Origin of the sequence: Enterococcus sp. C74 (genome assembly GCF_040887125.1) — a bacterium.
GTDB lineage: Bacteria > Bacillota > Bacilli > Lactobacillales > Enterococcaceae > Enterococcus_B > Enterococcus_B hirae.
Genome location: NZ_JBFOFA010000003.1, coordinates 230,686 through 346,028 on the forward strand (window position 1 = coordinate 230,686; position 115,343 = coordinate 346,028).

At 35.8% G+C, this 115,343-nt stretch carries 128 protein-coding genes, 1 other RNA gene and 2 pseudogenes (2 of these 131 only partly in view); 107 read left to right on the top strand and 24 right to left on the bottom strand.

Going from position 1 to position 115,343, the window contains the following annotated elements:
• Positions 1–2,188, top strand: the 3' portion of a protein-coding gene (locus AB3H93_RS05575; RefSeq protein ID WP_368020265.1) for a cation-translocating P-type ATPase. 278 nt of this gene lie to the left of the window's left edge; only the last 2,188 of its 2,466 coding nucleotides appear in the window; its start codon lies off the left edge, out of view; its stop codon occupies positions 2,186–2,188.
• Between the two features lie 99 nt (positions 2,189–2,287).
• On the opposite strand, the gene AB3H93_RS05580 is transcribed toward AB3H93_RS05575, so the two are convergent.
• Entirely contained in the window at positions 2,288–4,021 is a 1,734-nt protein-coding gene (locus tag AB3H93_RS05580) for an ATP-binding protein (protein ID WP_063627360.1), read from the bottom strand.
• Entirely contained in the window at positions 4,018–4,722 is a 705-nt protein-coding gene (locus AB3H93_RS05585) for a response regulator transcription factor (RefSeq protein ID WP_010718479.1), read from the bottom strand. The genes AB3H93_RS05580 and AB3H93_RS05585 overlap by 4 nt, the downstream gene beginning before the upstream one ends.
• A 195-nt stretch (positions 4,723–4,917) precedes the next feature.
• Here AB3H93_RS05585 and AB3H93_RS05590 point away from each other — a divergent pair, with 195 nt between their 5' ends.
• The 5 genes from AB3H93_RS05590 to AB3H93_RS05610 all read left to right on the top strand — a co-directional run bounded on the left by AB3H93_RS05590 (position 4,918) and on the right by AB3H93_RS05610 (position 8,486).
• A complete protein-coding gene (locus tag AB3H93_RS05590) occupies positions 4,918–5,421 on the top strand; it encodes a DUF523 domain-containing protein (RefSeq protein ID WP_010718478.1) in 504 nt (167 codons plus the stop codon).
• On the top strand, positions 5,381–5,719 hold the full coding sequence (locus tag AB3H93_RS05595; RefSeq protein WP_010718477.1) for a putative DNA-binding protein: 339 nt from the start codon (positions 5,381–5,383) through the stop codon (positions 5,717–5,719). The genes AB3H93_RS05590 and AB3H93_RS05595 overlap by 41 nt, the downstream gene beginning before the upstream one ends.
• Before the next feature lie 15 nt (positions 5,720–5,734).
• A complete protein-coding gene (gene ffh, locus AB3H93_RS05600; protein ID WP_010718476.1) occupies positions 5,735–7,153 on the top strand; it encodes a signal recognition particle protein in 1,419 nt (472 codons plus the stop codon).
• Between the two features lie 215 nt (positions 7,154–7,368).
• Positions 7,369–7,950, top strand: coding sequence for a DNA-3-methyladenine glycosylase I (locus AB3H93_RS05605; protein WP_368020266.1), 582 nt, complete (start codon positions 7,369–7,371; stop codon positions 7,948–7,950).
• Between the two features lie 5 nt (positions 7,951–7,955).
• On the top strand, positions 7,956–8,486 hold the full coding sequence (locus tag AB3H93_RS05610; protein WP_368020321.1) for a dihydrofolate reductase family protein: 531 nt from the start codon (positions 7,956–7,958) through the stop codon (positions 8,484–8,486).
• Between the two features lie 117 nt (positions 8,487–8,603).
• Here AB3H93_RS05610 and AB3H93_RS05615 read toward each other — a convergent pair whose 3' ends face one another.
• A complete protein-coding gene (locus AB3H93_RS05615) occupies positions 8,604–8,825 on the bottom strand; it encodes a helix-turn-helix domain-containing protein (protein ID WP_228196763.1) in 222 nt (73 codons plus the stop codon).
• 173 nt (positions 8,826–8,998) lie between these two features.
• Between AB3H93_RS05615 and AB3H93_RS05620 the strand changes: the two genes are divergently transcribed.
• From AB3H93_RS05620 to AB3H93_RS05640, 5 genes are all read left to right on the top strand, one after another.
• Positions 8,999–9,898, top strand: coding sequence for a hypothetical protein (locus AB3H93_RS05620; protein WP_368020267.1), 900 nt, complete (start codon positions 8,999–9,001; stop codon positions 9,896–9,898).
• Positions 9,899–9,940: 42 nt separating this feature from the next.
• Positions 9,941–10,153: a hypothetical protein gene (locus AB3H93_RS05625; protein WP_010718472.1), complete on the top strand. Its 213-nt coding sequence runs from the start codon at positions 9,941–9,943 to the stop codon at positions 10,151–10,153.
• Between the two features lie 141 nt (positions 10,154–10,294).
• Positions 10,295–11,068, top strand: coding sequence for an ABC transporter ATP-binding protein (locus tag AB3H93_RS05630; protein WP_010718471.1), 774 nt, complete (start codon positions 10,295–10,297; stop codon positions 11,066–11,068).
• A complete protein-coding gene (locus AB3H93_RS05635) occupies positions 11,007–12,482 on the top strand; it encodes a hypothetical protein (protein ID WP_368020268.1) in 1,476 nt (491 codons plus the stop codon). Before AB3H93_RS05630 ends, AB3H93_RS05635 begins: the two co-directional genes overlap by 62 nt.
• The gene (locus tag AB3H93_RS05640; protein ID WP_053766610.1) at positions 12,479–13,198 is read left to right on the top strand and encodes a thioredoxin family protein; all 720 of its coding nucleotides are present in this window, start codon (positions 12,479–12,481) and stop codon (positions 13,196–13,198) included. Before AB3H93_RS05635 ends, AB3H93_RS05640 begins: the two co-directional genes overlap by 4 nt.
• Positions 13,199–13,414: 216 nt before the next feature.
• On the opposite strand, the gene AB3H93_RS05645 is transcribed toward AB3H93_RS05640, so the two are convergent.
• On the bottom strand, positions 13,415–13,969 hold the full coding sequence (locus tag AB3H93_RS05645) for an NADPH-dependent FMN reductase (protein ID WP_010718468.1): 555 nt from the start codon (positions 13,967–13,969) through the stop codon (positions 13,415–13,417).
• Between the two features lie 338 nt (positions 13,970–14,307).
• Between AB3H93_RS05645 and AB3H93_RS05650 the strand changes: the two genes are divergently transcribed.
• The 9 genes from AB3H93_RS05650 (at position 14,308) to rplS (ending at position 19,661) form a co-directional block, all read left to right on the top strand.
• On the top strand, positions 14,308–14,508 hold the full coding sequence (locus AB3H93_RS05650) for a PLDc N-terminal domain-containing protein (RefSeq protein ID WP_010737914.1): 201 nt from the start codon (positions 14,308–14,310) through the stop codon (positions 14,506–14,508).
• Positions 14,508–15,407, top strand: a complete 900-nt coding sequence (locus AB3H93_RS05655; protein ID WP_368020269.1) for an ATP-binding cassette domain-containing protein — start codon at positions 14,508–14,510, stop codon at positions 15,405–15,407. The genes AB3H93_RS05650 and AB3H93_RS05655 overlap by 1 nt, the downstream gene beginning before the upstream one ends.
• A complete protein-coding gene (locus AB3H93_RS05660) occupies positions 15,404–16,174 on the top strand; it encodes an ABC transporter permease subunit (protein WP_178285871.1) in 771 nt (256 codons plus the stop codon). The genes AB3H93_RS05655 and AB3H93_RS05660 overlap by 4 nt, the downstream gene beginning before the upstream one ends.
• A 100-nt stretch (positions 16,175–16,274) precedes the next feature.
• On the top strand, positions 16,275–16,550 hold the full coding sequence (gene rpsP, locus AB3H93_RS05665) for a 30S ribosomal protein S16 (protein WP_010718464.1): 276 nt from the start codon (positions 16,275–16,277) through the stop codon (positions 16,548–16,550).
• Between the two features lie 11 nt (positions 16,551–16,561).
• Positions 16,562–16,810 carry a KH domain-containing protein gene (locus AB3H93_RS05670; protein WP_010718463.1) on the top strand — a complete coding sequence of 83 codons (249 nt, stop codon included), beginning with the start codon at positions 16,562–16,564 and terminating at the stop codon, positions 16,808–16,810.
• Positions 16,811–16,919: 109 nt separating this feature from the next.
• A complete protein-coding gene (locus AB3H93_RS05675; RefSeq protein ID WP_010718462.1) occupies positions 16,920–17,762 on the top strand; it encodes a hypothetical protein in 843 nt (280 codons plus the stop codon).
• Positions 17,763–17,912: 150 nt separating this feature from the next.
• Positions 17,913–18,437 (top strand): ribosome maturation factor RimM, encoded by a 525-nt coding sequence (rimM, locus tag AB3H93_RS05680; protein WP_010718461.1) that lies wholly within the window; start codon positions 17,913–17,915, stop codon positions 18,435–18,437.
• Positions 18,427–19,176: a tRNA (guanosine(37)-N1)-methyltransferase TrmD gene (trmD, locus tag AB3H93_RS05685; RefSeq protein ID WP_094940995.1), complete on the top strand. Its 750-nt coding sequence runs from the start codon at positions 18,427–18,429 to the stop codon at positions 19,174–19,176. The genes rimM and trmD overlap by 11 nt, the downstream gene beginning before the upstream one ends.
• Before the next feature lie 137 nt (positions 19,177–19,313).
• A complete protein-coding gene (gene rplS / locus AB3H93_RS05690) occupies positions 19,314–19,661 on the top strand; it encodes a 50S ribosomal protein L19 (protein ID WP_002286913.1) in 348 nt (115 codons plus the stop codon).
• A gap of 562 nt (positions 19,662–20,223) precedes the next feature.
• Here the strand turns inward: rplS and AB3H93_RS05695 are convergent.
• Together AB3H93_RS05695 and AB3H93_RS05700 are read right to left on the bottom strand one after the other, a co-directional pair.
• Positions 20,224–21,570 carry a PTS sugar transporter subunit IIC gene (locus tag AB3H93_RS05695; RefSeq protein WP_010737911.1) on the bottom strand — a complete coding sequence of 449 codons (1,347 nt, stop codon included), beginning with the start codon at positions 21,568–21,570 and terminating at the stop codon, positions 20,224–20,226.
• A 146-nt stretch (positions 21,571–21,716) separates the two neighbouring features.
• Positions 21,717–22,430 (bottom strand): GntR family transcriptional regulator, encoded by a 714-nt coding sequence (locus AB3H93_RS05700; protein WP_034700829.1) that lies wholly within the window; start codon positions 22,428–22,430, stop codon positions 21,717–21,719.
• Positions 22,431–22,624: 194 nt separating this feature from the next.
• On the opposite strand from AB3H93_RS05700, the gene AB3H93_RS05705 reads away from it, so the two are divergent.
• The 3 genes from AB3H93_RS05705 to AB3H93_RS05715 all read left to right on the top strand — a co-directional run bounded on the left by AB3H93_RS05705 (position 22,625) and on the right by AB3H93_RS05715 (position 27,313).
• Complete coding sequence (locus AB3H93_RS05705; RefSeq protein ID WP_034700827.1) at positions 22,625–24,043, top strand: glycoside hydrolase family 1 protein; 1,419 nt, start codon at positions 22,625–22,627, stop codon at positions 24,041–24,043.
• Between the two features lie 1,452 nt (positions 24,044–25,495).
• Complete coding sequence (locus tag AB3H93_RS05710; RefSeq protein ID WP_368020270.1) at positions 25,496–26,353, top strand: transketolase; 858 nt, start codon at positions 25,496–25,498, stop codon at positions 26,351–26,353.
• On the top strand, positions 26,354–27,313 hold the full coding sequence (locus tag AB3H93_RS05715) for a transketolase family protein (protein WP_368020271.1): 960 nt from the start codon (positions 26,354–26,356) through the stop codon (positions 27,311–27,313).
• Positions 27,314–27,540: 227 nt separating this feature from the next.
• On the opposite strand, the gene AB3H93_RS05720 is transcribed toward AB3H93_RS05715, so the two are convergent.
• Positions 27,541–28,299: a DeoR/GlpR family DNA-binding transcription regulator gene (locus AB3H93_RS05720; protein ID WP_034700821.1), complete on the bottom strand. Its 759-nt coding sequence runs from the start codon at positions 28,297–28,299 to the stop codon at positions 27,541–27,543.
• Between the two features lie 219 nt (positions 28,300–28,518).
• On the opposite strand from AB3H93_RS05720, the gene AB3H93_RS05725 reads away from it, so the two are divergent.
• The 11 genes from AB3H93_RS05725 to AB3H93_RS05775 all read left to right on the top strand — a co-directional run bounded on the left by AB3H93_RS05725 (position 28,519) and on the right by AB3H93_RS05775 (position 41,868).
• Positions 28,519–28,830 carry a PTS lactose/cellobiose transporter subunit IIA gene (locus tag AB3H93_RS05725; protein ID WP_034700819.1) on the top strand — a complete coding sequence of 104 codons (312 nt, stop codon included), beginning with the start codon at positions 28,519–28,521 and terminating at the stop codon, positions 28,828–28,830.
• Between the two features lie 12 nt (positions 28,831–28,842).
• Positions 28,843–30,510, top strand: coding sequence for a PTS transporter subunit EIIC (locus AB3H93_RS05730; RefSeq protein WP_368020272.1), 1,668 nt, complete (start codon positions 28,843–28,845; stop codon positions 30,508–30,510).
• A 13-nt stretch (positions 30,511–30,523) separates the two neighbouring features.
• Positions 30,524–31,957 carry a 6-phospho-beta-galactosidase gene (gene lacG, locus AB3H93_RS05735; RefSeq protein WP_063627353.1) on the top strand — a complete coding sequence of 478 codons (1,434 nt, stop codon included), beginning with the start codon at positions 30,524–30,526 and terminating at the stop codon, positions 31,955–31,957.
• Positions 31,958–31,984: 27 nt separating this feature from the next.
• Positions 31,985–32,413, top strand: a complete 429-nt coding sequence (gene lacA / locus AB3H93_RS05740; protein WP_010718450.1) for a galactose-6-phosphate isomerase subunit LacA — start codon at positions 31,985–31,987, stop codon at positions 32,411–32,413.
• Positions 32,414–32,427: 14 nt separating this feature from the next.
• The gene (gene lacB / locus AB3H93_RS05745) at positions 32,428–32,943 is read left to right on the top strand and encodes a galactose-6-phosphate isomerase subunit LacB (RefSeq protein WP_063627351.1); all 516 of its coding nucleotides are present in this window, start codon (positions 32,428–32,430) and stop codon (positions 32,941–32,943) included.
• Positions 32,944–32,976: 33 nt separating this feature from the next.
• Complete coding sequence (lacD, locus tag AB3H93_RS05750; RefSeq protein WP_232088589.1) at positions 32,977–33,930, top strand: tagatose-bisphosphate aldolase; 954 nt, start codon at positions 32,977–32,979, stop codon at positions 33,928–33,930.
• 310 nt (positions 33,931–34,240) lie between these two features.
• Positions 34,241–35,917, top strand: coding sequence for a potassium-transporting ATPase subunit KdpA (kdpA, locus tag AB3H93_RS05755; protein WP_368020273.1), 1,677 nt, complete (start codon positions 34,241–34,243; stop codon positions 35,915–35,917).
• 9 nt (positions 35,918–35,926) lie between these two features.
• Positions 35,927–37,957 carry a potassium-transporting ATPase subunit KdpB gene (gene kdpB / locus AB3H93_RS05760; protein ID WP_368020274.1) on the top strand — a complete coding sequence of 677 codons (2,031 nt, stop codon included), beginning with the start codon at positions 35,927–35,929 and terminating at the stop codon, positions 37,955–37,957.
• A gap of 12 nt (positions 37,958–37,969) precedes the next feature.
• Positions 37,970–38,503 (top strand): potassium-transporting ATPase subunit C, encoded by a 534-nt coding sequence (locus AB3H93_RS05765; RefSeq protein ID WP_034700806.1) that lies wholly within the window; start codon positions 37,970–37,972, stop codon positions 38,501–38,503.
• 85 nt (positions 38,504–38,588) lie between these two features.
• On the top strand, positions 38,589–41,171 hold the full coding sequence (locus AB3H93_RS05770; protein ID WP_368020275.1) for a DUF4118 domain-containing protein: 2,583 nt from the start codon (positions 38,589–38,591) through the stop codon (positions 41,169–41,171).
• Positions 41,172–41,181: 10 nt separating this feature from the next.
• Complete coding sequence (locus AB3H93_RS05775; RefSeq protein WP_010718443.1) at positions 41,182–41,868, top strand: response regulator transcription factor; 687 nt, start codon at positions 41,182–41,184, stop codon at positions 41,866–41,868.
• A gap of 176 nt (positions 41,869–42,044) precedes the next feature.
• Here the strand turns inward: AB3H93_RS05775 and AB3H93_RS05780 are convergent, their stop codons facing one another.
• Positions 42,045–42,602 carry a pentapeptide repeat-containing protein gene (locus AB3H93_RS05780; protein ID WP_368020276.1) on the bottom strand — a complete coding sequence of 186 codons (558 nt, stop codon included), beginning with the start codon at positions 42,600–42,602 and terminating at the stop codon, positions 42,045–42,047.
• Between the two features lie 260 nt (positions 42,603–42,862).
• Between AB3H93_RS05780 and AB3H93_RS05785 the strand changes: the two genes are divergently transcribed.
• From AB3H93_RS05785 to AB3H93_RS05795, 3 genes are all read left to right on the top strand, one after another.
• Positions 42,863–43,624, top strand: a complete 762-nt coding sequence (locus AB3H93_RS05785; RefSeq protein WP_368020277.1) for a DeoR/GlpR family DNA-binding transcription regulator — start codon at positions 42,863–42,865, stop codon at positions 43,622–43,624.
• Between the two features lie 10 nt (positions 43,625–43,634).
• Positions 43,635–45,041 (top strand): M24 family metallopeptidase, encoded by a 1,407-nt coding sequence (locus AB3H93_RS05790; RefSeq protein ID WP_368020278.1) that lies wholly within the window; start codon positions 43,635–43,637, stop codon positions 45,039–45,041.
• A gap of 266 nt (positions 45,042–45,307) precedes the next feature.
• Complete coding sequence (locus tag AB3H93_RS05795; RefSeq protein ID WP_010737903.1) at positions 45,308–45,667, top strand: MerR family transcriptional regulator; 360 nt, start codon at positions 45,308–45,310, stop codon at positions 45,665–45,667.
• 236 nt (positions 45,668–45,903) lie between these two features.
• Here the strand turns inward: AB3H93_RS05795 and AB3H93_RS05800 are convergent, their stop codons facing one another.
• Positions 45,904–47,043 (bottom strand): PLP-dependent aspartate aminotransferase family protein, encoded by a 1,140-nt coding sequence (locus tag AB3H93_RS05800; protein WP_034700797.1) that lies wholly within the window; start codon positions 47,041–47,043, stop codon positions 45,904–45,906.
• 266 nt (positions 47,044–47,309) lie between these two features.
• Between AB3H93_RS05800 and AB3H93_RS05805 the strand changes: the two genes are divergently transcribed.
• Genes AB3H93_RS05805 through AB3H93_RS05815 form a run of 3 tightly spaced genes read left to right on the top strand, consistent with a single transcriptional unit; the run spans position 47,310 to position 50,484 of the window.
• Entirely contained in the window at positions 47,310–47,663 is a 354-nt protein-coding gene (locus tag AB3H93_RS05805; protein ID WP_010718437.1) for a Rid family detoxifying hydrolase, read from the top strand.
• A 17-nt stretch (positions 47,664–47,680) separates the two neighbouring features.
• Complete coding sequence (locus AB3H93_RS05810) at positions 47,681–49,009, top strand: CoA-disulfide reductase (RefSeq protein ID WP_368020279.1); 1,329 nt, start codon at positions 47,681–47,683, stop codon at positions 49,007–49,009.
• A gap of 14 nt (positions 49,010–49,023) precedes the next feature.
• Positions 49,024–50,484 (top strand): cation:dicarboxylase symporter family transporter, encoded by a 1,461-nt coding sequence (locus tag AB3H93_RS05815; protein ID WP_368020280.1) that lies wholly within the window; start codon positions 49,024–49,026, stop codon positions 50,482–50,484.
• Positions 50,485–50,696: 212 nt separating this feature from the next.
• On the opposite strand, the gene AB3H93_RS05820 is transcribed toward AB3H93_RS05815, so the two are convergent.
• Positions 50,697–51,362, bottom strand: a complete 666-nt coding sequence (locus AB3H93_RS05820; RefSeq protein WP_010737898.1) for a transcriptional regulator — start codon at positions 51,360–51,362, stop codon at positions 50,697–50,699.
• 203 nt (positions 51,363–51,565) lie between these two features.
• Here AB3H93_RS05820 and AB3H93_RS05825 point away from each other — a divergent pair, with 203 nt between their 5' ends.
• From AB3H93_RS05825 to AB3H93_RS05870, 10 genes are all read left to right on the top strand, one after another.
• Positions 51,566–51,679 (top strand): putative metal homeostasis protein, encoded by a 114-nt coding sequence (locus tag AB3H93_RS05825; RefSeq protein WP_010718433.1) that lies wholly within the window; start codon positions 51,566–51,568, stop codon positions 51,677–51,679.
• A gap of 116 nt (positions 51,680–51,795) precedes the next feature.
• The gene (locus tag AB3H93_RS05830) at positions 51,796–52,290 is read left to right on the top strand and encodes a GNAT family N-acetyltransferase (RefSeq protein WP_096708916.1); all 495 of its coding nucleotides are present in this window, start codon (positions 51,796–51,798) and stop codon (positions 52,288–52,290) included.
• A gap of 171 nt (positions 52,291–52,461) precedes the next feature.
• Positions 52,462–54,126, top strand: a complete 1,665-nt coding sequence (gene alsS / locus AB3H93_RS05835; protein WP_368020281.1) for an acetolactate synthase AlsS — start codon at positions 52,462–52,464, stop codon at positions 54,124–54,126.
• Between the two features lie 12 nt (positions 54,127–54,138).
• The gene (gene budA / locus AB3H93_RS05840) at positions 54,139–54,849 is read left to right on the top strand and encodes an acetolactate decarboxylase (protein WP_178305827.1); all 711 of its coding nucleotides are present in this window, start codon (positions 54,139–54,141) and stop codon (positions 54,847–54,849) included.
• Positions 54,850–55,011: 162 nt separating this feature from the next.
• The gene (locus tag AB3H93_RS05845) at positions 55,012–55,497 is read left to right on the top strand and encodes a GAF domain-containing protein (protein WP_025480112.1); all 486 of its coding nucleotides are present in this window, start codon (positions 55,012–55,014) and stop codon (positions 55,495–55,497) included.
• 158 nt (positions 55,498–55,655) lie between these two features.
• Entirely contained in the window at positions 55,656–55,919 is a 264-nt protein-coding gene (locus tag AB3H93_RS05850) for a hypothetical protein (protein WP_010737894.1), read from the top strand.
• Positions 55,920–56,059: 140 nt separating this feature from the next.
• Positions 56,060–56,464, top strand: coding sequence for a MarR family winged helix-turn-helix transcriptional regulator (locus AB3H93_RS05855; protein ID WP_096708919.1), 405 nt, complete (start codon positions 56,060–56,062; stop codon positions 56,462–56,464).
• A 27-nt stretch (positions 56,465–56,491) separates the two neighbouring features.
• A complete protein-coding gene (locus tag AB3H93_RS05860; protein ID WP_010718426.1) occupies positions 56,492–57,130 on the top strand; it encodes a nitroreductase family protein in 639 nt (212 codons plus the stop codon).
• 15 nt (positions 57,131–57,145) lie between these two features.
• On the top strand, positions 57,146–57,433 hold the full coding sequence (locus AB3H93_RS05865; RefSeq protein WP_010718425.1) for a putative quinol monooxygenase: 288 nt from the start codon (positions 57,146–57,148) through the stop codon (positions 57,431–57,433).
• Positions 57,434–57,888: 455 nt separating this feature from the next.
• The gene (locus AB3H93_RS05870; protein WP_368020282.1) at positions 57,889–59,805 is read left to right on the top strand and encodes a MucBP domain-containing protein; all 1,917 of its coding nucleotides are present in this window, start codon (positions 57,889–57,891) and stop codon (positions 59,803–59,805) included.
• 357 nt (positions 59,806–60,162) lie between these two features.
• On the opposite strand, the gene AB3H93_RS05875 is transcribed toward AB3H93_RS05870, so the two are convergent.
• A complete protein-coding gene (locus tag AB3H93_RS05875; RefSeq protein ID WP_010718422.1) occupies positions 60,163–60,642 on the bottom strand; it encodes a hypothetical protein in 480 nt (159 codons plus the stop codon).
• 615 nt (positions 60,643–61,257) lie between these two features.
• Between AB3H93_RS05875 and AB3H93_RS05880 the strand changes: the two genes are divergently transcribed.
• Together AB3H93_RS05880 and AB3H93_RS05885 are read left to right on the top strand one after the other, a co-directional pair.
• A complete protein-coding gene (locus tag AB3H93_RS05880; protein ID WP_053766632.1) occupies positions 61,258–61,479 on the top strand; it encodes a hypothetical protein in 222 nt (73 codons plus the stop codon).
• Positions 61,480–62,326: 847 nt separating this feature from the next.
• Positions 62,327–63,676 (top strand): DUF6056 family protein, encoded by a 1,350-nt coding sequence (locus AB3H93_RS05885; protein ID WP_368020322.1) that lies wholly within the window; start codon positions 62,327–62,329, stop codon positions 63,674–63,676.
• Positions 63,677–64,025: 349 nt separating this feature from the next.
• Here AB3H93_RS05885 and AB3H93_RS05890 read toward each other — a convergent pair whose 3' ends face one another.
• The 5 genes from AB3H93_RS05890 to AB3H93_RS05910 form a co-directional block, all read right to left on the bottom strand.
• On the bottom strand, positions 64,026–65,156 hold the full coding sequence (locus AB3H93_RS05890; protein ID WP_368020283.1) for a tyrosine-type recombinase/integrase: 1,131 nt from the start codon (positions 65,154–65,156) through the stop codon (positions 64,026–64,028).
• A 108-nt stretch (positions 65,157–65,264) separates the two neighbouring features.
• Entirely contained in the window at positions 65,265–66,221 is a 957-nt protein-coding gene (locus AB3H93_RS05895) for an Abi family protein (RefSeq protein WP_317742724.1), read from the bottom strand.
• A 187-nt stretch (positions 66,222–66,408) separates the two neighbouring features.
• Positions 66,409–66,864 carry a TM2 domain-containing protein gene (locus tag AB3H93_RS05900; protein WP_010737886.1) on the bottom strand — a complete coding sequence of 152 codons (456 nt, stop codon included), beginning with the start codon at positions 66,862–66,864 and terminating at the stop codon, positions 66,409–66,411.
• 238 nt (positions 66,865–67,102) lie between these two features.
• Positions 67,103–67,525, bottom strand: coding sequence for an ImmA/IrrE family metallo-endopeptidase (locus AB3H93_RS05905; RefSeq protein ID WP_002329428.1), 423 nt, complete (start codon positions 67,523–67,525; stop codon positions 67,103–67,105).
• A 17-nt stretch (positions 67,526–67,542) separates the two neighbouring features.
• A complete protein-coding gene (locus tag AB3H93_RS05910; protein WP_016631438.1) occupies positions 67,543–67,863 on the bottom strand; it encodes a helix-turn-helix domain-containing protein in 321 nt (106 codons plus the stop codon).
• Positions 67,864–68,161: 298 nt separating this feature from the next.
• Here AB3H93_RS05910 and AB3H93_RS05915 point away from each other — a divergent pair, with 298 nt between their 5' ends.
• Both AB3H93_RS05915 and AB3H93_RS05920 read left to right on the top strand, forming a co-directional pair.
• Entirely contained in the window at positions 68,162–68,365 is a 204-nt protein-coding gene (locus AB3H93_RS05915; protein WP_010718780.1) for a transcriptional regulator, read from the top strand.
• A gap of 19 nt (positions 68,366–68,384) precedes the next feature.
• Positions 68,385–68,657 (top strand): hypothetical protein, encoded by a 273-nt coding sequence (locus AB3H93_RS05920; RefSeq protein ID WP_010718781.1) that lies wholly within the window; start codon positions 68,385–68,387, stop codon positions 68,655–68,657.
• Here the strand turns inward: AB3H93_RS05920 and AB3H93_RS05925 are convergent.
• Positions 68,646–68,777 carry a hypothetical protein gene (locus AB3H93_RS05925; RefSeq protein ID WP_010718782.1) on the bottom strand — a complete coding sequence of 44 codons (132 nt, stop codon included), beginning with the start codon at positions 68,775–68,777 and terminating at the stop codon, positions 68,646–68,648. The genes AB3H93_RS05920 and AB3H93_RS05925 overlap by 12 nt on opposite strands.
• Positions 68,778–68,838: 61 nt before the next feature.
• Between AB3H93_RS05925 and AB3H93_RS05930 the strand changes: the two genes are divergently transcribed.
• The 15 genes from AB3H93_RS05930 to AB3H93_RS06000 all read left to right on the top strand — a co-directional run bounded on the left by AB3H93_RS05930 (position 68,839) and on the right by AB3H93_RS06000 (position 76,114).
• The gene (locus tag AB3H93_RS05930) at positions 68,839–69,588 is read left to right on the top strand and encodes an antA/AntB antirepressor family protein (RefSeq protein WP_368020284.1); all 750 of its coding nucleotides are present in this window, start codon (positions 68,839–68,841) and stop codon (positions 69,586–69,588) included.
• 22 nt (positions 69,589–69,610) lie between these two features.
• Entirely contained in the window at positions 69,611–69,937 is a 327-nt protein-coding gene (locus AB3H93_RS05935) for a DUF771 domain-containing protein (RefSeq protein WP_368020285.1), read from the top strand.
• Between the two features lie 12 nt (positions 69,938–69,949).
• Positions 69,950–70,126: a hypothetical protein gene (locus tag AB3H93_RS05940; protein WP_178309268.1), complete on the top strand. Its 177-nt coding sequence runs from the start codon at positions 69,950–69,952 to the stop codon at positions 70,124–70,126.
• A 51-nt stretch (positions 70,127–70,177) separates the two neighbouring features.
• Entirely contained in the window at positions 70,178–70,402 is a 225-nt protein-coding gene (locus tag AB3H93_RS05945) for a hypothetical protein (protein WP_081204301.1), read from the top strand.
• 9 nt (positions 70,403–70,411) lie between these two features.
• A complete protein-coding gene (locus AB3H93_RS05950; protein ID WP_053766685.1) occupies positions 70,412–70,606 on the top strand; it encodes a hypothetical protein in 195 nt (64 codons plus the stop codon).
• Between the two features lies 1 nt (position 70,607).
• The gene (locus tag AB3H93_RS05955) at positions 70,608–71,639 is read left to right on the top strand and encodes a RecT family recombinase (RefSeq protein ID WP_053766686.1); all 1,032 of its coding nucleotides are present in this window, start codon (positions 70,608–70,610) and stop codon (positions 71,637–71,639) included.
• The gene (locus tag AB3H93_RS05960; RefSeq protein ID WP_368020286.1) at positions 71,602–72,417 is read left to right on the top strand and encodes a PD-(D/E)XK nuclease-like domain-containing protein; all 816 of its coding nucleotides are present in this window, start codon (positions 71,602–71,604) and stop codon (positions 72,415–72,417) included. The genes AB3H93_RS05955 and AB3H93_RS05960 overlap by 38 nt, the downstream gene beginning before the upstream one ends.
• Positions 72,418–72,434: 17 nt before the next feature.
• Entirely contained in the window at positions 72,435–73,217 is a 783-nt protein-coding gene (locus AB3H93_RS05965; protein ID WP_368020287.1) for a hypothetical protein, read from the top strand.
• Positions 73,217–74,065 carry an ATP-binding protein gene (locus AB3H93_RS05970; protein WP_226062942.1) on the top strand — a complete coding sequence of 283 codons (849 nt, stop codon included), beginning with the start codon at positions 73,217–73,219 and terminating at the stop codon, positions 74,063–74,065. The genes AB3H93_RS05965 and AB3H93_RS05970 overlap by 1 nt, the downstream gene beginning before the upstream one ends.
• Positions 74,062–74,304, top strand: a complete 243-nt coding sequence (locus AB3H93_RS05975) for a hypothetical protein (protein WP_223603513.1) — start codon at positions 74,062–74,064, stop codon at positions 74,302–74,304. The genes AB3H93_RS05970 and AB3H93_RS05975 overlap by 4 nt, the downstream gene beginning before the upstream one ends.
• 141 nt (positions 74,305–74,445) lie before the next feature.
• Positions 74,446–74,901, top strand: coding sequence for a DUF1064 domain-containing protein (locus tag AB3H93_RS05980; protein WP_248255214.1), 456 nt, complete (start codon positions 74,446–74,448; stop codon positions 74,899–74,901).
• A gap of 129 nt (positions 74,902–75,030) precedes the next feature.
• Complete coding sequence (locus AB3H93_RS05985) at positions 75,031–75,606, top strand: hypothetical protein (RefSeq protein WP_368020288.1); 576 nt, start codon at positions 75,031–75,033, stop codon at positions 75,604–75,606.
• A complete protein-coding gene (locus AB3H93_RS05990; protein ID WP_368020289.1) occupies positions 75,603–75,791 on the top strand; it encodes a hypothetical protein in 189 nt (62 codons plus the stop codon). The genes AB3H93_RS05985 and AB3H93_RS05990 overlap by 4 nt, the downstream gene beginning before the upstream one ends.
• Before the next feature lie 7 nt (positions 75,792–75,798).
• Complete coding sequence (locus tag AB3H93_RS05995; protein WP_368020290.1) at positions 75,799–75,999, top strand: hypothetical protein; 201 nt, start codon at positions 75,799–75,801, stop codon at positions 75,997–75,999.
• On the top strand, positions 75,992–76,114 hold the full coding sequence (locus tag AB3H93_RS06000; protein ID WP_368020291.1) for a hypothetical protein: 123 nt from the start codon (positions 75,992–75,994) through the stop codon (positions 76,112–76,114). The genes AB3H93_RS05995 and AB3H93_RS06000 overlap by 8 nt, the downstream gene beginning before the upstream one ends.
• A 2-nt stretch (positions 76,115–76,116) precedes the next feature.
• On the opposite strand, the gene AB3H93_RS06005 is transcribed toward AB3H93_RS06000, so the two are convergent.
• Complete coding sequence (locus AB3H93_RS06005; protein WP_368020292.1) at positions 76,117–76,815, bottom strand: DUF4145 domain-containing protein; 699 nt, start codon at positions 76,813–76,815, stop codon at positions 76,117–76,119.
• A gap of 108 nt (positions 76,816–76,923) precedes the next feature.
• On the opposite strand from AB3H93_RS06005, the gene AB3H93_RS06010 reads away from it, so the two are divergent.
• From AB3H93_RS06010 to AB3H93_RS06155, 30 genes and pseudogenes are all read left to right on the top strand, one after another.
• Positions 76,924–77,400, top strand: a complete 477-nt coding sequence (locus tag AB3H93_RS06010) for a hypothetical protein (RefSeq protein ID WP_368020293.1) — start codon at positions 76,924–76,926, stop codon at positions 77,398–77,400.
• A gap of 272 nt (positions 77,401–77,672) precedes the next feature.
• Entirely contained in the window at positions 77,673–77,972 is a 300-nt protein-coding gene (locus tag AB3H93_RS06015) for a hypothetical protein (protein ID WP_368020294.1), read from the top strand.
• A complete protein-coding gene (locus AB3H93_RS06020; protein ID WP_368020295.1) occupies positions 77,953–78,354 on the top strand; it encodes a Rho termination factor N-terminal domain-containing protein in 402 nt (133 codons plus the stop codon). Before AB3H93_RS06015 ends, AB3H93_RS06020 begins: the two co-directional genes overlap by 20 nt.
• Positions 78,351–78,731 carry an HNH endonuclease gene (locus tag AB3H93_RS06025; RefSeq protein ID WP_368020296.1) on the top strand — a complete coding sequence of 127 codons (381 nt, stop codon included), beginning with the start codon at positions 78,351–78,353 and terminating at the stop codon, positions 78,729–78,731. The genes AB3H93_RS06020 and AB3H93_RS06025 overlap by 4 nt, the downstream gene beginning before the upstream one ends.
• Before the next feature lie 110 nt (positions 78,732–78,841).
• Positions 78,842–79,294, top strand: a complete 453-nt coding sequence (locus AB3H93_RS06030; protein WP_010718806.1) for a P27 family phage terminase small subunit — start codon at positions 78,842–78,844, stop codon at positions 79,292–79,294.
• Positions 79,291–81,018, top strand: coding sequence for a terminase large subunit (locus AB3H93_RS06035; protein ID WP_010718807.1), 1,728 nt, complete (start codon positions 79,291–79,293; stop codon positions 81,016–81,018). Before AB3H93_RS06030 ends, AB3H93_RS06035 begins: the two co-directional genes overlap by 4 nt.
• 21 nt (positions 81,019–81,039) lie before the next feature.
• Complete coding sequence (locus AB3H93_RS06040; RefSeq protein WP_034867614.1) at positions 81,040–82,269, top strand: phage portal protein; 1,230 nt, start codon at positions 81,040–81,042, stop codon at positions 82,267–82,269.
• Entirely contained in the window at positions 82,241–82,810 is a 570-nt protein-coding gene (locus AB3H93_RS06045; RefSeq protein WP_010752177.1) for an HK97 family phage prohead protease, read from the top strand. Before AB3H93_RS06040 ends, AB3H93_RS06045 begins: the two co-directional genes overlap by 29 nt.
• 12 nt (positions 82,811–82,822) lie before the next feature.
• Positions 82,823–84,199, top strand: a complete 1,377-nt coding sequence (locus AB3H93_RS06050) for a phage major capsid protein (protein ID WP_181933756.1) — start codon at positions 82,823–82,825, stop codon at positions 84,197–84,199.
• Position 84,200: 1 nt separating this feature from the next.
• Positions 84,201–84,479: a head-tail connector protein gene (locus AB3H93_RS06055; RefSeq protein WP_010718811.1), complete on the top strand. Its 279-nt coding sequence runs from the start codon at positions 84,201–84,203 to the stop codon at positions 84,477–84,479.
• Positions 84,460–84,786: a phage head closure protein gene (locus AB3H93_RS06060; RefSeq protein WP_368020297.1), complete on the top strand. Its 327-nt coding sequence runs from the start codon at positions 84,460–84,462 to the stop codon at positions 84,784–84,786. The genes AB3H93_RS06055 and AB3H93_RS06060 overlap by 20 nt, the downstream gene beginning before the upstream one ends.
• Positions 84,776–85,114, top strand: coding sequence for a hypothetical protein (locus AB3H93_RS06065; RefSeq protein ID WP_010718813.1), 339 nt, complete (start codon positions 84,776–84,778; stop codon positions 85,112–85,114). Before AB3H93_RS06060 ends, AB3H93_RS06065 begins: the two co-directional genes overlap by 11 nt.
• Positions 85,104–85,469, top strand: a complete 366-nt coding sequence (locus AB3H93_RS06070) for an HK97-gp10 family putative phage morphogenesis protein (RefSeq protein WP_010718814.1) — start codon at positions 85,104–85,106, stop codon at positions 85,467–85,469. Before AB3H93_RS06065 ends, AB3H93_RS06070 begins: the two co-directional genes overlap by 11 nt.
• Positions 85,470–85,474: 5 nt before the next feature.
• Entirely contained in the window at positions 85,475–86,101 is a 627-nt protein-coding gene (locus AB3H93_RS06075; RefSeq protein ID WP_181918577.1) for a major tail protein, read from the top strand.
• The gene (locus AB3H93_RS06080) at positions 86,101–86,565 is read left to right on the top strand and encodes a hypothetical protein (protein WP_010718816.1); all 465 of its coding nucleotides are present in this window, start codon (positions 86,101–86,103) and stop codon (positions 86,563–86,565) included. Before AB3H93_RS06075 ends, AB3H93_RS06080 begins: the two co-directional genes overlap by 1 nt.
• 191 nt (positions 86,566–86,756) lie before the next feature.
• A complete protein-coding gene (locus AB3H93_RS06085; RefSeq protein ID WP_368020298.1) occupies positions 86,757–89,060 on the top strand; it encodes a phage tail tape measure protein in 2,304 nt (767 codons plus the stop codon).
• Positions 89,057–89,776: a phage tail protein gene (locus tag AB3H93_RS06090; RefSeq protein WP_181918575.1), complete on the top strand. Its 720-nt coding sequence runs from the start codon at positions 89,057–89,059 to the stop codon at positions 89,774–89,776. Before AB3H93_RS06085 ends, AB3H93_RS06090 begins: the two co-directional genes overlap by 4 nt.
• The gene (locus AB3H93_RS06095; RefSeq protein WP_368020299.1) at positions 89,773–92,532 is read left to right on the top strand and encodes a phage tail tip lysozyme; all 2,760 of its coding nucleotides are present in this window, start codon (positions 89,773–89,775) and stop codon (positions 92,530–92,532) included. Before AB3H93_RS06090 ends, AB3H93_RS06095 begins: the two co-directional genes overlap by 4 nt.
• 12 nt (positions 92,533–92,544) lie before the next feature.
• Complete coding sequence (locus AB3H93_RS06100) at positions 92,545–94,239, top strand: BppU family phage baseplate upper protein (RefSeq protein ID WP_368020300.1); 1,695 nt, start codon at positions 92,545–92,547, stop codon at positions 94,237–94,239.
• A 14-nt stretch (positions 94,240–94,253) separates the two neighbouring features.
• A complete protein-coding gene (locus tag AB3H93_RS06105; RefSeq protein WP_368020301.1) occupies positions 94,254–95,027 on the top strand; it encodes a hypothetical protein in 774 nt (257 codons plus the stop codon).
• Between the two features lie 41 nt (positions 95,028–95,068).
• A complete protein-coding gene (locus tag AB3H93_RS06110) occupies positions 95,069–96,496 on the top strand; it encodes a BppU family phage baseplate upper protein (protein ID WP_368020302.1) in 1,428 nt (475 codons plus the stop codon).
• 4 nt (positions 96,497–96,500) lie between these two features.
• Positions 96,501–96,860 carry a hypothetical protein gene (locus tag AB3H93_RS06115; RefSeq protein WP_010720100.1) on the top strand — a complete coding sequence of 120 codons (360 nt, stop codon included), beginning with the start codon at positions 96,501–96,503 and terminating at the stop codon, positions 96,858–96,860.
• Complete coding sequence (locus tag AB3H93_RS06120; RefSeq protein WP_368020303.1) at positions 96,860–97,384, top strand: hypothetical protein; 525 nt, start codon at positions 96,860–96,862, stop codon at positions 97,382–97,384. The genes AB3H93_RS06115 and AB3H93_RS06120 overlap by 1 nt, the downstream gene beginning before the upstream one ends.
• 15 nt (positions 97,385–97,399) lie before the next feature.
• Positions 97,400–97,789: a hypothetical protein gene (locus AB3H93_RS06125; protein WP_088762467.1), complete on the top strand. Its 390-nt coding sequence runs from the start codon at positions 97,400–97,402 to the stop codon at positions 97,787–97,789.
• Between the two features lies 1 nt (position 97,790).
• Complete coding sequence (locus tag AB3H93_RS06130; RefSeq protein ID WP_010718826.1) at positions 97,791–97,919, top strand: XkdX family protein; 129 nt, start codon at positions 97,791–97,793, stop codon at positions 97,917–97,919.
• A gap of 47 nt (positions 97,920–97,966) precedes the next feature.
• Positions 97,967–98,188 carry a hypothetical protein gene (locus tag AB3H93_RS06135; RefSeq protein ID WP_010718827.1) on the top strand — a complete coding sequence of 74 codons (222 nt, stop codon included), beginning with the start codon at positions 97,967–97,969 and terminating at the stop codon, positions 98,186–98,188.
• A complete protein-coding gene (locus AB3H93_RS06140; RefSeq protein WP_223603567.1) occupies positions 98,188–98,391 on the top strand; it encodes a phage holin in 204 nt (67 codons plus the stop codon). Before AB3H93_RS06135 ends, AB3H93_RS06140 begins: the two co-directional genes overlap by 1 nt.
• 4 nt (positions 98,392–98,395) lie before the next feature.
• The gene (locus AB3H93_RS06145) at positions 98,396–99,661 is read left to right on the top strand and encodes a LysM peptidoglycan-binding domain-containing protein (RefSeq protein ID WP_368020304.1); all 1,266 of its coding nucleotides are present in this window, start codon (positions 98,396–98,398) and stop codon (positions 99,659–99,661) included.
• A gap of 123 nt (positions 99,662–99,784) precedes the next feature.
• Positions 99,785–100,264 (top strand): GNAT family N-acetyltransferase, encoded by a 480-nt coding sequence (locus AB3H93_RS06150; RefSeq protein WP_181933784.1) that lies wholly within the window; start codon positions 99,785–99,787, stop codon positions 100,262–100,264.
• Positions 100,265–100,515: 251 nt separating this feature from the next.
• Positions 100,516–100,803, top strand: a pseudogene (locus tag AB3H93_RS06155) (hypothetical protein); the annotation flags it as partial.
• Between the two features lie 121 nt (positions 100,804–100,924).
• On the opposite strand, the gene ssrA reads toward AB3H93_RS06155, so the two are convergent.
• Positions 100,925–101,292: a transfer-messenger RNA gene (gene ssrA, locus AB3H93_RS06160) on the bottom strand.
• A 281-nt stretch (positions 101,293–101,573) separates the two neighbouring features.
• Positions 101,574–102,347, bottom strand: a complete 774-nt coding sequence (locus tag AB3H93_RS06165; RefSeq protein WP_010737850.1) for a Cof-type HAD-IIB family hydrolase — start codon at positions 102,345–102,347, stop codon at positions 101,574–101,576.
• 142 nt (positions 102,348–102,489) lie between these two features.
• Between AB3H93_RS06165 and AB3H93_RS06170 the strand changes: the two are divergent.
• The 3 genes and pseudogenes from AB3H93_RS06170 to AB3H93_RS06180 all read left to right on the top strand — a co-directional run bounded on the left by AB3H93_RS06170 (position 102,490) and on the right by AB3H93_RS06180 (position 104,980).
• Positions 102,490–102,847, top strand: a pseudogene (locus tag AB3H93_RS06170) (SdpI family protein).
• On the top strand, positions 102,822–103,538 hold the full coding sequence (locus tag AB3H93_RS06175) for a response regulator transcription factor (RefSeq protein WP_010718417.1): 717 nt from the start codon (positions 102,822–102,824) through the stop codon (positions 103,536–103,538). Before AB3H93_RS06170 ends, AB3H93_RS06175 begins: the two are co-directional and overlap by 26 nt.
• On the top strand, positions 103,538–104,980 hold the full coding sequence (locus AB3H93_RS06180) for an ATP-binding protein (RefSeq protein ID WP_368020305.1): 1,443 nt from the start codon (positions 103,538–103,540) through the stop codon (positions 104,978–104,980). The genes AB3H93_RS06175 and AB3H93_RS06180 overlap by 1 nt, the downstream gene beginning before the upstream one ends.
• A gap of 216 nt (positions 104,981–105,196) precedes the next feature.
• Here AB3H93_RS06180 and AB3H93_RS06185 read toward each other — a convergent pair whose 3' ends face one another.
• From AB3H93_RS06185 to AB3H93_RS06195, 3 genes are all read right to left on the bottom strand, one after another.
• Entirely contained in the window at positions 105,197–105,703 is a 507-nt protein-coding gene (locus AB3H93_RS06185; RefSeq protein WP_010718415.1) for a hypothetical protein, read from the bottom strand.
• Positions 105,690–106,418, bottom strand: coding sequence for a hypothetical protein (locus AB3H93_RS06190; RefSeq protein ID WP_010737848.1), 729 nt, complete (start codon positions 106,416–106,418; stop codon positions 105,690–105,692). Before AB3H93_RS06190 ends, AB3H93_RS06185 begins: the two co-directional genes overlap by 14 nt.
• A gap of 328 nt (positions 106,419–106,746) precedes the next feature.
• Positions 106,747–108,888 (bottom strand): LTA synthase family protein, encoded by a 2,142-nt coding sequence (locus AB3H93_RS06195; protein ID WP_010718413.1) that lies wholly within the window; start codon positions 108,886–108,888, stop codon positions 106,747–106,749.
• 229 nt (positions 108,889–109,117) lie between these two features.
• On the opposite strand from AB3H93_RS06195, the gene AB3H93_RS06200 reads away from it, so the two are divergent.
• From AB3H93_RS06200 to ybaK, 3 genes are read left to right on the top strand one after another with little or no spacing between them, the layout of a single operon-like run.
• The gene (locus AB3H93_RS06200; protein ID WP_368020306.1) at positions 109,118–110,290 is read left to right on the top strand and encodes a class I SAM-dependent rRNA methyltransferase; all 1,173 of its coding nucleotides are present in this window, start codon (positions 109,118–109,120) and stop codon (positions 110,288–110,290) included.
• 13 nt (positions 110,291–110,303) lie between these two features.
• Positions 110,304–111,053, top strand: a complete 750-nt coding sequence (gene aroD / locus AB3H93_RS06205) for a type I 3-dehydroquinate dehydratase (RefSeq protein ID WP_096708923.1) — start codon at positions 110,304–110,306, stop codon at positions 111,051–111,053.
• A gap of 26 nt (positions 111,054–111,079) precedes the next feature.
• Positions 111,080–111,565, top strand: coding sequence for a Cys-tRNA(Pro) deacylase (gene ybaK, locus AB3H93_RS06210; RefSeq protein ID WP_025480513.1), 486 nt, complete (start codon positions 111,080–111,082; stop codon positions 111,563–111,565).
• 98 nt (positions 111,566–111,663) lie between these two features.
• Here the strand turns inward: ybaK and AB3H93_RS06215 are convergent, their stop codons facing one another.
• Positions 111,664–112,917: an NAD(P)/FAD-dependent oxidoreductase gene (locus AB3H93_RS06215; protein ID WP_010737843.1), complete on the bottom strand. Its 1,254-nt coding sequence runs from the start codon at positions 112,915–112,917 to the stop codon at positions 111,664–111,666.
• A gap of 113 nt (positions 112,918–113,030) precedes the next feature.
• Here AB3H93_RS06215 and gdhA point away from each other — a divergent pair, with 113 nt between their 5' ends.
• Both gdhA and AB3H93_RS06225 read left to right on the top strand, forming a co-directional pair.
• The gene (gene gdhA, locus AB3H93_RS06220; RefSeq protein ID WP_010718408.1) at positions 113,031–114,380 is read left to right on the top strand and encodes an NADP-specific glutamate dehydrogenase; all 1,350 of its coding nucleotides are present in this window, start codon (positions 113,031–113,033) and stop codon (positions 114,378–114,380) included.
• A gap of 113 nt (positions 114,381–114,493) precedes the next feature.
• A protein-coding gene (locus AB3H93_RS06225) for a glucose-6-phosphate isomerase (protein ID WP_010718407.1) crosses the window boundary here: on the top strand, positions 114,494–115,343 show its 5' portion. Its footprint extends 497 nt past the window's final position; only the first 850 of its 1,347 coding nucleotides appear in the window; it begins with the start codon at positions 114,494–114,496; its stop codon lies beyond the right edge, outside the window.

A 115,343-nucleotide genomic window follows, 5' to 3' on the forward strand; every position in this document is an offset into this window, starting at 1 on the left:
GATTCTTGCAAACACGGGAATTGCTATCTATCAAGAGATTCGCTCAAAAAAGATATTAGATAATTTGAGTGTACTGAATGCAGCAAAAGTCACAGTCGTAAGAAACGGCGTAGCCAATAAGATCGATATGGAGGAATTAGTTTTAGATGATGTCATCTTGCTCGAAACGGGTCAACAGATTCCTGCAGACGGTTATGTCTTAGACGGTAAATTACAAGTCAATGAAGCACTTTTGACAGGTGAAGCAGATGAGATCGTGAAAGAAGTAGATGATTATTTGATGTCAGGGAGCTTTGTCGTTTCTGGTAAGGCTTATGCACGATTAGACAAGGTTGGCTATGACTCTTACATCTCCCAATTAACAGCAAAAGCAAAAAAAATGGGAGGAGGCGAACAATCAGAAATGATTGCTTCGCTGAATAAATTAATCAAATGGATCGGGATCATTATTATTCCCATCGGTATCACCTTGTTTTCACAAAGTTACTTTTTTAATGGCAACACGATCAAAGAAAGTGTGGTAGCCATGGAAGCAGCTTTAATCGGGATGATACCAGAAGGCTTGTATCTATTGACAACGATCGCTCTAGCAATGAGTGCCGCTCGTTTAGCTAAGCAACGAGTATTATTACATGATATGAAAAGCATAGAGACTTTAGCAAGGGTTAATGTACTATGTGTAGATAAAACGGGAACTATTACTGAAAATCAGATGTCTGTACAAAAACTAGTGATTGCTAAAAATGAGCAAGCGGAGCAACAGGCAACTAGGATTCAAGAACTCATTTCAGATTATGCTAAAGCTATGGCAAATGACAATGCGACGATGCAAGCAATCAAAACGTACTTTAATAACCCTACAGATCAAGAACCTTTATCTATCTTGCCTTTTTCGTCGGTACAAAAATTCAGTAGCGTAACATTTGCGGATGGGGTCTATGTATTAGGAGCGCCAGAAATGGTTTTACGTGAACGTTTCGAAACAGTTAAAAATGAATTTAGTCAATATGCTGATCAAGGCTACCGTGTGTTGGTTTTCGGTAGTTACCAAGGAATATTGAGCGAAGCACTTTTAGAAGCAGAAGTGATTCCGCTTGCTTATCTTTTGATTGCCAACCCAATTCGTAAAGAAGCCCCTGACACATTTGCTTATTTTAAGGAACAAGGGGTAGCAATCAAAGTGATTTCAGGGGATAATCCGCAGACCGTTTCAACTGTCGCATTACAGGCTGGCATTGCTAATGCAGACCAATATATTGATGTTTCTCAACTTGCTGAGGAAGATTATCTCTCAGCAGTGGAAAAATACACCGTATTTGGACGGGTTAAGCCTGAACAAAAAATGCAGTTCGTTCAGCTTCTTAAACAAAAAAATACAGTTGCGATGACTGGTGATGGTGTCAATGACATTTTAGCAATGAAAGAAGCTGATTGTAGTATCGCTATGGCTTCTGGCAACGAAGCAACGATCCAAGCTGCGCAAGTTGCTTTATTAGATTCTGATTTTTCTAGAATGCCTGAGATCGTAGCAGAAGGTCGGCGAGTTGTTAATAATATTGAACGATCTGCTAGTTTGTTTTTAGTAAAAAATATTTTTTCTTTCTTACTTTCCGTCTTTTCTGTCTTGTTCGCACTGACTTATCCGTTGGAGCCTTCTCAAATTACATTGATTAGTCTGTTTACGATTGGTTTGCCATCGTTTTTACTTGCTCTTGAAGAAAACAAAAATCGAATTGAAGGAAAGTTTATTGTGAATGTCTTAGAAAAAGCCATTCCTGGTGGGCTAACAGATATGACTGTCGTGGGGACTTTAGTGGTAGGCGGTGTCATCTTGCATTTGAATAAGACAGATGTTTCCACGGCTTCAACGATGCTACTGACAGCGGTTGGTTTTCTCGTACTCTATAAAATTTGTCACCCATTGAACCAATTCAGAGGGCGGATCATTTTATTTTGTGCAGCAGGTATCTTATTTTCAGTCGTCTTTCTGCATAAATTATTTTCTATCTCCGCTATTTCACCCGTTTCGATTCTGTTGCTTTTGATTCTATTTTTTGCGGCGGACTCGATTTTCCGGCAATATTCGCGAATGATTGAAAATTACAGCCAGTTGAAGGATGGAAAGAAAAAACGGTCTATTTGGTTCTGGCTCAAAGTGCTGTTTTCAGTAGACAATAAACACGATTAACAGATAGACAAAACAAAAATAGGCGGTTATGCCAACCGCCTATTTTTTTCTGTTCCGCTATTTCACTTGTTCATTCATTTTTTGAAGATTTAAAGGTGATCATGCTGGAGGGATGGTGACGGTAAAAGTCGACCCCATTCCTGGATGACTTTCCACTTTGATCGTACCACCCAAGAGATTGACGTAATCTTTCACAATAGCCAGACCTAGACCAGTACCACCTGAGTGTCGACTACGTGCTTTATCCACTCGATAGAAGCGCTCAAAGATCCTTTCTTGATCTTCACGATCAATCCCAATACCAAAGTCTTGGACAGAGAATGTCAATTGGTTGTCAACCTCGTAACGGATGATTATTTTCTCTGATTCTTTAGAATATTGGATTGCATTTTCGATCAGATTTTTGATGATCGGGTATAAGAGTTCAGTTTGAGTTGTAAATGATTTTTCTTTCTGTTGCATTTCCAGGGTTAAGTGTTTCTTTTCGATCATTGGTTGGTAACTTTGAATGATTTGTTCAAAGTAAGTTGCTAAATGGATGGTTTGCGTTTCGTGTGCCGTTTCTTCATCTTTTGATAACTGAATGATTTCTCGGATCAGCTTATCTAAACGAATCGCATCTTTTTGCATGATCAATAGGAACTCATTCAATATTTTTGGGTCATCTTTGGCTCCATCCAGCAGTGTTTCAGTAAATCCGATCAATGAAGTAACCGGTGTTTTAAGTTCATGAGAAACATTTCCTACGAAGTCTTTTTGCAGTTTTTCTAATCGTCTTACTTTTGTGAGATCATAAGCCACGCCTAGAATCTGCCCAGTCTCTTCAGAACTATTGAAGTAACGTAAGCTGATGTCTAATGTTTGTTGTCCCTCTGAAATAGTAATTTCTTGATGGATCAATGGTTCATTTGGCGTAACTTGGTGAATCAATTGGATTAATTTTGGCTCTTGAATGATCTCAGTATACCGTTGATTAGGCTGATAATCATGTACCCCTAAATGTGCCTGCATTTTTGGATTCAATAGCCGCAGATGTGACTCTGAATCGATCAAAAAGACACCAATCATTAATTCATTCAATAGAGTATACAATTGTTCTTCAGTGGTCGTATAGGCACGATAGACTTTACTCATTTGTTCACTCAAAGCATTGATCGTTTGGTAAAGTTCTTCCCATTGATCAGAAGTTTGCATGATGGTCTCGGTTTTATCAGGGTTTTTGACCATTTTCTTTAAGACGGGCAGCACGGTTTTCAAGGGACGGTTACGTTGATAAACCAAATAATAGCTCATACTGGACAAAACAACGAAGAAAACCAAAAAGAAGAAAAAGACCCAACGACGAAAATTTTCTGTTCTTGGCAAAAAGCCATTTGTTGGTTCTGCGATTCGAATAATGGCTTCCAACTGCCCATTCTTCTTGATCGGTAGTGCTACATATAATAGTTCTTCCTTTAACGTACTGCTCATTCTTAAAGAAGTACCTAGTGAGCCGCCATCAAGGACTGCTTTGATTTCTGGACGAGTATTTCGCTGCCCTCGTAGTGAGTGATCGGTCGTATCGAATAGGATTGTACCATTTGGAGCTAATAAGGTTAGTCGTTCATTTGATTGATGAACAAAGTCTGTTAAAACTGATTGATTATGCTTCGAAGATAAATCATCAATAGTCAATTGCTGGATCAGCAATTGCCCTTTTTTTGAAAGATAGCTTTCTTGTTGCTCGATGATTTGTTGTTTGAAATATTGAGAAATCATTTGCCAGCCACCGAAAAAGAGTCCCACTAAGAGAATGAAAAAGAAGACACGCTCAGAAATTTTTTTCCAATTCATCGTTTTGGTTCCTGAAATTTATAGCCAAAACCGCGAACTGTCACTAAATATTTTGGATGTTTAGGGTCTCTTTCGATTTTTTCTCTTAAGTGACTGACATGGACATCAACGATTCGACTTTGACCTGCAAAATCAAAATTCCAGATGCGATTTAGCAGCGTATCACGATCAATTACACGATCTTTTCGTTTCATAAAATAAACGAGCAGTTCAAATTCTTTTGGCGTTAATTCGATTGGTCGTTCCTCTACGGTTACTTGGAAATTCGTTAAATCTGCTTTGATCTGTCCAATCGTTAGGTAAGCAGGTTCTGCTTCTTCTTGTTGGACATGGCGTGGTTCGATGCGGCGAAAAATAGCTTTCATTCTAGCAAGTACTTCTCTAGGGCTGAAAGGCTTTGTTAAATAATCATCAGCACCAATTTCCAAACCGATGATCCGATCGACCTGGTCATCTTTGGCTGTTAGCATTAAAATTGGAGTATCAATTTTTTCTTGTCTTAACTTTTGGGTGATTGCCATACCATCTATAGAAGGCAGCATCACATCTAAAATCATAAAATCAAAAGGTTCTTCCAGTGCTAATTCCAGTCCTTTTTGTCCGTCTAAAGCACTTGTTACTTGATACCCTTCTTTTTCCAGATTGAATGTCAACAATGTGACGATTGAAGGTTCATCATCTACCACTAATACTTTTTTCATAACTTCTCCCTTTTCTTGCGTTCATTCTTTTTGTTTATTTAAAAACAGCTATCAACTAATGCCTGGTTTTTTTAATTAAGTGTCATGAATAGACATTTCTTATTTTAGCATAGAATCCAGTAGAAGGACTATTTTACCAACTAAATAAATGGTATAATAGGAAGGCACTTTGTTGGATAAAGGAGTGAGTGGCAATTGATCGGAATTAGCGCTTGTTTAGGCGGTGTCTTATGTCGGTATGATGGACAAGAAAAAGCTGTGCCGGAATTAAAGAAACTGGTCGCTGAAGGTAAAGCGATCATGGTTTGTCCTGAAGTAATGGGCGGTCTTTCAACTCCTAGAGCCCCAGCAGAAATCGTTGGTGGCGATGGATTTGACGTTTGGAATGGTCAGGCAAAAGTGATCACTACAAATGGTGAAGACGTCACAAAAGCCTACCAAGAAGGGGCAATCCATGCTTATCAAAAATTAAAAGAGCAAGAAATAGATTTAGTGATATTAAAAGCGAAAAGTCCTTCTTGTGGTTCCTCTCTTATTTATGATGGGAGTTTTTCAGGAACCTTGAAGTCTGGAACTGGTGTAGCAACTGCTTATTTTATCCAACAAAAGATGACCGTACTCTCTGATGAAGAATGGTTGAAATTGCGAGGTGAACAGAATGGAAATCGAGAAAACGAACCGAATGAACGCACTTTTTGAATTTTATTCTACGCTTTTAACCGAAAAACAGATGAATTATATGGAGTTGTATTATGCAGACGATTTTTCATTAGGAGAAATAGCAGAAGAGTATGAAGTAAGTCGCCAAGCAGTATACGATAATATCAAACGAACCAGTAAGATTTTAGAAGATTATGAAAAGAAACTCCATCTTTTCTCTAATTATATTGTTCGGGAACAGTTATTAGAAAAAATGAAAACTTATGTAAAGGAAACTTATCCTAAAGATGAAGTTCTCCTTGATTATGTGAAACAGATCCAAGAAATTGAAGAATAAAGGAATGAAGAAATCATGGCATTTGAAAATTTAACTGAGCGCCTTCAACAGGCAATGAGCAAGTTAAGAAAAAAAGGGAAAGTTTCAGAAGCTGACGTCAAAGAAATGATGCGGGAGATCCGCCTTGCATTACTAGAAGCCGATGTAAACTTACAAGTAGTAAAAGACTTTACGAAGCGTGTTCGAGAACGGGCGATTGGTGTAGAAGTATTAGAAAGTTTAACACCTGCACAACAAATCGTTAAGATCGTTGATGAAGAATTGACGATCACTTTAGGGGCAGAAACTGTTGAATTGAATAAATCACCAAAAATTCCAACAGTCATCATGATGGCAGGTTTGCAAGGGGCAGGTAAAACGACGTTTACTGGTAAACTAGCCAACTATTTAAAGAAAAATGAAAATGCACGTCCTTTACTAATCGCAGGTGACGTGTATCGTCCAGCTGCGATCGATCAATTGAAAGTTCTAGGGCAACAATTAGATGTACCTGTTTTTGATATGGGAACAGATGTTAGTCCAGTTGAGATCGTTCGTCAAGGGATGGAATTAGCAAAAGAAAAGAAAAATGATTATGTTCTGATCGATACGGCGGGGCGTCTGCATATCGATGAAACCCTGATGGATGAATTGAAACAAATCAAAGAATTAACACAACCAAATGAAATCTTGTTGGTTGTCGATGCGATGACCGGTCAAGATGCTGTCAATGTGGCAGATAGTTTTAACCAACAACTAGGGATCACTGGGGTAGTTATTACTAAATTAGATGGTGATACACGTGGTGGTGCAGCACTTTCGATCCGTTCTGTGACTGGCGCACCAATCAAATTCATCGGGTCAGGGGAAAAATTAACAGATCTTGAAGTTTTCCATCCAGACCGTATGGCAAGCCGTATTCTTGGTATGGGCGATATGTTGACGTTGATCGAAAAAGCGCAACAAGACTATGACGAGAAAAAAGCAGAAGAATTAGCGAAAAAAATGCGGGAAAATTCATTTGATTTCAATGATTTCATTGAACAGTTGGATCAAGTGATGGGGATGGGACCGTTAGAGGATCTGATCAAAATGATTCCTGGGATGAACCAAGTACCAGGGATTGAAAATGTCAAAGTAGATCCTAAAGATGTCGAACGTAAAAAAGCAATGGTTTACTCAATGACACCTGCAGAAAGAGAAAACCCTGATTTATTGAATCCAAGTCGTCGCAGAAGGATTGCCGCTGGTTCTGGTAACAGTGTGGTTGAAGTTAACCGCATGATTAAGCAATTTAAAGAATCACGCAAAATGATGCAACAAATGTCTAAGGGAGATATGAATATTCCTGGAATGGACCAAATGTTTGGCACAGGTGTCAAAGGAAAACTTGGAAAAATGGCGATGAATCGCATGATCAAGAAAAACAAAAAGAAAAAGAAAAAACGGAAATAAAGCTTCTATCGTACGTCTATCGTACTTCTATTATAATAGTAGAATTTTGTTTACCGTTTCATCCGTCGAAAGAATCGTTGAGTTAGCTTCTGCTGGCTTTGCGATTCTTTTTTTGCATAATAGATAAACCCAATTCAAAAACTACCTGCCATAGCGTTCCTCTTTTTAGATAGAGAAACAAAGGAATGGTACAATAAAGCTAAGAGGTGAAGAGAATGAAACGAAGATGTCCTTGGGGTGAGCAAACAGCAAGTATGAAACATTATCATGACACAGTTTGGGGTGTTCCAGAATATGATGATCAATTACTTTTTCGTAAATTGATGTTAGATATCAATCAAGCGGGATTAAGCTGGCAAACGATTTTGAATAAAAGTGCCTCTTTTGATGAAGCTTATGACTTTTTTTCGATCGCTAAAGTAGCCGAATATACAGAAGCAAAAATCAATGAGTTGATGGAAAATAAAGGGATCATTCGTAACCGTCGTAAAATTGAAGCAGCGGTAGCCAATGCTCAGGGTGTCCAAAAAATCCAACATGAATTTGGTAGTTTTGCGGATTATTTGTGGTCATTTTCGGATCATCAAGTGATCAATCACTCGTATAAAGAACAAAATGAGGTACCGACAACGAGCCCGTTATCTGATCAAATCGCCAAAGATCTAAAACAACGCGGTTTTAAATTCATCGGAAGCACAACCATATATGCTTTTTTAGAAGCTGTGGGAATTGTCAATGACCATTTAGATCATTGCTTTCGCAAACAAGAAGTCAGCCAGATGAGAAAAGGAGAGTGAACATGATGGGGAAAATCGTCTTTTATGGAGCCATTAGTTTAGATGGCTACTTAGCAACAAAAGAGGATAGTTTACAGTGGTTATTTGACACACCAACTGGAGAAAAAACAACTTACGAGGCTTTTTATCAAACAATTGATCAAACGATTATGGGAAGAAAAACTTATCAGGAAGCAAAAAAATTGTTAGCAACTGACCATCTGTATCCTGAAAAAAAGAATTTTGTATTTTCTTCTAATAAAGAGCTGGTATTAAATGATGCAACAGTTGTTCATGAAGATCCCGTTTCATTCGTGAAAAACATAAAAGAACATTCTAACCAAACAGTCTGGGCCGTTGGTGGTGGGAATTTGTTGAAACCTTTGATCGAAAATCATTTGATCGATGAATGGTGGATCCAAATCGCACCTGTGCTTTTAGGAGAAGGTGTTCGATTGTTTCAAGAAGGCGCATACGAAGAACGATTGAAACTAGTTGATACTAATTATTTTGGAGAGTTCATTGAATTGCATTATGTAAGTAATCGTGGAATATGATGGGAAAGATTATGTTGTGATGGCAAGTATTATTGTTTAAAAATAGTTTGATTAAATCAAGAGAGAAGGCGATTAAGACTTAAGTTAGTATGATGTATATTATAACTAACTTAAGTCTTAATCGTCTCTCATGTTAATAAATTGAGCGATTTCTTTATCACTACAACGATAAAGATTAAAAATATTGCGCAAACATTCGTAATTAGGTCTTCCTTTTCCTCTTTCCCAACAAGAAACGGTTTCTCGACTTACATTGAGATAATTTGCAACAAATGTTTGAGTATAATTTGCCTTTAATCTTTTTCGTTTTAACCACCTTGCATAGAAAATACAAATCACCCCTTAATATAAAGCGCTTCACTTTGAATTATATAGGTAACATATTGTATTTAAAAGGTGTTGTGTGGGGAAATTTTCCCCTTTACTAAAATAATACAAGGGTATACGATTTACATATATAAAAGTAAACGATTACTTTACTTTCTATAAAATGATAAATTAAGGAGATTTGATTGGATAAGTATTTTTTTAGAAAAACCTTTTACAAAAATAATTTAACTAGATTTGATGATTTTAAAATTGAAATACCATCTTCAATAACAATAGAAGGAAATTATTTATCTGATGATAAAATACCTGAGTTAAGGATTGAGCTAGATAATATTGGGAAAATTATTTGTAATAAATTGATTAATAGTAAAAATATCTTTTTTTCAGATTTAATTCAATGGATGAAAAGTATATTTCCCACCACGTCATTAGATACATTATATACCGATATTAAGTTATTTTTAATTTCAATGAATCAAAAAGGAATATTAAATTTTTTTCCAATCGAGAGGGCATCATTTATAGGTATCCTATTATGGAAATATCAAAATTTAAAAAATGATACAAGAATCCGCTATGATATTCAGGGGAAAAATAAATTTGGGAATTTTTGTGAGATTTTTAAATATGTTTTTAAAGAAAACATTTTTCCGATAGCATTCATAATTATAGCGGAGTTGATTGTTGTATATTTACTTAAAAATTATATTAAAATTTGGAATGCTAATTTTTTATTATTGTTACTACCGTTATATATATATTTAAATTTGTTAATTAGTTTAGTTATACATGAAACAGTACATTTAATCGTGTATAGATCAATTATGAAAAATTTTTCAGGTTATTTAGTATTAAGAAGATTCACTTTTTCTATAATTAGAGGCAAATTAAGGAAAAGTTTAAGTATAAAAGTTCGAGCTTCTGGAGCAGTATTTACTGTTTTACTGGGAATTATACTTTATTTGTTATCCAAAGAGTTGTGGGTAAGGATTCCCGCAGTTATATTCTTATTTCACATAATCAATTTGTTACCGATATTTGGTGATGGTTATGAAATAGTAAAAGAGTTGTTAAGTCATTAGACTTAATGTTCTTATAATAGCAAAAAGAAAGGTGAGTGTTAAATGAATTATTCAACACCAAAAATAGTGGAACAAAATATATCATTAACAGAAGATAAAGTAGTTTGGTATGTAGTAGCAATAGCAATTTTACTTTTACTTGCTATTACTATTGTTGGAGCAGCAGTCTTGTACTGTTTGACTAAAGGTAAAAACTTTACAGGATCGTGGTCATATGTAAATGGTAACGGCTCAGTTAGGTTAGGATGTAAATAATTAATTAAATCAAGTTAAAAACATTATTCATATCTTGGGACATACATTTTCAAAAAGGAGGAACTATATACAGCTGTATATTATATATCACTCCTTTTTGTTTTTATTTGCGTTAATTAATAATTATTTTTGGGAGGGTATATGTTAAAAATTGAAGGACTGAGAAAGATATACAAGAAGTCTCAAAAAGGTCTAAAGTGGGCTTCATTTGAAATTAAACATGGAGAGATTCTTTGCTTAGCTGGACCTAATGGATCTGGAAAAACCACCTTGATAAACACTATCCTAGGTATTGTAAAAAAGGATAGTGGTAACATTTCATTATGCAATCAACCTTTAGAAAACTACAGAATAAATAAAGAAATAGCTTATGTATCAGATGAGATTATATTGATTGAAGAATTAACTGGTATTGAATATCTCTTATTTATAAAAAAATTGTCAATAGGTGTAACAGATAAAAGAATTGCACAATTACTAGAAATTTTTGATTTGAAGGAAGATATTCATGATTTAATAAGTTCATATTCGCATGGAATGAAAAAAAAGTTACAAATCATATCAACAATTATGAGAGATTTTCAGGTTCTAATTTTAGATGAGCCGTGTAGAGGACTAGATGTAGAAGCTATATATATAATAAAAAGAATCATTTATGAATTAAAAAGACAAGGGAAAATAATTTTAATTACTAGTCATGATTTACTTTTTGTAGAAGAAATTTGTGACAGTATATCAATAATTAGTAATGGAAAAATACTAGAAAGCGGTATGCCTGATATGTTGAAATTAAATTATAGGAAAGAAAAAATAGAGGATATTTTCTTAGAAGTAGCTTTTTTGAAGGAACGAGGTGACAGACTTGAAAAAATTCTTAATAATTTTTTTAATGATTATAACAGTATACAGAAATAAATTAAAACAGTTAATAGATACGACTGCCAAAAAAATTTTTTCTTATATTTTTGTTTTGAGTATGATCGGTATATCAACTTTTTTGGCTAATGTTTTAACTAAAGATGTGATTGTACTATTTTTAAATGGAGATTCAAAAATACTATATTCAGCAGTTTTAACATATTTAATTTCTCTATCTGTTATTACGTTCTTTTTATTTGTCATTTTAAAATTTATTGATCCAAATAATTCTAAAATATTAAAAGTTTTAGACAGTTTGGACTTGAAACCCCATATCAAGTATATCGGTTATTATTCTTTTCAATTAATAATAGAAATAGTAATTCCTTTTTTAATGTTTTCTATTATTATAGTTCCTCATTTAATACAGCATGATGTATCAATTCATATACCTATCATTATATCAGCGCTATTTTTTTCCCAGTCGTTATTCATTACTACCATATCACACATCAGTTATAATTGCCTTTATTTTATGGGGAGTAGAATTAAAATACCTTATATAAAAAGTTTTGTTTTGTTAATTCAAACAGTTATTATGGCTAGAGTAGGATTCAATACGATTACAAATATGCATATGTTTCTAGTAAACTACGATCTATTTCCAAATCATCTTTTGATTTGGAATGGTGGTTTGGTAGGTAAATTATTTATAGGGGATAGCTTTATAGTGAACAATATATTGATAATTTCAAGTCAAATTATAAGTATTATTATATGTATTTTCAGTTTTACATTACTTTCAGGAGTTGAAAGAAACGATGAATATCACTCGAAAATATTATGGAGTTTGCAAAGTCCAATGAATAGATATTTAAGTCTTTTTTTCAAAGATGTTAAATTATTATTACGTTCAGAAAACACTAGCCTGCTTTTATTTATTTTGTATGGATTGAATATTTTTATTTTTATTTCTGAAACTTCTATACCACCATTTTTATTATTAAAATTTAACGCATTATTAATCGCTACTCTTCCTTTTCCTTGTTACGGTATAGATAATAAAATGTTAACTTTCTATAAATTTTTAGGGATTGGAAAATACACTTATATTTTATCCAAACTATTAAGTGCCTATTTTATTGGTGTAATTCTATTCCTTACTACATGTGTAGTAGCGTCTTTAGATAGTTGGAAAGAATTATTTATTTCATTAAGTATTTTTACTGTATCTACTATCTGTTGCTTCATTTTAGGAATAGCATTTCCATATAATAAAAATAATCCATCTTCACAAATAAGTCTAATTTTTTTAGGAACTGTGGGATTATTTCCAATCTCTTATTTGATAAATAAATTTAGCGTTTTTTCATTTTCCATGCAACTCTTTCTGATAGTACTATTATTATTAATCGGTATATTAGTAACTATTTCTATTATTAATTTTAGATGGGAGAAGGAAAGTCTATGAGAAAAATATTCGTTGATCTTTTAAAATGTAGCGGTATATCATTTTTTATTACATTTTTGATGTTAATCATGTCAATTATCCCTATTTGCTTGATCAGTTTTTTTTATGGAACAAATTTTCACGCACCTTATAATTTATTTACTGTCATAGGGAATACGAATGATTTAGGAAACGCAATTGAATTTAATTTTAATCAGAATTTTGGGATACAAATTCTATTATTTTATTTTTGTTTCACTTTTGTAATATTAGGAATTACATATACAAAACGCTATAAGAAAATGATATATTTAATAATTTCATTGTTTGCCATTTTGCTACAAGTTCTCTTAATGAATAGTATTGTATTAAATAAAGAACCGTTTAAGGAAACATCTATAAATGAAATCAAGGAATTAATTAAAAGTAATGAAGATACAGTTATTTATGTGGGAAGAGACAATTGTCCAGAATGTATCATTTTTAAGCCAAAATTAAGTTCATTTTTAAGTAAAGAAGGTCTGAGAATCAATTACCTGAATACTACTGGAAATGAAGAAGAAGTATCTAATTTTAAAAAGTTTTATAATGAACTTGGTGTGGTTAGCGTGCCAGCAGTCATCTTTATGGAAGGTGGTAAAATTGTCAAAGTACTTCATGGAAATAAGGCCTATAATGAGATAGAAAATAGAATGAAACAATTTACTCAGCTCAAAACTGAACAAATAAGTAAATAATTAGATCGCGGGGGCTATGCTAGTATGACAGATTCTAGTAGTGATAGTACTTTGACCATAAATAGGAAAACAAGCCGAAGAATTCCAAAAATAGGAGAAGCTATTTTCGGATTCTTCGGCTTGTTTTTCAGAGCTAGACAGGTCACAACCTTTTTTCGATTGTTTCCTTCATATATGATCTATTTGATTCGACCCATCGCTTATCAAAGCTAATTTTTACTTAGTTAATTTATTTAAAAAATCAAGATAAGCATCTAGAATCGTTTGGAAGAAGCTGAGTGTTCCTTCCACAATATGACCTTCTTCATCAACTAAATTTGCAATATTGCCAATATAAGCTTCAGGTTGTTGTAAGGTAGGAACATTTAAGAATACAAGTGATTGACGTAGGTGATGGTTCGCGCCAAATCCACCGATACCGCCAGGGGAAGCAGTGACAACTAACCCAGGTTTGCCGTCCCATGCGCTTTGACCGTAAGGGCGAGAGCCTACATCTAGTGCATTTTTAAGTACAGCAGGAACCGAACGATTGTATTCTGGAGAAACAAAAACAACACCTGCTAATTCCTTGACCTCATCACGGAAACGACTCCATTCAGCAGGAGCATTCTCTGGAGTTTCAAGATCTTCGTTATAAAAAGGCAGATCATCGATCTTTACAAAAACACCTTCGTATCCTTCAGGTAGCAAGTTAGCGAAAGCCTCTGCTACTTTTCTATTGTACGAATCCTTGCGCAAACTACCTACAAAAAATCCAATTTTTTTAGTCATAAAACAATTCCTCCTTCAAACTTTCTATATTTATCTTACAAAAAATAAGTAAACTCAGCAAATAAAAACACTTGAGGAACATAGCGACTAATTTAACTACTTTTTTCAACTACTTATAGTAGTTATTGCGTATATATATTTGCTTCACTTGACATGGATCTTCTATAATTAGTGAATAGAAGTCTTGTCTGAAGGAGTTTGTGTGATTTTTTTAGAAAAGAGTGTAGTACATGAACTTTTGATAAAGAATGTTTCTCATTGAAACATCGGTACACATCATCGCATGACTTGGGGTAACGCAGCATCAAATAAAAAGATGAAATTGGTAGGTGGAACAAATGCATATTAACGAGTTTTTACCATTTTTGATCCCATTAGTGATCATACAACTTGGGTTATTTTTTTATGCCCTTTATCATATTTTGACTCATACGCATTATCGATTTGGCAGTCGAACACTCTGGATCATCGTAATTCTCATAGGATTTCAATTTGTTGGTCCAATCTTGTATTTCGTGTTCGGTAAGGAGGAGGCATAATGGCGATCCTTGAACTAATCGATGTATCAAAATCTTTTGGTGAAAAAAAAGTGTTGAACCATCTTTCCCTTACCGTCAAGGAAAAGACGATCTTTGGGTTTATTGGAAAAAATGGTGCAGGGAAAACGACGACGATGAAATTGATTTTGGGGTTGCTAAAAAAAGATGCTGGAACAATCAAGGTTAATGATGAAACGGTTCACTATGGTCAAACAAAAACGAATCGTTGGATCGGCTATTTGCCAGATATTCCGATGTTTTATGACTACCTTACCGCCGAAGAGTATTTGCAATTATGCGGGGAAATCACCGAGATGCCTAAACATAAAATCCAACAAAAAACGCAAGAGTTATTAGCGTTAGTTGGATTGGCTCACGAGAAAAAAAGGATTAGGACTTTTTCAAGAGGGATGAAGCAACGTTTGGGGATTGCCCAGGGGTTACTGAATGAACCAAAACTGTTTATTTGTGATGAGCCGACTTTGGCGTTGGATCCATTGGGGCGTAAAGAAATTTTGGATATCTTATTACGTGTCAAAGAGCAAACAACGATCCTTTTTTCCACACATATTCTATCAGACGTGGAACAAATTTGTGATGAAGTGGCTTTCTTAAATGAAGGAGAAATCGTTTTATCGGGCACGGTAGCAGAATTGAAAACCCATCCTAAAAATGAAGGATTTGAAATCCAATTTTCAACTGTGAAACATTCTCAAGAATTTTTATCGCTTTTACCAGGAGCAATCATGAAAAATGAAACCCTTATTTATCCTGGCAGAACTAACGAAGACTTGCTTCGTGCACTATCTTTAATTGTTGATCACAAATTACCGATTCAATCGATTCATCGTTTAGAACCTTCCTTAGAACAAATTTTTATGGAAGTGGTGGACAAATGAAGCAATTACTCGCGTTTTCAAAAAAAGAATGGAAGGAAAATTGGCGTACAGGTAGATTATTACTGTTGCTTTCATTAACGATCATTTTTGGGATCATGAATCCACTGATAGCCAAATTAACACCCTACATCGTTCAATCGATGTCAGAAAATTTAGCAGCATCTGGTATGAAAATCGGGGAAGTCAATGTAGATGCGCTGACTTCTTGGGGACAATTTTATAAAAACATGCCTATGTTTCTTTTATTGTTTTTGTTATTGTTTAGCTCGACCTTGACGAATGAATATCAAAAAGGAACTTTGATTAATCTTTTAACCAAAGGGATGGTTCGCTGGAAAATTTATTTTACTAAATGGATCATGGGACAGTTTTTTTGGGCAGTTGGTTTTTGGGGTTGTTCCTTCATTACTTACTTTTATACTGCTATTTATTGGGATAATGAGCTGGTTGTTCAATTAGGGACAAGAAGTTTTTATTATTATTTATGGGGTGTGTGGTTATATACTTTATTTCTATGGTTGTCCTCCTTTATTTCTTCTGGCTATTTTGTACTAGCTTGTGGAGGGATTTGTGTGGCTGGCTGTTATCTGTTATCTATGTTTACAAAAGTTGCTGAGTATTCTCCTTTTTATTTAACGACAGCTTCGAACGCATTAGGTGAAAGGATTGATTCGAGTAACTATACTTTTTCTTTAATGGTAACAGGTTTGATGATTGCTGCCTTTTTAGTGACAGGAATTCTTTTTTTCAATAAAAAAGAGAGTTGAAAAAATTTTTTATTAGCTGTAAAGAAAAAAAGCTTTACAGGGTAAAAAAAAACTGTTACACTACAACTTGTGAATAAAACAATGGAGGTGGAAATATATAATGGCAGTTAAAATCCGTTTAAAACGTATGGGTTCTAAAAAGAGTCCTTTTTACCGTATCGTCGTAGCTGATTCACGTTCTCCTCGTGATGGACGTTTCATCGAAACTGTAGGTACTTACAATCCTTTGAAAGACCCTGCAGAAGTAGTTTTAAAAGAAGATTTAGTTCTTAACTGGTTATCTAAAGGTGCGCAACCTTCTGATACTGTACGTAACATCCTTTCAAGAGAAGGCGTTATGCAAAAACACCACGAAGCTAAATTCTCAAAGAAATAAGGTGATCGGATATGAAAGATTTAAGCGAATTAGTCTTAACAATCGTTCGTCCGTTAGTCACTTATCCTGAACAAGTCCAGTTAGAAGTCACTGAGTCAAAAGACTTCTATGAATATAACCTAACTGTGGCTCCTGAAGATATTGGTCGTATCATCGGTAAACAAGGGCGTGTTGCGAAAGCAATTCGTACGATCGTTTACGGGGTACGAACAAATGCACCGAAAAAAGTGCGTTTAAATATTATCGATCATAAGGAATAAAAAAAGCTGTTTCGTCTTGACGAGACAGCTTTTTTCTTTTTGAGGGGACTACTTGGCAAATGAGTATAGAAAGCGTATCCTTAAAGTATAGAAAGGAGTAGATATACCTATGAAAAAAGTTGCATTATTGATACCAGCTCTTTTACTTTTAAGTGCCTGTCAAGGGACAAATAATTCTACTGAAACAACTGATACGGCGACACCAGAGACTCATTCAACGAGTCATAGTACTTCCAAAGAAACAGATACTCAATCAACAACCAAAAAGAGTGAAAGCTCTGAGATGTCTGGAAATACAACGGAAACGGCGACTACAAAAACAGAAACATCTACACAGAATAAACAAGCACAAACCGCATTTGAAGAACTGAAAGAAAAATACCCAACAACACCGATGCCACAAGAGATACCGATTACAACAGGGAAATTAAACATCGCTGCTGCCGAAACCAAACAGGGCTTTTCGATCTTATACTATGACCTACCCAAAGCCTATGTCTTAAATGCCAAAGAGTTAAATCAAGAAACCCCGATGGCTTCTTATCTTTACCAGTATGGCTTTGCTTCTAGTCAAGAAGCAATTGATGCCTTGCAACCAGTTACGGTTGATACAAACGGCCGACAAGTCGATTTGGGCTATAATATCACTGGCTATCAACAAGGAGCAGCGGGATCTAGTATTCTAGAATGGCAAGAAGGAAATTGGAGTATTCGTGTCCGGGCAAGTAATATTGAAGGACAAGATCCTGTACCGTTAGCCAAAGAAATCGTTGCTTACTTAGAAAAAGCAAGTTTGCCTGCTCCTGAGAAGTACGGGAAAATTACGGTTGAAATGAATGATTCTTCCCAACAAGCTACACAAGTAAGCTGGCAAGAGCCTAAAAATGTTTATACTGTTACCCACAAAGATACTCTTTCCGCATTGAAAATGGCTGTTTCTATGAACCAATAAATGATTGGAAAATGATATAGAAAAGCGAAAAGAAAGTAGAATTGCATATGCACACATGCTAAAATAAGGCAGATACGTCAAAAACACGTTCAGCCATTTAAAAACCATTGTTTGGTTGAAACATGTGTGAAAAGGAAAAGGGGATACAAGTTGACTGAATATTTAAATGTTGGAAAAATCGTAAATACTCAAGGGATCAAAGGAGAAGTGCGCGTCATTTCTACCACAGATTTTCCAGAAGAACGATATAAAAAAGGTGCTGTACTTACCTTGTTTCAAGAGAAGAAAGCGCCAATTGAATTAACCGTCAAAAGTCATCGTAAACATAAAAATTTTGACTTGTTAAGTTTTGAAGGGCATCCTTCAATCAATGATGTTGAAAAATATCGAGACGGTATTTTAAAAGTTTCAAAAGAAGAAACGATCGAGTTGCCAGAAAATGAATTTTATTATCATGAGATCATTGGAGCAAAGGTCGTTGAGGAAAATGGAAATGAATTAGGTAAAATCAAAGAAATTCTTTCACCAGGTGCTAACGATGTTTGGGTAGTCCAACGACCAAAGAAAAAGGATGTTTTGCTTCCTTATATTGACTCAGTGGTTAAAACAGTTGATTTAGAAAATGGGGTCATTTACGTCGAGATTCCAGAAGGATTGATCGATGATGAAAATTGATGTCTTAACACTCTTCCCACGAATGTTTGAAGGACCAATGGGTGAATCGATCATCGGTAAAGCGGTCAATAAAGGATTGTTAGAGATCAATGTTTCTAATTTTAGAGACTATTCCGATAATAAACACCAAACGGTCGATGATTATCCATATGGTGGCGGGGCAGGGATGTTGTTAAAAGTCCAACCTATCTATGACAATATCAAAGCAATTGAACAAGCAAATCCTGAAACAAAAAAACGTGTGATTTTATTGGATCCAGCTGGTAAACGATTTGATCAAGCGATGGCGGAAGAATTTTCGAATGAAGAACATTTAGTATTTATTTGTGGACATTACGAAGGCTATGATGAACGAATCCGTTCGCTAGTTACGGATGAAGTCTCTTTAGGTGATTATGTCTTGACTGGTGGCGAACTTGGCGCAATGGTGATGATTGATGCAACAGTCCGCTTACTACCGGATGTTTTAGGAAATCAAACATCCGCTCAAACAGATTCTTATTCAACGGGATTATTGGAACATCCTCAATATACACGGCCAGCAGAATTTAACGGGATGAAAGTCCCAGAAGTTTTAACAAATGGAAACCATAAATTGATTGAAGAATGGCAACTGAAAGAATCCTTAAGAAGAACCTATCAACGCCGACCTGACTTATTGGAACAATTAACAATGACCTCACAAATGCTGAAATTGTTAGAAGAAGTCAAAAAAGAAGAATCAGACGAAATAGAATAAGAAATATCAATATGACTCTTTACACTAAATTGATAGTGTGATAATATTTTATGGTGAGTGCAAAAGCACTTAACTATTACGATGTTCCGCTGTGAGGGAAAACTCATAAGAATGTTTGGAATAAGGAGAAAAGATCAATGAATCCATTAATCGAAGAATTAACAAAAGAACAATTACGTTCTGACATCCCAGCTTTCCGCCCTGGTGACACTGTACGTGTTCATGCGAAAGTTGTCGAAGGTACACGTGAACGTATCCAGTTATTTGAAGGTGTTGTAATCAAACGCCGCGGAGCTGGAATCAGCGAAACTTATACAGTACGTAAAGTTTCTAACGGAGTAGGCGTTGAACGTACATTCCCATTGCATACACCACGTGTTGCAAAGATCGAAGTCGTTCGCTACGGTAAAGTACGTCGTGCAAAATTGTACTACTTACGTGCATTACACGGAAAAGCTGCTCGTATCAAAGAAATCCGTCGTTAATCTATCGTTATCTGATAGTGGAAGAACCCTTGATTTTCAAGGGTTCTTTTTTTGATTATTTTTATAAGCAGTAAATCTAGATTGTTTGACATTATAGATTTGCAAGAGTGGCAAACAAGGAGCAAAAAGTCGAGTCACTTTGGTATATCTTAAATATACGTCAATCAGATGACACGATGACAGTCCTATTCATACCAAAGGGGCGACAGATCTGGTAGGTGAACGTAATCAGCTTATCAAGTTTATATGTACTACACGCAAACGCTATGCGTATTAAAGAGATCAGAAAAAAATCCTGCTAGAGAGTGTCTAAAAATATAAATTGCGACAGTCCTTGAATAATAAGAACTTTTTTTGAATGTTTTTACTAACAATCGTTTTGTCATTGGCAAGTTAACTGAAAATGAGACTGAAAAATCTGTTCTGATTCATCAGTCTCATAATTTCAACTTATTCAAAATGCAACGATGATCCCAAATGTCGGTTGTTAAGAGAATTGAGGACGTTTTTTTACATATTTACTAAACGAGAAAGGCCACTTTTTTAGGAGTGGAGGTGTCAATTATTGATTAGTGATTTCAGCTTCCTTTTGAGCCATTTTTGCCGTTACGTGTTCATCAATTCGTAGGAATGGTAGATAGATAAATACGCTAACCGCAATGATTAGAACTTGCAATACTGCTGCTCGCCAATCCCCACCTGTCGCAAGGAATCCTGAAATAACTGGTGGTGTGGTCCACGGTATCTGAACTACCACATGATTGATTAAGCCGGCTGCAGTCGCAAAGTAGGCAGTTACTAATGAGAAGATTGGTGCTAACACAAACGGAATAATTAGACTCAAGTTAAATACGATCGGTAATCCAAAGATGATCGGCTCACTGATATTAAACATCGCTGGTGTTACCGATAGTTTAGCAAAGTCTTTATAATCTTTTCGACGACTAAAGATGAAAATCGCAATCAATAAGGCGATCGTATTTCCTGAACCACCCATAACAGCAAAAGTATCCTTGAAAGCCATGTTGATAATATGTGGGATGTGTTCATGGTTTGCATAAGCTGCCATATTTTCTTGCATGTTTTGTAATAAGAACGGATCAAGTAAAGAACCTGAAATTACAGCTTGATGAATTCCAAAACCAAAGAATAAATTGGCGATTGATGTGATTAAGATAAAGCCAGGTAAACCAGTTGTGATGTGACTTAAAGGTCCCGTGATCGCTTTAGTGATCACGCCATTTACGTCCATGTTGAATAACTGATTGACAGCGAAAGATAGAATCGCAAAACCAGTAACAGTAATCATGATCGGGATCAATACATTGAATGACTTCAACACTGCGGGCGGGATATTTCCAGATAGTTTGATTTGCAATTTTTCATTTGTAGATAATTTAATGAATAGCTCAGTAGCTACTAATCCAACAAAGATTCCGACAAACATTCCTGATGCACCTGTATGGGAACCTGGAATAACTCCGGTTACTTCAATCGCTTTTTTTGCATTTTCCGGAGTGAACATCATTTTCATTGGTGTTAAAACGATGAAAGTTGAGATCGAAACTAAAACCGCTGCGATATGATTTGTATAATTTCTGCTAACACACATATGATAAGAAACTGCAGCTACAACTAATAGCGTCGTAATACTCAATGTTCCATTGGCGATCGACATGCCAATTTCTTGAACTTTCATTAATGTTTCGGGTTTAACAATTTTACCCATAAAACCAGTTGGTTCTAAGATAACGTAATTAATCAAAGTCACGAATCCAGCTAACATCATAAATGGCATGAATGTTGCAAATGCATCGCGTAATGTACGCATATGAATTTGATTTCCTAGCTTAGATGCGATCATACCAAATCGTTCAAACACCTGTTCCTTCTTATTTGTTTTCTTCATGGTATATTCTCCTTGTTTTTTATTTGTAAGCACTTACCGTAGTTCAATAATAGAACGGAATTTGATAAAAGTAAATAACTTTTTTTAAAATTATATACTTTAATGAAAAAGGGCAAAAAAAGAGCTGATTTCCTCAGCTCTTTCAATCATTTTTCAACAAAAACGGCTTCAAAAACAAAATCTTGATACAAATGCCTTGTAATGGAGTATTCAAAAGGAGTCCCGTTTGCCAAAGAAACACTTTTTTCAACTTCAATCATAAAGTCTCCGGCATCAATTCCTAATATAGTTGCATCAAACTCGGTTGCCAGTACGCCCTTCATCCAAACGTGAGAAGCATTGATCTCTAACTGCAGTTCATTGCGAATATAGGAATAAACCGATTTTTTCAAGTGTTTAGGTTCCAAACCAGGAATAATTGATAGCGGCATAAAAGTTTGTTCCAATGAATAGGGTTGTTGATCGACAAAACGACTGCGAACAATATTATAAATGTATTCCTTGTCGTTAATCTGTAATCGCTCTGCTATTTTTTTTGACGGTAATTCAATTGAAAACATATGAATTTCAGAGTCAACATGTTCTTCGCCAACTACGCTCATAAAACCTTCGCTTGGACCGAAAACTTTCGAATTATGGATCGGTTTGCGCAAAACTTCGGTTCCAAATCCACTTCGACTATGTAAAACTCCTTCAGAAACTAACATGTCTAATCCTTTTTTTACTGTCAATTTACTCGTATGATATTGTTTTGCCAATTCGGAACCAGTTGGTAATTTTTCACCGATCGCGTAAGTACCGTTTTCAATTTTCTTTTTTACATCAGAATAAACTTCCATATATTTCGCATTCTTCTTCATTTTTTCCCTCCTATAGTTACCGTGTAAAGATATAAATAATTATATACCTTTCTTTAATTTTAGCAATCTTTAAAGGGTAAAACAATTAACATTTATAAAAAGTATATATTTTTTAATAAAAAAATATTCCAATTTATTGGAAGCGGTGTTATGATGGAGTAGTACTCAAGAGAATGTCATTTTAGGAGGATACAATGAACAAACAACAATTAACATTTCCAGAAAACTTTTGGTGGGGTTCTGCTTGGTCAGCTGAGCAAGCAGAAGGTCGTGGTGAAACTGGAAAAGCCGAAACGGTTTGGGAACGTTGGTACAAAGAACAACCATACCGTTTTTATCAAAGGATTAGTTCAGAAATTACGACAGATCACATTCATCGTTATAAAGAAGACGTTCAACTGATGAAGCAAACCGGACATAATTCCTTTCGGGTCTCGATCTCTTGGGCGCGGATGTTCCCAAATGATGGAGTAGGGGAGGTAAATCCAAAAGCGGTTGAATTTTATCGGGATTTATTTACTGAGATGAATAACAATGGTATTAAAGTATTCGCCAATCTTTATCATTTTGATATGCCAGCAGCCCAACAGGATAAAGGCGGTTGGGAATCACGGGAAGTTGTCGATGCATATGTGCAATTTGCAGTTACTTGTTTCAAGGAGTTTGGCGATCTCGTCTACCACTGGTTCACTTTCAATGAACCGTTGGGGCCGATCTTAGGGTCATATTTGGAAGACTTCCATTACCCAAATTTGATTGATTTCAAACGAGGAGCGCAAGCGGCTCACTTTACTATTTTGGCTCACGCGAAAGCAATTGCAGCACACAAAGAGTTGAATTTGAACAGTAAAATAGGTGTTATCTTGAATTTAAGCCCGACATTTCCAAGGAGTCAAACCCCCGCTGATGTGAAGGCAGCTGAAATTGCGGATCTTTTTTATGTTCGCAGTTTTTTAGATCCAATGGTCAAGGGTGTTTATCCAGAAAAATTAATTAACCTTTTACGTGAATATGATCAATTGCCAACGGATTATACCGAGGAAGACCTGCGTTGTATCAAAGAGAACACGGCACAAATCTTAGGATTGAACTATTATGAACCACGTCGTGTGAAGGCTCGTTTAACTGCAATCAATCAAGAGGGTCCGTTCTTACCGGATTGGTTTTTTGAGAATCATGTGATGCCGGGACGACGGATGAATGAATATCGTGGTTGGGAAATTTATGAAAAAGGTATCCATGATTTATGCATGGATATCAAAGAAAACTATGGGAATATCGAATCCTTTATCTCTGAAAATGGGATGGGCGTAGCAGATGAGGAACGCTTTATGGATGAAAGTGGGCAAGTGATTGATGATTACCGGATCGAATATATCCAAGATCACCTCGCCTATCTTTGGAAAGCAATCAATGACGGCTGTAATATCAAAGGGTATCATCTTTGGACCTTTATTGACTGCTGGTCCTGGATCAATGCATATAAGAACCGTTATGGACTAATTTCTCTTGATCTGCCAACCCAAAAACGGACGATCAAGAAAAGTGGTGAGTTCTACAAACAGTTAAGCAATCAAAATGGGTTTGAGTATGATATTGATCGATTGGTATAGCAAAAAATGAGTGAAAAAACTTGTATTTTTGTTTGAAAATCTTTTATCTAGAAATCATAGAGTTATTCATTCAATGGGGTTGTTCAAATAAGCATCGGGACTGGGACAAAAGTTCTCTCAGTATCTTCTAGTATCTCTAAAAACGAATAAACGGTGTTCAAAGAGCTGACCTTCGGCGATAAGTCAAAAAATCTCAAAACATGGGGAGCTGTTTCGAGATTTTCATCCTTAATGTTCCTGCGATTACTCGTTGCAGTTTTTACTTGGTGAGTGCTCAGGTCAAGACACTCTTTTCACGACCTCAAGAGAAACACAAAAAACGCTTGGTGTTCGTTTATTTGTTCCCATAGATCTACTGGCTATAAATAGCTCATCGCTTTGTTCAAAAAAACAGAAGCCATTTTCAGTATTGTGCACGAATTGTTTAACTATCACACATTGATTAGTAACTGGGATAGTAGTTGAGAGCGTAGCGTATTCTTTTGTAAAATGAAAGGTCTGAAACAATCATTAACCTAAAAAGAAAGTAAGCCTGATTTTGATTCATTACGTCAAAGTCAGGCTTATTTTTTCTGTTCTAGGCACGATCTTTCACGAATTTTCTTCAATTAAGTACCATGAGTGCGAAGGTGCTTAATTAATGGATCCTGTTTTCCACGTAAATGAAAACGACGGAATGTCAATTAGATACCTGATTGTTTTTCTATGTTTTTACTAATTGTTCAAGCAACGATTGAATGAACATTAGCAAGAAATTTCATTTAGCTATACGAACAACTGCAAATTATTTTGAAAATAGAAGATTCAATGAGTAAACCAACGCACCAGTATGTCCTAGTACAGCCGGAAATCAAAAAGCCTAAAATAATTAGGAGCAGTGAGATTGAAGAGGGATCGGAATATTCAGATGGGAAATACCGAAAGAGTTTTTATAGGGTGAGTCATTTTCATTTTTAACAAAACAATTTACTCCGGTTTCAGTGAGGTAGTTTGGTAATGGAATAAGATAAATATTTTTTATCGTTATTTTAAAATAACATTTTTAATAGGAAGGTGTATCTCGTTTATTATATGTATCTTTATTCTTAATGTTGATAATGTAATTTTTTTGTTGTAATATTTTTTTATGATAACAGACTTTTTGTTTTTATTATAACAAATTTATCTTATTAAATATTTTCTATTTTTTTATTTTATAAATGAATATACTGAATATATTATGAGATGTGTACTTATGTTATATATGAAGGGGTAGGGAAGGAAAAGGGGACATAAGATGACATAAAATGGCTTTACACTCAGTTCAAAAGGAGGGAAGTGTCCAGTGAGGTTGTAGATTAAGGAGTATCATCTTATTTTGATCAGATCATAAAAGAGAAAGTATACATATCATGTGAAAAATCTGTATGGCATCATGAATTATTCTCTAATTCATTTATAGGAGGAATCGTTATGGCTATTGATCATAAACAAGTGACTCAATTGGAAAAATTAGCATTAAACATTCAACTAGATATTTTGATAAGTGTTAAACAAAGAGGAGAAGAATCAATGGATTGTTCTTTTTCTATGATCAAATTGTTAGCTGTTTTATACGGTAAACAGATGAAGATTGACCCGAAAAAACCAGATTGGGGAAATCGTGATCAATTAGTTTTAGCTAAAAGTCATGCGGTATTGGAATTATATAGTACTTTATCTAATCTAGGGTATTTTGATAAGAAGTGGCTATGGACGATGAGTCATCAAGGGGACAGACTCCCTAAAAAGTTAGATCGTTCAAAGACTCCTGGAATCGATGTGACAATCGGGGACTTAAATAACGGTGTTGCAATAGCTGCAGGTCTTGCGATGGGATTAAAAATAGCAAATAAGGAAAATGATGTTTATTTAGTGATGGATGAAGACGAATTAAAAGATGAACGTTGCTGGCAAGTATTTCAGTGTATTGCTCATTTTAAATTAGATCATTGCTTGGTAATTATTGATAGTGGTTATAGAAAACGAGAACAGTTAAGCAAAAGGTATGAGAAATCTTATCTATTGAAAAGAAAAGCAGAGAAGGCTGGGTTTTATACGTTGCTCGTTGATGGGACAAATATCAAAGCAATCAATGAGGCGATTGAAGAGTATAAAATGAGGACGACACAAGCCTTCTGTATTGTTTTAGAAAGTTATCCAGAGCGAGTGCTATCAGACTTAACAATGGACGATCATAAGGATTCAAGTAAAAAAATTCCTAAAACATTCCATCAAGAGATAGAAAAAACGATTTTGAAATTACAAGAAAAGCTTGAAAGGATGAGCTAAATGGTTCAGTTAAGTAACTCGTTATCTGTAAGGAAAGAACTTCGTACTTGCATAGTTGATACATTAAATGAATTAATGACAAAAAACCACAATATCGTTGCGTTAGAAAATAAGTTTGAATCATTTAGTAATTGGGTTGATTTAAAAAATGAACACCCAAAGAGATATCTCAACATGCCTGTGGATGAAGAGAACATGGTAGGTATTGCAGCGGGGTTAAGTTTAGCTGGCTACCAACCTTTTATCCATCTTTTTGATTCTCATGCGATTCGAAAAATTTTTGATCAATTATTCATTTCCGAAGGATACGGTGGAAATACCATCAATATTTTTGGGGAATATTTCGTATCTAATCGAAATGGAAAGGAACGCGTCAATGAACTAGGGGAAGATTTAGCGTTGATGACAATGATCCCAAATTCAATTATTTGTGAAGCAACAGATGAGGTGCAAATGGCATGGATCATCAAAGAATTTAGCCAATTGAGCGGTATTCACTATGTACGCGGAGAAAATAAAAGGATACCTAATATCTATAAAAAAGAAACGACTTTTCAATTAGGCAAAGGAAACATTGTATGGCATGGAACAGATATTTTAATTATTGTCGCTGGCAGATTAGTTTACGAAGCTCTCAATGTTGCTAAGCGGTTAAAGTCCTGTCAAATTAGTTGCGAAGTCATTGATATGTTTACGATCAAACCAATCGATAAACAGTTGATCCTTAACGAGTTGAAAGGGAAAACACAAGTGGTCACTATCGAAAATTATGCAGTTATTGGTGGCTTGAGCAGTGCGGTGAACAGAGCTCTTACAGAAAATAAAGCAGCTGTTCCGTTGAGAAAGATAGAGATTGTGAAGCTTAGGCAACAAACGGATATGCCAATCCAGACAGAAGGTTTTGACTTAGTGGTTCAGTTGATTGTTGAAACAATATTAGCGAATGAGCTAGATCGATAACGGAAAAATTGAGCTGGATCATGATAAAGGATAAAATTTCTTGAAAAAAATTAGTGTATCAAAGAAAGCATATGAAATATTAATTCTAATCGAAATATATAAAGAGCCTTGATTGATCAAGGGAATGAAGAAAACGAAAAAGGCAGCGTTTGGATTGGCCCGATGAAAGGGCCATTTGGGCGCTGTCTTCCTTTAATTTTTCGTTTCTTTAACTACTTAAAAGAGTTTTAATCAATTAATAATTGAACATGTTTGCCAAAAGTTTCTTTTTGACTATCGGATATAGCAGAATCGGTAATCAAATAGTCGACTTCTTGGAGTGGATAAAAGCCATAGAAATCTTTTTTATCAAGTTTATGATGATCTGCTACGATATATCGTGTTTCAGCGCTGTTCAATGCGTAACGTTGAGTCAATCCTTCGTCTTCATTTGAAGTGAAAACGGATGTTTTATCTAATCCATTTACCCCGATGAAACTTTTTTTTACATGGATATTTGCAATAAAATCATTGGCGATCGTCCCAACGAAAGCGCCGGTCTTATTTCGATAGGAGCCGCCGATCAGGATGATCTCAAATCGAGGATCACTTTTGAATTTGTTAAACACATGGATCGAATTGGTGATGATTTTAGCATGGTTAATCGTCAAAAAATCATAAGCTAATTCAATCGTTGTTCCAGGTCCTAAAAAGACAGTATCGCCTTCGTGGATATGATTCGCAATGATTGTGGCAATTTCTATTTTTTCTGACAAATGAAGATCCTTTTTTTCCCGATGACTTAGTTCGATCACGGAAGTTTTAGGATTTAATAGTTTGGCACCACCATGAATGCGAATGATTAACCCCTTATCCTCCAATTCCTGCAAATCTCTACGAACAGTCATATCAGCTACTTTCAATTCTTGAACAATATCGGCCACTTTCACGATGCCGTTCTTCTCTAGTTGTGCTAATAAGTATTTTTGTCGTTCTTCTTTTAACATGATATAAACTCCCTGATATTTCGTGGTTCTTATTTTTTTGTTTGAAATAAACATAAAACATTCAAAGGAGGTTGTCAAATATTAAAGGTTTGTATAAGAAAATAGATTGACATGTTAAAAACATTCGGTTACTATTTGTTTGCAAAGGACAAAAACGAACACAAACAAACATAAACTGGAACAAATATAATGTTCTTGTAAGAGAATGGAGGAAGAAAAATGGATAAAGAAACAGTAGCAATGATTGGATTTGAAGTGGTAGCTTTTGCTGGTGAAGCAAGATCGAAATTGATCGAAGCGTTAGCTAAAGCAGAGAAGGGGGAATTTGAAGAAGCCAATGGATTAGTTGAAGAAGCAAATCAGAGTTTGGTTGAAGCGCACAATTCTCAAACTAAAATGTTAGCTGCTGAAGCGAGTGGTGAAACAATTGAAGTAGGGTTTATTATGGTTCACGCCCAAGATCATCTAATGACCACGTTGCTATTGAAAGATGTCATTCAACATCTCTTTAATATTTATAAAAAATCATAGAGGAGCCTGGGTATGAATGCAATGATCAAACGTATCGAAAAAATGAAACCGTTTTTTGAGAAAATTTCTAATAATTCTTATTTAAGAGCAATTAGGGATGGTTTTATCAGTCTTATCCCTGTCATTCTTTTTTCAAGCTTTTTTTTATTGGTAGCATATGTTCCCAACGCATTCAATTTTCATTGGGGAGAAGAAATAGAGTCCATTCTAATGAAAGCGTATAACGGGTCCATGGGGATATTAGGGATCTTAATGGCTGCTACAGTGACCAAGAGTTTGACAGAAAACTTTAATACTAAATTGCCAAAAACGAATCAAATCAATAGTACTTCAACCATGATCGCTGCTTTTATTGGTTTCTTGATTGTTGGGGTTGATTCGTTAGAAGGTGGATTTGCTTCTGATTACATGGGGACCAAAGGATTGATGACAGCGTTCATTGTTGGTTTTATTGTTCCTAATATCTATCGATTCTGTGTTAGCAAGAATTTGACAGTGAAAATGCCAGAGGAAGTTCCTGGTAATATCTCACAGACATTTAAGGATTTGATCCCGATTACACTGTCGACCGTCTTTTTTTGGGGATTTGATTTGGGTTTTCGTAACCTTGTCGGTAGTGGGTTTTCAGAAAAATTGATTGAGCTGTTTCAACCAATTTTCTCAGCGGCCGATGGCTATTTTGGGTTAGCACTCATTTTTGGGGCAATGGCGTTTTTCTGGTTTGTCGGTATCCACGGTCCCTCTATTGTTGAGCCAGCTGTTGCTGCCATCTACATAACAAATGTAGAGATGAATTTTCAACTGTATCAAAGTGGGGAACATGCACCGAAAATTTTATCTCAAGGCTTACAATACTTTGTTGCCACACTAGGTGGGACGGGTGCGACATTGGTCATTACGTTGATGTTTGCTTTTCTAGCAAAGTCAAAGCAGTTAAAAACAATGGGACGTGCCTCAGCGATTCCCGTTTTGTTTGGTGTGAATGAACCCATGCTGTTTGGTGCACCAATTGTATTGAATCCTATCTTTTTTATTCCTTTTATTCTTGCACCGATCCTCAATGTCTGGATCTTTAAATTTTTTGTTGAGGTGTTAGATATGAATGGATTCATCTACAATCTGCCATGGACAACTCCTGGACCAGTAGGGTTGATCTTAGGGACAGGTTTTGCTGGACTATCGATCGTTTTGATGATTGTTTTATTAACCGTTGATTTTGCGATTTACTATCCATTTTTCAAAGCCTATGACAATGAATTATTAGTGAAAGAAAAAGAAATAGGGCACGGGGATCAGTTGGAAAGTACAACTGTCAAACCAGCAGTCGTTTCACCGGCATTTGCTAAACAAAAGAATGATCAGACTGATCAGACTAATGTTCTTGTACTTTGTGCCAATGGAGCAACTAGTTCGATGTTAGCCAATGCAATTAAAAAGGGTGCGAAGGAATTGAGTATCGGTGTGGATGCGACGGCAATGGCTTATGGGCAACATAAAGATCAGATTGGCGAGTTTGACTTGATTATCTTAGCTCCGCAAATGGCTTCGATGCTTGAGGAACTGAGAGAAAGTGCGAAGGACCATAAAACACAAACTGTTTCTACTACGGGAATCGAGTACGTCAAACTTGCAAAAGCACCTACTGATGCGGTCAACTTTGTTTTTGAAAATCTAACATGATGTGGAGGATGCGATGAATAAATTTCCAGAACATTTTATTTTTGGAGCGGCAACGGCCGCTTATCAAGCTGAGGGTGCCCTTTCAATAGGAAACCGTGGGAAAAATTATTGGGATGATTACCTTAAAAAGACAGGGACGTTTGACCCTAGTCAAGCAAGTGATTTCTATAATCGTTATGCAGAAGACTTACAAGCATGTCATCAGTTTGGCATCAATGGCATTCGGATTTCGATTGCCTGGTCTAGGATCTTTCCTAGTGGGAGGGAGAAGGTCGATCCGATCGGTGTCCAATTTTATCATCGTTTGATCGATTCTTGTATCAAAAATGGAGTCACGCCGTTTGTGACTTTGCACCATTTTGATACACCAGAGAAGCAATTTAAAGATGGTGATTGGTTGTCTGCAAATATGGTGGATGATTATGTTGACTTTGCGCAATTTTGTTTCGAAGAATACGGGGACAAAGTGAAACATTGGATCACGATCAATGAACCTTGGTCAGTGGTTGCCGGTCAATACATCATCGGTCATTTTCCGCCGAACAATCAATATGAGCTGGGTAAAGCGATCCAATCGATGCACAACATGATGGTTGCCCACGCTCGCGTAGTCAAAAAATACAAGGAAGCTAATTACCAAGGTGAGATCGGGATCGTTCATATTTTAGAATCAAAGTACGGGATAACTGATCAGAGAGAAGATAGCCTGTCAGCGAAGAAAGAACATATCTTGGCGAATCAATTTCTATTGGATGCGACGTTTAAAGGGGAATACTCAGCAGAAACGATGCGTGTGATCAATGAGATCTTATCTGCAAATGGGGCGCAGCTTGAACTCAAAATAGAAGATTTTGATCATCTAAAAGAAGCAGCAAAAATGATTGATTTTTTAGGAGTCAATTATTATGCGAGTCATTTTTTAAAAGGCTATACAGGAACATCAAAAATCCAACATAACGGAACTGGTGAAAAAGGAAGTAGTATCTTTGCCTTGCAAGGTGTAGGAGAAAGGGTAACAAATCCTGTAATCCCAACGACTGACTGGGATTGGCCGATCTATCCACAAGGGTTGGAAGATATGCTTCTCTTGATCAAACAGAATTATCCGAACTATGGAAAAATCTATGTAACAGAAAATGGTTTAGGGAGTAAGGATCATTTTGAAGCGGGACAAATCAATGATGAGGAGCGGATCGATTATGTTCGTCTTCATCTAGCCGCTATTTTACGGGCGATCGACCAAGGTGTGAGAATTGAGGGATACTTTATTTGGTCGTTGATGGATATGTTTTCTTGGACAAATGGTTACAATAAACGTTATGGATTATTTTACGTAGATTTTGATACGCAGCAACGATTTCCTAAAAAGAGTGCTTATTGGTACCAAAAAATCAGCAAAGAAAAAGTATTGGATCAACCGATTAAAAATGAAACTAGCGAGAAATGAGAAAACTAAACAGGAGGAAAAATGAGTATGCGAGTAGTCATTGGTGCGGATAGCGACGGAATGGAATTAAAAGAATGGTTAAAAGATAAGCTCGTGCAAGAGGGATTTGAAGTAGAAGATAAAAGTATTCAACCAGCAGAAGATTTTATTGCATCTACATTAGCTATCACAACAGATTTAAAAGAACACCCGGAAAGTCTAGGGATCGCTATTGATGGTTATGGTGCAGGGAGCTTTATGGTCGCAACAAAAATAAAAGGAATCGTGGCAGCTGAAGTGTCGGATGAAAGAAGTGCTTATATGACTAGAGATCATAATGATGCCCGAATGATTACCTTAGGCGCAGCGATTGTTGGTAAAGAGCTTGCGTTAAATATCGTTAAGGGATTTTTGACCGCATCTTATAGTGGTGGTCGTCATCAGATTCGTGTAGATATGTTAAATGAAATGGGTTAAGAAAGGAGCAGATAATGAGAATAGCAATTGGATGTGACCACATCGTAACAGATACAAAAATAGCAGTTGCGGATTTTTTGAAATCAAAAGGGCATGAAGTAGTGGATGTAGGGACCTATGATTTTACCCGCACACATTACCCGATATATGGGAAAAAAATTGGAGAAGCAGTAGTTAAAAAAGAAGTTGATTTAGGCGTATGTTTATGTGGAACAGGTGTCGGGATTACCAATGCAGTCAATAAAGTACCTGGAGTAAGAGGTGCGTTGGTACGTGACATGACCAGTGCCATCTATGCAAAAGAGCAACTAAATGCGAACGTCATTGGTTTTGGTGCCAGAATCACAGGAGAATTTTTGATTTGTGATGTCATCGAAGCCTTTATTCAGGCAGAATATCAAGAAACAGATAAAAACAAACAGTTGATCGAAAAAATCAACCAGTGTGAAAGCACAAATGCTTCGCAAGAGAAGCCGGAATTTTTTGCAAAATTTCTTAAAAAATGGGAAATGGGCGAATACGAAGACTAAAAGGAGCGTGACATAGAAGCAATGGATGGAAAAATGAAACATTTAAAAAAACTCTGGAATAAAGAACAAATCTTTGCCGCTTTAGCAATTGATCAACGAGGTGCATTACGTAAAATGCTTACCAAAGCAAAAGGAGAAGAAGCAAGTGCGAAAGAGCTGGAAGAATTTAAGATGATCGTGTCTTCGCAACTAACAAAAGATGCGTCAGCGATTTTGTTAGACCCAGAGTATGGCTTGCCTGCAGCGAAAGCGAAAGCGCAAGAAGCTGGTTTACTTCTTGCCTATGAAAAAACGGGATATGATAGTACCGTGCCTGGAAGACTTCCTGATCTTTTACCTACTTGTTCAGTTAAGAATCTAAAAGAAGCAGGTGCCGATGCTTGTAAATTCTTACTTTATTATGATGTTGATGAAAGTGACGAAATCAATGAGCGAAAACAGGTATTTATCGAACGAATCGGCTCAGAATGTCAGGCAGAAAATTTACCATTCTTTTTAGAATTAGTTTCATATGATCAAAACATTTCTGATAGTCAATCAAAAGAATATGCGATGAAAAAACCTGGCAAAGTCATAAAAATGATGGAGAAGTTTTCTGAAGAGCGATTCAATGTCGATGTCTTGAAAGTGGAAGTTCCTGTCAACATGCAATATGTAGAAGGATATAGTCAAACAGATTTCGTACATACGAAAGAAGAAGCAGCGAAATTTTTCCAAGAACAAGCTGCTGCTACCCATTTGCCTTATATCTTTTTAAGTGCCGGTGTCGAAGCAGAATTATTTTATGAAACACTACGTTTTGCCAAGGCAGCAGGATCGACCTTCAATGGGGTTCTTTGTGGTCGGGCAACGTGGAGTGCTGGGGTAGAAACTTTTGTCAAACACGGAAAAGAAGCGGCAATGACGTGGATGAACGAAGAAGGAAGTAAAAAAATCCAACAACTCAACCAAGTGCTGCAAGAAACTGCAACACCAGTAGCGTTATAAAAAAGGCTATGAATACCATTTGTTCAGAGGGTAACAACGGGTATAAACGTAGCGGTAAGCTTTATAATAGGATGAACATTTTTTTGAAACGCTTCTTCTATTTTTATAATGGAGAAAAATAGACAAGAATAAATAATCAAGAGATATAAAGATAGTGTAAAGAAACGATTTAAAGTTTCACACTATCTTTATATCTTTTTTTGTATGATCAAATCATAAAGGAGAGAGGAAAAATGATGATTATATTTGGTTTGATTAGTGCTTTATTAATGATTTATCTTTTCTGGTTTTTATTTAAGGGGGAAGAGTTATGAGTAGTATCATTTATCAAGGATTGTTTTTTTTATTTGTGTTACTAATTCTAGCGTTACCTCTTGGGTGGTATATTAAACAAATCATGCAAAATAACATACCTAAAGGCGTACGATTTTTGCAACCCGTTGAAAAACTATTTTATAAAATAATCGGACCAGTAAGTCAGAAAGAAATGACGGCGAAACGCTACATTTTTAGTGTATTGTCATTAAGCCTTTTTTCGCTCATTTTACTGATTGGTCTGTTAATGACACAAGAATGGTTGCCGGGAGGAAATACAGTTAAAAATCTTTCTTTCCCATTAGCCCTCAATACGGCAGTTAGCTTTGTAACGAATACTAATTGGCAAGCCTATGCTGGGGAAACTACCTTATCGAATTTTTCGCAAATGTTTGGCTTAACAGTTCAAAATTTTGTATCTGCAGGTGTTGGCTTAGCAGTTTTGGTTGCCTTATTAAGAGGTTTGACTCAAGTGAAAAATAAACGATTAGGGAATTTTTGGCAAGATTTAACCAGAGGTCTAGTCTATATCTTATTGCCGCTTTCCATCGTTTTAGCCATCTTATTGATCTCTCAAGGAACGATCCAAACGTTTCAATCAGGACTAGCTTATCAAGGATTAGAAGGAAAAGATTTGTGGTTATATCTAGGTCCGGTAGCAAGCCAAGTAGCTATCAAACAGTTAGGAACGAATGGTGGTGGTTTCTTTGGAGCAAATTCAGCTTATCCTTTTGAGAATCCAACGATTTTAGCGAATTTCTTGGAAAATATTGCCATTTTGCTCATTCCTGCTGCATTGATTTTTACACTAGGTTTTTGGGTAAAAGAATGGAAACAAGGGCGGACGATATTAATCGTTGCAACCACTTTTGTTCTATTAGCGTTTATCGGGGTAGCAGTTAGTGAATATTATGGACCAAACTTTACTCAAGTGTTAGGTTCGGCCAACATGGAAGGAAAAGAAGTTCGTTTCGGTGTGGGATGGTCAAGTTTATGGGCTGTCAGCACGACTGCTGCTTCTAATGGTTCGGTCAATGCGATGTTAGATAGTTTTACGCCCTTAGGTGGAGCGATCCCACTCTTTTTGATGCAATTAGGAGAGATTATTTTTGGTGGGATTGGTAGTGGACTATACGGCATGCTTGCTTTTCTTTTGTTAGCCGTTTTTATTGCTGGTTTATTAGTTGGTCGTACGCCCGAATATTTAGGGAAAAAAATTGAAGCGTTTGACATCAAGATGGCTAGTTTAGTTATTTTGACTCCTTTAATGTTGACCCTCTTTGGAGCTATGGCCTTGATCAGCCACAGTGAAGTCTTCACTTGGTTAACTAATGAAGGACCTCATGGATTTAGTGAATTATTATATGGTGCAACTTCCTTAGCAAATAATAATGGGAGTTCATTTGGAGGTCTATTAGCAGATACGCCGTTTATTAACTATTTAGGCAGTTTCTTGATGCTGCTTTCCAGATATCTACCGATCGTTGCGATTTTATTCCTAGCAGAAAACATGGGGAATAAGAAAAAAGCAGCGTTGAGTCCAGGGACATTATCAACCGTCAGTCCAACGTTTGTTACGATGTTGATTATTGTCATTTTAGTGATCGGCGCCTTGAGTTTCTTACCAGCATTAGCCTTAGGACCAATTGCTGAGTATTTTACAGTAAAGTGAGTGAGAAAAATGAAAAAAATCTATTTATGGGCTGTGGGTCAATCGTTCAAGAAGTTGGACCCACGACAGCAATTAAGAAATCCAGTCATGTTTGTTGTCTATTTAGGCGCGATTTTGACAACCATTTTGTGTTTTTACCCGATGGATGTACCGTTATGGTTTAGTCTTGCGATTACGGTTTTCTTATGGTTGACTCTATTATTTGCCAATTTTGCTGAAGCCGTTGCTGAAGGTCGTGGGAAGGCACAAGCGGATAGTTTGAAGCAAGCGAAGAAAGAAGTAATGACCTATAAGATCACCCGTTTAGAAGATGTGCAAGAAAAAAATTTTATTGAGATCCGTTCTTCTGATTTGAAAAAAGGCGATCTGGTTTATGTCCAGGCAGGTGAACAAATCCCAGCAGACGGGGACGTTATTGAAGGGGCTGCCTCCGTCGATGAAAGTGCCATTACTGGAGAATCAGCACCAGTCATTCGGGAATCCGGAGGGGATCGAAGCGCTGTGACAGGAGGAACGACAGTCGTCTCTGATTATTTAGTGATAAGGGTCACTTCCGAAAACGGGCAATCATTTTTAGATAAAATGATTGCGATGGTGGAAGGCACCCAACGAAAAAAAACACCGAATGAAATCGGACTGCAAATCTTTTTGATCACTTTGACGATCATTTTCTTAACAGTTTCGATTACGCTGATCCCGTTTACTCACTTTAGTAGTCTGCTGGCAGGAAAAGGTGGCCCGCTTTCTTTAATCATTGTGATTGCGTTATTGATTTGTTTAGCACCCACGACAATTGGTGCGTTGATCTCTTCGATCGGTATTGCTGGTATGAGTCGATTGACAAAAGAAAATGTCATTGCCATGAGTGGTCGGGCAATCGAAGCGGCAGGAGACGTCGATGTCTTATTATTGGATAAAACAGGAACGATTACGCTGGGCAATCGACGTGCAAGTGAATTTTTACCAGTTCATCAAGTGAGTGAACGAGAACTGGCGGATGCTGCCCAACTTTCCTCTTTGGCAGATGAAACAGCGGAAGGCAGAAGCATTGTGATTTTAGCCAAAGAACGATTCAATCTACGGGAACGTGAATTTCAGCAATCTGAGGTGAAATTTATTGATTTTAGTGCCAAAACAAGAATGAGCGGGATCGATTATCGCGGGGACGAAATTCGTAAAGGTGCGGCTGACACTATGAAAAAATACGTGGAAGCAAATGGACATACCTATCCTGAAGAATGCGATCAATTAGTGGCTCAAATCGCACGTGCAGGGGGAACCCCATTAGTAGTTGTCAAAAATTACCAAGTTCTAGGTGTCGTTTATCTCAAAGATATTGTAAAAAATGGTGTGAAAGAAAAATTTGCAGATATGCGGAAAATGGGGATCAAAACGATCATGATCACAGGGGATAATCCTTTGACGGCTGCAGCGATTGCAGCAGAAGCTGGCGTTGATGATTTTTTGGCAGAAGCAACACCAGAAAACAAAATGGAATTAATCCGTGAGTACCAAGAAAAAGGACACCTTGTAGCAATGACGGGTGATGGAACGAATGATGCTCCGGCATTAGCACAAGCTGATGTAGCGATGGCAATGAATACAGGAACCCAGGCTGCTAAAGAAGCAGGGAACATGATCGACTTAGATTCAAGTCCTACGAAACTCCTGCAAGTAGTTCAAATCGGCAAACAACTATTGATGACTCGTGGAGCGTTAACGACCTTTAGTATTGCCAATGATGTTGCTAAATATTTTGCGGTGATCCCAGTCTTGTTCTATAGCATCTATCCACAATTAGATCAATTGAACATCATGGGACTTAGTACGCCTTTAACAGCTATTTTATCTGCGGTCATTTATAACGCGGTGGTGATTGTGGCATTGATCCCGTTAGCGTTGAAAGGTGTTGCTTACCAGGAAAAACCAGCAAGTCAAATCCTGCGACATAATCTACTTGTCTATGGATTAGGAGGTGTCATTGCACCATTTATTTTTATCAAACTGATTGATGTCATTTTATCATTCGTGATTTTGTAAAGGAGAAAAGTGATGCGAAAAACAGTTATGGGAAGTATTCGTTTTTTATTGTTAAGTTTACTTGTTTTCGGAGGGGGGTATACATTACTAGTTACCGGGGTCGGTCAACTATTTTTCAATGAACAAGCTAATGGCAGTCAAGTTACCAATGATGGGAAAGTCATAGGTTCGAAGTTGATTGGGCAACCTTTTGAATCAACTCGCTATTTTTCTGGACGGAATGAAAAAGTTAGCCAACTGTCGCCGGTATCCAAAGAACAAGCTTCACGTGTGGAACAGAGAACGAAAAAACAACTTCAAGAAAACCCAGCGCAAAAAGAAGTTCCGGTGGATCTAGTGACTGCTTCGGCAAGTGGTGTAGACCCGGATATCAGTGTGGAAGCAGCCAATTTTCAAGTGTCAAAAATCGCTCAAGAGCGAGGTCTTAAAGAAGCGGATATCTATGCTATAATAGAAAAAAACAGCCATAAGGATTGGTTTTCAGATCGCAAATACGTTAATGTATTACAATTGAATCTTTCGTTAGATCAGATGTCTGATTCATAATCGGTTCTAGCCATTTCCTTGATTGGTTTTAGCCAATCGGAAAATGGCTCAGACTTACATAAAGGATAAGTTGGAGGGGGAAAGGATGTCGTTATCGAGTGTATCAGAAGATTTTATGCAAAGACAGCAAGGGAAGAAGGGCAAACTAAGAGTATTCTTTGGTTTTGCGGCTGGTGTCGGTAAAACGTATGCGATGCTCTTAGAAGCTAGAGAATTATTTGCCTTAGGTAAAGATGTCGTGATTGGCTATATTGAGCCTCATGATCGACCAGAAACGAATCAACTACTCGAAGGTATGCCTCAGATCCCACCCAAAGAAATCAATTACAAATCAATCACTTTATTTGAACCTGATATTGATCGCTTGATCAAGCGAAAGCCCGAAGTAGTTTTGATCGATGAATTAGCACACACCAATGCGCATGGTTCAAGAAATAAGAAACGTTACCAAGACGTGGCAGAGTTACTGAATGCTGGAATCAACGTTTTTACAACGATTAATGTGCAACATATCGAAAGTTTGAATGATGTTGTTGTTAATGTAACAGGTGTGGAAGTAAAAGAAACCGTGCCAGATACTTTCTTTCAACAAGCATCTTTGAAAGTGATCGATGTTGAGCCGGAAGAATTGATCTTACGGTTAGAAGAAGGAAAGATCTATACCAACGAAAATGCAAAACGAGCCTTAAAAAATTTTTTTACCCCACAAAAGTTGAATCATCTGAGAGGTTTAGCGATCCAAAGAGCTTCCGACCATATCAATCAAGTTAGTAGTCAAACCAATCGAATCCAAAGCAAGTTGTTGACTATTGTTAATGACGATTTTCCTAAAATGGCAGAAAAGTGTATTCGTTGGACTGCAAGATTAGCGCAGGGCTTAGGTGCGCAATGGGTCGTTATTCAGATTCGTTCACATGAAGACACGCCGACAAACTTACCACTTGCTGACAAACTTGGTGGAGAAGTGATCAGTATGGAAGAAGAAGGAAGCTTTGAAACGATCGTTGAATACGCTAAAATGACTGGTATCACAGATATCATCATGGGAAAGAATCTACGACAACCATGGTATGAACGATTATTTTTAGAATCGTTTGAAAACCGATTGCTGAAGCGATTGAATGATACAGAGATCCATTTGATCCCATTTCAAGAAACTAGACCGTCTTTTTTATTTCATACAAGAAAAATCATTGAAGGCGGCGGGAAAGATCTAGGGTATGCATTAGGTGCTGTTTTTTGTGCCACTTTAATTACTGAGTTGATGCAGTATTTGAACGTCGGTGATCAAAATCTGATGTTGATCTATCTCTTTTTCGTCTTATTAGTCGCTCGGATGACTTCCGGTTATTTTTGGAGTGCTTTAGCATCAATCCTTAGTGTACTATCGTTCAATTGGTTTTTTGTTGAGCCGCTTTATTCATTGACAGTCTATAAACAAGGCTATCCGTTCACTCTTTTGATCATGTTTTTAGTTGCTCTGATGATTAGTAACTTAATGGTGCGGTTAAAAAAACAAGCAGTTTATTCTATGGAAAAAGAGCATCAAATGGAAATTCTTTATGAATTGAATAAACAATATGTGTTGGCACAAGATCAACAACAAATTTTTGATATTACTGCGACGTATCTTTCACGTTTGTTAGATCGGGAAGTGGTTCTCTTTGATTCTGAAGGACAAGTGAAAAGTGTGCATCGTGTCGATCGGAAAAAATCAAGACTTAATATCAGTGAAGAAATTGCAGTAGCTGTTTGGACAGCAAAAAATCAACAGGAAGCAGGAAATGGAACCGATACCCTCGGAGGAGCAAAAGGATTCTATTTACCGATCCTTACTAATGGAAAAGTCGTAGCTGTTTTAGGAATGGAACGAAGTCATTCCCACGACCTACAAAACGATCAACTAAACTATTTAAAGTTGCTCATTACACAACTGGCAACGATTCTGGAACAAAATCAATTGAAAAATGAGAAAGAGCAAATCGAACTTGAGAATGAACGAGAAAGAGTCCGCAGCAATTTGCTCCGAGCGGTCTCGCATGATTTGCGGACACCATTAACGGCAATTTCAGGGATTGCGGAGACGTTAAACAATGAAAAAAGTGTGTCGAATGAAACCCAACAAAAATTATTGCAAGATATTCAAGATGAGTCCCAATGGTTGATTCGGATGGTGGAAAATTTATTATCGATTACACGGATCAATATGAATACAATGAAAGTGAATAAATCAGCGGAACCGATTGAAGAAATTATCGAAGCTGTGTATAGTCATTTGAAAAAAGTGTATCCAGATAGCCAATTAGATGTCGTATTACCAGAAAACATGCTATTCATCCAAGCAGATCCTATTTTAATTGAACAAGCTTTGTTCAATTTGATTGAGAATGCTTTGAGACACGGTGAAAAACAGCAACCTGTACGATTGACTGTGAGCCAAAATGGAGAAGAAACGAGGATTGAGATTAGAAATAAGGGTGAGATTCCTATCGAACAATTTCAAAAAATCCAAAATAATCTGACTCAACCAAATGAGGTGCCTGTTGATTCTAAAAACGGATTGGGAATTGGGTTAAGTATTGTCAACACGATCATTCGTGCTCATAACGGACAAATGGAGATGATTGCCGATAATGGGGAAACGATTGTCCGAATCTATTTAAAGTAAGGAGTTTTTTATGAATAAGATGATCTTATTGATTGAAGATGATCCCAATATTACCGACTTCATGGAAGTGGTTTTTGAGCGAGAACAATATAGATTAACGGTAGCAGCAAATGGGATGGAAGCTTTAACTGCTTTACAGGCAGAAACATTTGATGTCATTTTACTTGATCTAGGTTTACCGGATATTGATGGAATGGATCTCTTGAAAATATTGAGGAAACGGATGGATCTTCCGATCGTGGTGATCTCTGCACGAAAGGACGAAAATGAAAAAGTAGCCGCCCTTGATTTAGGAGCAGATGATTACGTCACCAAACCTTTCGGGACTAACGAACTTCTAGCTCGTATAAGAACAGCTTTACGCCATAAGAAAACCAAAGAAGAACAGACGTTGATCGTAGTAAATAATGCATTGAAAATCGATTTTGATAAGCAGTTGGTTTATAAAAATGACCAAGAAATCCATTTAACAAAAAATGAATATCGATTACTTAAATGTTTATTTGAGCAGATTGGTAAAGTAGTCACTTACCAAACATTAATGACCCAAGTATGGGGGCCATACAGCGAAGATTCCCAAATTTTGCGAGTCAATATGTCAAATATCCGCAAAAAAATTGAAACAAATACGTTGAAGCCTGAATATATCATTACTGAAATTGGTGTTGGTTATCGTTTACGTGATTACCGCTCGTAAACATAAAGATGAAACAGTGAAGTCTGTTTAATAAGTATTAAATCCAAGAAAGATAGTTCAAAAAGGTCATGAAAGAAACAAATAGCTCCGAACAAACCAGAGCTTACTGTATCTTTCATGACCTTTTTATGGTGTTCATCGTATTTCTTCTAGGGAATTAAGCTTAGACTGTTCACTTACTCTTTTATAATTAGTCCTAACAATGTTGAGAATTTTAAGGCCTGGTAGGTTGAGACCTGGCAACCTTTTAATTCATTGATCGTAATGCCTAATGTTTCAAAATTAGAGGAGCTTAAATCAACGCCTTTTAAAGAGGTTTGCTGAAAATTCGCTTCGTTCAATTCACAATTGTCAAAAACGATTCCTTTGAAGTGACAATGATAAAGATCGGCGTTTTCCAGTGAACAATGGCAAAATTGATTATTCTCCATTTTAGCATAGCCAAAAGCAGCTAGATTGATTAGACAATCTTTAAAAGTAACGTTTTTAATCGTTGATTCTTGAAAGGTTGTCCCAAGTAGTTTGCAATTGATAAATTCTACTCGGTGGATAGAGGCTTTTGTCATATTGACGTTGGAAAGATCACAATTTTTAAAGCGAACATCTACGAACTCGACCTGACTAAAATCGCTATTTGTAAATTGACAGTGATCAAATTCCATATTGTAAAAACGGGGACGATCGAAAAATGCTTCGATTGCTTCGTCATTGGCTACTTTGCACATTTCAAGCATTGGTTCCTCTTCGGAATAGATTGTAGAAAAGGGCTTAAGTGGTAATGTGGGAGAAATTTTTGGAGGAACGATTTTCATAGATTCATCTACTTTCCTATATAAGATTTTTCCATATCAGTAACGGAATCATCGCTGTCTGCTTATTATAGCACAAATCATTTGATTACATTTGGCAATTTTTTTGCGACAAAATGCGATATATTGCAAAATATTGCAAAGAGTTGCAAACTGTAGTAAAGTGACTTAAGGGAGGCGGTTTCATGCTGAGGGAAATTCGTTTGAAAAAAATAATCAAAATCATGAAAGAAAAACAAAATGCTGCGATTGATGACTTAGCAGAACAGCTGGAAGTATCTAAAGACACGATCAGACGTGATTTAATGAAGTTAGAAGAAAAAAATATAGTTCGCAGAACACACGGCGGAGCGATTTTATTAGAAAGAGAAGCAACTATTTTTGATTATGAGCAACGTTCAACTAAATTAAATGGAGTGAAACTTCAGTTAGGAAAAACCGCTGCAGCTATCATTAAAGACAATTCATCGGTTATTTTCGATTCCTCCACTACTGTAGAAAGTGTGATCAATCAAATAGGGATGAAACCTTTGACAGCTATCACTAATTCTTTGACTCATGCGATGCTGTTGGCAAAAAGGTCAGCAACTATGATTACGCTATTGCCGGGAAAATTGCACAAAACACAACTTTTTTTACATGGCGCAGATACTATTGAGAAATTAAAACAATACAGTGTAGACTATACATTTTTAGGTGTTTTTGCTTTATCGTCTGAAGGGATATTCATCCATACGGAAGAAGAAGGACTTGTCAAACGCCAAATGGTCAAACAGGCAAAAACGGTGGTTGCTTTAGCAGATCATACAAAAATGGATAAAACCGGCTTTTTTAAGGTTTGTGATTTAAAAGAGATTGATTTTCTAGTAACAGATCAACCTCCCAGCAAGCAGTTGCAACAAGCTTTGATAAATAATCAGGTGGAATGTCTTATATTAGATCAATAAAGGAGTAAGTATGGAAAAGAAAAATATAATTTTAGATGTGTTGACTGAGCCGAAAACATTTGCAGATGTCTCACCGGTTTTCTTAACAGATGAAACGATTGAGATGAGAAAAAAACGAATGATACAAAGGATGAGAGAAGAAGCGATTGACACACTAATCATTTATGCAGATCGTGAGCATGGTAGCAATTTTGAATATTTTACGGGATTTATTCCACGGTTTGAAGAAGGATTATTTGTTATGGAAGATAGTGGAAAAAGTACCTTGATTTTGGGAAATGAAAATCTGAAACTATGTAAACATGCACGAATCCAATCAGAATTGGTTCATTATCCACCTTTTTCATTGCCGAATCAACCAATGGATCACGAACAACCTTTAGAACAATTATTTACCTCGTTAGGGTTCGTTGAAAAGAAAAAAATCGGGGTAGTTGGTTGGAAAATGTTTACTACACGGAAGAAAGAAGCGACCAAGCTATTCGATGTTCCTCACTTTATTATTGAAGCAATCGAAAAAGCAAAAGGTGAAACGACTGAACTACTAAATGCTAGTTCGCTGTTGATCGGGGAAAAAGGAATACGGAGAACAAATAACGCCAATGAGATCGCTCATTATGAATTTGGTGCCAATCTAGCTTCTAGTTGCATGTTACAAGCACTAAACAAGATTGAAGTAGGTGTAAAAGAGTCTGAAATTGGAGCATTGTTAAATGGAAAAGGACAACCGAACACGGTAGTGACAATTGCTGCGACAGGGCAACGTTTCGAATATGCTAATCTTTACCCAACCGATAAAACAATTAAACTTGGGGATGCGTTGTCTTTAACTACTGGGTTTAAAGGTGGTCTATCTAGCAGAACAGGGTTTGTCATCGAACATGAAAAACAACTTCCGTCAGAGCAAGCGGATTATTTAGAAAAAGTGGCTAAACCTTATTTTCAAGCAATTGTTCATTGGTTAGAAACAATCAAAGTGGGGATGAGAGGCGAAGAAGTTTATCAACTAGTTGAGACTATTTTACCAAAAAAACAGTTCCATTGGCATTTAAATCCTGGTCACTTGACAGCAGATGAAGAGTGGTTAGCTTCACCTATTTATCAAGAGTCGCAAGAAATACTTGAAAGTGGGATGATTTTTCAACTAGATATCATTCCTTCAGTTCCGGGTTATACAGGTGTTAGTGCGGAAGAATGTGTGGTATTAGCTGATGAGGCACTGCAAGGAAAAATCAAAGAAAAGTATCCAGAATTATGGCAACGCATTATGATTCGTCAAACGTATTTGAAAGAAGTGCTAAACATTGATTTAAGTAAAGATATTTTACCGCTTTCCAACACGGTTGCATACTTACGCCCTTTTTATTTAGCAAAGAATCAAGCATTTCGTGTACAAAGAATAAAATCCACATCTTGATGTACGAGTGAATGATAAGAGAAAATTCGTAGGAGTAACAGGAGCTGTATGGTTCGTTACTTCTCGAATTTTTTAGGTCTGCTAGCTTTTTTGAGAAAAATCCCTTATAGTGAGAGCCGAAAGACTAGATCATTTTTTGTACGTTGTTTCAAATGCGACGATGATCATGCATAAATCTCCATTCGTTTATTGGGTTTGTCCAAGCAGATAAATGTTAGGATAGTCAATTATGAACGAGATGGAACAGAAAAAAGGGGATATCGACTATGAACATCAAACAAGTGAGTGAAACGAAAGGGATCTCGCCCGATACATTACGTTATTATGAGAAAATTGGTCTCATTCCACCTGTACATCGCACGAAAGGCGGAATCCGTGATTATACAGAAGAAGACCTCAACTGGGTAGATTTTACAATTTGTATGAGAAATGCTGGCTTATCCATTGAGTCGTTGATCGAATACAATAAATTGTGTAAGCAAGGAGACCAGACAATTGCTGCTAGGAAGCAATTATTGATGACAGAAAGACAGCATTTGATTCAAAAGATCGATGAGATGCAAGAGTGTTTAACACGATTACATAAGAAAATCGAGAATTACGATCGGTATTTATTAGAACAATAAGATATTAGTCCATGTTAGCCAACAGTTGGTTAAGAGAACTTTTACAGCCTAAATAAAACAGTTCTGAAATTTTTACCAATGATGGAATAAAAAAATTTGATGAAAAAGAAGGCATGTCGGAAGTGTCTAACTCTAAGAAATAAGCCGGATAATCCCAAATAGGAGGAACTATTTGGGGATTATCCGGCTTATTTTCGATGATAGAACTCACCATGAATATCAGATAGTGAGTGAAACTACATAGCATTTAACGCATCATCAAGATCAGCGATCAAATCTTCTACATCTTCGATCCCGCATGAAAGCCGAACTAAAGTTTCAGTGACACCCATCGCTAATCGATCCTTTTCAGGCATACTGGCATGAGACATCGCCCAAGGATAAGAAAGGATGGATTCCACACCGCCGAGACTGACAGCGACGATTGGTACACGACAGTGTGTGAATAAGGTTTCAATTTGCTTAACTGAATCTACTTCAAATGACAAAATAGCACCACAGTCTTCGCATTGTTTTTGATGGATCGAATGTCCAGCATGCTGTTCAAGACCAGGATAATAAACGTTTGTTACTTTCGGATGATTGACGAGAAAGTTAGCTAATTCACTAGCGTTTCGAACTGATTTTTCCATTCTTAACCCCAGCGTTTTAACGCCGCGCAATAGTAGCCAAGCATCTTCAGGACCTAAAATCCCGCCCAGTGCTTTTTGATGTTCCTTTAATTGCTGATACAGCTCCTCGTTATTTGTAGCGACCAAACCTGCAACAACGTCACTATGTCCATTGATAAACTTTGTTGCACTATGTATCACGATATCAACACCTAAATCTAAAGGATGTTGTGAAATGGGTGTCATAAATGTATTATCTGCAACTGTTAAGATCTGATACTCGTTAGCCAATTCAGTCACTTTCTTTATATCAGTGATTGTTAATAATGGATTGGAAGGAGTTTCAATGTAAAACATTTTTGTTTCTTTTTTAATCGCTTTTTGCCAAGAATCAATATCCGTTTCATCAACAAAAGTGCAATCGATCCCGAAACGAGCTAAGAAAAGATGGATGCTTTGGAAGGTTCCACCATAAATATTTTTACCTAGTACTAAATGATCTCCTTTGGATAAAAGGAACAGGACAGCGTTAATAGCAGCCATTCCTGATGAAAAGGCTAAACCGAACTGCGCGTTTTCTAATGAAGCAATACATTTTTCCGCCGCTTCGACAGTAGGGTTACCAAAACGAGTGTAACTAAAACCTGTGTGAGTGAAGACATTTTTTTGATGAAACGTGGAAGTTTGATATTTAGGTATCGACGATGCGCCTGTAACTGGGTCGATGACTGGGTAATCGTGTAGAATTTTTGTGTTGATATTCATATGGGTTTCCTCCAAACCTACTTCATGTATCTCAAAAATAACACATTCATTTCCGTTATGTCAACGCTTTCTTGATAAAAAATTATCAATGAAATTAATTGCTTGCGTTAGATTTTAAATAACATTAGTTTTTATAATTTTATTTTAAATAAAAGAATTTTTGCGGTTTTTAAAAACTCTGAAAGTGGTTGACTGCCTTGAAAATATATGATAATTTTTTAGTGTAATTGTATTCTATGATAAAAAATTATTAAAGGAGGAAAAGAATGAGTAGCAACAAATTACCGTATGAAAAATACCGCGTGGCGGGAGACTTGATCTTTGTTTCTGGACAGTTACCAATCGATCCAACCACTGGTGAAATCGTTTCTGAAGAGATTAAAGCACAAACGAACCAAATCATGATCAATATATCACAAGTGTTGGAGGAGCTAGACTTGACCATGAATCAAGTGGTTAAAACGACTTGTTTTCTAACTGATATGAATCATTTTGAAGCATTTAATCAAGTGTACGCAGAACACTTTGGTGAACGTTTCCCAGCACGATCAGCTTTTCAAGTCGTTGCCTTACCAAAAGATGCTTTAATAGAAATCGAATGGGTTTTATCTAAAGCATAAGAAAAGAGGAAGAAAGAATGAAAATAATAATCATTGGTGGAATTGCTGCAGGAATGAGCGCGGCGGCCAAAGCAAAGAGAGTCAATCCAGATGCAGAAATCATTGTGATTGAACAAGAGGATTATATCTCTTTCGGCGCTTGTGGACTTCCTTATTATTTAGGTGAAGAATTTAATGATGAACAAGAGATGTTTGCTCGAACGCCTGAACAAATCGAACGTTTAGGAATTAAATTATTGTTGCGCCATCGAGTAGAATCAATCGAATTTGCCACTAAAACGTTAGCTGTAAAAAATTTAAGTACAAATGAAGTAAGTCATGAAACTTATGATCGTCTGATGCTGGCTGTCGGTGCAAAGCCGTTTGTTCCTAACATTGCTGGTATTGATTCCAGTGATGTATATACGATTACAAAACTTAATGAAGTCAAACGACTACAGCAAGAATTATCAAATTATCAAAATATTGTCATCCTGGGTGGTGGATTTATTGGCATTGAAGTAGCTGATCAGTTAACGAAAGCAGGAAAAAATATTCATTTGATCGAGATGGCTCCTCACTTGATGAATCGTTCATTTGATCCGGAATTTTCTACTAAAATTAAAGAAGCTATTGAAGAAGAAAATGTAAGGGTTTCCTTGGAGGAGTCTGTTCTAGAGATCGAAAAAAATCATGAACAAGTGGTAGCTGTCAAAACGAATAGAGGAAGTTATCAGGCGGATGCGGTGATCGTTGCTGCTGGATTTGTTCCTAATACCAGCTTTTTGAATGATCAATTGGAATTGTTAGGAAATGGTGCAATTAAAATCGATACATATGGGAGAACGTCTCAAAAAGATGTATTTGCGGCAGGTGACTGTGCTTCGATTCCCCATCGAATCTTAGGGGATATTTACCTTCCTTTAGTGACTACAGCGAATAAAATGGGACGGATCGTTGGGATCAATCTTAGCGGTGTACAGATGCAGGAATATTCAGGGACATTAGGCAGCAGTGCGATCAAAGTAGGAGAGTATGAGGCAGCAGCGACTGGTATCACTGAAAAAATGGCAAGAGAAAAAGGATTAGATATCAAAACGACTTGTATTGAGACGATGAATCACTCAAATTATTATGGAACTCAAGAAAAAATCATGATCAAACTGGTTTATGACCGACAAACAAAAGTGTTGTATGGTGCCCAACTATTCGGGAAAAATGAAACAGTTCTTCGTGCGACTGGCTTAGCTGTTGCGATACACGCTCAAATGACGACTGAAGAATTAGGATTTGTTGATTTTGCTTATGCACCACCTTTTTCTTCTACGTGGGAAGCACTAAATGTTGTAGCAAATACTGCAAAATAAAGGGGATGAATAAATTGATCGATGCACCTTTTTTTACTCAATTTCTGAAAGTAAGTAATTATTATACTGCGGGAGGAATCGCTTTGCTGATTCTCTCCCTTGGGGTAATGAAGTACCTCAAAGACAAACGGATTAATTTCTCAAAACGAATGATTTATGCTCTTATTCTTGGTTTGCTTTTAGGGGTTGTCATTGATTTGATTGGTTCCGATAGCGAAATTTATACCGAATTTGCTCGAACGGAAATCAATGCCTGGTATGCCCTAGTTGGTTCAGGATTCTTGAAGATGATCCAGTTGCTAGCTATTCCTGTCGTGTTCTTATCGATTATCAAAGTAGTGATTGATGTCAAAGGAGAACGGTTAAAATATTTGACGGGAAAAACTTTTGCAACATTACTAGGGACTACGGCTATCTCTGCAGCATTGGGGATTGCGGTTGTCAAACTCTATCGGCTTAACGGTGCAGAGTTTGCTGGAGACTTGGCAGCAGACAAAGCAGAAAGTATTAGTAATATTGCTTCGCAAAGTTTCCCGGAATTTTTCTTGAAACTGATACCTAACAATATAGTTAGTGTGATGGGGGATAATGGGAGTATTGTATCGGTTGTGATCATAGCGGCTATGTTTGCTGGAGCTATTCGCTTCTTACAAGTCAAAAAACCGGATCAAGTGGCGCCTTTTGTTACGTTGTTGGACTCATTAAAAGTAACCGTAATTTCCGTTTTAACTAACGTGATCAAGTTGATGCCGTATGGGGTTGTTGCCTTAGTAAGTAATACAATTATTTCTAGAGGGATTCAAGCAATTATGGGAATGATCGGATTTATTGCAGCTCTATATACTGGTGTTCTTTTGATGTTGATCGTTTATGTCATTTTATTACTATTCATGGGTGTGAATCCAATTGTTTTTTACAAAAAAGCATTTACGACACTATTGTTTGCTTTTTCTTCCCGTTCAAGTGTAGGAACTTTACCTTATACTTTGAAAAATCTGGAAGAAGATCTAGGTGTGTCTCAAGAAACGGCAAATTTTGTTGCTACTTTAGGAACTTCGATTGGTATGAATGGATGTGCTGGTGTATTCCCTGCTATGCTTGGTGTTTTAATGGGATCAGCTGTTGGCGCGGAAATGGATCTATCCTTTTATTTCTTGGTGGTCGTTGTCGTTACGGTAGGATCCATCGGAATTGCTGGTGTGCCTGGTACGGCGACTGTTGCGGCGACAGTTACTCTTAATGGCTTAGGGTTTGGACACACGATCACAAGTATTGGAGCGATATTTGGTATCGATCCGATTGTTGATATGGGACGTACCATGTTGAACGTCGCAGGCTCAATGGTTTCTGCGATTATGGTAGATAAGTGGGAAGGAACATTTGATAAACAAGCGTTTTTGGCACCATTGAATAAAAAAATGAAGAAGAGTAATAGACAATGGGAAAAGTTATGTGTTCAATTAGTGATCAAATGATATCTAGGTAATGAGTTGATACCAACTCGCTGATTGGATCGTTTTTACAATAGCCTTCATCTGTTTCAAAAGTGAAACAACCAAGAAATAAGACGGCACGCCTTAGTGAAGAGGAGTGCCGTCTTTAGTTTCAAAGCCCATCATGTCTGAGAAGCTGTTAAAAAAATGCTTGCTTATTGTCATTGGAGGTAACCGATGCTTTCGCAATCTCTTTACTTTTCTCCTTCAGCAATCTTCAGGTAACGATAAACGCTGGGATCTGATATGTTGAGAATCTTAGCCACTTGTGAAACAGCGCCTTTGATTTGGAAGATTCCTTTTTCATTTAATTGGCGAATGATTTTAATTTTCAACTCTTTATTTAAAGGAGTTTGTTTGTCCAAGAGATCGGAGGGGACGATAGAGTAGATAATCCCTTCAATGGTTTCTTCCAAGATCTCAACGGATTCGGGGAGGTGATTTGTATCAAACACTGCAAGTGGTTGTTTTTCTGTTGATAAGCCAGCTAATGCGAGTATCTCCTTTGAGAGTGACTGATATTTGCTGATATCTTGATTAATGCAAAGTAATCCGACTATCTTCTGCTGATCATTGCGTATAAAAAAAGTGGCACCTCTTAATTTTTTCCCATTGATTGTTTGTGCATCATAGTTGACTAAATAATCTTGTTTAAGATATTTCTTTGAGCGCACCATTTCTAAAGCGAAACCAGTAACAGGAGAATGGATATCTCGTCCACTTATATGATTGTTTTCAATGGCAGCGATATGAAAATGACCTTCTTCCAGATGATGAAGAACCACTTCATAGTTTTCCCCTAAAGCTTGTCCGAGGAATTTGACCAGGGATATATATAGCGTTAATTGAGTGTTATTCATTTTCTCACCTTGATAATTTTTTGTTACTTTATAATACCATCTTTGTTTGCTGTTTACATTATAAAATAATCGTTATTTCATTTTATTTTTTATTGACAAATTTTTTGGGTGAAGTTATATTGTTTGTATAAATCGTAATCATTACTATTTGAGTTCGTGAACGGTTTATTTGATAAAAATAGACTTGAAAAAGGGAGAAAGCAATGGAAAAACAAGACTTAGCGAGTGCTTATCGTCGGCTAAAGAGCCCCAATATCAAAACGAAAAAAAGAGCACTGAAAATCATCCATCAATACAAGCGTAATAAAAATAAGTAAAAACTATCATTTGCTAAAAAACGTGTTTGTTTTGATTAGTGATCTTATCAGTAGATTCTTGTCTTAAAAATTTGAACTGGTATAATAGTTTTTAAACAAAAAAAGGTGTGTACTATATGATCCGTTATTCTATAGCAGCTAAAGAAGATTTACCTCGCATCGTGGAGATTTACAATCAATCGATTTTAACGAAACAATCAACTGCCGATGTAACGCCCGTAACTATCGAGGATAAATTGGCATGGTTTGAAGCCCATGATCCTAAGAAACGTCCGCTATGGATCATGCAAGAAGCAGGGGAAATCATTGGCTGGATCAGTTTGAGTGATTTTTATGGACGACCAGCATATGATCAAACGGTAGAAATCAGTATTTATATTGATGAGACCTATCAACATAGAGGCATTGGGCAGTATGCTATGGACTTTGTAGAAAAACAGCTCCCTGGCTTAGGTATTGAGACCGTGCTAGCCTTTATCTTCGATAGTAATCAAGCGAGTCAACGTTTATTTGAAAAAAATGGTTATTGTTTATGGGGGCTACTGCCTGAAGTTGCGCAAATCGATGAGAGATTGCTTGGGTTAGCTATTTGGGGAAAATCGTATCGCTAATCAAATGAGCTGTAGTTTCATGAATTTTTCTGAAACTGCAGCTTATTTTTCATATTACTACACAAATGAAAAAATTTGTGTTACACTCTTTTTGTGAAACAGTTTGTAAAACTGTACTAATAAAAAAGCGTTTTTCGAGAGAATATTTAATGAAAAGGGAGTAATATTGTAATGGATGATGAAATGAAACAAGGTTCTAGAGCTGTAGTAGAAAGTTTAACAAATCACCAAGTCGAATATGTTTTTGGGATTCCAGGAGCAAAAATCGATGGGGTGTTTAATGAGTTAGAAGATCAAGGACCAGAATTAATCGTTACGAGACATGAACAAAATGCCGCTTTTATGGCTCAAGCAATTGGACGAATCACAGGCGAGCCAGGCGTCGTCATTGCTACTAGTGGTCCTGGAGCTAGTAATTTAGCAACTGGGCTAGTGACCGCTACGGCTGAAGGTGATCCGGTTCTTGCAATTGCAGGACAAGTCAAACGAAGCGATCTACTTAAATTAACTCATCAAAGCATGGACAATGCTGCTTTATTTCAGCCAATCACTAAATATAGTGCAGAAATTCAAGATCCAGAAACAATTTCAGAAGTGATTGCCAATGCTTATCGAATGGCTAAAAGTTCGAAAAAAGGAGCAAGCTTTATTAGTATCCCACAAGATGTGGTAGATGCGACTGTAAAAAATGAAGTCATCAAACCTCTAAAAGATCCACAATTAGGTTCTGCTTCTGCTGGCGATATCGATTATTTAGCGGAACGTATTCAAGAAGCGAAATTACCTGTTTTATTAATTGGGATGCGAGGTTCAAGTAAAAAAGAAACAGCAGCGATCCGTAGATTAGTAGCAAAAACAGGCTTGCCGGTGGTAGAAACTTTCCAAGCCGCTGGTGTGATCTCTAGAAAATTAGAAAACTATTTCTTTGGCAGAGTCGGTTTGTTTAGAAATCAACCAGGAGATATGTTATTGAAACGAAGTGATCTAGTGATTGCGATTGGTTATGATCCAATCGAATATGAAGCAAGAAACTGGAATGCTGAAAAAGATGCTCGAGTAATCGTTATTGATGAAACACCAGCTGAGATTGATTCTTACATGCAGCCAGAAAGAGAATTAATCGGGGATATCTCTGAAACATTGGATCTGTTGACGGATTCTTTAACACCGCATCAAGTGTCACGTGATGCGAAAGAATACTTAGCCTTTTTGCAAAATAAATTAACTGAGCGTGATATTGTGCCAACAAAAGACCGCGAAGGAATTTTACATCCTCTAGAAGTCATTAATACACTCCAAAATAAAGTGACAGATGAGATGACTGTTACTGTAGATGTAGGTAGTCACTACATTTGGATGGCACGTCATTTTAGAAGTTATGAAGCAAGACATCTATTATTTAGCAATGGGATGCAGACACTAGGCGTTGCTTTGCCATGGGCAATCTCCGCTGCATTAGTACGTCCTAAGACACAAATCATTTCGGTATCTGGTGATGGTGGTTTCTTATTTTCTGCTCAAGATCTAGAAACAGCTGTTCGTAAAAATTTGAAGATCATTCATTTGATTTGGAACGATGGCCGTTACAATATGGTGGAATTTCAAGAGATCATGAAATACCAACGAGCTTCCGGTGTGGATTTTGGCCCGGTTGATTTTGTAAAATATGCAGAAGCTTTTGGTGCTAAGGGGCTTCGTGTGACCTCTGTCGCTGAGTTGGAACAAGCAATAGAAGAAGGATTTAAAACGCAAGGTCCAGTTATCATCGATATTCCAATCGATTACCGTGACAATGAAAAACTTGGTGAAACGATTTTACCAGATCAATTCTATTAAGGAGATGCTAAGATGAGTGAAAGAATACTTTTTCAACATGGAACACTAGGAGCATTGATGGCAGGACTAATGGATGGTACTGAGACGATTGAACAGATACTCAAACACGGGACTTTAGGTTTGGGAACGCTACATGGATTAGATGGGGAAGTCATCTTCCTAGATGGTGAAGCTTATCAAGGACGTTCCGATGGAGTAGTTGTTAAGCTGACAGGAAAAGAAACCACTCCTTATGCAGCAATCACCCCATTCATTACAGATGAACGCTTTGAAGTCAAAAATCAAACAAAAGGCGAAGAATTAAAACAATCAATTTTAGCCAGTCAAGCAGGAAACAACTTATTCTTAGCGATAAAAATTACTGGGCTGTTTAAAACAGTCCACACACGTATTATGCCAAAACAAGAAAAGCCTTACCGAAGATTAGCAAAAATATCAGAGTCTCAACCTGAATTTCATGAAACAAATAGTCAAGGAACGTTAGTTGGATTTTATACGCCAGAACTGTTTCAAGGAGTAGCAGCTGCTGGATTTCATTTGCACTATATCGATGAAGCTAAACAATTCGGAGGGCATGTCATTGATTTTGAGCTGACAAAAGGCACTGTCGAAATCAGTAAAATCGAAACACTTGTTCAACATTTTCCCAGCGATGATCCAACGTTTATTGGAACGACAATAGATTATGCAAACTTGGAACAAGAGATCCAGCAAGCAGAATAATTTTCTAATGAGTCCGTGCTAAAAATTAATAATGAAAGTATTTTATATTTGAAGGATGTTCTTTTCCCGTCTTTCTGTCTAGTAAGGTCAGTTTTTTCTCAATGACTAGTCAGCAAATCATTTCTAAGCTATAATTTTTTCATAGAAGGAGTGGTTGAGATGTTGTGGACAGAAAAGCAAAAAGAAGATGCCTATCAAATTTTATTATTACAGCAAAAAGGATTATTAGAGGCAGAAGATCATTGGCTAGCAAATTTAGCGAATTCTTCTGCTCTGTTGAACGAGACATTACCAGAAACAGTTTTTGCAGGTTATTACCTATATAATGGCGAAGAATTGATTTTGGGTCCATTTCAAGGTCGTGTTTCTTGTACTAGGATCACAATGGGAAAAGGGGTTTGTGGTGAGTCAGCACAAACAAAAACTACATTGATCGTTGATGACGTTAAGAAACATGAAAACTATATTTCTTGTGATTCTGCAGCTCAATCTGAAATCGTTGTGCCCATGATCAAAGAAGGACATCTGATTGGCGTTCTAGATATTGATTGTGGTGTAACAGGCGGGTATGATCATATTGATCAAGAATATCTTGAGAAATACGTAGAAATGCTTATTGATATCGTGCCTTTAGATGTTATTTCTTAAAAAATTCAATAACTTTAACAAGTGAAATCAAAAGAACACTCGAAATAGTCGTTCTTTTGATTTTTTTCTAAAATTATAATGGTTTTTGGTTTTCATAATCTAATTTTAATGTTATTATCATTTTATAAAATGTTAGAACGATTAAAGGTGGATGAGATATGAATAACGAAGAAATCATTTTGGGACAAAAATATGCGTGTAAGCCAATCGGTTTAAAGCATGTAGTAGTAGGTGAAGTCATTAATAAATTAGAAAATTGTATCGTGTTATGTGTGGAAAAATACCAAGAAAGTGATCATGAAGAAATATTAGAAAAATGTGGGAAAGTGGTTGCGAAATATGCGGATGTATATGATTTAACTACTATAGAAGCCATTTTTGAAACTTCTTCAAAAATTTATGAACCAGCGCTTGTCTCATAAATAAAAAATAGTTTAAAAGAGAAAGAGGAATAGCTTTCTCTTTTTTTTGTTATTCAAACTTTTATGCTTTACAAGTCTCACTAAAACATTTATATTATTGATAAGTCAATAATTGACAAGTCAACGGAAGGAGGATGGAGATGGATTTAAGAAAACTCAGTCAGTTACTCTATAAAATCAAAATTATCAGTCAAGAAGGATCAGCTTTGTTCGAGAAAGAAACTGGATTCAGTTTGACGAGATATGAAATGCTGATGTTTTTATGGGAAAAAGGCAAATGCTTACAAAATCAAATTCAAACAGATCTGAAAATAGACAATGCAGCTATCTCTAGACATTTGAAGATATTGGAAGAAAAAGGCTATGTTTCACGAAAACGCAATCCAGAGAATAATCGTGAAGTATTTGTTCTACTGACGGATACAGCCAAACGAGAACTGGCTAAGTGTGAAAATAATCATCAACAGTCCGCTGACTCTTTGTGCATTTCGTTGACCGATGAAGAAATCACCGAACTAACAAAATTATTGAATAAACTTTATTAACTACATTAGGAGAAAGAAGAGAGAGAAATGAGCAAAGAATTAGTAAACAATGATTTTTCAAGTGTTGTATTTGGAAGAAAATCCGTTCGTGTATATGATGAAACGGTTAAGATTTCTCATGAAGAAATGTTAGAAATGATACAAGAAACAACAACAGCACCATCTTCAGTTAATATGCAACCATGGCGTTTTGTGGTGGCAGAAAGTGAAGAAGCAAAAGCAAAATTGAAACCATTGATCCGTTTTAATACGAGACAAAATGATACTTCATCTGCAATGGTTATGATCTTTGGGGACATGAACTGCTACGAATATGGGGAAGAAATCTATGATCAAGCAGTAGCAGAAGGTAAGATGCCGGCAGAAGTCCGAGACCAACAACTTGCTGCGATCCTTCCTTATTACCAAAACTTTACACGTGAACAAATGAATGACGTTGTGAAAATTGATGCTAGTTTAGCTGCAATGCAATTCATGCTAGTTGCTCGTAGTCACGGCTATGAAACAAATCCAATCGGGGGATTTGAAGCAGACCAATTGGCTGAAGCTTTTGATCTCGACAAAGAACGTTATGTTCCAGTGATGATCTTATCTGTTGGGAAAGCAGTAGAAGAAGGGTATGAATCTGTTCGATTGGCTCCAGAAAAAATTACAACTTTTAAATAAAGCGAGTGTGGAAAAATGATCGTTATCAATGCAAAATTTTCAATCAAACCAGAAAAAAGAAATGAATTTCTTGCGGAAGTCAATGAACTTGTTGCAAGTACAAGAAAAGAAGACGGGTGCTTAAGCTATCAATTGTACGAATCAATCGATATTGAAAATGAATTTGTCATGGTTGAAAATTGGCGTGATCAAGCAGCGATTGAAGGACACAATCAAAGTCCGTTACTTCAACAATTATTTAAAAATATGAGTCAGTATAGTAGTAAGAAGACAGAAATAAATGTTTCTCAAACAGTAAACTAATTTTTTGATTAAAGAAGTTATGTGTTAAATCTATCTTATAAAATGTAACTAAATAATTTCCAGTTCGTCATGGTAAAATGATTAATCATTTACCGTGACGGGCTTTTTTTGTTAATCAATCATTTTTACTAAATAAACAGAATCGGATTTTAAATAACGTTTGTGAATTTTTTTAAGAATGTAAAAATCATAATTTTAATTTCTTAACTAGATATTTTTTTATTTTAACACACAGAAAACCTTGTTTTAATAATAAAATAATCTTGAGAATCTTATATGTTACAGGTAACATTAATATGTAGGTTAAACTACTATTGTTTATTTTAAATAACGTTTTTTAAGGAGGAGGATAATCGGATTCAAGTACATAAATAAAAGTAACCAACCTTAGAATAAAGTAAGAAAAAGCTAGGTTAGCGAAATTTCAAATATAACTGGGGGAGCAGATAAATTAAATGACGAAAAGAAAGCAAAATAAAAAAATAAAAAAAATGAAAACAATTATGAACTCAGCATTGCTGATGACCACTGTAGTGGGGTTGCTAGCACCTAACGTATTGGCAGCATCCAACGCAGTAAGTGAAATCGAAATAATTGATGAGGTGCAACCACCACATGATTCAGGAACATTGGACCTATCCATGCCTGAACCGGAAATAGGACGGGTATCTGTCATTGGGGTAGATGTAGATACACAAAAAGCACTTTGGTTTTCAGAGGAATTCGGTTTTATCGGAAACAATGTAACCTTATTCGCTGAAATTGTAGAAGGGTATGAATTGATCTCGCCAGATAGAGTGATTATTTATATGGAAACGCCAGAGATGTATCACAATTTTTATTATAAAAAAATTGAAGATAGTCCTGAAGAAAGCTTCTCATCAGTCACTGTGCAGTATTTACATAATGAAACTGGTCAACCGATTGCCGAACCTACGGTAATTAATGATTTAGAGATTGGAACAGAATACATAGGAAATGCACTGGTGATTGATGGCTACACGATCGTAGGGCCTGAAACTTATACAATCAATGTTTCCGAGGATCCAAATAGCAATATCATTACTTTCCGTTATGATGAAAATCCAGTGACTAAAGAAAAAGCAGCTGTAACTGTTAAGTATATTAATGAGAAGGGGGAATCGATTGCTGAAGATAAAATAATAAGTGACCTGGAAGTCGGCTCTACACATACAGAAGAAGCGTTACTTATCGAAGGATACGAATTGCTGAGTACCAAAGTCCAAACGATAGAAATACAAAGCGAAGGCAATATCATTACATTTATATATGAAACTAAGGAAACAACGCCGCCAGAAAATGAAAAAGCCGATTTGACTGTGAAATATATTGATGAGCAAGGTCAAACGATTGCTAATGATAAAATAATCCAAGACTTAGAAGTCGGCTCTACATATACGGAAGAAGCGTTACTTATCGAAGGATACGAATTGCTGAGTGCCAAAGTCCAAACGATAGAAGTACAAAGTGAAGGCAACACCATTACATTTATATATAAAACCAAAGAAACATCACCGTCAGAAAATGAAAAAGCCGATCTGACTGTCCGATATATCGATGAGCAAGGTCAATCAATTGCGGAGAAAAAAGTAATAACTGATTTAGAGATTGGGAAGCTTCACAAAGAAGAAGCGTTGCTAATCAAAGGATATGAACTAGTTAATCCGAAGTTAGCGATACAAGAAGTCATGATTGAAATGGGAACAAACACGATCACGTTTATCTATAAGAAAATCAAAACAACAGTAGCGTTAGCAGAAAACGTTGCTTTCATTTATGGTACAGAAGGAAAACAAATGACGGCGGTTATTCCAGGAGGAACAACGATGTACGTTGTTTTGAACGGGGAAATCATCGGAAAAGCCAAACAAGAAAAGGTCAATTCTTCTCGTTTAGTAGATGTAAAAGTAGAAGAACCGACGACGATTTATTTATCTAAAGCTGTAGCAAATGGGGAAACAGTTCAATACTATACAGAAAATGAAGCCGGAGAAAAATCAGTCATCTCAGAAATTACACGCCAAGAAAAGACGGATCAAACAAATAAACCAACTGAGAATGACGACAACAAACAAGATCAAAGTAAAGTGGATACCACAACTGAAACGAATAAAAATAAAGAAAGTACCGAAAAGAAAGAATCAAATCAAACGTCAACTTCAAAAAATGGTAGCACCACAAAAAATAATTCTACAGGTACGACCAAAACCACCGTATCTGGAAAAGCTACTTTACCAAAAACAGGAGAGCAACAAAATCGCTTATTGCGCAGTTTAGGAATGGCACTTTTAGTAACGGTAATGGGGATCAGTTACATATTAAAGAGAAAAAATAGAATAAAACAAGATTAAAAATCATTCAATGAAAAATAACTAAAAAAACACAGACCTCCAGAAGTATCTAGATACTTCCGGGGGCCTGTGTTTTTGTTCTGGCTTCCTATTTACTGGCAGTGATAGCGGACAGGATACTTATTTTTTTGGGATCGGATAAAACCGTCAATTATTTATTGATCTATGTGAGTAAACTTTGTCATAATGACTGAGAAATAACCAAAATCTAACTAGTTCAAGGTTGCTTATTGTTCAAATTATGCACTTTATATGTATCAGTCAGCAGGGAATGCTTAGATTCAATCGTTAGTATAGGAAAATGTTCAGAATCATTCAATTTTATAATGAGACTAGATAATAAAATTTTATCTTTCATTACTTGGTATTTTTTTTGTAAGGGATAAGCACGAGATTTTTTGTCTCCGTAGTTTCTTCCTCGCTTAAAGGAGTGAGAATAATCGTTTCATTCTTCTTACTGACTTTGTAAGACATGATGTCACTTTTAGACCAAAGTTCCTTCCAAGTCATTATATCTCCTTTAATCGTATAACGAAACTCTTCTTTTATATGCTTACTGAATTGTTTGATAAATTTCTTCATATGTACACTATTGGATTCATCGTCTACAGAGTAATCGATACTTGAAAAATCTAAGTTAAAACTAGCTTTACGGTTAGAAAAGGTAAGGGTCATTTTGGGATCATCAGTAGAGTCCGTCCCTTCAATTACCCATGCATTTGCTTTTAGATCCTTAACTAAACGATTTGCTTGCTCGTCTTTTTTCCTTTGACATCCACATGCGCTAAGTAACAACAATGTGAATAAAACCAATAAACGAACGCTCTTTTTTTTCACTTGCTTTCCTCCTTTCTATTTTCTTTAGTGTTCAAGAGAAGAAGACTTGCCCTCTAAGCAAATAAAGAGTTGCGAGTGCTTAAATTAGATAAATAATCTCCCGCTTTTTAGATAATTTATAAAAATTGAAAACGTGGGCTCCTTTCGTTCAGGATCAAATTATTCTTCTCTTATCAGAAATAACGCAACTATTCAAAGATGAAACATGTTTCTCGTTGTGAATATCTCTAAGTTAAGTTTAAAGCTTATCTGATTTCATGACAATCAGAAATTGAAGAAAGAGAATTGATCTTGTTCAGTGACCAATCCAAACCAAACTTGAGAAGATAATGCAAAGCGTATTTCAATTTCTGAAAACAAAAAAATGATTTATTCAAAGAAATAATTATAAAAAAAGGAAAAAAATCTGTATGTTTTTGGGTAAACTATTGGAAAATAAAAAGGTATTGAATGATGTACTGAGCATTGAAATGACGTAAACAAGTTTTAAAATATCTTTTAGTTAGAAAGTCGTAGGTTAGCATTGAGGAGTTGATTTTTAATATCGCTGATTTTCTTTGGTAGTAGGCCAGTTCCTATCTTTTATAATCAATTATCAAATGAGGAGGGGTATGTATGTTTCTAATATTTATGTTTATCTTTTTTATTTCAGCATTCTTACTCTTGATGTATGGCGTAATTAAAAGTCGCAAAGTCACTGTTCCATTTTTTCTGCTACTTTTTTTGGGAACTTATTGTTTCTTCAATGTGGCTAAAGATGTACTAGACGAACTGGATTTGGGAAGCAAAACGTCTTTCAATCAATTAGATGATGATATTTTTGAAATTGACGATTGATGAGATAATCATAAAATGCAGTGAAATTTTTAGCATTACCAACGATATACTATTAGTAGCTATTCCTCAAAAGTGTAGGTGAATCACCAGAGCAATTTTTATACGACTAGCAGTAACGTAATCTTTTTCTGTGCTATGGAAAAAATAGAACTAGATTTTCCAAGTAATTGAATAAAAAATTGTTGTGTATATGTTTTGATAGCGGTGAATCTTACTAACATCAAAAGTATAGAGTCAACTTTTATCAACAGTTCGAATTCTGGTCAACTTTCTAGAACAATAAAAAAACTTGCTAAATCATTAATCGATGAAGTAAGTTTTTTTATTGAGAGGGTACAAGAGATAGTGCATTGACATTCGCAGCATGTCGTTTATTACTTTATCAAACGACTAGTAAAATTTTTGTAGCAGATATAGTTTTTACTATATCCATTTAAGGAATTGTGTTATTTAAAACGATGAAGGATTGTATGCAATGAAAATATATTGGATGTTGTATTTGCAAATTCTAAACAAAGCATTTTGTAGTTTTGTTCATCGGACTGATGATTTGTAATGAGTCAGAACAATGTACAGGAGAAGCATCAAGGTATGATCGACAAATCAATAAATGTTATGAGCGACGTAGAGACAATTAAATGCACTGTAGTAAAAATGAGAAGAGAGTCGGGGAAACAGAACATTTAGCTGTTGAAAGTCATTTGAAGGATAGCGCTACTTGATTTGAGCAGTAGGATAAATGATTGGTTAGGATATTAATTCTGTATCTCTTAATTTGGCACAACCACTATTAAATCTGTGTTATACTAAGTTATATTTCGAGATAAAGAGGAGTTAATTGGGTGGTATGATTAAAAAAATTAAGAGCAACAGACATTTATTTATTGTTTTATTTTGTATTTTTGGTTTTATGCTTCTTTTAAATAGTATGTCTCCTTTGGTACACGACGATTATTACTATTTTGTAAAGACCTCAAGCATAAAAACAATTTTGTTTGATGAGTATCAACAATATATGACTTGGACTGGGAGATCGGTAGTCCATATTATTTTTCGTTTTTTTACTAAACTTCCAAAAATATATTTTAATGTGTATAATTCTTGCATGTTTTCCCTATTGGTTTATCAAATTATTATGTTTTCTTCCATAGTAAAAGAGCGAACTACTAATAATGTTTATCTAAAAGCGTTTATCATCTTTGCATTAATGTGGACATTTACCCCAGCTTTCAATAATGTTTACTTATGGTTGGCTGGTTCTGTAAATTATCTCACTGCAATGGTGATTATGTTATCTTTTATTCTGGTTTATCATCGATATATAGCAGAATCTGAAGAACAAAATAATAGTCTTTTTAAAACAATAGGCATGCTTCTTTTAGGTATAGTAGCTGGTTGGTGTAACGAAAATACCTCCGGAGGAACGTTGTTCATTGTTATAGCATATACTGTTCTTTCCTATTTTTATAAGAAGAAAAAAATTGAAAAATGGATGATCGCAGGTATTGTTGGAAATATTGTAGGTTTTCTTTTTATGGTTATGGCACCTGGGAACGATATCAGAGCGACTTATTTTCATAGAAGTACGCTTTCAACTGCTTGGAAAATTCTTGATGCAATCCCTGCAATCAGTCATGCGTTACAGGATAATGCCATGTTCCCTCTAACGATAGGATTAGCTTTGCTTGTTTTATCATACTTAAATAGTAGTTTTACACTTAGTAATATTCTAAGTTCGTTATTTTTCGTGGGAGGTATATTGACAATAGGAGTGCTTGCAATTTCTCCAACTGCATTATCTTGGTCTAGATCTTATTTTGGAGGAGTTATTTTTCTTTTCATATCTATAGTAATTAGTCTTTTTGAATTATTAACAAATTTCGATAGAAGCAATAAAGTTGTTTTTTCTATGATTTTCAGTTATTTACTAGTTAGTTTTTTATTATTGTTTTTCAATGGAACTGCAGACATCTATAAAAATTATGTAAGTTATAGTCGCCAAACTGAATCCATTAAAAAGCAAATGAAGAGTGGTGAAATGGATATAGTTGTTCCACCATTAAATTATAAGACACAAACAATTTATCCAGTTCACAATGATGGTGATATTACTATGGATAAGAATAACGAGAGAAATAGAAGCGTTGCTGCATATTGGGGAGTAAACAGTATTCGACTAGAAGAAAAAACAGAATAGTAGATTTAAGTATTTTCTTTTCATATATGAATGTTCGGACACGATTTAGGTCGTGTCTTTTTGTTTCCATATAATTTTAGTATGAATCAAAAAATAGTTGAGTGGGACCCAATGAAAAATCAGCGTGAGAGATGAATCTTTCGGACTTGAAAATGAGCTTGAATAAATTTCATTTAACGAAAACTACCGAAAATAAAAAATGCCTAAATCCTTTTAAAATAAGGATTTAAGCATTTAGTGAAATCTACCGAAATCTCACAATGGAGACGGCGTCAATGATACTCGTATTGATAATACTGTATTTATAAGGGATTTTTACTATCCAATGCAAAAAAAATGCAAAATTTTTTTATGAATACATTTGTTTCATTAGATTATTTACCACATTACTTTCCTTTTGCTCCATCTCATCCAATATGTGTTGGTAAGTTTGTAAAGTGGTAACAATATCTTTGTGACCTAAACGACGAGAAACATATTTAATGTTGATGCCTTGGTAAAGCAAGATAGAAGCATGAGTATGTCTAAGTCCGTGACAAGTAATTTCTGTTACTCCAACCTTCTTACAAAACTTTCTTAAAACTTTATTTACAGCGGTATTTGTAACTAATTCCATACTGTCATTTAAAAAGACCAAATCATTTTCGTTTTTTAATCCAGATTTTAAATAGTATTGTTTTTGATGTAATTGTAATTTTTTCAATAAAGATAGAGTATCATCATCAATAGTAATTGTACGTTTAGATTGATAGTTTTTTGTATTAGAAAATCCGTCAGTATACTTATAATCCCAAGTTTGTTTGATGTTGACTGTTTTATCTTTAAAGTCTACATTTTTCCATGTCATTCCTATAATTTCAGAAAAACGACAACCAGTAGCTAAACCAAATAAAATGATAAAACGAGATGTATATTCTGGTTTTAAATTTTCTAATAATGCATGAATAAGTTTTATCGAATCCGCATAATTTAGGTATTTTAGTTCCTCATGTTTTGGAGCTTTTTTACCAACTGCAGTTACACGGTAGGTAGGATCTCGAAAAATAATTCCTTCTTCAATTGCATCTTTAATTGCGGCACGCATGTAAGTGTGGTGTTTTTTTACAGACGCAGTCGCATGATCTTGACCATAGTCATTTAGAGCTTTTTGATATTCCTCTCTAGTCAATTCTTTCAATTTAGTATCAGGAAAGTATCTTTCACTGAATTCAACCGCACGTCTAATATCGCCGTCATTATCTTTGGATAGTTTTCCTTTTCTATACACCTCGAACCAATTTCTAAAATAATCTTTGAATAATTTATCTCCATCTTTAATAGAATACCCTTTTGAATATCTAGACTCTATTTCAGCAGCAGCTAATTGTGCTTCTTTTTTTGTATCGAAACCATTAGCGCTTTTTGTTCTGTATTTTCCATCTTTATCTTTATAAGAGACACGATATTGCCATCCACTGGCTAATTTTTTAAAACTTGCCATAATTGAATCAGCTCTCTTTCTCTGATACAATAGACACGTGAATAAGCCTATTGTGTAGGTTTGTTTTTTCTTAGAACACGCTCGCTTTGGTCGGTGGGGCGTGTTTTTTTAGTTTTGTTTTAGAGTTGGTGTATTTATATGCCAATCGTTTGGGAAACCTAAACTTTTTAAAATAGTATTAATATCGATAGTATTTAGCCTGTTATCCAAAGTCGAAATTCTTTTTCTGATAGTATTGTGCAATTGAGCGTATTGAATTTTACTGAGAAAGCACTGCAGACAAAGAAAGACGTTGTAAGTATTGTTTCTTTGGGAATTTTTGGAAATTCCATATATAGAATGTAAATCTCGATAATATTTAATATCGGATTTACATTTAGAATCTAATAATCTGTTATTATGGGCACAAATATTACGTATTTGTCTGGTATTTTCTGTAAAAGATATCATTATTTCCGGCGTAAAAGGGGCTGTCATATGAATATTTTCTGATACGAAACTGCAGATATTTTTTGCTATGTTGTTTTGTAAAAAAACTGGTAAATTTTTAATTAAGGTATTCATTTCTCCAAAATCAAGGTAATCTATAAGAACCCATATAGGTACGTCATTATATTTTTTTACATAATGCTTTATAGAATTATTTTCTTTACTCCTCTTATTGGAATTAATGATTTTCGTTAACCTTGAAATTAACCATCCTAACTCTAAAGTTTTTGAATTATCATAACAATTAATATCAAGGTATGCATATGGCTTATTATTATAAACCTCTGCAAAACGATATGACAAAATGCTTTTGATATGGTTTTCTGCCTCAGTAATTGCGCGGAAAAGAGCGTGCTTAATCTCTTTGTCAAAATAATATAAATGAGTTATTTCGTCAAAAGTAGTACCTGGCAAATAATTATTTTGATTGCTCATAAAATATTTACTATATCCATTAATTATGTTGTAATAATTGTTTGTAAGTAGATATTGTTTAGCTCTTTGGTAATTTGGAATAATAACTCCACGGTTGTTCAGTATTGTTAATTGCTTATGCAAATTTTCGAAATTTTTCAACAAAAAAACCTCCATCCATATAGAATGAAGGTTTTCGCGTTGGTCCCCGTAGAGATTCCAACACTTATCTCTTAATTTCATTCTATAGGGTTTTATTTAATAAATCAACTGAATTGCAAAAAAATATTAAAATCCTTTAGTGTTTTTCTTAGAACACGCTCGCTTTGGTCGGTGGGGCGTGTTTTTTTTAAAATACAATATTTCCGTTTGAGTCAGAAGGTTTTAAAGCACCGATAATAGCTTCAATAAGTCCTAAAACAGATGGTATGAAAGTCCAAGAAAATACAAGATATAAAATTCCCATGAATGTTTTTCCACTATAAAACTTATGAGCACCCAGCCCACCAAGAAATAGCGCTAAAAGAACATATACTAATTTATTTACTACTCTTCCTGATTGAATTGTACTTACTTGTTGATTTTGTGTATTATCATTAACGATATTAATATGAATTTTATCTTCAGCAGAATTAGAATTATTCTTAACTCTTGTAATTATTAAATTGTCACCATCTTTGAAAACCTCGACTTCGTCGTGGACTTCTGGTCTCCAATCCAATTCTTCGTAAGGCACACGAATAATTTCTTTTTCATCTGTTGCAATTATAACTTCTGCCTGCTCCAACTTAACAATTTTAGCCATACACTTTTTCTCTCCATTCTGATATAATTATTTTATACAGTGAACCTCATAAACGAGTAACCCTAGCCGCAGCGCCAACTCCGACTGGGGTATTTTTTATAGGTTGTAAATAACTTGTACAGCTTTTCCATCTTGACCCATAACTTTTTTTGACATTTAAATTTTCCTCACTTCTTGTTATAATATATTTGTGATCTCAGAAATGAGGTATGAGTCCGTGTTGCAGCACGGGCTTTTTTTACTGTGCATAAGAGTATTTTTTCTTGAAATATGACTGGCAAACATTAAAACATTCTGTTCTTAACTTATTATTGATAGCATAGAATTCCATAAAATTTTCCAATTTGAACTGAGATTCATCTGTTAATTCATTCTCAATAAAGATATTAAGTAGAATCATAATAGCGATTCTATCAGCTTCAGCTTCGAACTTTGAATGAAAAGTTGTAGAGTTATCGTACAGTGCTGAATATTCAAAATGTGAAGCAATGAAATGACCGAGCTCATGGGCTAAATGAAAAGCTTCAGAACTATCTTCGTGTAGTTTTTCGTTTAAAAATACTATTCTTGGTTTTGGATAATAAAAACCTGGTTCTTCCATTTCCATATAGATTAATTTTAAATTATACTCACTCAGCATTTCTTTCAACTTTAAATACATGCAACCCATCACTCCAACTATTCATTTTCTTCTAAAGCTTTAGCAATTGCAATCGCTTTACGCATTGTCTCTTTAGATATTTCTTTTCCGTCAAAAGAAAATACAGTATCATTTTCTGATAAATCCACATGTTTAGGGGTCTCTTTTTTCTCTCTTCCTAGTAGATAGTCTATAGAAACACCAAAATAATCTGATACTTTTGCCAAACCTTCGGAGTTAGGTGATACTGATTTCCATTTACTGAAATATCCATTTGAATATCCCAATCTTTTTTCTAATTCTCTTACAGATATTCCGTTTTGCTTTGTTAATTCTTTTATTTTTTCGTATGGATTCATTGATATGTCAACCTTTCTAGACTGACAAGAAAAACATAGAATTAAACTCTATTTATATGTTGACAAATTAGAGTCAAAACTCTATACTTATTCTTGTAAACAAGTTTAACAACTAAAAAGACAACAAAAAACACTTTTGATTATTAAACGCCAACCGTCAAGAAAGCTTTTAAAATCAATGTTTATATGTCTTATTTAACTATGTACAAAGTATAGAATAAAACTCTATGTTTTGTCAATTGAATTTAGAAAAAAGTTGTTAAACTTGTTTACGAATATAAAAGAAAGGAGTTTTAGTATGACTGATATTGCAGAAATCACTCAACGAGATAGAGAAAAAATCAAAGAATATGTCGAAAGTTCGAAGTTCTTAACTTACACCATGCTTGCTGAAAGATTCGGCATTAGTAAAAGTTACTTATCTTTAATCTTAAGCGGTAAAAAGACTTCTGCAGAAGCTAATAGAATTATCGATTCGATCATTACTATGTATGAACTGTAAAGAGAGGAGTTAAAAAAATATGAGTATTATCGACCAAGTTTCAAAGATAAACGAATTATCTGACGAAGTAGCTAAACAGATTTATTCAGAATGCATTGAAGAGAACATTTCTGTCAACAATTTAAGGGAAAGAGTCAAAGAGAAGTTAACTAAGTATGTTGGAGAACCGGCATTCAACGAAACCTACAGATATATTTTCAGCAAAGTTAAGTTTTTGATCGAACATAGTGAAGTAAAAATAGTGAAGCCCCACATTGGATTTGAAGCTTCACATAAAACATCAATTTTTTAATTGTTCTTCAAGCTCTTGGAATAAATCAGCTAATGCAAGCACTAATTTTTCCATATCTTGGTTAGTAGTATCTATTCCATAATGCTCAAAAACTTTAGAAATTTTTTCTTCGCTAAACATCAAAACACCTCGCTTTCTAATGAGAATTATAGCAAATAAAAATCAGATAGGAGAAAAACGAATGAAAGAACTAATCAAAGTAATAACAAACGAGGAGAATGAGCAGTTAGTAAGTGGTAGAGAGTTACATGAATTTTTGGAAGTAAAAGAGCGGTATAATGATTGGTTTCCGAGAATGAGAGAGTATGGATTCTCTGAAAACGTTGATTTTATAAGTTTTACTGAAAAATCAGTAAAAGGTGGAAGACCTCAGAAAAACCATTTTTTAAAGTTAGATATGGCAAAAGAAATCTCAATGCTCCAACGAACAGAAAAAGGGAAACAAGCTCGTCAATATTTTATTCAGGTAGAAAAAGAATATAAGCAACAATTACTTGATACTTCAAAGCTAAGTCCAGAACTTCAAATGATCCAAGGAATATTTAATGCAGTAGCTAAACAAGAATTAGAGACAAAACGTTTAGCAACACAAATGGACAATATTACTGAAATTGTGGCGTTGAATACAACTGACTGGCGTAGAGAATGTCGAAAACTCGTAAATAAAATGGCGGAAACTCAAGGCGGATACGGTGCTTATCAAGAAATTCAAACAGCGATATATGAAGAAGTTGATCGTAGAGCTGGTTCTTCTCTCAAAACTAGATTAACCAATTTACGTAACCGTATGGCTGGCGAAGGTGTTTCAAAATCCAAGCGAGATAAGACAAATAAGTTAGATGTAATAGAAAGTGATAAAAGGTTAAAAGAAATTTATCTATCTGTAGTCAAGGATTTCGCTATTAAGTATGGAGTTTGGAAAGAAAAATAAAATTCGATAGGAGGAGTATCTAATGCAAACATTGAAATTTGAAAATATCAGTTTTGAAATGTCTGCACCAGAAAATATTGTTTTAGTTCCCAAACAGGAATATGGGCGTTTAGTTGAAAATGATTTATCTGGTAAAACATGGACTATGAATGATCTAAGAGAGCGACTAGGCAACGTAGATGCAAGGGTCATCAGAGAAAAAGTGCTTTATCCCTATAGAAAGGAACTGGATGTATTAAATGGAGGATTTGTGGTTTATCCCAAAAAAACTGGCAGTCCATGGAAATTTCAAGCATCTAAAATGGCTAAATTTATTGATGAACATTGGAAACTATTTTTAACACTTTGAAGGAGGGAAAGCATGGGTAAATTCAACAGAGCATTAGTATTCAGCGCACCACTAATGATCTACGCTTTAGGTCTTTGGGGAAGCAGACAAGCATTAATCGGTACGATTGTTTACATGGTTTGGATCTTCATAGGTCTTGATGAAGCCGAGTATAGAAACAAAAAAAGACACGACCGCCGGCAAGCATAATCGTGTCCAAAAGAAAAATCTTTTAAACCATTATACCACAGGAGGAAATAAATGATTTCAGTAAAGGGATTAGGCGATGAAATATTCGAAGTAATGATGAATAAAGCGCAACAAGACATCCAAGAAAAAATTCTAACCACAGCAAGCTATGGACAAACGAGTTGCACTGTTCGTTCAAAAGGACTTACACCATCATTTCTAGTGGCACTGGAAAGTGAAGGCATTTCAAACATCAAGCAAGATGATGGCACCATCAAATTATTTTGGGAATTTTAGGAGGCCATGATGAAAGACTTTGATTCTTTAGGTGCTAGACAGCAACTACCAAATGAAGATAGTCCTGTCGGAGTTGACTGGCAAGACAATCCTATTTATGAAGGTGATTCTTGCTACTTAACCGAAGATGGGTACGTACAAGAAGAGGATATTTTGGAATATGTACAACAATATTTTCCAAAGATTGAACTAGGAGGAATTTAATATGTCAAATGAAATGGCTACTTTACAAAAAGATATTACTGATGTTGTTTTAGGAAAAATAACTGAACTGGAAAGCCAAGGTGTTAAATTACCAAATAATTACAATGCAGCGAATGCGTTAAAACAAGCATTTTTCAAAATTAACGAGGTAGCTTTAAGCCAACGAGAAGGTGGTGGGCTATACATGGAAAAATATGGAAATACGTCAGTTGGTAAAGCTAGTATAGCTAATTCGTTATTAGACATGATTCAGCAAGGGTTGAATCCTGGAAAAAATCAATGCTATTTCATCGCTTATGGTCCAAAACTTCAAATGTCGAGATCGTACTTTGGTACTCAAGCAGCATTAAAACGACTTGATGAAATTAATGATGTTAAGGCAGAAGTAATTCGAAAAGATGATGTCTTTGAGATTGGTTCGATTGATAACGAGACAGTAGTCACAAAGTTTGTTCCTAGTTTTGAAAACATGGATAAAGAAATTATCGGAGCATTTGCAACAATTACTAAGTCTGACGGCAGCAAAGTTTATACGATTATGACAAAAAAACAAATTGAAAAATCATGGTCAAAAGCTAAGACGAAAAGTGTTCAAAATGATTTTCCAGAAGAAATGGCCAAGCGCACAGTGATTAATCGTGCTGCAAAACCATTTATCAATACTAGTGATGATGCTGAACTTTTTTCAGATGCGTTCAACCGAACGACCGAAAATGACTATGATTATAATCGAAAAGATGTAACGCCACAAACAGAAAAAGTGGCCACACTTGAAGAAAAACTTTTTTCAAATAAACCTGTTGCACCAATTCAAAAAGAAGCAGAAGAGATTGTGATTCCTAACGATATTCAAGAAGAAAATACTCGTATTGCGGATATGCCAGGACATCCAGAAGTTGAACAAGCTCATCCGATTGAAAAAGAAACATTGAACGAACCGATTCAAGAAGAATTATTAGATATTCCAGATTTCGGACGTGAGGAAGGTGCAGATGATGTCTCAGAATTCGAAGACGATGAGTACCCTTTCTGATGCAAATTATTATTCTAATGAAGCTGACTGGCAGTACATGTCCACATCGCAGTATAAATCCTTTTTAAAATGTGAAGCGGCCGCCTTGGCCAAACTCAAAGGCGATTGGCAACCGATATCCGATCTTAAAGCTCTTTTAGTTGGAAACTATGTACATTCGTATTTTGAATCAAAAGAGGTACATGAAGCGTTCAAAGAAGAAAATAAATCCAAAATGTTTTCTAGTCGGAAGCCTTATGTATTATTGAAAGATTTCCAGATTGCTGAACAGATGATTGAACGACTTAAGCAAGAAGAAGCATTCATGAACATTTATCAAGGTGAGAAAGAAACGATTGTAACCGGTGAACTGTTTAGGACGACATGGAAAGGCAAAATTGACTGCTTGAATTTAGAAGAAGAATACTTTGTTGATATCAAAACAACGAAAGACATGCATGAACGTAAATGGAATGAAGATTATGGATCAAGAGAAACATTCCTAGTCAATTTTGGATATGTACTTCAAATGGCTATATATCAGGAGTTACTTTTACAGCAATACGGAAAGACGTTTACACCGATCATTGCAGCAGTTTCTAAACAAACACCAAGTGAAGCAAGACTTATAACAATTGAACAAGACAATATGGATTATGAGCTGGTTATGTTAAAAGAAAAAATTGAAAGAATTGTCAGAGTGAAGAATGGTGAAGAGAAGCCGAACCATTGCGGTTTATGCGAGTACTGTAGAGGTAATATTCCAATTACTGGATTCACTAGCATGGACGATCTTTAAACGGAGGTGCTTTGCGAATGAATCTAGGATACATCAAGTTATACCGTAAAGTGACTAGTTCATTCGTTTGGACCAATTCTGATATGTTCAAGCTATGGATATTGTGTTTAATGAAGGCTAGTTATGAAGATAGAAAATTTTTATTTAACGGTCAAGAAGTACGTTTGACAAGCGGACAATTCGTCACAGGAGCCCATGCAATGGCAAAAGAGTACAACGAAGGAGTACCGAGTGACAAAGCAATTGCATGGCGAACGCTATGGAGATGGCTTAAGAAATTTGAAAACGAAGAATTATTGACAATCCAATCGAACGCTAGATATAGCGTTATAACAATAATAAATTGGTCTGACTATCAATCGAGTGACAAGCCAGTGACAAGCGACGGACAATCGAGTGACAAGCCAGTGACAACAAACAAGAATGAAAAGAATGAAAAGAATGAAAAGAATAATAATTATGTCGCAACACGCAAAAAACGCGTGTACGCAGATGACGATCCAAATAAAAAATTGGCCATTCTTTTATTAAAACTCATTCGAAAAAATCAAAACATCAAAGAACCTGATTTGGATAAATGGGCGAATACGATTCGTTTAACAATTGAATCTGACAAACGAACCGGTAGAGAAGTTCAAGACATGATTGTTTGGGCCACAAGCAATGATTTCTGGTCAGGAGTAATTTTATCACCGACTAGCTTAAGAAAGCATTTCGATAAGATGGCTATCCAAAAAAATAAAAGAAAGCAACAAAATATTTCTAATGATGAGTTACCAGAAACAGGTGAGGATTGGTAATGGATAAAAAACTAAGTGCAATGGCTGCACCTTATGGCGGTTTGAGGATTGTTGATCATCCTTGCCCAAAATGCGGGGATCCATTGTACATGTGGAAATCAAAAAACAAAGATGGTACGGATCGATGCGGTCCTACATGTATCAATAAGAGTTGCGGATATCGAGAAATGGTAACGAAAAATCAAAAAGAAGCTATCAAAAAAGCGAATGAAGCAATGAAAAGGGATGCCATCAATCGAATGATTAACAGTTCAATGATTACGGACGATGCCATATGGACCTTCGATTTTGATGGATACAAAGTAGTTGATCAGGAAACAGCACAAATAAAAAGAATGGCTCAAGAATGGGCTAAAAAAATCGTAGATGGTAGCACGATTCACGCGGTTATTACTGGTAGAACAGGAGCCGGAAAAACTCATCTAGGTGCTGCAGTGATCAAAGAAGTGATGAGGGCATCTAATTATAAAATTGCCTGTTCATTTATAAGCTATCGAGAATTATTAGAGCAGTTGAAGTTTGCAATGAATGATCCAGAAGCAAGAAAAGCTGTGACAGGATCGTTGATGGCTGAAATAAAAAAGACAGATTTTGTGGTAATTGATGATTTAGGTGCGGAGCTAGGTCGAATGGAAGAAAACAATCAAGCAACACCATACGATGTCGATGTTCTTACATCGCTCACAGAAGCCCGTTTAAACAAAGCTACGATATTCACGACTAATTTATCATCAAAGCAATTAAAACACGCGTACGGCGAGCGAGTGTTCTCTCGTGTCATGAATGGAACAAAAGGGAACATTGCCGTATTCAAATCAACAACAGATAAAAGGAGGAATCCAGTTTGACCTTTGTAATTAAGAAAATGTGTTATTTAGACAAAAACGGAAAAGGCGTTATTTCATCTGAACAAGCATATCATTATGAGAGCTATGAAGCAGCTGAATTAGTTGCAAATACGTGCGGTGGTGAAATATTCAAAACGTTTAAGCCTGACCGACGATTTGCAAAAATTAAAACTAAGCCAGCAAAGAAAGAGAAATGCACTCCAAAGGGTAATCAAGCATGGATGAGAGGTGCAAAATGACTTGTTTAAGGTGTAATGATGAAACTGTCATTTGGTATAAGACGTCGCTTGGCTGGTCAACTTGCGAACCTTGCCCAGTATGCAATAAAAATAGGCGAAAGCATGATGAGCGATTAAAAGAATTAAAAAGGAAGTATGCAGATGGTGACAAAAAGCAAATACGGAAATAAAAAACATGAAGTAGACGGCATTATGTTTGATTCAAAGGCAGAAGCTAGATACTACATGAAGCTAAAACGAAATGGCATGAGCTTTATGCCTTTATCTAAAACCTATTGCGCAATGCAAGAGAATGTTTTATTGCAAGAAGGATATTTATGTAACGATCGTAAGATTGCGCCGATTTATTACCGAGCTGATTTTGTAATCTATGAGAATGGCCAAGTGAAAAAAGTGATTGATGTCAAAGGTTATCAAGATGCAATATCTATGCTGAAAATGAAGATGTTTGCTCATCGATACGGCTTTCCAGTGATATTTGCTAAGTTCGATTCAAAAATCAATAAGTTTATTGAAATGGACTGCTTTGAATCAGCAAGACAGCAGCGAAAAAGACAAGCGGAACGAAGAAAAAAGAAATTGATGGAGGAAAATTGATGGTTGAGGATATTTTAGAAGGCTTGGTGTGTGAAGGTTGTGGCTGTTTTATTGATGGTGAAGCTCCTGGATATCCACGCTATTGCGAAGATTGCCAAAATGACTAAACATTTCGGAGGGGAAATATAAATGACAAAACAAGTGAATTTCAGACCAGAATTAAAGAAAGTAACATCAAAATCAAATGGGAATACAGAAGTATTATTAGTTGTTAGCAACGGATCATTGAGAGGTAGTACTGAAAATTTAACTGAATTTCTTGGCTCAACAGTAACTGTAGTAATTCAACCAGAAACAATCGAATACACAGTGCCAGTAAACAAGCAAACGAAGAAACCAAATATTGAATATGTTGTGAATTCAGATGGCACAATTGAAATGTTAAAAGAAGAGCAAACTTCTTTGGATATTGGCGATGGAGTGGAAGAAGTTGAGAATATTGAATTCCTTGTATCAAAAGAAACCGTTGATGATTTTATTAAAACAGCAACGACATTGCAACTGCCAGAAAACGTAACTGTAAATGTTCGAGACGTTCTTATCCGTTTAGATGAAGGCGACAGCATGAATGAAATTGCTGCAGATCATGAATTATCAGAAATAGCTTTAATTGATCAAATCGAATTAGCTAGACAATACTTTGCTCCATATGCAGATACCTGGTCTAAACATAAGGAAGACATCATTTTTCCAGAGGAACAATGAGAGCAACTGATCCAGTAATTATCCTTGAGGAAGCCAAATTTATTTGGACTCACGAAGAGATAGAGCAAGCACGCTTGCTCTTTTCTCAAGGAGTTAAGCCGAGTAAAGTAGCTGAAATAATGGATCAAAAGATTCTTGATGTCGGATCGCTTTTGCTCCATCTAGCAGAAAAAAATTTGATTTGAGGTGAAGATGATGATTCAACTTGCAGGAATGCAAACTGGAAAAATTTATTTTGTTGGCAAGAACAAATGCGAAGCTCACAAATGGTTAACTGAAACATTTACCACCAACAAAAAGCTTAGACGGCATTATCCAAAGCAACTATTGAAGGATGATCAGATATTGCCGGAACCAATGCTGATCGTGAAACGAATAGGTAATAATGAGTGAGTACGCGATTTATAGAGGCGATTCCTTTCAATTTATCGGTACAGCAGAAGAGGCGGTAGAAGGAAAAGGACAAAAAAACAGTATTGATTATTACTACCAATACTGGATAGAATGAAATTAAATTTTTCTTTGGCTTTGTTTCTCATCATTCATAGAAATTATATTTGTTAACATAAGTTCAGTTTCATTTCTTTGAACATACCACTGTTCTACTAAATATTCTATTAAATTTAAGAGTTGTTGAGCTTCGTTTGGTTCAATATCTACAATTTTATTGATATCTTTTTCCATGTGAGCTCCTATATTTCCAATTTGTCTCACACTATCAAGAACTTTTTTTACTTGAGGTGAAATTTCGTCTCTAATAGAGTCTATTTCTTCAGCTAAATTTCGTTTGCCAGACACTTGCCAATAATCCCTAATCATTCCTTGAAGGCATCGCCTTGAAAGCGTAGCAGAGGCTTTAGGACTTAATTTTGCAATTAAAAAAGCTTCTTTGTAATCTTGTTTGATTGACTCAGGAATATAATCGGGAAGGTTTTTAGGTTTAAGATCTGGATAAAATTGTACAATTCTGTTTTCAAATAAAGAGCCCTCTCCTTTAATTTCAATAGTTATTTTTTCGCAGGCTGGACATTTATAAAATATTGTACTTGCTATATCGGAATCAATATTAGAATTTAATTCATGATTAGTACTTATAACTCTCGGCGCTCCATGCGGATTAGCATACTCAAAAGAATGAGTATATTTCCTTTGTGTATCCATGCTTAAAGCAAAATAGGAATTACAATGTGGACATAAATAATTTTTCAAAAGTCTTCCCCCATATTTTTTAGTATTAAATTAAAAAACATAATAATAGAAAAGCCATCTCTTGTGAGATATCGGCACAACACTATTTTACCATAAGGGGTGGCGTTTGTGAGATTTCAATGGTTAAAAGATTACCAGGAACTAGAAGAACAGATTCTATATTTAAAGTGGAATCTTAACAAAAGTAAATTGGAATTGATGCGGTGGGTGAGCGGTGATTTAGCAAACGTCAGAATTGAGAAAAATTCTAGAAGCTCATCGCTGGAAGAAAACATCAAACGAATTGAATGTGAAATCGAATTGCTGGAAATTCAAAAAGAAGAAATGGTTCTACTGATTGAAAGTTTTACTGGAATAGATAACCAAATTGTCAAAATGAAATACGTTGATCAAATGAACCTGGAAGAGATAGCAGAAGCTACTGGTTATAGCGACTCCTATATCAGAAAGCGTCATTCTGAAATCCGTAAGACATTGCAGTTCGTTGATGTATATGAGGAAAAGAAAGCAGATCGTCAAAAGAAAAAAGAAGAGATGGAGTTCTACAATAGTGCAAAATATGAAGAACAAATCTCGCTTTTCTGATTAAGCAACATTCACTAAATGTTCACTCGCTAGAGCCATGTAGTTATTGGATTTAGCATGATATTCTATTAATGTCAAAAAGATATGAAAAGAGCCAATATATCCCAACCGTTTTTGTTATTTGGTATCTGTGGCTCTTTTCTATTGCTTTGATTGAACAGTAGCAAATACAAAAAATAAAAACATCTTCTTATTATCTTTCGATAGCTACTGTCTAGTACATAAAGGATCACTCGTTGAGTGGTCTTTTTATTTTGAAAGGAGTTTTATCTATGAATGATTTTCATGCAGCGGCACTTACTATTGATGTTACAGCGGGTATGGGGCAAGTTTATAAAAAAGCAATTGAAGCTGAGAATAGTCCTAATGGGTTGAGAGATCATTGGAATGGTAATTATGCACATGTTGAAGTAGTAAGCGAAGGCACAGGTTTTGAGTTTTTAGTAATAACGTTACTATCCCATACTCTACCTAATCTACAGGAAACTGTTAAGTGGTATGAGCAAATGGGTGCGAAAGTAATCAGTACAAATTACAAAGGAGAGAATCAAAATGGTATTGAAAAAAATTAGATCATCAATTACTGGAACTGAGTACTGGGATTCAGAAAAGAAAAAGATTGTTGTGGTTCCGAAAGGGCAAGAACCTAACTTTGATACAAGCGAACAATCTGATATGACTGTAGTTGCCAAGGCGATCGTTGGCGATGGTGTCTTGTTCAAGGGGGATGAAGAAATTCATTTGTCAGGTGAAGAACTAGACAGTGATGGAAACACTACTGCTGACTTTGGTGAAGGCGAAGTTACTAACGATCAGACTGTTGAAGAAACGAATGAACTGGAAAACATGACTGCAAAAGAATTACGTGCATATGCTAAGAAACATGGCATTGATATTCCAGGTGCTATCCGTGCAAAAGGAGACATCTTGAATCTTATTCGTGAAGCAGAATGAAATACTGTCAGTTTGACGGATGCACGAACAAGATAGCCAAGGGAATCTATTGTGCCGAACACAAGCGATCAAGTAAATCACGCAAGAAGAAGCAACAAGCAAAGTCTATTTATCATCATGAGAACAAACCATTCTATCGAACACAGGCATGGAAGGATATGCGTCAATTTATTTATGAAAGAGAAAGTGGCCATTGTCAACGATGTGGTCAATTCATCTTTGGCAAGAGAGCGCACGTCCATCACATTGTACCAATCAAAGACAATGAACTGCTTAAGCTTGATCCAAATAATCTCATGCTCTTATGTTCAAAATGTCATCCAATTGTTGAAAATGAAACGGAAGATAAAAAAGTTTTTCCTTCGTATTTCGATTAAAGCCCCCCTATCTATTTTCAAAAAAATTTTTCGTGGGGGGATAGGGTAGCGGGGAGTCACGCGCATCGTTAGGTCAAATTTTTCAAAAACAAAGGGGGGTGTATACAAAAATGACGACTAAAGCGCAACGTAAAGCGATTATTGATGAAAAAGTAAGTGCTGAAAAAGCTCGTATTTTAGAAATAATGCGTAAGTCTGATTTGTACACTATCACTCTTGATCCGTTGATTGAATCATATCTGGATATTTTTGAAATATACCAACATAAATATTTATTGTGGAAAGAAAAAGGTTTTCCAGAAACTCAAAAATTCACGAATAAATCAGGTGCTACTAATCAATCAAAACATCCGTTAGCGCAACAAGTAGAAACTTGGGCTGATAAGAAAATGAAAGCTCTGGATTTATTAGGATTAACGAACAAAGCAAAAAATGGTAGACAAATTACTGGAGGTTCGACTGCAAGAAAAGATGAAGAAATTACACGTCCGGAAGTAAAACCAGTAGATGAACTAGCAGCGCACAGAAATAAATGGCGTAAGAAGGCAGGTGCTGAAAAATGATTGAACCTGGTGTAAATTATGCTGATTTATTTGCAAAAGAAGTAAGAAAGCAACCTAAGAAGTATCCTAAAACCGTTCGTTTAGCAATAGATCGTTGGTATAGGTGGAAAAAAAGAAAAGACATTTGGTTTGATGTAGATCGGGCGAATGAAATGATGGATTGGGTAGAAACATTTATTGTTCACACAAAAGGAGAAATGGTAGGAAAACCATTTCTGTTAGAATCCTGGGAAAAATTTATTTATTCTTGGATTTATGGTTGGGTTAAAGAAAATGAAAAAGGTCAAACTGTTCGCGTTACTCGTGAGGCTTATGTTCAAATCCCAAAAAAGAATGGTAAAACATTGATTGCCGTAGGTTCATTAGGTTATGCAATGTACGGTGAAGGTGCTTTATCAGTCGATTGTTATGCGTGTGCCTCTGATTTTGCTCAAGCTCAATATGCTGCTAAGCCTTTTGCGGCTACCATTTTAAACAATCCAATTCTACTTGAAGGAACAAAAATATTTAAAGGACCAAAGGGAACTGTTTCTAGTATTACTTATGACTATATTCATGAAGATATGGCTTACTCAAATAAATTTATTGTTCAAACCAAGAATATTGATAATATCGAGGGTTCAAATCCATATTTTGTGTTGAATGATGAATTGCATAAGCAAGAGAAAATGGAACAGTATGACAATTTTAAGTCTGCTCAAATATCTTTACCACAGCCATTGATGTTTAATATCTCAACTGCTGGGAAAGGTTCGTCGTCTGTTGGAATGCGTGTATATCGCGAAGCAAAAGAAGTGTTGAAACGTGATGATAATGATTCAAACTTTGTTCTAATCTATGAGCCAAATAAAAATTATGATTGGACGGATAGAAAAGTCTGGGAAATGTGCAATCCTAACTGGGGAATATCAGTCGATTTATCTGCTTTAGAATCAGCATTTAAAACAGCGCAACGGTCAGCTCATTCCAAAGCTGAATTTCTAACGAAACACTTGGATGTATTTGTGAATGGCGCAGATAATTTCTTTGAACAGGATCAAGTAGAGCCATGTTTAGTTACCACGCAAGAACTTGGTGATTTAAGTAATGAACCATGCTATATCGGTTTAGATTTATCACGTACACGAGATTTGACCTGTGTGTCTTTAAACTTTCCAACATGGGATGAAGATGGTAAAGCGATTCTTAAAGTAAAGCAACTCTATTTTATTCCGAATGAAAATTTAGAGTTTCGAGAAAAAGAAGATAATGTTCCTTATAGTGATTTGGCTGACAAAGGATTTGTTGAGTTTTGCGATGGCAAAATGATTGATCAAGATCAAATATTGCAGTATATCGAAGATTGCATGAATTTATACGATATTCAGCAAGTAAATTATGATCCAGCAATGAGCGATAAGTTTGTTGAGAAATTAGAGAATTTAGGATTGGAATGTGTTGAAGTACCTCAATTTCCTAGAGTATTGAATTCGCCATTTGATGATGTTGAAAGATTATTTTATGAGAAACGTATTCAATTTGATAATCCATTATTTTTATATTGTACATTGAACGTTGTAGCGATCACTAATATAAATGGACAGAAAGCCCCAAGTAAACGCCAGTCGAAGAAAAAGATTGACGGTTTCGTGGCGTTTTTGTGTGGTCATAAAGAAACGATGAATCAGATGACAGATATTGATTCGAACGAATTGGATGAGTATCTCGATAGTATTTATAGATAATTAGAAAGGCGGTGAGAAAAGATGAAAATTCGAGATAGAATTTCAAACGCAGTATATTCATTCATGGAAAAACGGGGCTACATTGAAGATATATTTGGTCAAACCACTCGCTACACTCAAAGATATGTCACAGACAATTCAATTATGGAATCTTCTGATGTTTATGAATTAGTTCAAGACATATCTAATCAGGTAGCGTTGGCCACACCGATTGTTATTGGTCCAGATGGTAACGAAGTAAAAAATCATTTCTTGCTTAAAATATTGCAAAGCCCAAATGATTATTTAACAGGTTTTGAATTTTCGAAACTTGAGACGAACACGCTACTAATTAATGGAGAAACCTTCCCATTGACTGATCGAGATCAACTTCATTTAGCATACGGTGTGACAACTAAAATAAATGAGCGTCTACAAGAAGAGTTTGAAATGAATGGCCAAAAAATACCAAGTCAGATGATTCGTCACATTAAGAATATCGGCACAGATTCTTTAAAAGGTGCAGGAATAATCGATTTAGCAAGAAGCACACTAGAAGGCGTTCTAAGCGCAGAAAAGGTTTTGACGGATAAATATACTAAAGGCGGTTTACTCGCTTTTATGCTTAAACTGGATGCGCATATCAATCCGAATAACAGTGCCCAAACGAAAATTGTTAAAGCAATACTTGATCAGTTAGAAGGAACACAGGATGACAGTAATCATTCAGTCAAAATGATTCCTCTTGGTAAAGGTTACTCAATCGATACACTTAAAAGTCCAGTAGATGACGATGCGATCTTGAACTATCTAGGCGTGTACAAAAAGGATTTGGGGAAATTCTTAGGTATAAATGTTGATACCTATCAATCATTAATGAAGACAGATATCGAAAAAGCGATGATGTATCTACACAATAAAGCAATCAAACCAATATTGAAGAACAAGAGCGAGCATTACACGGCTCTTTTTTTTATGCCTAATTCTGGCTATCGAGTGGAATGGAAAATCAATATTTTGGATTTCGTTACTTACTCAACAAAAACAAATATTGGATACAACATCGTTCGTACTGGAATTACAAGTCCGGATAATGTGGCAGAAATGCTTGGTTTTCCTAAACAAGGAACGCCAGAAACTGAAGCTGTTTATATATCAAATGATTTGACAGAAATTGGGAAAAAACATGCTACAGATGATTCCTTACCAACGAATGATCAAAACTTGAAGGGAGGTGATGGAAATGAAGAAAAAGGAAATTCGAACGATTGACATCACCAATCTTTCAACACGTTCTGATGAAGAAACACAAACAAGAACGATTAGTGGTTATGCAGCAGTTTTTAATAGCCCAACAAGATTATGGGAAGACTTGGATGAAGTGATAGCTCCCGGTGCCTTTTCAAGGGCTATTAGTAGTTCAGATGTTCGCTGCCTTTTCAATCATGATTGGTCCAATGTTTTAGGACGTACAAAAAGCGGCACGCTACGTTTATCAGAAGATGAACGTGGGTTGAAATTTGAAGTTGATCTTCCAGATACAACAGTTGCTAGGGATTTGATCAAATCGATGGAACGTGGCGATATCAATCAATGCAGTTTTGGATTCATACCAACTGAAGAAACATGGGACTACAACTCTACACCAATGCTTCGAACGATTCACGAGGTGGAATTGTATGAAGTTTCTATCGTGCCGTTGCCAGCATATGAAGATACCGAAGCAGCTTTAAGAAGCAAGGAAGACTTAGAAAAAGTAGTCGAAAAAAGAAAAAATTTAATCAAAAAAATCAATCAAGCACTAGGAGCTTAGGAGGAAAAGATTATGGATAAAGAATTATTAAAAAAACTGAAAGCACGTCAAGAGCAAAGACTGGAAGAGTTACGTGGAAAAATCGAATCTGGTGAATTGCGTGAAGCAGACATCGAAGGTGTGCAACAAGAAATTGATGCAGTCATTGAAGAATTAAATGGAATCAAAGATGCGTTGGTAGATGATGGTGATCCTGGCGATGCAGGAGATGGAAAAGATGGTGGTGTAGGAAATGGCACTGATGATACTGACAATCGTTCTGGCGATGAATCTAGTGGAGATGGTGCTGATGAAGGCGGAGAGGGAGAAGATAATCCTGAAAATCGTTCAGGCATGATTTCGCAAGAACAACGTGATGGATTGCTAGATTCCATTAAATCAGGATTGGAGGCAAGAAGTAAGATGACCAAGACACAAAAAGATCAACAATTACGAAAAGCATTTGCTAATTTTGTTATTGGAAATATTTCTGAAGCAGAAGCTAGAGCTTTAGGAATTGAAACTGGCAATGGTTCAGTTACTGTTCCAGAAGTAATCGCTTCTGAAGTAATCACATATGCACAGGAAGAAAACTTATTGCGTAAATACGGAACAGTGGTACGTACAGCAGGTGATGTAAAATATCCAATTCTTGTGAAAAAAGCAGATGCGAATGTTAACAAGAAAGAACGTTCAACTGATATTACTGAAACAGCTATTCAGTTTGATGAAATTTTGCTTGATCCTGCCGAATTTGATGCTTTGGCAACAGTAACTAAGAAATTACTAAAAATGTCTGGTGTTCCAGTTGAAGATATTGTTGTCGAAGAATTGAAAAAAGCTTATGTGCGTAAGGAAATCAATTATATGTTCAATGGAGATGACGCTGGAAATGAAAATCCTGGTGCATTAGCAAAAAAAGCTGTAGCATTTGAGAAACCTTTAGATTTAACTGCCGCAGGTGCTGGACAAAAATTGTATGATGCATTAATTGAATTTAAAAATACACCAGTGACAGAAGTAATGAAAAAAGGTCGTTTTATTATTAATCGAGCTGCTTTGACTGCTATTGAAAAAATGAAAACAGATGATGGGTTTCCGTTGTTGCGACCATTCACACAAGCAGAAGGTGGAATTGGTTACCAATTAGTTGGCTATCCTGTAGATTGGACAGATGCAGCAGATAAAAAAGGTGAACCAGATACGCCAGTTTTATATTTTGGCGATTTTTCTGCATTCAAAATTCAAGAAGTTATTGGTGCCTTGGAGATTCAAAAACTTGTTGAAAAATTCTCTGGTAAAAATCAAATTGGATTCCAAATTTACAATTTATTAGATGGACAATTGGTTTATTCCCCGTTTGAACCTGCAGTATATCGTTATGAAATTACAAAACCAGTTGGTGGTTAAGATGGAAGAGCAAACTAAAGAATTATCTTTAGAGGAAAAATTCAAATCACATATTCATTTTGAAGAGGGCATGGATGATTCTTTGCTCTCTTTTTATTTAGATATGGCAAAAGATTATGTCAAAACAGCAACTGGTGGCCAACAAGAATATCTTATTTTGATGGTTGCCGGCATTGCCTATGAATATAGAGTTTCAGAGGATGAACTCGACAAAGCTATGAATGCTATGACGCCATTTATTGTGCAAGGAGTGATTCAAAATGCCGAAACGACAGACTAATAATCTGCGATGGAAAGCTGAATTGCTAGAAATCAAAACAGGAACAGATGAGAACGATCGTCCAATTACGGTTTATGAATTCAAGCGCCCAATTTTCTATGAAGAACTTGGTGTGACTTCTCAAGAAAAATATTTATCACAGCAAGCCAAGACAGACGTTGTCAGGCGAATTAAAGTTCGATGGGATAAATCTATCACAGAGAAGCTAAATGCCCTCAAAATTGATTCTGTGACGTATAACATTACTCGGATTTATACAAATCCCGATACAAGAGAAATGGAGTTGAGTTTAGCTTATGTCGAATAACTTCAATGAATTAATAAAAGCATTGAAATCAACTAAGTTACCGGTGTTTAGAGATAAGGCTACTTTAGGAACAGTGTATCCATATATCGTGTATTCAAATGTGAGTATTAATAAGAAAATGGCTTCCGGAAAAGTATATAAAAAGATGCCATTCTATCAAATTTCTTTCTTTACGTTAGGAACAGAGCAGGACTTAGTAGTCATTGAGCAAGCTTTGGAAAAAGTAGGTATCCCTTATGTCGATTTCGTGGGTATACAAGGTGACGAAAATGATGAGACAGTGACTAACTATTACACGTATGTGAGATGTGTGGAAAATGGCAAATAATACGAACGGATTTGCTGACATGGCAGATTATTTAGGAAATCTTTCAAAGGTAGATCCGAAAAAAATATCAATAGAATCTTTAGAAGAAGCTGCTAATTTTTACCTGAAGCAACTATTGCCTAAAATACCTAAGTCATTATTAAAGAAAAAGCATATGAAAGATCATGTAAGAGTTGTAGTAGAAAATGAACGAGTAAAAGTTCAATTTGAAGACACAGCTTTTTATTGGCGATTTGCTGAAAATGGGACAACAAAGCAACGAGCCCAACATTTTGCGAGTGGAACATATGAACAAAACAAAGAAACAATTGAAGAAATTATGACAAAGAAAATTATTAAAATGTGGGAAGGATGATCTAAATGGGAAAGCAAGATACTTTCTATTTTGAAGGATTAGACGATATATTGATTGGTATGATGGCTACTCCTGATACTGTTGGAGAAGCACCAACTTATAGCGAGATTGTTCGTTTACCAATTGCTACAAAATTAGGAATAAAGGGAAATGGAACAGCTCTTGAAAAATGGGCATCTAGTAAAATGTTTCGGCGTGTAAGTCGAGAAACAAAACATGAGTTAGCTCTGGATCATGTAGGAATTCCAATTGCTGTTATGGACGAATTGAAAGGCTTGATTGCTGAAAGTGGTGTAACCTTTGGCAAAAATACTGCTCGTGAATTTCCTTATTTTGCATTTGGTTTTATTGGAAATGTTGAAAACGGTGGAAAGAAAGCTGTTTGGTATCCCAAAACACAGTTGTCCAATGTTATTGATGAAGAATATGCTACTGCTGATGATGAAACGAAAATTGATGATGTAACTGCGAACTTCATTTCATCTGGATTGAAGTATAACAACGTAATGTATTCAAGCTTTGATTCAAATAGAGACGGAGCTTCTCTCGAATTATTTAATAAATTCATTGCTCAACCTGTATACGATGAAGAACAGTGGAAAACATTGGCTAAAGTTGGAGGTGCAGGTTAATGGCTCGGTTATCTGATTATGGAATTCACGTTGAAGACTTAAAAAATTCTGCTACTGTCACTATTCAAGGTGTAGAATTCCCTATCTCATTTACTATGCAAACAATGGAATTTATAGCAGATGTATATGGTGGAGATTATTCGCAATTCGAATCTGATATGAATGCCATGCTATACAAAAAAGAAGGAAAAATTTCTTCTGCTAACTTATCGCCTAGTGACTTAAAAATCATGCGTGCCTTGATTTATGCAATGTTGCGCACTGGTGGTTTAGATGAAAATCCAGAAACTATTTTTAAATTTTTAGGAATGAGTGGAGAGGTGTTGTCTGCTTATAGTACCTGTATGGAAATTTTTGCTAGTCAGACATTTCAGGTAGAAGACCTAAAAAAATCCAAGAAGCCACGAGACTTTCAAAAAGCGCAAGCAAAAAGAAAGAAAAACAAAAAGAATCGGAAGAAATAGGAACTCCTTGGAGTTTTTATATTTATGTTGCTCTCACTCTATTAAATTGGAGTGAGAGTTTCTTTTTGAAATCTACGCCTAACTTGTGGCTGAAATCATACCTACAGTGGTTACAGCAAAATACTGAGTTTGAGCCACCTCAGTCTATAACTATGGATAAGAGTCCTTGGTGGTAGGAAAGGAGCGCTAAAATGTCAGGGAAAGAATCAGATGTTGTTTTAAATTTTAAAACGAATGGCGAAGTTAGCTATTCAAAAACAATTAAAGAAATCAATAAAGAAATGAACTTAGCAGCTACCGAGTACAAAAACCAAGTGTCTGCCATGGATAAGAATGCAACTCAAACAGAGAAATTAACAGCTACTAAGAAAAAATTAGAAAAACAACTTTCTTTAGCAGAAAAGCGAACCCAGATGTTAAGGGAAGAGTATGAAAAATCAGTTAAAGAAACTGGTGAATATTCAGACCAATCTCAAAAACTCTATAAAAGACTTTTGGAATCTGAAACAGGAGAAAATAAACTGCGTTCTGCATTAGAGCAAACTAATGATGCATTAAAAGAACAGGGTAATGTTTCTGTTGATACTGCAAAAAAACTTCAAAAAATTGAAGAAGCTGGCGAAAAAGTTAAAGGTGTCGGTGAAAAAATGTCTATTGGCGTAACTGCACCAATTGTTGCTGCAGGTGCTGCAGGACTAGCAGCTTTTAGTGAAGTAGATGAAGCTCTTGATACTATTATTACTAAAACCGGAGCAACAGGTGATCAAGCTGATAGACTATCGCAATCCTTCGAAAATGTTGGTTCAAATACTCACTTGCCTTTACAAACGGTAGGAGAAGCCATTGGTGAAGTAAATACGCAATTTGGATTCATGGACAAAAAACTGGAAGATTCAACTAATTATCTTCTACAGTACGCTGAAATCAATGATACAGATGTTTCACAATCGGCTATTTTTGCTCGCCAAGCAATTGAGGCTTATGACATGTCTTATGATGATTTAAATTCTGTATTAGATGTAACAACAAAGACATCTCAAAATACAGGACAATCTGTAGATGATTTAATGCAAAAGGCGATTGATGGCGCCCCTCAAATCAAACAATTAGGATTGAGTTTTGGAGAAGGTGTTACGTTGATGGGGCAATTCGAGCAAGCTGGTGTTGATTCTAGCGCAGCTTTGAGTAGTCTATCTAAAGCGACAGTTACCTATGCTAAAGATGGAAAAACTTTGTCACAAGGACTTGGAGAATTGCAAGATAAAATTAAAAATGCAAGCTCAGAAACTGAAGCAATTAATGCAGCCGCCGAAATTTTTGGTAACAAAGGCGGTCCTCGAATGGCTGATGCAATTAAAAGGGGGACTCTTAATCTAGAAGATTTAGCAAAAGTCGCCTCAGAAAGTGGCGGAGTAGTTGGTTCTACTTATGAAGCTACACTTGATCCTATTGATAAGGCAAATATGGCCATGAATAACGCAAAATTAGCAATGGCATCTGTGGGAGAAAGTGTACAAATAGCTTTGTTGCCTTTTTTTGAATTGGCAATAAATGCATTGCAACGATTTAAAATTTGGCTTGATTCACTTGATCAAGGGCAAAAAAATATGTTAGTAACAATAGCTTTAGTAGTAGCAGCAATTGGTCCACTATTAGTGATTTTAGGAACACTTATGGGTTCAATTACTAAAATTGTTAGTGGAGTTAAATCTTTTATAGGGATTTGGCAGACTTTATCTGGTTTTCTTGCAACGAATCCGTTTGTTTTAGTAATCGCAGGAATAGCTTTATTGATTGCTGGATTTGTATTGGCATATAACAAAGTGAAATGGTTTCATGATGGAGTTAATGCATTTTTCAAAGGCATTTCAGATGTCGCCGTAGAAGTTTTTAAATTTATAGGTGGCTATATTTCTGGTGTTTTCGAAGGAATAGTAGTTAATTTCATGAATTTTTATAATGCGGGAAAGAGGATATTGACAGGATTTATTGACTTTATTACTGGTATATTTACAGGTGATTGGTCAAAAGCATGGCAAGGTGTTGTGGATATTTTTGGAGGCATTTTCGATGGTATTGTTGCTGTGGGAAAAGCTCCTATTAATGCCATGATTGGTTTGATTAATGGTTTTATTGGTGGACTGAATAATATCAAAATACCAAAATGGGTTCCTTGTATTGGTGGCAAATCATTTTCTATATCCAAGCTCCCATATTTAGCTCAAGGTGGTCATTTAATCAATGGACAAGCGATTGTTGGTGAAGCTGGACCAGAGTTACTAACTGCTAAAAATGGAAAAACTACTGTGACTCCATTATCTGATGAAGAAAAACGTAGAGGTATCGGTGGAAAAGTTTCTGGTGGTAATATCGAGCAACATATCCATATTGGCAAAGTTGATGCAAATAATCCATCGGAATTAGATCGAATGAACCGTAAATTTGCAAGAGCTAATCGACAAGCTATTTATGATTTGGGAGGTGTTCCGGAATGAGTCAACGATTCATGAAACCAGATGAGCCAAATTTTATCTGGAAAAACTTAAATGCTACTCTCGATATGAATTGTATTATCGAGAGTGAACTTCCTGAGGTCATGCCAGCTAAAAGATATGAAACATATACTGTTCAAGGTAGAAATGGTGAATTGAATGAAACTTTTGGTGATTATGAATCTTTTGATTTAAAAATAGAGAATATCACTGTTCCCCATTCTAAACTTCGAGAGGTCAAAAAGTGGCTTTCTGGAAGTAGTAGACTAATTACGCATAATGATCCAGATAAATATTTAGATGCTATTTGTAATATAGGTAAAGAAGTCAAATTCGAAAACGAATGGGGCTTCTTTTATACGTTTACTGTCACGTTTAGATGTCAACCATTGAAGCGAAAGCTGAATGAACAACCAATTGAATTTAGCGCAAATGAAATCGAGGTATATGATCCAGGCGATGAGGTAGCACATCCTTATTTTGAGATTGAATCGAGCGGGGGAGACATCACACTAACAATTGGTGACGAGAGCCTTATTGTACTAAATACGTTGGCAAGTACATTTACTGTTGATACTGAATTGGGTAAATCAATTCAAGAGGATTTACCACTATTTACAAAAGGAGATTGGCCAACGTTGAGTCCAGGGAAAAATCTTATCAAGGTTAGTGGCTCCTTCTCAAAAATCAAGTTATGGAGAAGGAGTGTTTATTTGTGAAACAAGAGTTCATTTATGCTTATAAAGAAATGCCTGACGATTTGAATATCAATGGAATTGCTTTACTTGACTGGAAAGATTTGCCAGAAATCAATCGTGTCTTGAATGGACAATATCGTTTTTATGGAAATTATTCTAGAAATGGTGAATTTCGCTCTTACCTAAAAAAAGGAAATTTCATAAAAGCAAAAGTATCTGATGGATCATGGCAGTATTTTGAAATATATAATGTCAAAAAGAATCTGAATTCTGTTTCAGTAACCGCAAGGCATATTGGTTTTATGGCCAATAAAAATTTTATTATCGAGTCTTTCACAGATAATGGCAATGGAACGCAGATCATGAACAATCTAAAATCCAGTTTGGCATTCTCACAAAAATTCAATTATATTTCAAATGTTGGAACAACACATCAATTCACTGCAAAGCAAGTTGCTCCAGTAGAAGCTATCATTGGTTCAAACAATGGTAATCAAAATCTAGTAGGTGTTGCTAGCGCAGAATTAGACATGAATAATTATGATTTGAATCTAGTCAAACAAATTGGAGTTGATAATGGATTTAGAATTGATTTCGGCTTAAATATCGAAGCTATTGAGGAAGAAATAGACGAAGAATCTATTGTAAACAGTCTATTTTTGATTGGTGGTGTTCCTGATAATGACTATGATGAAGACAAAGACCCTATCACCTATGGATTTTTAGAAATAGATGGAGTAACGGATGAAAATCGGCGCATAGGTAAAAGAGAGAATTCTGATTGTAAAACAGTTGAAGATTTAATTAAATGGGGTAACACATTGTTTGAGAAAGACCGTATTCATGAACCTAAAGCGACTCATACGGTAAGCATGGTTTCGTTAGAACATACTTTGGAATATGGCGAAATGTATCGAAAGCTTTCAACTCTCAACTTCGGAGATGTTGCTTACGTAAGAGCGAAACAGCTTGATATTGAAATCGCTGAGCGAGTCGTTGAATACACCTATTTTCCTACATTAGGCAAGTATAAGGATTTGGTTTTAGGAAATGACTTATCTCTTTATACTTCTACAATGAATTCTCAAACTCAAGAACTCAAAAAGAAAATTGATAATCGGACAGAAACATTAGTGCAAAACGTACTCAATGCAACGGCATGGATTACTGGGAATTCTGGTGGACATGTCGTTTTTCGTCCAGAGAAAGCACCATCCGAGATACTTATAATGGATACCGATGACGTAGCGAGTGCAAAACGTGTGTGGCGCTGGAATTTGAATGGGTTAGGTTATTCAGATAATGGCGTAAATGGACCTTTTGGTATTGCTATCACATCAAAAGGAGAAATTGTTGCTGACTTCATCAAAGTAGGAACAATAAATGCAGAAGTATTCGAAACTTCCTTTAATGCTTATGGTGATGTGTTAAAACTTGTAAAAGGCACACTTCAAATTTGGAATGAAAACAAAAAAATCATGGAGCTAACCAAAAAAGGTATGGAATTTTGGAATTCTAAGGGTTCAATTGGAACGATTGGAACAACTGATTCTGCTGGTAATCCTTTTCCTGGGGCTTCTACGCCAACCCCTATTGAAGATAATTCTTTAGTTATTCGTACAAATGGAGACGGCAAATATATTTTGATTTCTCCTAAAGTAGGAAAAGGCTTAGTTTTATTAGGAAATGGTAAAGCAATTTATTTTGGAGACTTAGATGTACAAGGAAAACTTACAGTTAAAGGAAAAGAAATAATTCCTGGACAAGGTGGTGGTCCATCAGGAGGTGGAGAATCTACTGGTGGGTATCCTAGTGAATTAAAAACAGATGCAGAAAAGAGAGCTTGGAGAATTTACGATATTTTGTGTAATAACGGATTTACGAAACAATCTGCATGTGGAATATTAGGGAACATTCAACAAGAAACAGGAGGAACTTTTGATCCTGATACTGTTCAAATAGCTGGACCAGCATACGGATTAGTTCAGTGGGATGGTTCTTCATATCCTCTTGTTGGTCCAGCAACATGGGATGGAAAAGTTTATGTTCAAAACTTATTTAATGCTGCAGGTATTAAAGAACCAATAACGAGCTTAGATGCACAAGTTCGGTTGCTTATTTGGACATTTACAAATGGACAATGGATGGGCGTAGTACAACCTACGACGGTTGAGGGATTTAAGGTCTGTACTGATCCAAGACAAGCAGCATATGCTTTTGAACGAAACTATGAACGTCCGGCAGCGACACATCCTGAACGTCAAGATTATGCAGTTAACTGGTATAACAAATTTAAAGATTTAAAACCAGGAGGAGCTACTGGAGAAGCAGGAATAAAACATTTAGAGTCTTTGATTGGACAACGAATTGGTAATGGTCAGTGTTATGGTTTGTCTGCAGAATATTCAGGATATCTGGGTGGTTGTGGCATGGGTGCTGGAACAAAATATGGTTTAACTCATGTGATAGGAAATACTTCTGCAGCATCTGATATTGGTATTGCCTATGATTGGTCTTCTGTTGGTTGGAAAGTGATTCAAAACCCTAGATATGATCAATTAGTAGTTGGTGCAATCATTAACTTTGCAAGGGGCGCACAAGTTGCTTCGTGGTTTGCCGATCCCACTTATGGACATACTGGTGTGATTAGAGGTTTAGAGAACGGACGTATTCAAACATACGAACAAAATACAGAATTAGGTATGATATGCGGAAAATTAGATCGACAATTTTATAGTTCGAATAATATTTCTTCTATTGTCATACCACCAAAATAGGGAGGAGATTTGATGGCAAAATGGAACGTTATATTAAGCACAACAGAACCCTATAATTATGTGGGAATGATTCAAGTTCGACAAGGAGATGTTTCAACCCAAAAATTGGTTGTTGAAGTGGTGGAACATGGGATATTAAAAACATTCGATGGCCTAGTGCCATTTTTTATTAACACAACAAAATTTGGCGAAAACCAACCTGTTGAACAAAAAGTACAAGAATACAGTCCAGGACAAGCAAGGCTTGTTTATACGTTAAGTGAGCCTGACTGGCAATGGGGCGGTGAAAACACCGCACATTTCAGTTTCCGATCACTTAATGGTGATGGAACTTGGAGTGAACAATTTAGCACACAGGATTTTACCTATCGAGTCATTTCTGGAATATCTAGAAGCCAGTTACGTGATTCTGGCTATGTGTGGACCTTTGAGGATTTGCTAAGAAAATTCAAAGATTACATGAATCAGGGAAAAAGTGACTGGGAGCAGTGGTTAGAAGAGAATCGTGAATTACTGGAAAACATAGATCCTGGTGGTACGATCATTAACATTCTGAATGAAGCGAAAGGAAATTATGATAGTTTAGCTGATCGCTTAAATGACATTCAAAATAAAAAACTTTCTGTGTCTAGTTCTGTGCGACAGATTACAGACGGTGGATATTCTGTTCCGTCTAATTTTGATGAAGTTATTGCCAACATTGATCATCAGTTATTTAACGTTGCGTTCATCACAGATACTCACGTAGATGGGATGAGAAAAGACAGTGCTTTTACAACAGGAGATAGTTCGACGAATCCTAGGCGTTGGAGTACTTTAGCAAAATTTAAAGAAATGGCCAAACACTGTGATGTGACTGTTTACGGTGGAGATAACTGTGATTGTAATAGTGGGCGTACAGGAGAGTTTAAGATTGGTGTTCGTGACTTTGGGCGAACATATTCAATGGCCATACAAAAACGTTTCGCAAATTTTGCTAGTGTATGGAAAAAAGATGTCATCGTTTGTCGTGGAAATCATGATACTGGAAAAATTCCTTATGCTTGGATAGGGCATACACCAGAAACTTGTTTAAATAGTGCGGATATGCACCATTTATATAATGGCACATTCGGTGGTCGTTTATTCCCAGATAAAGGAATTGCAATCTATCGCATTGATACAGATGATTATAGTGATGCACTTGATAGCAACGGTCAGTACAAAGAATTCAGTGGCCATACAAAAGATGGGGAAATAGGGAAAATCGGAGCAGAACAATTGAAAGACTTCGGTACTTTCCTCACGAACTTAGATCGTAGCTATCATGTTTTATTAGTAGGTCATATCCCATTAGATGATTCCGCAACAGGTGTATGGAATACCGCAGCATTGCGGACACTTATTGATGGGTTTAAACAAGGTGTGTCAGTAACCATTGATTATGATTCGCTAACTGGAGAACCATCGGAGTCCGTTACAGGAAGTGAAGTATTTGATTTTAGCACAAAAGGACCAGGTGTCATTATTGCCTACATTTGCGGGCATGAACATTGGGAAACGGTGAGAAATCTCGGTACTTTGAAAATGATAGTTGGAACTTGTGCATTTACTAAAGACACTAGTGTTGATTTTGAAGCTTTTTATCAATTGTCAATTGATAAGACAGCAAGAAAATTGATAATGAACGGTGTGGGACGAGCAACCAAACGATCATTTTTATATTGAAGGAGTGGTGGATAATGTTTGAAAATATGACAAGAGATCAAGCAATTGATCACATGTTAGAACAATTTGCTATTCATTGTGATGGTAACGACCAACAAGCACATGCGCTTGCTACTGAGAGAAATGCAGGTTTTGCTTCACCTGAGACCGTAGCACAAGCAACCGGTCATTTAATTAAGGATAATTACTTAAGTGAGAAGTATAGTTTCTGGAATATTCCATTTGGGCATTACGCTACTGTATGGGCTTGGGCTGACGAAATGGGAACGCCCGATCCAATGATCCCTGGACAAATTATCCAGTTACACGTTTTCGGGGAACACTCTCAACGTAAGACTTATGTGATGATTGACGTATCAAACGGAAGTATTTTCTATATCAATTCAAGCAAAGAAGGTGGCGAAGGTGGCTACAATTCAAGAAATTGGAAACGAATTGAACAAGTAACAAAATTATGGAAAGCTGGCGAATCAGATTGTAAGGTAGGACAAAATATGAATTTAACAGCTAGTACACGTCGTTTTGGTCGTTTGCGATTTCATGTCAAGGGTTTAGGCACACAGTTTACGTTTGAAACACCAGCAGTAGATAACCCAGTTATTATGTTCACAGGCATAGGTTCATCCGAAAAAAGTATTTGGCATATTCGAATAGAACTTACTAATTATCGTGACAACGTGGTATTACGTTTTAATAAATGTCGATTGGCCACTATTCATGGAAATGGAACTATAGATTTTACAGATGACACAGGTTTTACGATTGCAGGTATCGAAGGGATTTATTAATACGGTGAATCCTCTATTTAATTATTAAGGAAGGTGATTCAATGGAAAAAAAGACAGGAGAAATCATTGTTCCAACAGAACCTACAAATCCACCAGCGAAAGTCACTGGTTTTACTTTCAAATCTTATGACAAAAAAGCTGGCGTATTACAATTTGAAATTAAAAATCAAGACGGAAGTCCAACTGATTTAATCAATGCGACTGTCCGTCTTTTTATGTACATCTATTCTGGTGAAGAGAAAAAAGAATTTCCTATTTTTGACAACCAAATCATTACTGAAAGCTACATGCAAGGTATTGTAAAATACTTCATTCCTGATATGTTACTTGCTTATGAAGGCAAAGTTGATGCGAATGTTTATATTGACTTTCCAGATGGCAGTCACACCGACAACTTGGCTTTTACTTTCAATATCGAGAAATCTATCATTGATCGTGATGTTCAACTAAATGGAGAATATTATTTCAAAGACTTTCAACAACTGCTCGATGGAATCAAGCAAGAAACAACAGATGCAGTGAATGAAGCATTAACAAATGTAGATTCTACAATCGAAAAGGCCAATCAGCAAATAAATAACTTTGTAGAGAATGCAGCACAGTCAATTGATCAAACTGTTGTCGAGGTAACAGAGGAATTAAAAACAACTCAATCTAATATTGATACTGTTTCTCAAAACGTTGTTTCAACACAAAATGAATTAACGTTAATCAAAGATAAGATGAACCAAACCAATCAGCAAATTGGTGATCTTGGCAAGTTGAAAAAGATGTATTCAAACAGCATTGATTTTGGAGACTATGATTATAGTGGAAACCCAAATCTATTAAGTACTATAACTAGTGATTATTTTACAACAAAAGATAATGTAACAATTGTCAACGAAAATAGAGGTGTAAAATTGACATTCAGAAATTCTGGATTTGGTGCTGAAACAGGAAATGTCATGCAAATCAAGCCCCAAACAACCTATACGCTTTCTGCTAAGGTAACAGTGAATGAGGATTTTGTAGGAGACTTGTCAAAAGTTCGACTAACTTATAGAAAATTTCCTGGAGGTAACATTCTGCTGGGAACAAACTTAGCTGATACGTTAGTTGGAGAAACAAAAATGATTTCTGTGACTGGTAGTGTATCAGAGATGAAACAAGTAGAGCGTACTTATCTACGTTTAGATAGTAATTCCCAAATAGTGGATGGATCAATCAGTATAGAATATATCAAGTTAGAAGAAGGAGCAATACCTACGCCATATCAGCCTAATTTATTTGAATCACCTTATTATCTAACAAAAGATGAGGGAGCTGGCTTAACGACAGAATATAAATATGTAGGGATAGGACTGAAAGACTTTCAAGATCCAAATAAATATATTTGGAACATGACTATTGAATATATAAATAAACAGCTCCAAGAATTAAATGAAAAAAGCTTAAACTTTACTTTTGAAAAAATAGGGGAGGTATAAACTAATGACAGATATTGTAAAAGTAAAACAGAATAATGTTCAGGTTTACCCTCAAACTCATTGGAATGCTGTAGAAGGCAAACCCACAACAATTAAAGGCGATAAAGGAGATCCTGGGCAAGCTGCAACTATTACTGTAGGTACAGTTACTAGTGGATCTACTGCTTCTGTTACAAATGTAGGAACCTCATCTGCGGCTAGATTCAATTTTGTATTACCAAAAGGAGATAAGGGAGATCCTGGAACAAATGCTACAACGACATCTGTAGCTACGACGGCCGCTAATGGGTTAATGTCCAAAGAAGATAAAGCAAAATTAGATGGAATAGCAAATATTACATTTGAGAAAGTAGGAGAAGTTTAATGTCTGATATTGTGCAATTAAAAGAAAATGGTGTGCCTAAATATTTAAAAACTCATTTTAGAGCAATTGATGGAGCTGAAGTATTAGTACAAACATCTGGTAATCAGTCTGTTGATGGTTTTAAAAACTTTTTACAAACACCAACAGTGAATGATATACCAGTAATTTTAGATCGTTTTGTTTCAAAAACAGTAAAAACAACGAATACAACAGATTTTACCAATGAAAGTTCAGTCAGATTTGAACGATGTGGACGAAGTGTAGTGGCTAATTTTGCGATTACAAATAAATCAGCAAATTTTGCTGGATGGAAAAACTTAATGGCTTTTCCAAAAGGATATACTCCAACTTCGCTAAAGGATTGGGGTGGAACTTTGGCGAATAAAACCAATCGAAATCCTGCATTATCTGTTTATGCGAATGCTTCGGGAATTGTTGTGATGGTTTCTACTACAAATTTACCAGGAAATCAAGAGTGTTCTGGAACCGTCAGCTATTTTACAAATGATGCGTGGCCAAATTAATAGGGGGAATGAATGATGAAAACAATGTATGAATATATTTATCCGGTAGGTTGCAAGGTATGGGAAAACATGCCAGATGATTTCCCAGAAGGAGTGCCTTATACCTCTGTACCACCATTACCAGATATTCCATTAGATCGTCAATTTTGGAATCCAAGAGAACGGAAATGGGAAGAAGTTATCACACAAGATTTTTCTAAAAAACTAGCTCTGCTAGAGGAATTATCTGAAGGGTTACAAGATGATAATAAAATATTGAAACAAGCGAATGAAGAATTAACAAAAAGAGCTGATTCGTTAGCACAAATCAATTCAAAAACGATGCTTACAACTATTCAAAACAGTAAAGAAATCGATTTATTGAAAGATCAACTTCAATCATCGAAAAATGAAGGGGGTGAATAATATGTATTCCTATGAAGATATCAAAATGATGTATGACTGGAATTGCTTTACTGCAGATCAAGTTCGACAATTTGTTCCGTTGTGCATTACAGAGGAAGAAGCAGATAAAATTATTACTAAAGAAAGTTAAAGCATACTCCATGGAGTGTGCTTTTTTTGTTGGAAAGTTGGTGAAGTATGAGTATTGATGCGATTATTTCTGCTTTAAGTATTGCAGGAACTTTAGTTGGCACGTTTGCAGGTATTGTTTTTTCAAACAAACTAACCATTTATCGAATTGAACAATTGGAGAAAAAAGTTGAAAAGCATAATCATATTGTTGAACGTACTTTTCTATTAGAAGGACGGATGAATGAAGCAGAACATGATATTCAGGAAATGAAAGGAGGCGAGAAGTAATGATTTTACCCGATAAATATTATCAAATTATTAAATGGACAGTACTTACGGTATTGCCCGCTTTATCTGTATTAGTAGCCACGTTAGGAAAAGCGTATGGATGGAATGACACTGATATGACAGTATTAACTATCAATGCAGTAGCAACATTTTTAGGAGTAATTACAGGGGTATCAGCTTACAATTTAAAAGATAAGGAGTAAACGAATGAAAAAGAAAATTTTAGCAGGAGCTCTCGTAGCTCTTTTTTTGTTGCCTATAAATGTTTTTGCCGCCAAAGGCGATCAGGGTGTGGATTGGGCGATTTATCAAGGAGATCAAGGGCGTTTTGGTTATGCTCATGATAAATTTGCTATTGCTCAAATTGGCGGGTATAACGCTAATGGCATTTACGAGCAGTGCACATACAAAACACAAGTAGCAAGTGCTATTGCACAAGGAAAACGAGCGCATACCTATATCTGGTATGACACCTATGGAAACATGGATATTGCTAAACAGACAATGGATTATTTCTTGCCTAAGATTCAAACACCGAAAGGTTCGATTGTAGCTTTAGATTTTGAACACGGCGCTAGTTCTGATAGAAATGCAAATACAGAAACAATTTTGTACGGTATGCGACGTATTAGACAAGCTGGGTATACACCAATGTATTATAGCTATAAACCTTTCACATTAAAATATGTTGATTATAAGAGAATTATTAAAGAATTTCCTAACTCTTTATGGATTGCCGGGTATCCTAGCTATAATGTAACTCCAGAACCGTTGTATAACTATTTTCCAAGTATGGATGGGGTTGCTATTTGGCAGTTTACATCTACTTATATTGCAGGGGGATTGGATGGGAATGTCGATTTAACAGGAATCACTGATAATGGTTATACTAATTCAGATAAACCACAAACAGATACACCAGCAATTAATGCAGGCGAAGAAACGAGTGAAAAACCAAAATCAGAGATTAAAACTGGCGACACTGTTAAAGTGAATTTCTCAGCGAAAAACTGGGCAACTGGAGAAGCAATCCCACAATGGGTAAAAGGTGAAAGCTACAAAGTACAGCAAGTAGACGGTAATAAAATCTTACTTGCGAATATTTTATCTTGGATCGATAAATCTAATGTAGAACTTTTACCAGATTCCACGACAGTTGCAGAACAACCATCAGCTTTTCAAACTCATGTCGTTCAATATGGCGAAACGCTATCTTCAATCGCTACAAAATATAGAACCACATATCAAGGATTAGCATCACTAAATGGATTAAGTAATCCAAACATGATCTATGCTGGGCAAGTTCTCAAAGTGAACGGAACAGCAAGTACTACTAGAACATACACTGTTCGATCAGAAGATAACTTATCGTCAATCGCATCTAAGTTAGGTACAACGTATCAAGCGCTGGCACAACGAAACGGATTAGCAAATCCTAACTTGATTTATCCAGGACAAACGTTGAACTATTAAGAAATAAGTAAAAGACCTACTTCTCTTTGTGAGAGGTAGGTCTTTTTTTGTTTTGGTATTATAATATATAATGTATAAAAATAATTAGTACTTTATTCAAAATAAGACGGGAGATAATGATTGATGTTATCAAAAGAAATAATCGAAAATTTTGGATTTCCAGAATCTTTGAAAGGAATGGATTTAGTTTATTCTTTTGACGATGAATTAGGTGATAAAGCAGTTATAGGAAGGGGATGTCATTGCGAAAAGACAAGTGCAAAATTCTTCCTATACAATCCTCAAAATCACGATACTGTTTTTACTATGGACTTTGGAATAAAACAGGGTCGAGATAGAAATCCATGTGGCGGGCCGATTATCAATGAACCACATGTATATATTTTTCATATTAAAACTAAGGCAGATTATAGAAAAATGGGCATCGCTTCGTACTATATCAATAAAGTAGTAGAATTTACTAAAGATTATGGTATGGGTATTGTTGCTTTAGATGTTGCGCCAAGTACAATCGATACTAAAAATGTAATAGGGGACAAAAATGAACTACAGGCATTTTATGAAAAATTCTCAAATGAAACTGTAAAAATTATTTGTTTATAAGAAAAAACTATCGCATATAAGCGATAGTTTTTTAATCTATACTGAGTTTTGGTAACTTATTAATTTCCATTTCTAAATTAATTGAATGCTTTAAAAGTTTAAATATTTTTTGGACTTCCGATGTTTTTTACTTCCATCTTATGCATCCTGTGTTTTTCTCAAATATTATTGTTTTATAAATTATAATTACATATTGAATTATTTTATCCCTCCTACAAATAGAATACGCAAAAAAGAAATATTTCTATTGCTCGTTTCTTGTTGGCGAGAACGAATCTTCGTAAGTAATAAAAAATATGGACGAATACAGCGCTCAAAACATCGAGCGTTTGCCACAGCAATCCCAAAAGCAAATAGAATATTTTTTAGATCCTTCTATTAAGCAAAACAAATTGCTAGAAACCCAATTAAATTCGTTAGATGAATATGACCGAGTGAAACCACATGTTTTCGGTGTATTTCGTGGAATGGAGGAATTTGATGTCGTATTGATTGGTGAACAAGAAGTCGATTTTTACGATATAAGACATATTAAAATAATCAGAATGCAAAATTAATGCAAAAACTTTTACATTTCTCTCTATTTCTCTCCTTGACTAAAATAAAAAAACGTTGATTTAACAACGTTTTTTTATCTGTTTGTTTGTCTCAACAATACATTTATGGAGACGGCGGGAGTCGAACCCGCGTCCAAACACATCGCCACTTAAAAATCTACGTTCATAGTCAACTCATTTGTGGTTTCGCTTTACAGCTTGCCGAGTGACAGGCATTCTGTATTGCTAGTCTGATGATCTCTTTAACAACTTACAGACGGAAAGTTGTCACGTATCCCACTAAATTTGAGACCCTTACTCGAGCACATGGGCGATGCCGAGAGGATCTACGCTAACTGTTATTAGGCAGCTAAAGCGTAAGAGTTGTTTTCGTTTTTAGCAGTTATATTTAACTGTAACGTTTTAACGTAGACGTAACCTACGAAACGCAATTCAAGCTCAAACTGTGCCTGTCGAATCCGTAACGTCCCCGTTATAAACAAGGGTTACGTGTATTTTTCATACAATTTATATTATAGCACAAAATTGAATTTTTTCAACGAGAAACGATCACGGAAAAAGCAAATCGTCCGAAGTATCAAGAGATGATTCTCAATAGCTAATACTGTAAAAAATCATCTCTCAGTTACTCGGAAATATACATCGTATCTAGTTAAAAAGCTTTCAACATTCACCTGATATTGGCTAGATGAATCACCTTTCTACTAGCTATCATTTTTATCAGCAGAATTTCATCGTTTTTCGATTAAAAATCAAATCAAGTCAAAATGTTTGAGCGCATGAACGATTCCGCCCTCAGTGTTTTTCTTTGTAATAAAAGTGGATAGTTCTTTGAGATCATTGTAAGCATTGCCCATCGCGATCTTGTTGTCGCATGCTTCTAACAGTGCAAAGTCATTTGGTCCATCACCAAATCCAAATGTAGGCACATCAACAAGGTTTAATTCTTGTTTTAAACGTTTCACTCCTGCACCTTTCGAGATTCCTTTTTTGACCGTGTCAATCGAGTAAGGACCATTTCGATAAAAAGTCAGATCAGGAAATTGTTCATGATAATATTCATCCCCAGATTGAGAGAGGATAAGTAACATATTGATTGGATGATCCAAATAAGCTTGCGGATTGATTTCTGGTACATTTGAATGGATAAAGTTATAGGCATCAATCATCGTTTGTGTGTGTGCGGTACACCAAATATGTTGATGGTTATAAAATGAGAGCTGGTGCCCTTGTATTTGGACATGTTCGAGCATCTTTTGACAGTCTTCAGTTGCGATTATTTCAGAATGAACTTCTTGACCATCCACGCTGATGTAAGAACCATTCATCGTAACTGCAGAGGAAATACCAGCATCTGACATGATATGTTTGATTTCAGCTTCAGTTCGTCCAGTTGCTATGACTGGCAGGACGTTATTTGCCTGTAGTGCTTGCATTGCTTCGGCCACTTCTGGTGTGATTTTTGATTGAGCATCTAACAGTGTTCCATCAAGATCAAAAAAAGTAATTGCACGATAATTTGACACAAAAAAAACCCCTTTTTTATTCGATTACCCCTATCTTAACAAAGAATGAACAAAAGACAAACCTTTCGTGAAGAATTACCGAATATATTGGTTCAAGTTAATTTTTAGAGTATACTAGAAAGAGAGATTTAGGAGGGATCATATGATTTTTTTGGTTGTCGGAGTATTTTTGACTATCCTAGGTTGCTTGTTTCTTTTTATCCCTTCTAAAGGGAATCTGCCTTTTTATGGTTACCACTCACCGCGAGCCACAAAATCCGATGTTCACTGGCGGTTAGCACAAAAAACAAGTGGAAAATATTTTTTTATTTTCGGTTTATTGATGGCCTTGATCGGCTATTTACTAAAATTAACTGGACAGACAAACTATTTTATAATCGAGATGTTGGTTTTAGTTTTTCCAATTATGCCGATTTTTATCTTAACTGAAAAAAAATTACAAGAACTCGATGATAGTATTGGAGGAAATAAAAAATGAATATTTTAATGATAGAAGATAATCAATCCGTATCTGAAATGATGCAGATGTTTTTTTTGAATGAAGGATGGGAAGCAACTTTTAAATATGACGGAAAAGAAGGTCTAGATGCTTTTTTAGAAAGACCGAATTACTGGGACATGATCACTTTAGACCTGAACTTGCCAACGATGGATGGTATGCTTGTTGGAAGAGAAATTCGGAAAGTCTCTAGTACAGTTCCGATCATTATGTTAACAGCTCGTGATTCTGAAAGTGACCAGGTTATTGGATTAGAGATGGGCGCAGATGACTATGTGACCAAACCTTTTAGCCCACTAACTTTGATTGCCCGAATGAAAGCTTTACACCGTCGTAGTGAATTGGTAGAGGTAAAAGAAGAAACAAACAACTCGGACGATCACTTCGATATCGAAACAGATCACTTTAAGATGAATACAAAAACACGTGAAGCTTATTTAAATAAAGCACCAATCGAAGGTTTGACACCGAAAGAGTTTGATCTATTATTTACACTAGCTAAAAAACCACGCCAAGTATTTTCTCGGGAACAATTACTGGAATTAGTGTGGGATTATCAATACTTTGGTGATGAACGAACGGTTGATGCGCATATCAAAAAGCTTCGACAAAAAATCGAAAAGGTTGGACCACAAGTCATTCAAACGGTTTGGGGCGTAGGTTATAAATTTGATGATTCTGGTGTGGCCTAATGCGCTATCTTTACCAGCAGTTATTAGCCTTTTGCGGAATGATCGCGATGATCATTTTGATCGTAGGTGTTTCTTTTACGCAACTGACTAAGCAAACCATTGAAGAAAATAATTACCAACAACTTTTTGGCTATGCAGAATCTGTCGAGAAGACAACACAGACATACACAGACACGTTTCCTCAATTAAGCCAAGATCAAGCGTTTCAAAATGCATTATTATTAACGGAACAAGTCTTATCAGAACAAAATGTCAATTTTATTTTTATCGATAAGAACGAACGGGTCATTTATCCTACTGATAATGTGGTATTGAACTTTACGATTAAAGCGGAACAATGGGATAATCTGCGTCATGGAAGACAAGTAAAATTTACTTCCAACAAAAATATACTAGGACAAAATCAAGCGACGTCTTATGCCTTAGTACCTTTTAATTTAAATCATGAATTTTATGGTGGCTTGGTTGTTAGTCAACCGGCTAAAAATATCGATAATAGTGTTCGGTCGGTCACATTGAATCTGTTTAAAGGTTTTATTTTTTCAAGTATTGTTGCTATACTAGCGAGTTATGCGTTTGCTGCTTTTCAGGTTAAAAGGATCAATCGTTTACGTAATGCAACGAAAGAAGTCACGAATGGAAATTTTGATGTCCAATTGCCAGTTCATGATAAAGATGAATTTGATGAATTAGCGGATGACTTCAACAAAATGACGAATTCTTTAAAAGAATCACAGGCTGAAATCGAAGAGCAAGAAAACCGCCGAAGACAATTTATGGCAGATGCTTCTCATGAAATGCGTACGCCGCTAACCACAATCAACGGGTTACTTGAAGGTCTAAAATATAATGCAATTCCTGAAGACCAAAGAGAAAATGCGATCAACTTGATGAAAAATGAAACAGAACGACTGATACGCTTAGTTAACGAAAATCTAGACTATGAAAAAATCAGAACCAATCAAATCAGTATGGTTATTAAAAGATTCAATGGTACAGAAACATTGAAAAATATTGTGGCACAGCTTGAAACTAAAGCAGAAGCTGCAGGGAATGTTTTAGTTTTACAAGCAGAAGACAATGTGGAAGTGTATGCAGACTATGACCGATTTGTGCAAATCATGGTGAATATCATCCAAAATGCGATTCAATTTACAGAAAATGGAACGATCACGATCTCTTTAGAAAAAGGTTATCTAGAAACGATTATCCGAATTAAGGATACAGGTATCGGAATGACTGAACAACAAATGAAGAGTATTTGGGACCGTTATTATAAAGTTGATCCCTCAAGAAAGAATACAAAATACGGGGAATCAGGTCTAGGACTTCCAATCGTTCAACAGTTAGTTCGGCTTCATAAAGGAAAGCTGGAAGTAGAAAGCGAATTGGGGACAGGAACAACATTTACAGTTAAATTACCAGATGTAGAAATAAAATAAACAAAGAGACTGATCCAAAACTTGGTTCAGTCTCTTTTAGTATCTCTAAAAACGAATAAACGGCGTTCAAGAAACAACTCCTCAACAATTAAGAGAGGAGCTAAATAGTGTTCAAAGAGCTGATCTTCGGCAATAAGGATGAAACTCTCAAAACATAGGAAGCTGTGAGTTTCATCCTTATTACATAGGTCGAGTTGCTCTTTCCACGACCTCTTTTTATCGTTCATCATAGATTTGGTCGACATACTGACTATGAGCAATGGTTTCATCATGAGTCAGTAATAGAATGGCGATTTTTTTGTTTTTGACTAGATAATCAAATAGATCAAGAATTTCTTGTGCTTCAATTACTTTAAGTTCGTCCAGCACTTCTTCAATGATGAGTTTGTCTTTTTTAGCAAGTAACGCATGCAACAATTGAAGTTTGATTTTATCAAAAAGAGAGAGTTGATCAGGTTCTCTGTTAAGAAGTGCTGGATCAATCTTGAGCATTTCTTGAAAAGATAAACGTTCTTTTTTATTTTCAGATAAATTCAGTAGTACTTGATCTTTGGTTTTTAAATAAGGGAAGAGAGGCCAATCTTTTTGGACGATAAGTAATTGTTTGGGACTCGATACAATCGCTTGCTCTTTTAGCGCTGTTAATAGTTCTTCTTGTTTTGCTTTTGGGCAAAGAATAACAGCTAATTCTCCTAAAGACATTATTGGCTTACATGTATTCATGAAAGATCACCTTACCTTTTTTTAAACGTTGATAGAAAATCGTAAATTGTAAGAGACTAATGCATAGACTGATGGAGATAAGAAGGCCAACCGTTTGTAGGAAACTCTTAAACGTATCGAAGAAAAAAGCATCGTTTACAAAATCAATTTTAAAAAAAGTTTGTTGATCCATCGGTATGGCTAATGGTCGAGTAGTCGATATAAGTGAATGGGTGTCAGGTAATTCAAATAATCTTAGACTCCAAAAATTAAGATGTTGTAACAGTGCTTGATAAATGTTTTGAAAAAGCACAATTCCAATAAATAAGAGTGTGCAACAGATCAGTAATGGTAAGATCATTTGCCAGATAATCAAAAGAAAAATTCTAGTTTTCGATAAACCAGCTAAACGCCAGTTGATCAATTCACGTTGGTCTTGTTTTAATGTTCGCTGAAAGAAAAAGATAAATGCGCCAACAAACAAGAACAGTAACAACAAGATCAGCTCGACATAAAATTGTTTCACTGATAGAAAAGACGGAAAGTGTACTTTTAAGGACGTCGTGTCCAAGAAACTAAGACGATCTTCAATTTGTGCATAAAGTGTTGATTGTAAATGATATAAGTTACACACAAGCATCAATAAAAAAGCAGTGACACTTGTAAACAAGCAACTAAAGAGTGTCTGTTTTTTATAATAACGCATTCTTGCAACTGAATAGCGGAGTATTCTCATCACTTTCACCTCATTTTAAATTATAGAAAATGAATATGAATAAAGTATGAAATTCATATAGTAAAATCAGGAAATCCCTATTTTTTAATAAACGAAAATGACGATAAATCAACTGTTCCGCTATATTTTGTGAATAAAATCCAATGTTCATGGATGGTTCTAATACTCGAGTTTAAGCTTTATTTTCTAGAAAAACGCCAGAGTAACTCAAATTAAAGTGCATGAAAAAAGCTAAGAATTAACGAAAAACAAGAATTGGTTTTCGTCAATCTTAGCTTTTATAATCATTACTTCTATGGGCACGTAATCCTTTTGAAAGAAAGGCTAGCTATTTATCAGATTCAGAAGAAGGAACTGAATCACTCGTCTGTGTCCCATTTATTTGTTGGTAAGTTTTGGTTTCATATAGATCTTTTGTTGATTGGTTATTGTTTTGACTAAAGACACTTGTTGATTTGTCACCTAGTTCTTTTTCTTTTTCAAGCAACTGTTTCATGCCGTTTTTGTAATCAAATTGACTTGCTTCAATTGGGTCTAACCCAGTATCTGTAGAAAAGCGGAGTAAGTCACCATTGTTGATTTGATCTGAAACAGCTAACTGTTTATTCGCTTTTTCTTTCAATGCATCAATTTCATTTTGAACTTCTTGAGTCGGTTCTGTAATGGCTTGTCCGGTTTTGTTATCGTAAATCGTTCCGCCATAATAAGTGTATTTAGGAGTAATAAAATCACCATCACGGAAAGTAACAAGTTGATCATGTTGCTTAGAAAAGAGATCTTGTCCTAGCTGATTGTAATTTTTGGTATCTACTCCTAACAGATGGAGTAGAGTAGGTAATGCATCCACTTGTCCGCCATAGGTATGATTGATTCCACCATTTGTTTGTCCAGGAAGATGGATCATGTAGGGAACTCGTTGCATTTGTGCATTGTCAAAGTTGGTCCATGTATCACTGGTTTTACCCACTAGTTCCGCTAACGATTTATTTCTAGAGTTAGAAATTCCGTAGTGATCACCATAAAGGACGATGACAGAATTATCATAAAGACCACTAGCTTTCAAATAGTTGAAAAATTCTTCAACTGCTGTATCGAGATAATTCGCTGTTGCAAAGTATCCGTTGATCGTTTCATCATTTGTCGTAGCTAGCGGGAAGCCTGCTTCTTCGTTTGTGAACTTAGAATAAGGATAATGATTAGATACCGCAATAAATTTAGAATAAAAAGGTTGTTGTAAATGTTCTAAATATTGTACTGATTGTTGGAAGAATGGCTTATCATGCAATCCATATTGGAATGAATTGTCGTCATTGACATCATAATAAGAAGCATCAAAGAAATAGTTGTAACCTAATTTTTTATAGGTCTCATTACGATTCCAGAATGTACCAGCGTTACCATGGAAGGCGGCACTCGTATAACCTTGTGTCTGACTCAAAATATCAGGAGCAGCTTGGAAGGTATTCTTTCCACCTAATTGAGTGAATAACGATCCTTGATTTAAACCAAATAGTGAATTTTCAAATAAGGTTTCAGCATCACTGGTTTTACCTGCTTTAACTTGATGGAAGAAATTGTCAAAGCTAAATGTACTGTTACTATGATATAAACTATTCAGAAATGGCGTTACTTCATGTTCTACACCATTGGCATCTTTTAGTTTATAGTCGATCAAGAATTGTTGGAAACTTTCTAAATGGATATAAATCACATTTTTTCCTTTAGCAATACCAAATGTTTCATCATTTGGTTCAGCATAGTGATCTTTGATATAACTTTCTACTTCTTTCAGATCATTAGGACTTGCTTCTGCTCGTACTTGGTTCGTTTGGTAAGTCTGGATACCATCATAGACGGTAAACGCATTGATACCTAAATATTTGACTAAATAATCTCTAGAAAAAGTACGAGTCAATAATTCTGGGCGATCGGCTTCTGCTAAAAATAAATTTCCAGAAAAAATCATGACTGACAAAGTCGAGATCGCAAAAGCCATTCGTGCACGAATCGGTTGTGGATCCATTTTGATTTTTTTGGTTATCAATAATGCAGCGACAATGATAAAGTCGATCCAATAAAGGACGTCATATGGTCTAAATAAGCGAATAGCACTTTCTCCAAGCCCGCTAGCTACTTTTCCTGCCCCCAAGATGGTATTGATCGTAATAAAATCCGTAAACTCACGATAATAAGTTACGTTGGAGAACACCAGTAAAGTCAATAGGAAATAAATGACCATCATTGTAATATAAGACGCTTTCGTCCGTCTCACATATAACGCAATCCCCATTAACAACAACGTGGTAGCGATCGGATTGATAAACAGTATAAAGTATTGTATGCCACTTTCGATGCCTAAATTGAAATCAAACAAATAGGCAAAAATTGTTTTTAGCCAAAGTAAAACAGCTAATAAAGAAAAAAATCCGAGCCTTTTATTCAAAAAGGCGGGTGTTTTTATTCGTCTCAATGTAATCTCCCTTTCCCCACTCTTCTCATTTACAGAGTGTTATGAAGTTATGATTGCTCAAACTACATATTCCATCCTATTTTACTAGTACGCAAATCCAGTGTCAATCGAAACCAAACGCTTACACCGGTGATTAAGGATTTCTTATTCTTTTGTGAACGCTAGCACTAAGACAGCCTGCTTAATATTTGGTATACTGATTAATGATAAAGGTAAAGTAGGTGAGTCAATGAAAGTACAAATTAAGAAAAAAGCAGGAAATCGTATCAAGAACGGTTATCCATTGATTCAAAAGGAAGATTTGGTCCAGTCGTACAATGAAACCACGCAGTGGATCGAATTGGTTGATCAACAAGATAATTTCTTAGCTAAGGGCTATTTAGGTAAACAAAACAAAGGAATCGGTTGGGTTTTGAGTCAACAAAATGAAACGTTTGACCAGGCATTTTTTGAGAAAAAGTTTTCTGAAGCTAAAGCAAAAAGACAAGCTTTTTTCATAGATGAACAAACAACAGCATTTCGTTTATTTAACGGAGAAGGGGATGGCATCGGTGGTCTGATCATTGATTATTATGAACATTATGCAGTATTTTCTTGGTATAATGAAACTCTTTATACTTACCGCCATTTGCTCTTCTCAGCGTTTCAACAAGTTTATCCTGAGATAAAGGGTGCTTACGAAAAAATCCGTTTTGAAACAAATGAATTTCCTGAAAGTCAGTATGTTTATGGAGAAACAGCTCCTGAACCTTTAATCATCAAAGAAAATGGCGTCTCTTACGCCACTTATTTGAATGAAGGGCTGATGACAGGCATCTTTTTAGATCAAAAAGAAGTCAGAGGAGCTTTGATCGATGGACTTGGTCTAGGAAAGACTGTTTTGAATATGTTTAGCTATACTGGGGCTTTTTCAGTTGCGGCAGCAATGGGTGGTGCTTTGGAGACCACGAGTGTTGACTTAGCAAAGCGAAGTTTGAAAAAAACACAGGAACAATTTGAAATCAACGGTTTGGATCTTCAGACACAAAAAATCATTGTGATGGATGTTTTTGCCTATTTTAAATATGCTAAAAGAAAGCAACTGACTTATGATCTCATTGTGCTTGACCCTCCAAGTTTTGCGAGAAACAAAAAGAAAGTGTTCCGAGTAGCCAAAGATTATGGCGAATTGGTTAAAGATAGCTTGGCTATTTTATCGGACGAGGGAACGCTTATCGCTTCAACGAACGCAGCTAACGTGAGTACCGATCAGTTCAAAAAAATGATCGAAAATGAACTAATGCTAGCCAATGTTGAATATGAAGAAATCACTCGTTTTCGATTACCACAAGATTTCCAAACCATTGAAGCCTTTCCAGAAGGGGATTATTTAAAAGTATTTATCTATCAAATTAGGAAATAAGGGGGGAGGACAGATGGTGCAAGTGAAAGGACTAAACTTAGGAAAAGGACATCCTAAAATTTGTGCGCCAATGATCGGAGACACTCGTGAAGAACTTTTGCGAGAAGCGATTTTAGCCAAAGAAGCTGGTGCTGATTTAGTGGAGTGGCGAATTGATTATTATGAAGATGTCTTTCAATATGAAAAAGTCACAGAAACGTTGGTACTGATCCATGAGATGCTCGACGGGTTACCGGTGCTTTTCACTTTTAGAACAATAGCAGAAGGTGGCAAACGAGATATAACGATCCGAGCATATCACGAGTTGTACCTACAGATGATCCGCTCTGGTTTAGTCGATATGGTTGATTTAGAATTAGACAAAATTGAAAGCCTTGAAAAAGAGTTGTTAGCAGAAATCAAACAGCGCAACATCCCGATGATTATCAGCAGTCATAATTTTAAAGAGACCCCAGCTGATCCAGTCTTATTGTATCAATTGAATATGATGGAACATCTTGGTGCAGATATCGGTAAAATAGCGGTAATGCCCCATAACGAACGAGATGTTTTACGTTTGATGGAGCTAACGAGACGGGCAGGAGCGTTTGTGTCCATGCCTCTGATTACAATGTCAATGGGACAGCTCGGAATGATTTCGCGCTTATCGGGAAATTTGACTGGTTCGGTCATGACCTTTGGTGCGTTAACCTCTGAAAAAGCATCAGCACCTGGACAAATCACTGTAAAGGAACTAAAATCAATAATCCAATTATTAAATTGAAACAATCTAATTTGAAGGTGAAAATGTTGGCAAAGAAAAAACAAGTGAAAACAAATGCGATCCGCTTAGTAGAACAAAAGAAAATCAAGTATACTGAACATGAGTATGCTTGGGATGAAGCACATTTAAGTGCATCTTCTGTCGCTGAGCAACTTTCTGAAAGTGAACACCGCATTTATAAAACACTCGTAGCGGTTGGAAACAAAACAGGAACGATCGTAGCGGTCATTCCTGGTAATCGAGAGTTAGATCTAAAAAAATTAGCAAGAGTATCTGGAAACAAAAAAGTAGAAATGTTACATCTGAAAGACTTAGAAGCTACCACTGGTTATATTCGTGGTGGTTGCTCGCCAATTGGGATGAAGAAATTATTTCCTACTTATTTAGAACAAACAGCACAATCACAAGAAACGATCATTGTATCAGCAGGAAAAAGAGGACACCAAATGGAGCTAGCACCTCAAGCCATTTGTGATTTAACTAAAGGGACTTTTGCTGATCTTGTACTGTGATGCAGTCGGAAATTCATCAGTTTATCAACAAAAAAAGAAAAAACAGTAACGAAAAGAGTAAGACATCTTCTACTCCCTTCGTTACTGTTTTCATTTAATCAGCTAAGAAAAGCGGCATTCATTCCTGCTACATGTCCAGTTGCAAAAGCCGCAGTAATATTGAAACCACCAGTATACCCATTAACATCTAACAGTTCACCAGCAAAAAATAATCCATTGACCAATTTACTTTCTAATGTTTTCGGATTGATCTCTTTTAGTGAAACGCCACCACCAGTCACAAAAGACTTTTCTATGGCAAAAGTTTTGGTTATTTTGAAAGAAAAATTTTTGCAAAGCTCCGCAAATTGTTGGATCTCTTTTTCTGTCGTTTGACTACCAGTTTGTTCCGTTAATCCACTTTTTTCAAGGAAAAAGAGAAGCAAGCGTTCAGGTAAAAAGCCATGCCAAGCATTACTCAATGTTTTCTTCGATTGTTGGCTTTTAGCAGTCAATTCGTTGATCAATTCTTGAAGCGAACGATTCGGAAAACAGTCTAAGACGACCGTGACAGGTTCTCCAGTCGTTTGCAACTCTTGATTGATGAAACTTGAACATCTCAATGCCGCAGGTCCAGAAATCCCAAAATGCGTGAAAAGCAAGTCCATAACATGTTCGGTGATGACTTTACCTTTCTTATTTAATACGCTTAAAGAAATATCTTGTAAAGATAATCCTTGCAAGGTTTTATCCTTGATAAAAGTTTCTTCAGAAACCAGTGGAGATTCTGTTGCATACAAAGGTGTGACAGTGTGACCGACTTTTTTAACGATTTTATAGCCATCACCTGTAGAACCAGTCGACGGATAGGTTCGCCCCCCAGTAGTTAATACGACACAAGAGGATTGAAATTCTTCAAATTCCGTTCGTACACCATAGATTTTTCCGTCGCTATGCACTAATTTTTCGACTCGGGTGCCAAAGAGCATCGTAACATTTAATTCATTTAAACGATGGATCAAGGCTTCGATAATCGTTTTTGACTTATTCGTCACAGGGAACATCCGACCATGATCTTCTTCTTTTAGATGAACACCTTGAGATTCGAAAAATTCCATGATATCAAAATTATTCCATTGGGAAAATGTACTGTATAAAAATTTGCCATTTCCAGGAATATGAGCAATCAAATCATCAACTGGACGGTTATTCGTGACATTACATCTTCCGCCACCTGTCATTAATAATTTTTTTCCAGCTTTTTTATTTTTTTCAATTAAAAGAACCTTTGCGCCATATTCAGCCGCACTAATTGCAGCCATCATACCACTAGTTCCAGCACCGACTACAATCACATCATAGGTTGTTTCCATTTCCTCACCTCAGAGAAAGTGTAGCATATTTATGAAAAGAAAGCAGGAAATGTTTTGAGCATCTAATAAAAATAGGCTAAAATAAAAGAAGATTATAAAAGGAGTGTGAAACAATGACAAACGCAACAGAATACGTCCAACGAATTCAAAATAATATTCATCAAAAAGACACAGGACAAGTCGAATTTTTACAAGCCATTGATGAATTTATGCCTTCAGCTACTCAATTTTTAGAAAAACATCCTGAATACATCAAACGCAATATTTTAGGATTGTTGTCAGAACCAGAAAGAATCATTCAATTTCGCGTGCCGTGGCAAGATGACGAAGGAAACTGGCAAGTCAATCGTGGATACCGCATTCAGTACAATTCAGCAATCGGCCCTTATAAAGGCGGGTTGAGATTCCATCCGAGTGTGAATTTAAGTATTCTTAAATTCCTAGCTTTTGAACAAATTTTCAAAAATAGTCTAACTGGTCTACCAATCGGTGGAGGAAAAGGCGGAAGTGACTTTGATCCAAAAGGAAAATCAGACGATGAAATCATGCGTTTTTGTCAAAGTTTCATGCTGGAGCTATCCAAGCATATCGGTCCATCCATCGATGTACCTGCTGGAGATATCGGAGTCGGTGCCAGAGAAATCGGTTATTTGTTTGGAGAATATAAACGATTAAAACAATATGATGCCGGTGTCCTTACTGGAAAACCATTAGATTTTTGGGGAAGTAAGATTCGTACGGAAGCAACTGGTTACGGATTGGTTTATTATGTCAAACATCTTTTACAAGCAGAAAAAGACTCTTTTGAAGGAAAAACAGTTCTGGTATCTGGTAGCGGAAACGTTGCCATCTATGCCATTGAAAAAGTTCAAGAATTAGGTGGGAAAGTCATCACATGTTCTGATTCCAGTGGGTTTATCTATGATCCAGAAGGAATCGACCTGGCACTATTAAAAGAAGTCAAAGAAGAAAAAAGGGAACGGTTGACCGCTTATGCAGAAAAACGTGATTCTGCTGTCTATCATGCTGGTCAATCTGTCTGGACTTTGAAAGAAACTGCAGATATCGCGCTTCCTTGCGCTACTCAAAACGAGATAGACGAAACGCTTGCTAACAACTTGGTTGAATGTGGAGTGAAAATCATCGCAGAAGGCGCAAACATGCCATGTACTCTTGAAGCTGTCAATGTTTTTGAAAAAGCCAATGTGTGGTATTGTCCTGGGAAAGCAGCTAATGCCGGCGGTGTCGCTGTCTCAGCATTAGAAATGAGTCAAAATGCTCAACGATTGTCTTGGGAAAGTGAACAAGTGGATCGCCAATTAGATGAAATCATGAAAAATATTTATCAAACGTGTCGCCAAACGGCAGCAGCTTATGGCAATGAAAAAAATCTATTGCTAGGAGCAAATGTTGCAGGTTTTGAAAAAGTAGCGAAAGTGATGTATGCGCAAGGATTAGTTTAGTGTTTGAAATTTTCTTGTAAATATTAGCTTCAATTCATTTATTTGCTTGAAAAATTATAAAAAAAAACGTAAAGTATAAGCTGTATATTGATCTTTTAAAGGAGGAATAAAAAATGGCACATATTCATTTTGATTATTCAAAAGTAGCACCATTTGTTAATGAACATGAGTTAGGTTACATGCAAAGCCAAGTATCAATGGCAGATAAAGTATTACGTGAAGGTACAGGCGCAGGAAGTGATTTCCGTGGTTGGATCGATCTACCTACTAATTACGACAAAGAAGAATTTGCTCGTATCAAAGAAGCAGCGAAAAAAATCCAATCTGATTCTGAAGTTTTAGTAGTTATCGGAATCGGTGGTTCTTACCTAGGCGCTCGTGCAGCAATCGATTTCTTAAACCACACTTTCTTCAATTTATTAGATGGTGAACAACGTAAAGCACCACAAATTTTCTTTGCAGGAAACTCAATCAGCTCAACTTATATCGCTGATTTGATTGAAGTAATCGGAGATCGTGACTTCTCAGTAAACGTGATTTCAAAATCAGGTACTACGACTGAACCAGCTATCGCATTCCGTGTCTTCAAAGAATTACTTGTTAAAAAATATGGTCAAGAAGAAGCGAATAAACGTATTTATGCAACAACTGATAAAGCAAAAGGTGCAGTTAAAGTAGAAGCCGACGCAGAAGGTTGGGAAACATTCGTGATTCCTGATGACATCGGTGGACGTTTCTCTGTCTTAACAGCAGTAGGATTACTACCAATCGCTGTTAGTGGAGCAGATATCGATGCGTTGATGCAAGGAGCTGCAGATGCAAGCAAAGCTTATTCAAGTGATAAACTAGAAGAAAACGAAGCTTATCAATATGCAGCAATGCGTAACATCCTTTACCGTAAAGGGAAAGTAACTGAATTATTGATCAACTATGAACCAGGAATGCAATATTTCTCTGAATGGT

Coding starts and splice junctions, on each gene's coding strand:
- AB3H93_RS05580 (WP_063627360.1), bottom strand. CDS start 4,021: ATGAATTGGAAAAAAATTTCTGAGCGTGTCTTCTTTTTCATTCTCTTA.
- AB3H93_RS05585 (WP_010718479.1), bottom strand. CDS start 4,722: ATGAAAAAAGTATTAGTGGTAGATGATGAACCTTCAATCGTCACATTG.
- AB3H93_RS05595 (WP_010718477.1), top strand. CDS start 5,381: ATGGAAATCGAGAAAACGAACCGAATGAACGCACTTTTTGAATTTTAT.
- ffh (WP_010718476.1), top strand. CDS start 5,735: ATGGCATTTGAAAATTTAACTGAGCGCCTTCAACAGGCAATGAGCAAG.
- AB3H93_RS05605 (WP_368020266.1), top strand. CDS start 7,369: ATGAAACGAAGATGTCCTTGGGGTGAGCAAACAGCAAGTATGAAACAT.
- AB3H93_RS05610 (WP_368020321.1), top strand. CDS start 7,956: ATGGGGAAAATCGTCTTTTATGGAGCCATTAGTTTAGATGGCTACTTA.
- AB3H93_RS05625 (WP_010718472.1), top strand. CDS start 9,941: ATGAATTATTCAACACCAAAAATAGTGGAACAAAATATATCATTAACA.
- AB3H93_RS05630 (WP_010718471.1), top strand. CDS start 10,295: ATGTTAAAAATTGAAGGACTGAGAAAGATATACAAGAAGTCTCAAAAA.
- AB3H93_RS05640 (WP_053766610.1), top strand. CDS start 12,479: ATGAGAAAAATATTCGTTGATCTTTTAAAATGTAGCGGTATATCATTT.
- AB3H93_RS05645 (WP_010718468.1), bottom strand. CDS start 13,969: ATGACTAAAAAAATTGGATTTTTTGTAGGTAGTTTGCGCAAGGATTCG.
- AB3H93_RS05650 (WP_010737914.1), top strand. CDS start 14,308: ATGCATATTAACGAGTTTTTACCATTTTTGATCCCATTAGTGATCATA.
- AB3H93_RS05655 (WP_368020269.1), top strand. CDS start 14,508: ATGGCGATCCTTGAACTAATCGATGTATCAAAATCTTTTGGTGAAAAA.
- AB3H93_RS05660 (WP_178285871.1), top strand. CDS start 15,404: ATGAAGCAATTACTCGCGTTTTCAAAAAAAGAATGGAAGGAAAATTGG.
- rpsP (WP_010718464.1), top strand. CDS start 16,275: ATGGCAGTTAAAATCCGTTTAAAACGTATGGGTTCTAAAAAGAGTCCT.
- AB3H93_RS05670 (WP_010718463.1), top strand. CDS start 16,562: ATGAAAGATTTAAGCGAATTAGTCTTAACAATCGTTCGTCCGTTAGTC.
- AB3H93_RS05675 (WP_010718462.1), top strand. CDS start 16,920: ATGAAAAAAGTTGCATTATTGATACCAGCTCTTTTACTTTTAAGTGCC.
- trmD (WP_094940995.1), top strand. CDS start 18,427: ATGAAAATTGATGTCTTAACACTCTTCCCACGAATGTTTGAAGGACCA.
- rplS (WP_002286913.1), top strand. CDS start 19,314: ATGAATCCATTAATCGAAGAATTAACAAAAGAACAATTACGTTCTGAC.
- AB3H93_RS05695 (WP_010737911.1), bottom strand. CDS start 21,570: ATGAAGAAAACAAATAAGAAGGAACAGGTGTTTGAACGATTTGGTATG.
- AB3H93_RS05700 (WP_034700829.1), bottom strand. CDS start 22,430: ATGAAGAAGAATGCGAAATATATGGAAGTTTATTCTGATGTAAAAAAG.
- AB3H93_RS05705 (WP_034700827.1), top strand. CDS start 22,625: ATGAACAAACAACAATTAACATTTCCAGAAAACTTTTGGTGGGGTTCT.
- AB3H93_RS05710 (WP_368020270.1), top strand. CDS start 25,496: ATGGCTATTGATCATAAACAAGTGACTCAATTGGAAAAATTAGCATTA.
- AB3H93_RS05715 (WP_368020271.1), top strand. CDS start 26,354: ATGGTTCAGTTAAGTAACTCGTTATCTGTAAGGAAAGAACTTCGTACT.
- AB3H93_RS05720 (WP_034700821.1), bottom strand. CDS start 28,299: ATGTTAAAAGAAGAACGACAAAAATACTTATTAGCACAACTAGAGAAG.
- AB3H93_RS05725 (WP_034700819.1), top strand. CDS start 28,519: ATGGATAAAGAAACAGTAGCAATGATTGGATTTGAAGTGGTAGCTTTT.
- AB3H93_RS05730 (WP_368020272.1), top strand. CDS start 28,843: ATGAATGCAATGATCAAACGTATCGAAAAAATGAAACCGTTTTTTGAG.
- lacG (WP_063627353.1), top strand. CDS start 30,524: ATGAATAAATTTCCAGAACATTTTATTTTTGGAGCGGCAACGGCCGCT.
- lacA (WP_010718450.1), top strand. CDS start 31,985: ATGCGAGTAGTCATTGGTGCGGATAGCGACGGAATGGAATTAAAAGAA.
- lacB (WP_063627351.1), top strand. CDS start 32,428: ATGAGAATAGCAATTGGATGTGACCACATCGTAACAGATACAAAAATA.
- lacD (WP_232088589.1), top strand. CDS start 32,977: ATGAAACATTTAAAAAAACTCTGGAATAAAGAACAAATCTTTGCCGCT.
- kdpA (WP_368020273.1), top strand. CDS start 34,241: ATGAGTAGTATCATTTATCAAGGATTGTTTTTTTTATTTGTGTTACTA.
- kdpB (WP_368020274.1), top strand. CDS start 35,927: ATGAAAAAAATCTATTTATGGGCTGTGGGTCAATCGTTCAAGAAGTTG.
- AB3H93_RS05765 (WP_034700806.1), top strand. CDS start 37,970: ATGCGAAAAACAGTTATGGGAAGTATTCGTTTTTTATTGTTAAGTTTA.
- AB3H93_RS05770 (WP_368020275.1), top strand. CDS start 38,589: ATGTCGTTATCGAGTGTATCAGAAGATTTTATGCAAAGACAGCAAGGG.
- AB3H93_RS05775 (WP_010718443.1), top strand. CDS start 41,182: ATGAATAAGATGATCTTATTGATTGAAGATGATCCCAATATTACCGAC.
- AB3H93_RS05780 (WP_368020276.1), bottom strand. CDS start 42,602: ATGCTTGAAATGTGCAAAGTAGCCAATGACGAAGCAATCGAAGCATTT.
- AB3H93_RS05785 (WP_368020277.1), top strand. CDS start 42,863: ATGCTGAGGGAAATTCGTTTGAAAAAAATAATCAAAATCATGAAAGAA.
- AB3H93_RS05790 (WP_368020278.1), top strand. CDS start 43,635: ATGGAAAAGAAAAATATAATTTTAGATGTGTTGACTGAGCCGAAAACA.
- AB3H93_RS05795 (WP_010737903.1), top strand. CDS start 45,308: ATGAACATCAAACAAGTGAGTGAAACGAAAGGGATCTCGCCCGATACA.
- AB3H93_RS05800 (WP_034700797.1), bottom strand. CDS start 47,043: ATGAATATCAACACAAAAATTCTACACGATTACCCAGTCATCGACCCA.
- AB3H93_RS05805 (WP_010718437.1), top strand. CDS start 47,310: ATGAGTAGCAACAAATTACCGTATGAAAAATACCGCGTGGCGGGAGAC.
- AB3H93_RS05810 (WP_368020279.1), top strand. CDS start 47,681: ATGAAAATAATAATCATTGGTGGAATTGCTGCAGGAATGAGCGCGGCG.
- AB3H93_RS05820 (WP_010737898.1), bottom strand. CDS start 51,362: ATGAATAACACTCAATTAACGCTATATATATCCCTGGTCAAATTCCTC.
- AB3H93_RS05825 (WP_010718433.1), top strand. CDS start 51,566: ATGGAAAAACAAGACTTAGCGAGTGCTTATCGTCGGCTAAAGAGCCCC.
- AB3H93_RS05830 (WP_096708916.1), top strand. CDS start 51,796: ATGATCCGTTATTCTATAGCAGCTAAAGAAGATTTACCTCGCATCGTG.
- alsS (WP_368020281.1), top strand. CDS start 52,462: ATGGATGATGAAATGAAACAAGGTTCTAGAGCTGTAGTAGAAAGTTTA.
- budA (WP_178305827.1), top strand. CDS start 54,139: ATGAGTGAAAGAATACTTTTTCAACATGGAACACTAGGAGCATTGATG.
- AB3H93_RS05850 (WP_010737894.1), top strand. CDS start 55,656: ATGAATAACGAAGAAATCATTTTGGGACAAAAATATGCGTGTAAGCCA.
- AB3H93_RS05855 (WP_096708919.1), top strand. CDS start 56,060: ATGGATTTAAGAAAACTCAGTCAGTTACTCTATAAAATCAAAATTATC.
- AB3H93_RS05860 (WP_010718426.1), top strand. CDS start 56,492: ATGAGCAAAGAATTAGTAAACAATGATTTTTCAAGTGTTGTATTTGGA.
- AB3H93_RS05865 (WP_010718425.1), top strand. CDS start 57,146: ATGATCGTTATCAATGCAAAATTTTCAATCAAACCAGAAAAAAGAAAT.
- AB3H93_RS05870 (WP_368020282.1), top strand. CDS start 57,889: ATGACGAAAAGAAAGCAAAATAAAAAAATAAAAAAAATGAAAACAATT.
- AB3H93_RS05880 (WP_053766632.1), top strand. CDS start 61,258: ATGTTTCTAATATTTATGTTTATCTTTTTTATTTCAGCATTCTTACTC.
- AB3H93_RS05885 (WP_368020322.1), top strand. CDS start 62,327: ATGATTAAAAAAATTAAGAGCAACAGACATTTATTTATTGTTTTATTT.
- AB3H93_RS05890 (WP_368020283.1), bottom strand. CDS start 65,156: ATGGCAAGTTTTAAAAAATTAGCCAGTGGATGGCAATATCGTGTCTCT.
- AB3H93_RS05900 (WP_010737886.1), bottom strand. CDS start 66,864: ATGGCTAAAATTGTTAAGTTGGAGCAGGCAGAAGTTATAATTGCAACA.
- AB3H93_RS05905 (WP_002329428.1), bottom strand. CDS start 67,525: ATGTATTTAAAGTTGAAAGAAATGCTGAGTGAGTATAATTTAAAATTA.
- AB3H93_RS05910 (WP_016631438.1), bottom strand. CDS start 67,863: ATGAATCCATACGAAAAAATAAAAGAATTAACAAAGCAAAACGGAATA.
- AB3H93_RS05915 (WP_010718780.1), top strand. CDS start 68,162: ATGACTGATATTGCAGAAATCACTCAACGAGATAGAGAAAAAATCAAA.
- AB3H93_RS05920 (WP_010718781.1), top strand. CDS start 68,385: ATGAGTATTATCGACCAAGTTTCAAAGATAAACGAATTATCTGACGAA.
- AB3H93_RS05925 (WP_010718782.1), bottom strand. CDS start 68,777: ATGTTTAGCGAAGAAAAAATTTCTAAAGTTTTTGAGCATTATGGAATA.
- AB3H93_RS05930 (WP_368020284.1), top strand. CDS start 68,839: ATGAAAGAACTAATCAAAGTAATAACAAACGAGGAGAATGAGCAGTTA.
- AB3H93_RS05935 (WP_368020285.1), top strand. CDS start 69,611: ATGCAAACATTGAAATTTGAAAATATCAGTTTTGAAATGTCTGCACCA.
- AB3H93_RS05940 (WP_178309268.1), top strand. CDS start 69,950: ATGGGTAAATTCAACAGAGCATTAGTATTCAGCGCACCACTAATGATC.
- AB3H93_RS05945 (WP_081204301.1), top strand. CDS start 70,178: ATGATTTCAGTAAAGGGATTAGGCGATGAAATATTCGAAGTAATGATG.
- AB3H93_RS05950 (WP_053766685.1), top strand. CDS start 70,412: ATGAAAGACTTTGATTCTTTAGGTGCTAGACAGCAACTACCAAATGAA.
- AB3H93_RS05955 (WP_053766686.1), top strand. CDS start 70,608: ATGTCAAATGAAATGGCTACTTTACAAAAAGATATTACTGATGTTGTT.
- AB3H93_RS05960 (WP_368020286.1), top strand. CDS start 71,602: ATGTCTCAGAATTCGAAGACGATGAGTACCCTTTCTGATGCAAATTAT.
- AB3H93_RS05965 (WP_368020287.1), top strand. CDS start 72,435: ATGAATCTAGGATACATCAAGTTATACCGTAAAGTGACTAGTTCATTC.
- AB3H93_RS05970 (WP_226062942.1), top strand. CDS start 73,217: ATGGATAAAAAACTAAGTGCAATGGCTGCACCTTATGGCGGTTTGAGG.
- AB3H93_RS05980 (WP_248255214.1), top strand. CDS start 74,446: ATGGTGACAAAAAGCAAATACGGAAATAAAAAACATGAAGTAGACGGC.
- AB3H93_RS05985 (WP_368020288.1), top strand. CDS start 75,031: ATGACAAAACAAGTGAATTTCAGACCAGAATTAAAGAAAGTAACATCA.
- AB3H93_RS05990 (WP_368020289.1), top strand. CDS start 75,603: ATGAGAGCAACTGATCCAGTAATTATCCTTGAGGAAGCCAAATTTATT.
- AB3H93_RS05995 (WP_368020290.1), top strand. CDS start 75,799: ATGATGATTCAACTTGCAGGAATGCAAACTGGAAAAATTTATTTTGTT.
- AB3H93_RS06000 (WP_368020291.1), top strand. CDS start 75,992: ATGAGTGAGTACGCGATTTATAGAGGCGATTCCTTTCAATTTATCGGT.
- AB3H93_RS06015 (WP_368020294.1), top strand. CDS start 77,673: ATGAATGATTTTCATGCAGCGGCACTTACTATTGATGTTACAGCGGGT.
- AB3H93_RS06020 (WP_368020295.1), top strand. CDS start 77,953: ATGGTATTGAAAAAAATTAGATCATCAATTACTGGAACTGAGTACTGG.
- AB3H93_RS06025 (WP_368020296.1), top strand. CDS start 78,351: ATGAAATACTGTCAGTTTGACGGATGCACGAACAAGATAGCCAAGGGA.
- AB3H93_RS06030 (WP_010718806.1), top strand. CDS start 78,842: ATGACGACTAAAGCGCAACGTAAAGCGATTATTGATGAAAAAGTAAGT.
- AB3H93_RS06035 (WP_010718807.1), top strand. CDS start 79,291: ATGATTGAACCTGGTGTAAATTATGCTGATTTATTTGCAAAAGAAGTA.
- AB3H93_RS06040 (WP_034867614.1), top strand. CDS start 81,040: ATGAAAATTCGAGATAGAATTTCAAACGCAGTATATTCATTCATGGAA.
- AB3H93_RS06045 (WP_010752177.1), top strand. CDS start 82,241: ATGAAGAAAAAGGAAATTCGAACGATTGACATCACCAATCTTTCAACA.
- AB3H93_RS06050 (WP_181933756.1), top strand. CDS start 82,823: ATGGATAAAGAATTATTAAAAAAACTGAAAGCACGTCAAGAGCAAAGA.
- AB3H93_RS06055 (WP_010718811.1), top strand. CDS start 84,201: ATGGAAGAGCAAACTAAAGAATTATCTTTAGAGGAAAAATTCAAATCA.
- AB3H93_RS06060 (WP_368020297.1), top strand. CDS start 84,460: ATGCCGAAACGACAGACTAATAATCTGCGATGGAAAGCTGAATTGCTA.
- AB3H93_RS06065 (WP_010718813.1), top strand. CDS start 84,776: ATGTCGAATAACTTCAATGAATTAATAAAAGCATTGAAATCAACTAAG.
- AB3H93_RS06070 (WP_010718814.1), top strand. CDS start 85,104: ATGGCAAATAATACGAACGGATTTGCTGACATGGCAGATTATTTAGGA.
- AB3H93_RS06075 (WP_181918577.1), top strand. CDS start 85,475: ATGGGAAAGCAAGATACTTTCTATTTTGAAGGATTAGACGATATATTG.
- AB3H93_RS06080 (WP_010718816.1), top strand. CDS start 86,101: ATGGCTCGGTTATCTGATTATGGAATTCACGTTGAAGACTTAAAAAAT.
- AB3H93_RS06085 (WP_368020298.1), top strand. CDS start 86,757: ATGTCAGGGAAAGAATCAGATGTTGTTTTAAATTTTAAAACGAATGGC.
- AB3H93_RS06090 (WP_181918575.1), top strand. CDS start 89,057: ATGAGTCAACGATTCATGAAACCAGATGAGCCAAATTTTATCTGGAAA.
- AB3H93_RS06100 (WP_368020300.1), top strand. CDS start 92,545: ATGGCAAAATGGAACGTTATATTAAGCACAACAGAACCCTATAATTAT.
- AB3H93_RS06105 (WP_368020301.1), top strand. CDS start 94,254: ATGTTTGAAAATATGACAAGAGATCAAGCAATTGATCACATGTTAGAA.
- AB3H93_RS06110 (WP_368020302.1), top strand. CDS start 95,069: ATGGAAAAAAAGACAGGAGAAATCATTGTTCCAACAGAACCTACAAAT.
- AB3H93_RS06115 (WP_010720100.1), top strand. CDS start 96,501: ATGACAGATATTGTAAAAGTAAAACAGAATAATGTTCAGGTTTACCCT.
- AB3H93_RS06120 (WP_368020303.1), top strand. CDS start 96,860: ATGTCTGATATTGTGCAATTAAAAGAAAATGGTGTGCCTAAATATTTA.
- AB3H93_RS06125 (WP_088762467.1), top strand. CDS start 97,400: ATGAAAACAATGTATGAATATATTTATCCGGTAGGTTGCAAGGTATGG.
- AB3H93_RS06130 (WP_010718826.1), top strand. CDS start 97,791: ATGTATTCCTATGAAGATATCAAAATGATGTATGACTGGAATTGCTTT.
- AB3H93_RS06135 (WP_010718827.1), top strand. CDS start 97,967: ATGAGTATTGATGCGATTATTTCTGCTTTAAGTATTGCAGGAACTTTA.
- AB3H93_RS06140 (WP_223603567.1), top strand. CDS start 98,188: ATGATTTTACCCGATAAATATTATCAAATTATTAAATGGACAGTACTT.
- AB3H93_RS06145 (WP_368020304.1), top strand. CDS start 98,396: ATGAAAAAGAAAATTTTAGCAGGAGCTCTCGTAGCTCTTTTTTTGTTG.
- AB3H93_RS06150 (WP_181933784.1), top strand. CDS start 99,785: ATGTTATCAAAAGAAATAATCGAAAATTTTGGATTTCCAGAATCTTTG.
- AB3H93_RS06175 (WP_010718417.1), top strand. CDS start 102,822: ATGAATATTTTAATGATAGAAGATAATCAATCCGTATCTGAAATGATG.
- AB3H93_RS06180 (WP_368020305.1), top strand. CDS start 103,538: ATGCGCTATCTTTACCAGCAGTTATTAGCCTTTTGCGGAATGATCGCG.
- AB3H93_RS06185 (WP_010718415.1), bottom strand. CDS start 105,703: ATGAATACATGTAAGCCAATAATGTCTTTAGGAGAATTAGCTGTTATT.
- AB3H93_RS06190 (WP_010737848.1), bottom strand. CDS start 106,418: ATGAGAATACTCCGCTATTCAGTTGCAAGAATGCGTTATTATAAAAAA.
- AB3H93_RS06200 (WP_368020306.1), top strand. CDS start 109,118: ATGAAAGTACAAATTAAGAAAAAAGCAGGAAATCGTATCAAGAACGGT.
- aroD (WP_096708923.1), top strand. CDS start 110,304: ATGGTGCAAGTGAAAGGACTAAACTTAGGAAAAGGACATCCTAAAATT.
- AB3H93_RS06215 (WP_010737843.1), bottom strand. CDS start 112,917: ATGGAAACAACCTATGATGTGATTGTAGTCGGTGCTGGAACTAGTGGT.
- gdhA (WP_010718408.1), top strand. CDS start 113,031: ATGACAAACGCAACAGAATACGTCCAACGAATTCAAAATAATATTCAT.